The following is a 115,343-nucleotide window of genomic DNA, read 5'->3' as shown; positions in this document are numbered from 1 at the left end:
AACAACCGGTAAAAAATGTCGATCTATGGCAAAGACTGGACGCCGCCACCAGCCGACACACGATCCAATGGCGCTGGGTAAAAGGCCACGCTGGAAATAAATACAATGAGCTTGTCGATGATTTAGCGCGTGAAGCGGCTTCGGGTTCAAACTTGCTTGTAGATGAAGGCTACGAAGCCAGCGTCTAATTAAGGGATCATTCAATAACAAGTAACAGCTCCCTTAAGATTAATCTTAAGTAATAATACTCGTTATTCTTTATCTTGGCAGGTTTGCCTGAGTCCAGCCCCTTTCACAGCGGGTGTCCACTTCGGCTTTACATGCCATTTGGGTTTGATCGGCGTGAGCGGCATCACCCGCTTTCTTGCCACCAGCATATACACGCTCCCCATCGGCTTTAAGTAATGACGACAAAAACGGCGCCATGGCGAAAAACGTGAAAGCCTCGAGCCTCGCGCTAAAGACGCATAGATGAAGCGCTCATCACCAACAATCTCAAACCCGAGTAAATCTAGCCAATCTTTCACCCGCGATGGAGTAAAGAAGCGCCCTGACCAAGGTAGTTTTTCTTTACTAAAAGGGAGCATTTGCGCCACGCCACATAAGCTAAATGGATTAAAACCTGAGATCACGATATAACCACCAGGAATAAGCGTACGATGGGCTTCACGTAGAATATGATGCGGATCAGAATGATATTCTAAACACTGACTTAAAATACAAGCATCGACTGAGTTTTCGTAAAAAGGTAACTCGTCAATTTCAGCAAATACCCCGACATGTTTACCTTGTGGGGCAACACAAACTTGATGTTTAATCGGGCTGGCAGAGGTATTCATTTGACCGCTCAAACAGCCGAGTTTTAGCATGTGGTAACCAAACATTCTTGGTAGCCATTCATCCAGTCGTTTTTGGATCCCCACTTTTAAATATTCACCGTGAGGAAAGTCTTGCCACTCATCGGGTTTGGGTCCTTGTAAAAAACTTAACGCTGGTTTCATTTACTAAGCTCGTTATACTGGTGTTACTAATCACTTTATAGAGCATTGCGTTATGGTGCAAGTCGATGCAATCAAAGCATTTGATGACAATTATATCTGGGTGATAAAAGACCCTCTAGGTGCAAACTGTTGGGTAGTTGATCCAGGTGATGAACAACCCGTTTTAGATTACCTCGCCAAATTTGATTTAACACTCGAAGGCATATTAGTTACCCATCATCATTGGGATCATACGGATGGCATTGCCCCGCTTTTATCGTATTTTCCCAGCTTAACAGTCTATGGACCAAAGGATGGTAAATATAAAGGCATTACTCATGGCCTTCGTGAAAACGATAAGATCACGCTTTTTGATACCACGCTGAATATCATCGCCACCCCAGGGCACACGTTAGACCATATCTGTTATGTAAATGATGAGCTGGCTTTTACGGGTGATACGTTATTCAATGCTGGCTGCGGTAGACTTTTTGAGGGAACCCCAAGCCAAATGTGGCACTCCTTTAAAAAGCTACTGACCCTACCCGATACATGTAAAGTGTATTGCACGCACGAGTACACGCTCGCGAACCTTGCTTTTGCTGAGGCTGTTGAGCCTACTAACCAAGCACTAACCCAGTATCACCAACAAGCAAAGTCATTACGTGCCAATAACGAGCGTACAGTACCTACGACAATTGAACAGCAAAAAGCAATCAATCCTTTTGTACGTGCCGCAAATGAAGCCATTCTCACCCATGTTCCACCGCAATTTATCGCGTCAGAAAATACACCAGAAGCTCGCTTTGGTGCGCTGAGAAAATGGAAGGATAACTTCTAAAATATTCAATAGTGACCTAATGTAACGCCAAAATGACGCTTTTTTGGCACACTTACACGGGAAGTATTGAATAAATTATCCGCTTTCTTTGCAGTACCGCCAAAGGTAAGCATGTCTGGGGATTTTTATAGGATCTAAATAAAATAATAAAGAAGCTTTAAATGCTGATACAAACTCGGTAATATTGCCGAGTTTTTGTCCGAACCCCCAAGCAAAAGAACGCATTTATGAAAAAGCTCGCCTTTATTATTGCATCATCAGCAATATTAAGTGGTTGTGAAATCACGCAAGAAACACCATTGGAAACTGCAACTGAACAAATGAAGCAGGCCAACTTAGATCACGCGAGCCCTTATGATATATCTCAAACACTCAGTACCTCATGGCAAGACGAAGATGAAGAGGCTGTGCCTGTATTTGATGATGTATGGGAGCGGATCCGTTATCAGTTATCTATCGAAGTACCGCAAAATCGACCAGTTGTCGCCGAACGTAATTACTATCAACGTCACCAAGCCTATTTAGACCGGATTGCAAAACGTGCAGAGCCTTACCTCTACTACATTGTTGAAGAAGTAGAAAAGCGTAATATGCCTGTTGAAATCGCGTTGTTACCTATTGTGGAAAGCGCATTCGATCCATTTGGCTATTCACACCGCACCGCTTCCGGTATTTGGCAATTTATGCCACAAACCGGTGAACGCTTTAACCTCAAACAAAATTGGTGGTATGACGGTCGTCGCGATATTATCGCATCAACGCAAGCGGCACTTGATTATCTCACCTATCTCCATAAAACACTGGAAGGCGACTGGTTAAACGCAATTGCCGCTTACAATTCAGGTGAAGGTCGATTGCTCAGAGCAATCCGAAAAAATCGTAAAAAGCATTTACCTACCGATTTTTGGTCTCTCGATTTACCTCGGGAAACCACCGCGTATGTTCCTAAATTACTCGCCTTGTCCGACCTATTAAAACGCTCAGATGAGTTTAACGTCGCGTGGCAGCCTATAATCAATGCCCAAGTTGTTGACACCGTAGAGGTAGGATCACAGATTGATTTAGCGCTTGCCGCTGAAATGGCTGGTATTTCTTTAACTGAACTCTATCGCCTGAATCCAGGGTTTAATCGTTGGGCCACCGATCCAGATGGTCCGCACCAGTTATTATTACCCATGGAAAAGGTTGAGGCTTTTCAAGAGAAACTAGCTAAAACAGAAGTAAAAGATCGGCTTCGTTGGCAATATTATACGGTGCAAAAAGGAGATAGTCTGTCGGTCGTCGCGACTAAGTTTAATACTAGTATCGGCGCCATTCGCTCACTCAATAGCATCGATGGAAATATGATCCGTGTTGGGCAGAAGCTATTGGTGCCACTCAGTGATGGCGAATTGCAAAGTGAGCATTTACCACCAGAAGTGCGCCTTGCCGCCAACAAAGTAACCAAGAAAAAGCTCAGCCACACGGTAAAATCAGGCGATACATTGTGGGATATCAGCCGCGAATATGATGTGACGGTTAAGCAATTAGCTAGCTGGAATAAGTTAAAAACCAATGCGGTTTTGCGCCTTGGACAAAAGCTTACCGTGTTTAAAGATGAAAAGGCAGCGGATCAAACCGTACTCGTCAACACTGAGCGCACAATCACTTATAAAGTGCGTAAAGGCGACTCACTAGCACGTATCGCCACTAAATTTAACGTTAGCGTGAATGAAATCGTCAAATGGAACAACCTGACTGGACAAAAGTATCTCCAGCCAGGTCAGAAGTTAAAACTGAAAGTTCAGACAAAACGTGTTTAGCGCTAAGAAATAGGGTTTAAGAATAAAAATCCAATATCAGTGAAGATATTGGATTTTTCATATTAAAGCAGCGCTTTTGACTCATTTTTCCTTAAAACTTACGACAGCACTATCGTTTAAATACGCAGTTTTTCAACGTCGCTTACAGCTGATTTAAACCCCAAATTTGGTTAGACTTCAAAGCTGATTAGTATTATCTAAAGGAAATTTCATAAAGAACTGATATCGCTAATACATTATTGGCGTACCACCAATCCTCCTGCAAATTCTTGATGCGTTATCCGCATCTCGATAATCAGTAAAAGAGTCAGCCCATAACAACTCACCATTTTTGTAACACTCAAGGTAAATTTCTTCGAATGCGGTAGCATTAGACGACATAGCGGTGGCGAAAATAGCAGATACAGCAAATAGAATCGGTTTAATCATTGTCTTTTCCTTTTCATTATTTGAACTTTATAATATCGGTCATTTTTCATACAACCAAGACCAATGTCACATAACGTAACTAAAATGTAAATATTTATATTTCCCCGTTCCTACGACTATGCTGATGAGTTTGCTATTTGAGCAGGCAACGCGGCCTAATAAGCCGCGAAAAGTGAAGGGTAATGCTTGAACAGAAGATAAAACCTAAAGGCTTTTTGACAAAGCTTGAAGCCAAGGTTCCGCTGGCTCCCAAGGCTCAAAATATTCACAGGCATCGATGTCTAAACGCGGCTGTGCTCGAGTGGCGTTCAGCTCTTCAATCAGGGCATCAATTTGCTTTCCAGCACCGCAATAAGTATCGCCATAACTAGAGTCCCCTAATGCGATGACCGCCACTTTTTTGCCTATTAGCATCGGAAATTCGCTTTGCATTTGCAAAAATAAAGGCTGTAAGTTATCGGGAATATCACCAGAACCAGTGGTAGAAGAAATAAATAAAATGTTTTCAGCTTGCATTACATCTGCGATGGAAGCTGGTTCAATAACACTTGCCTCGTGACCCGATTTATTCAAAAACTCAGCACTGTCGTTTGCCAAGTTTTCAGCATTGCCGTACATACTTCCCACGAAAATGGAAACTTTTGCCATTATTCATAATCCTTCTCGTTGTCTGACCAACCGAGCTGAGCGAAGACAGCCAATGCTTCTTCCCCCAAATCCGCGGTAATTGAAATTGTTGTGTTGGTATAAGGATGTACAAATTCCAACTTAGTTGCAAATAACATCAACCGACGTAAGCCAAAATGATCGACAAAAAAGTGGTTGTGCTTATTATCACCGTGATTGACATCGCCAATAATCGGATGTGCTAAATAGTTGAGGTGGCGCCTGATTTGATGTTTTCTGCCCGTTTTAGGAAAGCATTCCACCAATGAGTAGCGGATACTTGGATACTTACCAAAAGGAATTGGCAAACTGCCCTGCAATAAACAGTTTATCTGTGTTTGCGCTTCCTGCGGTGCTTTATCCTGACAGGCAAACTTGTCAGCGATTTTATCGAGCTCTTCCTTCAGCGGTCTGTCGACAAATCTAGATTCAGGAGCAAACCCACGAACAAGCGCTAAATAGCGTTTTTGAATATCACCACGAACAAAGACTTCATTCATGTCTCGCGCAGCTTCAGAGCTTAGTGCAAACAACAGCACGCCTGACGTCGGTCTATCTAAACGGTGAACAGGGAAAACATGTTGACCTAGTTGATCACGCAGCATTTGCATCGCAAATTGTGTTTCTCGCTTATCCAAAAATGAGCGATGAACCAATAACCCTGACGGCTTATTTATCGCAACATAATGCGCATCTTGATATAAAATCTCAAGCATTACGCGCTCTTTGCAATTGTATTATCTAGGTTTTTTAAGCACTGATGCACCGCATTAAAATAAAGATGTTCACTCAGCACCATTTCAGCCATTGGCGCAATCGCCATATTGTCAGGCAGTGCTTCACCGCTCTCTACCATCGTTCGCATTCTGCCCAAGAATACAAATTGCAACCACTGCGCGAAGGTCATCGTATCGCAACAAAATGGCTCTGTTGAGGTAAGTGCCTTAGCCGAAATTGGCTCATCTTGCCAAAGGCCCGTTGCTTTTAAACAAGTCTCAAGTTCGTCTAACTGAATCAATAATTCCGAGTTCATCGGTTCTGTCTCTTTTTCAATTTTTTACAGTATAGCAATTTGCATTATTTAGGAGCTAGCCAATTCTCTCAAGCGCTCCTTTTTCATAGGCTTATCAGCGCCCCGAAAAGTAGCTATAATTGCCGATATTGAAAATAGAAGTAACATATAGAGCATTCATGACAGCGCAAATTTCAACTTTAGGTGAATTACTAACAAACGCCGGTACGCAGTGGCGGGTCTATGATATGGGTCGACGTATCACAAAAATAGACAAGAAGCAGTTTGCGCAAATTGAGAATACTCAAGTCCCTTATCCCTATCCACTTGGCGGTCATGCCATTATGGCGATTCAATTTTGGGATAATGAGGCAACCGTTGATCCTTATGTGTGGTTTTTAAAGTTTCCATTAGATGAGCAAAGCAAACTTATTATCGCCAGCCGTGACCATTTTGCCTCCATGGTACTCGAAGCATTAGGTACACAACTTACGGGTGAAGCCGCTCAAGGAAAACTCGATAACAACCCTTATGTCTTCACGCCAAACGCAAACAAATTAGCTGCATTCAATGCTCTATTAAAACGTGAACTTAATCGCCCTGCTTCTCAATATTACGAGCACGCCGAACTCTACTTTTCTGGCAAGCTTGGATTCGAACGCTGGCAAGAAATAGCGCTACAAGGTATTGCTGACTTTGCCTTGCGTCTAGATCATGGTCATAACGCGAGCAACCTACAACAGGCTTGGTCTGTGTTGCCAGCAGAAGTTAAAACCCCATTAGCCGCCATGCTTGAACACGTTACAGTCTCGACATCACAAACCGAAGACTTTTTAGCCGCTTTAACCCACGCATGCCAACAGCAAAATAAGGACGCCGTAGTCACTAATTTGCGCGCGATGTCGGGAAGTCACGCGCTTGGCCTCATCGCGCAAGCAGTAGACTTCATATTAGCATCCGAGTTGGCGTCAGATGCAGATTGTTTACTCACTATTGCAGGGCGTGCTTGGGAGACACTAACCGACCAACAAAGGCTCTTTACCTATATGGAAAAAGCCGCTGAGAATAATCAAATCGATGGACTTTTCAGCAGTATTTTCGCAGACTTAGTTGCAATACCTATGTTACGCCCACATGTTTTAGGGATTATTAGAGCAGAAAATCGCAGTGAAACTCTGTCTCGTGCAATTGGAAGGTTATTTTCGTAAATGACAACGCTTTGGCTTTTTATCATCGTTTCATCTGTTATCGCGCTATTTTGGTATAGCCGCCAGATCGCAGAAGCGGCAAATAGGCATGCACAGCATCAAGCTGAAAGTTTGCAGGTGCAACTGCTAAGCGTTGCCTGTAGTAAGCGCCGTTTTGGGGTATTAAAAGATGGTAAGCTTGGAATAAAAAGCCAGTTTATATTTGAGTTTAGTTCAGATGGCGAGTCAGCCTATCAAGGTAAGCTTTACTTAGAAAATGAACGATTAGTCAAAAAAGAATTGCCTGCTTATAAAATCGCGAGTTAATCCGGTGAGTGTGAAAGTAGGCACTTAAATTCATATGAATACAAGTACCTACTCTGAATTTATAGTACGACTATTTTAAACATACCCTTTGACGCTTGGTCCGTAATCGTTATCACCAATCTCACTATCCATGGTAGTGAAATATATCATCACTAATAAACCGACAATAGGCACAAAGCTCACTAGCAGCCACCAGCCCGAGCGTCCAGTGTCGTGAAGACGACGAATAGATACGGCAACCGTCGGTACTAGAACCGTCAAATAATAGATACCTGTCAAAAACAGGTTCCAAAAAGCCCGTCGACAATACCAATTGCAAAGCCTATCAACGCATTTATCAAGATAAACATCCAGTATTCTTTGCGCCTTGAACGTCCACTAAAATCAGAATACCTTTTTAAAACGGTTAGATACCATTCCATTTCTTTTTCCTTAGTTATTTATTGCGCCAACACCGTGCACTAAAAAATAAGACTAAAATGAGATTGGAATAATCTAGCAATGAGATCGAAAGGTAATTATGAAACTGCAAGCGGAGAGTTTTGAAAACTTCAACTAAGTTACTAGGAAAATAAATATCAAATTTACAAACGCCACAAAAAACTAAGGCGCTAGCCTATCTGCTGCGCCTCAATCCTGACGATTATCCCAAGAGGTATCCAATCCTCTGCTTTACAACCCAAAAGCAATCCGCCAATTCTTCTTCCCTGAACGGGTATGTACTCCGACCTACCCGAATCCCATCCTTGTGTCATCCATTAACACTTCCAGTGCATCTCCATTTTAGCCCCTTGGCCTCCACTTCGCTTCCCGCGCTCCTATGCCATCTTGGCTCCGCTTCACATAATCCCTATGTGCTCCCTATACATTGTTACGTCCGATGTAACCCATCCTCTTCGCAATCATCCAGATTGCGCTCCTTCATCCTAGAGCCTTGCTCGTCCCTATTTACTCTTCCTTGCTCCACTACGCTTCCCGCGCTCCTAGACACTCCATGTGTCTCCTTATCCCTAGTGAAGCTCCGCTTCACACTCGCTTCCTCGAGTTCCTGATCTTCCTTGCCCTATGCAATACATCCTTCTCTTGTTGTCAAATTCCTTATCCTTTGACGCTGAGCTCCTGCTCTTGTGTTTCCTTACATTGTTAAGTTTACGGGGATTGAGCACTTTTGTTAGATAGCTCGGAACAATCTTTTTCTTGTCATTTAAAAGAAAAACAAAGTAACTCCTTTAAAAACAACATTATAACTAAAAAAAACACTACAAATTCGGTACTACAAAGCGCCTTAACCCACATTCTCGTACGAGATCTCTTACATGGTAATTTCCATTGTTGCTATTTGCTCTTAAATAACAATGTGCCCTCTACCGAGCTAAACGCCATATTTTTTAGGATTTGGTAACCGTGACCCGCAAAAAACTGCGCTTGTTCCGGCTTAGTAATAAATACTGCCATCCCTTTCGTTTCTTCACTTTGTGCAATTAAATCATCAAGTGCAGTGAGTAAATAATGGCCATAACCAAGCCCTTGGACATGTGGATCAACGGCAATTAGGGATAAAAAGTGACATGGTTCTTGCGTTTGCAACGCTTGTCTAATCGACTTCTCTTTATCGATAAGCTGCTGAGTTTGCAAATATCCTGCACTCATCATAAGCCGTAATCGCCAATGCCACTGGCGGTTCGCATCCAATTCATCGCCATTTGCAATAACACATGCTACTGCAACCAATCTATCTTGGTGATATAACCCAACCATCGGCTGGCCCGTTTGGCCAAACGCTGATAGCTCTTCTCGTATTAAGGCCCTGAGTTTTTTTTCAAAGATTGCTTCTTGTTTTGCCTCCAATACCTGCTTGAGTAGCGGATCATCATGGTAAGCCTGATACAGCACACTCGCGGCTACGTTGATATCTTCTGGATTTAAATATCTAACTATTAGTTCATGTTGAGAAGTTTCTACTGACATCACGGTTCCTTATTGTTATAAGCCCAAGATTCTGATAATCATGCCGAAATACTACTTAATATCAAAACCTAAGAATTTTTTCTGTGTACTTTAATAATTTACTGCTACTCGCTTGTGATAGATATTGATACAAGTCACAATTTATTCAGTCGTGGGCAGGTATATTTATCCTCGCATTAGTCGTTTTGGTTTTTATCGATGACGACTTGCTAAAGGTTTTACAACCACCTTTACTATAGTTAGTGAGTAAAATTCAAGCAAACGAGGGAGAACGAAATGGATACTAGTCGCCACACGATGAGTACTTTATTTGCCCAGCTAGGGCTGGACAACAATCCACAAGCGATCGAAGGGTTCGTCAAACAGCACCGCCTACCTGACGATATGCTTTTGAGCCAAGCACCATTTTGGAATGAAGGACAACGTCACTTTATTGAAGAATCACTAAAAGAAGACGCCGATTGGAGTGAAATCATTGACGAACTCGATGCGATGTTAAGATAACTAAAGCAATCGCTCCTTACGTAACTTGGTGCTATGATCTACGCCTATGATTAAGGCGTTTAGGAACCCCTATGCACCCTGCCGTTGCCAGAGCTATCAAAAAATTAGTCGATAGTGGAAAGACTCCAACCGTCGCGCTAACAAAAAGTAAATTAACTCAAAGCGTCGCAATGCCAGACATTATCTCAGGCATTGCCGCGTACAAACAAGACCCTACTTGTATCGATCACTATCAAGAGGTTGAAGAGGTCGTCAAAGCAAGTTCACAAAGCCAATTAGATAGAATTGAAGCTAAGCTTGATAGGCTCATTGCATTATTGGAGAAGTCGTAGTGTTTGTTGTCGACTTAACTTTTGATTGCTATGAGGAAACCACCTTGGATGCTGCCGAGCAGGCTATTAATCGTGTGGTTAATGCACTGCGCTTTAATGGTCAAATCATTGGTGACGAATTTCCAACTGTACTTAAAGATGGCTATTTCGTTACTCGCGTGATGTGTCCTGAAGAGGACGCTTTGCATCCATTAAACCATAGCCCTTTTGTGAAGTTTGCGATTGATCAGCTACAGCAGTCTGGCTTGCTTGCACCTAAGGTCAAAATTTTTGGCCAGGATATACATGCCAACAGCGCAGATGCTTGTCATGAGCCATCAAGCTACATTCTCTACACCACTTATGTACACACTTGCAGTCCGTTGTATTGTGGCGACGACTTTTTACCAGTGCCTTTATATAAGATCCCTGCCATTGCCAATGGTGATTACAAAGCACTGATCAAATGGAAAGAAGATTGGCAAGCCTGCGATCAAATACAGATCAATGGTGCAACTCGCTGCGAATTTGCTGCACTAGAGGAAATTTCCAGTACTAGCAGCGATTTGTTTAGACGTGGCATGGAGTTGAGCAAACGTATCCGCTATCTTACGAAAAAACCAGTTTACTATTATTTGTATCGAGTTGGCGGAGAAAACCTCGCTGCAGAAAAAGCAAGAAAATGCCCAAGCTGTCAGGGAGACTGGCTGCTTGAGGAGCCTTGGTTCGGCCTCTTCGACTTCCGCTGTGAAACTTGTCAGTTGGTCTCGAATATTTCGTGGGACTTTCAATAAGGAGCGCAAGCTCCTTAGCTATATTGGGTAGTTGACGGTCAGTTTTTCCACAAACTCTGCGATAGAATCAGCCAGAACATGATGCTGCTTCTTACCGACAAATTCTAACCCAACTTGGCCTGTCGTTACATCGACCGACACCAATAAGTCGTCTGCTTCTGTTAAGCCAATAAATACGGTTTCAGGTTGTTTGAGCCTGCGCTTCATTAAAATATGGCCGGTAATATTTTGCTGCAAGCGCTCGAAGTCATCTTCGTTCCACGCTTGCAGTAACTCAATTTGCTTGTCTTCAATAAATGCCACGATATTGCCGGCAAAAAAATTACCGTACAGCCCGTTCAATCCCTCTGGAAATTGCGTTTCCAACGCTTTGGCTAAATCATTTAGATGTCCCGCTGGAGAGCGTTCTACCGCTAACCACTTTATCTCGTTGAGCTTGTTCGGTTCACCCTGTTCACATGGGCTCGGCCAACTTTCATCGTGCTCGGTACTCGGTAAATCTTTAAAGATCTGTTGATGATAATCTACATGGGCTTGATGCAAGCGCGCCATATTAACGGACTGAGTCATATTGAAGCTCTCTTCATTTTTCACCGCGCGCTTAATACTTGTTTCATTTAATTAAGCAAATTACTATTAATCCCGAGGTGAACATTCGTTATAATGACCGCATTGTAACGAGATTTGAATGAACATGACAGACTACAGTAACTCGCCAGAGCTGCAATCTTCTGTGCTTGGTAAAACCACAGAATATGCCAGTGTTTATACGCCAGGCCTATTGCACCCAATTGCACGTAAACTCAATCGTGACCAAATCAATGTCGATGAGTCCGCCTTACCATTCAAAGGTGAAGATACTTGGACGGGCTATGAATTGTCTTGGCTTAATAACAAGGGCAAGCCTCAAGTTGCCGTTGCCACTTTTGTGTTTCCTTGCCAAAGCTCACATATCATTGAGTCAAAATCGTTCAAACTTTACTTGAACAGCTTTAACCAAAGTCGCTTTGATACAATGGAAACCGTGCGTCAAACGCTAGCTGCGGACCTTTCCACAGCATCAAATAGTCAAGTTAGCGTCACATTGTTCGGCGCAGGCGAATTCGATTGTATTCCTTTCTCACGCCTCCCTGGTGAGTGTATCGACGAGTTGGATATTGAAGTTGATACCTACACACCAAATAGTGACTTACTACAACTTGCCTCTAATGACGTGGTTGAAGAGACGCTTCACAGTCACTTACTCAAGTCAAATTGCCTAATCACTTCACAGCCAGACTGGGCAAGCGTGGTGATAAGTTATCGTGGTAAGCAAATCGACCGAGAAGCGCTACTTAAGTACCTAATCTCTTTTCGCGACCACAACGAGTTCCATGAGCAATGTGTGGAGCGTATTTATTGTGAGCTTTGGCGCACCTTTAATCTTGAAAAATTATCGGTGTATGCGCGCTATACTCGCCGTGGCGGATTAGACATCAATCCATATCGTTCGAGTGAACAAGATCAAACTCCGTATGCGGTAAGAACTAACCGACAGTAAAACGTAAAAAAGCCATGTTCTCACATGGCTTTTTATCACATCTAAGTATTACTATTTATTCCCCTGTCGCGTCTTCCATTTCAACAGGGACGGGAACTGAACATACATCGGTGTGATTTGGTGTATCAACAAACCAATCTCCCGATCTATTTTTACGCGCAGCAATTAGCGACTCAAAAATCGGCGTATTTGTCTTCAGCTTTTTAAACGAAGGCGCACCTTTTACATCAGCAAGCACCGTAACACCTTTGATAACATTGAACGCTTGTCCAGCAACAGGTTTACGATCTAGGTGCTGAACATGCTCCATTCCCGATAACAACTGTCCAAACACGGTAGTGTTTTTGTCTAGGTATCGCTGCGGCGTCAACGTGATGTAAAACTCGGTACCACCACTGTTAATATCGTTGGTTCTGGCCATGGCAAACGAACCAACGCAGTGCGTCATCCAGGTTTTGGTTCCAGCATCATTTTGTCCTACGGCAAAACCATTTAAAAACCCGGTACGTGGCGCGTAGCCATCCACAGCATCTAGCGATGTGATCTTCAAGGTTGATTCTGTGCTATGAAAAAACTCGGCGGCAATCGCTTTTTTTCCTTTTTGCGGCATTTTCTTGTCCGACATATCGCCGCCTTGGGCCACAAAGTTTTCCACAAACCGATACATACTCAAGTTTGTGTAAAACCCCTCTCGCGCTAACGCTTTAATATTTGCCACATGATTAGGCGCAAGTTCAGGGTTAAGCGCGATATAGACCGGTCCTGTTTGTAGTTCTATTTTAAGAATATTTTCAGGGTTCAGCTGCTGCCAGTCGCTGCTTTTGGCCTCAGCAACGACTTCCGATGGTGACTTTGTATCAGGTTTTGCTAAGACAGGGGATGTGCTTATGGCAAGCGCAATAAGTAGTAAGGTTTTTTTCATTATTATTTTCCTTGTTTATACCAATAAAATGGCACCTCCAACGGCGCACTGGGTGGCAGGTTTGGATTGTCTAATTCTATGACTGTTTTGTTTTTAAGATCTAGCTTTTCAAGACGAGCGGAAAAGTGTTTTAAGAATAACGCCTCAAATCGGCCATCTTGTAATGCGCTTTTGAGGCCTTTCTCAATTTGGCTGTGGAGCAACTGATTGTCGTGAGAAACAAAAAAGTATACCGCCGAAGGGTAGTAAAACACCACGTGCTGATCTGCGACCAAGTCCGTGTCACTCAGGGCAGCTTCAATACTCACTAAATCGCTTGGCAACACATCAAAACGTTTTTTCAACAACATGTCGTAACCACTGTCTTCCTGTGAGAAAGAAGTCACACTGAGGCCGTTACGCTCAAAAATCTGATGATCTGGCCAATCTCTGCGTAAACCAAAAGTAACTCGGCGCAAGTCGCCAATGTAGCGTACTCCACTCAGTAAGGCTTGATTATGTTTGTGTACTAAAGGAATGCGATAACCCAAAATCCCTTTCACTAGGGGAATGCGAATTGCGCTCGCGGCCTTTTCGCGCTGTGAGTTAGTCACTAACCAACTGACATCCAGCCCCCCTTTTTCTCCAAGTAGGCGCACCGCTCTGTCTTGAGAAGGAATACTTCTCACTGATACGAGCCTCGCTGACTCTATCTGGGATGACAAACTCAAAGTAAGCAGCTCTATAATGTACGGATCAGCACCTGCGCTGATTCTAATTTCCGTTGTTTCTTGTGCTTTGAGAGGAAATATCACAAAACCTAGAGCGAGCCAGAGCAGTTTCATTTGTCATCCCAATCAAACTTGTATAAGAAGTCTATACTGTTGTACAAACCGCTCGTGGCTTCAACATAAAACTTCGAAAAAACACGATAACGCAGTGCAATTTCATTAATAGACTCAAATACCCCAACACGATAACTGACCTGAACATTGGGGGTGATATAGCCTGACACCTCAACTTGTGTATCATCACCACTACCTTTAGCTGATAGGTTAACATCCGAAAGTCCAAGCGATTCACCCGCTTTGCTAAAGAAGCCTTCACTGCGGTCAATTCCCTGTGAGAGTAAAAACTGCGTGAGTAGCGCATTGTTAGAAGTTTCAGACTCCCCTAGAGGCTGGCCGTTAAGTAGGTATGATAGTGCCTTGGCTTGGTCCATTGCAGGCTCTGAAAACACAGTCAAACGCGGCTTAGCAATATTGCCTGTAAGCTCAACACCGGCTATCACATCATTGGCAGTTGTCGCTGGATTACGAATAGCTCGAATGTTCAAATAAGGTTTATCTAGTGCGCCATTAAAGCCAATCTGTCCGGTACGGATCAACAAATCTTGGCCAAATGCGCGATATTTTCCCTCTCTCAATTGCAACTCTCCCGTTGCCAGCATTGGCGACTCAACTTGCTTATCAATTTCAATTGCGCCGGTAACAAAACTATCTAGTCCTAACGCCTTCACCCTAAAGTTATCTTTAACGGTCAGTTTTAAATCTATTTCATGCTGAATCGGCACCGACATCTGCTTTTGCACTTTGGCATCAACAATGACTTCATCGTCGCTCGGCGAGGTGACCCCCTCAGGCAGAGATTCAATGTTTACTCGACCAAACGGCACCACAATTTCTCCAAGAACACGCGCAATCTTATCTTTATAAGCGAGCGTTAAGTCCGGGCTAGCGGTTAGTTCAATTTGCGAGTCTGGTTGCACATAAATATTTTCGCCCTTTATTTTGACTTCAGCAGAGAGCTCTGGCGACCAATAGGCTTCGCCTGTTAGTGCTACTTTGCCACCTTTTGCTGCCGTTAACTCAGCCTCTAGCTGAGCGGAAGTGGTATTAAAATCAAGATTTATGTGACCTTTATCGATTTCCACAGGCAAAGAGTCAGAGGACATAAATAGGCGTTGAGCGGTTAGCTTACCGTTGACTTCTGGGGCTGCGAGGCTACCTGAAATATTAATATCCCCTAACATCTCCCCTTGCAGATCAAAACTTTGTTCCGTTACTCGGTTAAGTAACGCTGACAATTTAGCCAGTTCAATTGACTCTATTTTTACGTTACCAGCTAACTGGGGCGATTGCTTATCTAGGGGCACTCGCGTATCACCGCTGAACTTACCTAAGGTATCGGATGTCATGCGCCAATCAGCGTGGATTTGCTCGTTATTAGTTTTTAGTAACGCGTTGAATTCTGAAATTGAAAATGTTTGCCCATGAGTCGTAACGCCAGCATCGATAATGTTCAGCTCGCCATCGGCTCGCATTACTCGGCCATTTTGCCACGCAAGTTTGGCCACGGCCTGAGTTTCACCTGTTACTTTGAGCTCCGCTGGCAACCAGGTTTGTAGTTTAGCAAGTGCCAACTTCTCCAGTTTAACATCGGCCTGTCCTTGTCTGCCTTTTTGCTCGGCAGCGAAACACAAATCGGTATCATCCATCTGCCAACACTGTTTTGCAATGCGTTGACTGACATCACTGATCACGATTGCAGCAGGATTTTGCAATGCAATCGTTTGCCCTTGAGAGGTTACCTCACCAGACGAAAGCTCTCCCTGCCAAGTTGACTGTTGCATCTTGCCATTGACTTCAAAACTTGCGACCACTCGCTTATCACGAATATCCAATGTCGCGTTATGTTGCTGCTGGTTGCCTTTCACAGCTAAACGAATGTCTTCAACCATTTCAGAGTCAACAATTAAACGCTCTAGTGCCAGTTTCATTTGCCCAGTCACTTCATTGGCAATATCAACCGTGCCTTTCGTCGTTAAGCCATGTAGTGCTATATTCTGGTAGCGCACAGAATCAAACTTAATATCGGTCTGAATACTCGGCTTGAGGTGGTCACCCTGAATAAAAATTTCACCACTGCCCTTTAAGTCAGCTGGAATAAGCGTATTTGCCGCCTGCTCAAACTGAAAGTCAATATCGAGGTCTAAATGCTGACCAAGCTCACCGCTTACCGTCATGTTATTTTTGCCATAATTAAAGCGTGCATGGCTAAACTCACCTAGCAGGCTCTCATCCACAACGACCTTAACGTCCGCAGTAAGTGGTGTACCCGCCACTTTGCCATCGAGCTTAAAGTGCTCAACATTAACCTGCCACTTCTCGCCCTTACTCACAAAATCAAGCGCGAACCGCCCTGCCAACATATCGTTCTCTGTCAGGCCTGCATCGTATTGAACTAGTCCTAGCAGTCTATCGATTGGTAGCTGAGAAAAGTCCCCGTTAACTTTGCCCTTCACCCCTTGCGACCAGTTCACTTGTCCTGCTATTTGCGCTTGCGCTTTTTCAAGCTGAAGCTTTGCTTTAGCAAGTGTAAACGCTTGTAGTCCACCTTGCCCTTCAAGTGTCGCGGTGACATCACCAAATTGCACTGTATTAACAGCGATTGAGCCTGACAAGTGGTATTTTGAGGCATCCCCGCTCAAGCCGAGTGTGGCGCCTTTTAAAGTCGTGGGCTCTGAAGGAATAACTAATTTATCTATTTGACCCTGTAACTCAAAAGGCCAGTTTGTCGCTGTCAAATCCGCATGGGCTTGCAGTTTTGCAAACGCCATTCCCTCACTATTCAAAGTAAGCTTAAGATCGTGAGGGCGACCCGTCAGCGTTAAACTGGCTAACCCCTGTGGCGCACTCAAGGTTGACCTCAGATCAATAGTCCAGTCATTAAGCGTGACGTTTGCCGCTGCCGATACAAACCACTCATGATAGTTAAACTGAACCTGCTCCACGTTGACATTGTCATCCAATTCAACATGGGAGAGCTTAATATTTTCAAGCGTCTGCTCATCTACAGCAAGCGTGTTAATCTTTAACTCGCCGAGCACAGCAGTTAGCGGCAAATCTATCTTAGGTAATTGGAGTGGCGCTAATGCATCAAGTGGTGCTGGCGATTTTGCAGGCATTGGTTTTTCAGTTGCCTTTGTGGTCAACTTTACGCTGTCTAACAGCAAAAAAGGGACTCTAAAGTGTGAACCAGAACCTGAAAGCTGCGTGTCTAAGCCTTGCAATTGCACTGCAATATCCGGCGTTTCCAACGAAAACTGCTGAACTTGCGCACGTTTTAATGCAATTGGCAGTGGTAATTCAACTTGGCCACTTTCCGTAGTTTCCTCTTCGCTGACACTTTTCTGCTTTTGTACAATCGCTATCGTTTTTGCGTCTAGCGCAATGCAAACACTCGCACAGGTCAACCACTCAACAGTGACTTTGGTGTCTCTAAGGCGAATATCCATATCCTCATCGTGATAGCGTAGCGTTAGATTCGCGCCAGATAATAAGCGCTTGTCTAAGCTATCGATTGCTAACCCTGAAACCGTTTTATTCGCTACCCAAACCAGCAACTGTTGCCCAGGCAAGGTAAAACATAAACAAACCAAAAGTAAAAATAGGCTAATAATGGCAGTAATGATTTTGATTCTTAAGCTTCTGAACTGCATTAGATTTCAGGTCCTATAACAATACTGAGACGGGTGCTTTTACTTTCTTTGGTCAACCCCCAAGCATGGTCGAGCCGGATTGGGCCAACGGGGGTTAAATAACGAAAACCAAACCCAGCCCCAACTTCCCAAGCGTCCGAGAAATCGTTCGTTGCAGTACCCGCATCAACAAACAAAGCGGCTCGCCAACTTGGATGGAATTGATAGTTATATTCCACTGTGCCAGTGGCTAAATATCTGCCACCAAGTATGCGCCCTTCGTCATCGCGAGGACCGATAGATTCATAGGCAAAACCACGGATACTTTGATCTCCCCCTGCAAGGAAACGATGGGTAAACGGAATTTGGTCAATATCCTTTGTCACGATCGCCCCTAAGTCTAAGCGACCAAAAAACAAGTGCTTGGTTTCAAAGCTTCTTAGCCATTCATTGTTCCATCTCACTTTCAACATATTTGCAGACGATAGTACCGAATCTGCTGCGGCTTCAATGGAGATCAGGCGCTCATTCCCCCAGTAAGGTAGCGCGCCACCTTTACTTTCTTTCTTTAAGTAGCTAATGCCTGGGATCAACATTTCCGTGCGTTGTTTTTCGCCTAACTGTTCTGTGGTTTCATGTTCACGTTTCAAAAACGCCGTTCTCACCCACTCGTCATCCGTTAGCCATTGTCGCTGTACCTGTACGTTCCAAATCCGACTGTTGATCCCTTCCGTTACTTCATCCTGCACTTTATAGCCGCCTAACACACGCCACAAATCGTCGTTAGGATTGTCTACTGGAATGGTATAACTGGCAGTGATATCTTGTTGCTTTTGCGATAGCCTCAGATTGGACTCAAAGGAATGGCCATCCTCGGTGATCCAGGGTTTAGTCCACTTAAAACGGGTTTTTGCACCCACATCATCACTGTAGCCAGCACCCACTTCAAAGCTATTTGCGGGTTTGTCTTCAACACTCACTCGAACTGGGATCTGATCGCTCGTCCGGTCCTTTAACAGCGGATAAACCTTTATCGCACTAAAATAAGGGGTGGCATTTAAAGACAGATTAAAGTCAGACAAGAGGCTCGCTTCAAACGGCTGCCCTTTCGAAAATGGGCTTAGCGAACGTATATAGTTAGCCGCTTTGGTGTTTCCCTCAATAGCAAGGTCGCCAAATTGATATCGTTTACCAGTGTTGAGCAGCAGCCGCACGCCAGCATAGCGATTCGCTTTGTGAACAAGCAATTTGGACTCTTGCCATTGATAATCAAAATATCCAAGTTCTAGTAGCTCGCTTTCAAAGCGACTTTTCGTTGCCTGATAATCACTATGATTGACTTGCTTGCCAACTTGGATCGGTACATCTTTGATAAGCGAAACTAAATCCGCATTGTCCCTACCTGCACCCACAAGCTCAATATTAATATCTTTCCATTTCAGTGGTGCTTCAAGTTTGACTTCGGCTATGACGTTTTGCCCTTCTACACTGAGTTGAATATCAAAATGATAATAACCTAAAGCATGCAGAGCGCGACGTATGTCCGCACGCACCTCTTTCATCACCCGAGGAACTTTTGGCTTACCCTTATAAGATTTTAAAAAACCAGTGATGTTGTCTTCTACGTCGCCGTTTTCGACTTTGACTTCAATGCTGGAGATTTTTACTGATGCAGGACGAGACTCAGCACCTGCGTTAAACGAGGAAAAGCAGCATAAAAAAAGCGCTAGTGTTAAACAAGAGAAGTACGGCTTCATTAAAATAAAACGACCTAAATATCGCGACTTATGGGCATCGATAACGCCATTGTGCTTGTGAAAATGGATACTGTAAAACGACTTTTCAGAGAAAGTGTAATTTTACTGAGCTTAAGCTGAACATAGGGTGTATTTTGTTGTAACGCAGTGGGTTTTATCGCACATTTATTTACATTCATCCTTTTTATTTTCTTGCAGATGACGGACAATAGCAGCAATTGAACCTGCAGAGTGAAATTATGCAATTCCCAAATGATGATAACGGTGAGCTTCTAGCTGAAATTGCCGCTGCTGGCGTTGATCTGACGCAAATGCAGAATATCGATTTTTATATTCTTTTTGAGCAAGCTGATGACGCTAAGCGCTTCATTGGCGCGATTGAGAAAGACGAATTAGCACCGAAAACCCAGTTACAACAATGTCCTGACACAGGCGTTTGGGAAGTGATCACCACGGTGACTATGGTCCCGATGCACGAGCTACTGAGTCAGACTGAGCAATACCTAGAAAGCATAGCCAATGGTTATGAAGGATATGGTGATGGCTGGGGCTTAATGGCCTCGGAAGAATAAACCGCCACAGAAAGGCTAACTTTTGTCAGCCTTTCTGTAGCTTCCTTGGTAATCAAACAGCTTTTCAGAAACCTGCCAACCAAACTTCTTATGCAATTTAGCAATCACAAAATCTGGTGCAATCAAGTCAGCATCTACCACGTCTTCAGCAGACTGCCATTTCGCAGGTACCGATGTAGACTTGCGCCGCTTTGCAAATTGCTGATGGAATATAAATAAACTCTTTTGATTAGAAAAGTCATAGACTTCACTGCAACTTGCACCATCCTCATCAAAGTAAGTGACTTTTAATTTATTGCCACTGACTACCTCGCTACATAGCCCGCTGCAACGCAGTACCATTGCATGTTTTAAATTCAGTGCCGCGCGGAGTTTATCATCTGGGTCTGCCATTATCCCACCGCACTGATGGCATTGCCTTGCAGCAATATCATTTTCTGCTCCACACTGCTCACATTCTTTAAACTTAAAACGATAGTCACATTGCTGTGAGTGACCATCATCATCTTCAAGCAATCCCTGACAACGCCTGCCAAAATGCTCAATAAGCTTGCCTTGCTCGTCTACCTTGCCCCAGAAAATATTGGCAAAACCACAACCAGGACAAAGCACCTGTATTGGCTCGCTGTCTGAGTTTGGCTTTTTGCTCCCCACTTCAGGAGCAAATAAGTCAAAGTCGTTGCCCGCATAGTCAATGACAAAGCAATCTTCTTTGTTTTCGTCTAGCCTAAGTCCTCTGCCTACTATCTGCTGATAAAGACTAACGGACTCCGTGGGTCTCAAGATAGCGATGACATCGACATGGGGGGCGTCAAACCCGGTGGTCAGCACAGAAACATTAACTAAATACTTAATTTCCCTATTTTTGAATTGGACGATAAGTGCATCTCTCACGGCAGATTTGGTTTCACCCGTTATCAGCGCACTATTTTGCTCAGGTAAATAGCCGAGAATTTCTTTTGCATGCATAACCGTCGCGGCAAAAATCATTACGCCTACCCTATTTTCACTGAGCTCCAATAAGTGAGTGATAATGCTCTTTGTTGCACGAGTTTGAGCTTGTAATAATGTATTCATGTCAGATTCTGAATAACGCCCAAATGAATCTGTACTTAAACTAGAAAAATCATAGTTCTCAACGGCCGGATCAATTTTATTAGGCGGTGTAAGATACGAATTTTTTATCATATATCTAAGTGGTAATTCATAAATACACTGCTTAAATGGTGACTCTGCTTTCCCTCTAACAAAACCATGATAATGCTTATGATATATCCACCCCATACCCAGGCGGTAAGGTGTTGCTGTTAAACCCAGTAACTTTAGTTCAGGATTAAATTGGGCCAATTGATTTAAAATTTGCTGATACTGACTATTATCTTCACCACTCACTCGGTGACATTCGTCAATGATAACTAATGAATAAAATTGATTAAGTTGTGACAAATTTCGAGACAATGACTGCACACTGGCAAAAGTCACTTGATGCTGCAACGACTTTTCTTTTAAACCCGCAGAGAAGATACTTGCTTGTAATCCATAGCTTTTATATTTTTTTGCATTTTGCTCTACAAGTTCTTTAACATGAGTCAACACTAATATTTTGTGCTTCGCAAGCCTTGCAAGCTCTGCAATGACCAAGCTCTTTCCGGCCCCAGTAGGCAAAACGATGACGGCTGAGTCACTAGATTTGCGAAAGTGCGCCAGTGTATTTTGTACCGCTTCTTGTTGATAAGGTCTTAAAACGTAAATAAGCACCTCAGGATATAAATAATTAAGTCAAAAAAGGCGTATCCATAAGATACGCCTTTTATTTAGGCTATTTAAACAAAGGCTATTCAATACTGAACTGCCTTTGTAATAAAGTATTGTTAGATTAGATAATCATCAAGGTTAACATCTTGAAATACTTTAGGTGTTTTACCACGACCAGTCCATTCAATTACCTCACCGTCTTTTTCGATACGGTATTTTGCTTTTACTTTAGAACGGCGGTCAGCAGCGGCATTGCCAACTAAATCATCAAGCGTAAGTCCTTTTTCTTTCAGCATAGCCAATACTTCTTCTTTAGCTTGCTGTTGTTCCTTTTGCTCACCCAGTGCTTTTTGGATAAGCTCTAACGCTTTTTCTAAATCACCGTAGCTTGCATTTTTAATAAAAGACTTGATCTCACGCATTGATACTCTCTCAATTAAGCTTAGTTTTAATATTTATATTGAATACTATATTAAAATTAATAAAAAACAAATTGTATTCTATGAATTTTAAATTTGTTACGGAAAAAGCGCCATAATGGCGCTTTTTAGTTGGAATTAAGAAGATTTAATTACATTTTGTTTAAATCTCATTCAACTTTCCAATCAATTGTCGACCCCGCTTTAATCGGAACAACCGTTCCGTCACCTAATTTGTATGAATCAGGTACTTGCCAAGGAGACTTGGTCAACGTAATGGTATCCGTATTGCGCGGTAGGTCATAAAAGTCCGGACCAAAGTGACTAGCAAAGCCTTCTAATTTATCAAGCGCATCAGCGTCTTCAAATGCTTCCGCATATAGCTCAATTGCGGCATGTGCAGTGTATGCACCGGCACAGCCACATGCGGCTTCTTTTTTATCTTTCGCATGAGGGGCAGAGTCTGTACCTAAGAAGAATTTTTTACTTCCGCTGGTCGCCGCTTCAATTAACGCTTGTTGATGCGTATTACGCTTTAAGATGGGTAAGCAATAATAGTGAGGGCGAATGCCACCTGCCAACATATGATTACGGTTATAAAGCAAATGATGAGCTGTGATAGTTGCAGCAACGTTGTCAGGCGCTTGATTAACAAAGTCAACAGCGTCTTTTGTTGTGATATGTTCAAGTACAATTTTTAACGTTGGGAAGTTATCAACGACTTTGGATAGTTTCGTCTCAAGGAAGACTTTTTCTCTATCAAAGATATCAATAGAAGAGTCCGTCACTTCACCATGCACCAGTAGCAACATGCCAACTTCCTGCATCGCCTCCAGTGCTGGATATACATTTTCAATATCCGTTACACCCGACGCGGAGTTTGTCGTCGCACCAGCTGGATACAACTTAGCAGCAACGATATGACCGGTTGCTTTCGCTTTTTTGATTTCTTCAGGAGTAGTGTTATCCGTAAGGTACAACACCATTAAAGGCTGAAAGTTACCTTGAGGATTAGCGGCCATAATACGGTCACGATAAGCCAGAGCGGTCTCTGTGCAAGTCGCTGGTGGTACTAGGTTTGGCATGATAATCGCGCGTCCCATGTAGCGACTGATATCTCTTACCGTATCGACCAATACCTCACCATCACGTAGGTGCACATGCCAATCATCTGGTCGTGTAATCGTTAGCGTTTGTTTGCTCGTCATTGCTCTCTTCCACTGCTGAATTTGCCCGATCATAGGCTGCACATAGGTGTTAGTAAAGTTTTTCAGGCCAAACGCAGATTATTTCACTTTGTATGTTTACTTTTAGCATGTGTCCATTTTCCACAATATTGGTAAATATGTACAATTTAAGTTAACTTAGTAGCATCTTTTCATGAGAAATATGTATGCTGTCTGAGAACCAAAAATTAGAATCAAAAACTGAGCAGCTTAGCATCATCAACCAGTTTTCTTCGTCGCTGCTGCATCTAACCAAACTTGACGAATTATTCGAATACGTTACGACACAGGTCGTCAATCGACTGGGATTTGTTGATTGTGTAATATATCTCGCCGATCCTTACCAAGAATACCTAGAGGTTGCTGCAAGTATGGGGGTTTCCCATGCTAATGGTGATTATCGTGTTGAACAAACCAAGATAAAGATTGGCTTGGGTATTACCGGGCAAGTCGCCACAACTAGAGAGCCGTTTATTTCTGGAAACGTTGCCTCTCATCCCATGTATATTGCGGACTTGCGACCAGCCATGTCAGAACTCTGTGTACCACTTGAGTATGACGGTCACTTAATCGGTGTTATTGACTGTGAGCATCCAGAAGCTGATTATTTTTCCTCCGCGCATTTACAAATATTATCGACGGTCGCACATTTACTCAGTGCCAAAATCCATCAACTACGAACCTTAGAAAACCTACAAACTACTATTGCCCAGCTGAACCAAGCGCAGAATTTAGAAAAGTCTCTCCTTAAAATTGCGAACATCACTTACCGTTTTGAGAACCTTGAAGCTTTTTATGATGACTTATATAAAATCATTGCCTCTCAGCTTTGCGCCGAGAACTTCTTTATCGGACTGTACGATACTCAACAGGATATTTTAGAGATCGATTATTTGATTGAGGGAGGCGAAAAATGTAACGCCCACCAAAAGGTATCAAAAGATCAGATTAAGCATACTGCATCCTACTATATTCTGAAAAATCAACGACCACTGCTGTGTGATAACGATCAATTTAGAAAGCACGTTGCTCAAGGTGATTTTAAGATGGTAGGTCGCTCACCACGTTCTTGGTTAGGTGTACCCTTTTTGGTTAATGATCAATATCAGGGCGTGATTGTGCTGCAGAGCTACAATAACGACCAAGCTTTCGTGAATCATGATTTATCTATTTTGACTTATATAAGTCGTCAAGTCAGCATGGCCATAGACCGGCAGCTTTCACGACAAGCGCTAGAGCATCGAGCCTTACACGACGATTTAACGGGTCTTGCCAACCGCTATTTATTATTAGAGCGGATCAAACATGCCATTTTGAGGCTAGCACGAATCGTGTCCTCTAATTTGCACTGCCTGATCTATCTCGATTTAGACAGATTTAAGAGCATTAATGACTCACTTGGTCACGATGTTGGCGACCATTTCTTAATTGCTATTGTCGAGATGATAAATGGCTGTATTCGCAAAACCGACACCTTTGCGCGGCTCGGAGGGGATGAGTTTGCGATTTTTATGGAAAATGTCCAAGACAAGCAACAAGTCACACTGCTACTTGATAGGATCACTACCGCCATAACCAAACCGCTTCATATAGATGGTCATGTTTTGCAAGCTTCTGGCAGTATTGGCGTTGCGTTTACTGATAACGAGTCCGATAGCGCAATTAATTTACTGCAGCAAGCGGATGCCGCCATGTACGAAGCTAAATCTTTGGGTCGGGGTCAGATCTGCTATTTTAACAATGCCATGCGTAAACGCTTAAAACAGCAAGCCGATATTGAAAATGATCTGCAGCATGGTATCAAAAATAACGAATTTGCACTGTATTATCAGCCGATATTTTCTCTAACGACTGGCGCTATTGTTAGCTTTGAAGCCCTCGTCCGTTGGTTTCACCCCAAAAATGGTCTCGTTTCTCCAGATGCGTTTATTCCGATTGCAGAGCAAACCGGACAGATCATCGAGCTTGACTTACATTTATTGGAATTAGCAGCCAAACAACTCAAACGTTGGAAAGATCAAAAGCTGCCAACGACTCGTGTTACGGTAAATGTTTCATCTCGACATTTCGCAAGTTTAGAATTCGTAGATACGATCCAGCAGCTTTATCATCGTTATGAACTTCCCCCTGGATCTTTATGTTTGGAAATCACAGAATCTGGATTGATAGCAAACTTAGCCCTCGCAACCAAAATTATTCAAGGATTAGAATCCCTAGGAGTAAAACTCTACCTAGATGATTTTGGCACGGGTTACTCTGCTTTAGGCTATTTACATCAGCTACCGATCCATCTGCTTAAAATTGATAAGAGCTTTATTGACCAACTAACTGAAAGAGAAAACCCCTTAGTAGATGCTATTTTGAAGCTTGCACAATCACTTAATCTGACAGTTGTCGCTGAAGGTATCGAGCTCGAAACACAGTGGCAGCTATTAAAGCAAAAAGGCTGCCAATTTGGTCAAGGTTATATTGTTTCTCAGCCATTAGCCGCAGATCAAGCGATGGCATTTTTACTGAGTAGAAACTAGGGCCTGTTTATCTTTCAAGTTTATTTTTGCAGCAGTTTGATTGGTATTTATACAAGGCAGAGCCTGCGTAGCATAGTTGTTCTATGTGAGTCTGGCGATAAAGACTTTGTGCTCCTGCAAAGTCACCTTACCCCACATCCTTGTGGGGCAACACAGAAGAAATGCCAATCAAGCGCTGCCCTTTGGGTTCACCTGAGTGCGCTTTGTTCATTGTTGCTCAACTTTTGCCTAGATTACTAGGCGGCAAGTCGAGCGTCGCGATCAAAACACACTCAGAAGAACAAAAATCAAACAGTAAAGGTCAACAGGCCCTAGCAAATACCTCATTGCATAAAAACAATGAGGTATTTGGACTGGTTTGAATTAACCTCCCGCAAATTCGCTTCTTAGCTCCTTAGTTGCTATCACCATATTCTCAAGTGCAGCTTGAGTTTCCGGCCAATCCCGGGTTTTTAGTCCACAATCAGGGTTCACCCATAATCTTTCTACAGGGATTTTCTTCGCGGCTTTGTGAATTAGATCTTTTATCCATGCCACCTCAGGTACGTTTGGCGTGTGAATGTCATAAACACCAGGCCCTATATCATTGGGGTAATCAAAGTCTTCAAAGGCGTCGAGTAACACCATATTTGAACGTGACGTTTCAATCGTGATCACGTCCGCATCCATATCTGCAATGGCAGCGATAATATCGTTAAACTCCGAATAGCACATATGAGTATGGACTTGTGTTTCATCCTTAACGCCGCTTGCAGACACCCTAAACGCATATGCAGCCCACTCTAAGTAAGTTTGCCACTGACTGGTTTTGAGTGGCATCCCTTCTCTAAATGCTGGTTCATCGATTTGGATCACCTTAATCCCTGCATTTTGCAAATCCACCACTTCATCTCTCAGTGCTAAAGCTATTTGATTCGCGATGCTCGGCTTGTCTAAGTCATCTCTGACAAACGACCAAAATAAAATAGTCACAGGCCCTGTAAGCATACCCTTCATCGGTTTTTTGGTTAAGCTTTGCGCATAGCATGTCCAATTAACTGTCATTGGCGCTGCACGCGAGACATCACCCCAGATCACGGGGGGTTTTACACAGCGCGAGCCATAACTTTGCACCCAACCAAACTGAGTAAAGGCAAAGCCTTCAAGTAACTCACCAAAATACTCGACCATGTCATTGCGCTCTGCTTCACCATGTACAAGCACATCTAAGTTAAGCGCCTCTTGTGCTTCAACGGCATAACGGATCTCTGCTTCCATCTGGTTTTGATAAGCATCAACACTCAAAGTACCCGCTTTATAATCACGCCGCGCCTTACGAATCGCTTGGGTCTGTGGGAAGGAGCCAATCGTTGTGGTTGGCAATAAAGGTAGATTTAGCGACTGTGTTTGTTTTTTGATTCTGGTTGCAAATTCGCTATTGCGTTGACCGTCTTTTGCTGTGAGCGCAGAAACACGCTGTTGTACCTTACTGTTATTCACCCGAGTAGAGGTCAAACGCGCTTTTACAGGCTTGGAATACTCGACCAACTGGGTAACATCACGCTGCTCCAATGCACCTTTCAATAATGCCAACTCTTGCCCTTTTTGCTTGGCAAATGCGAGCCAAGACTTTAACTCACTATCAAGCTTTTGCTCTTGATCTAAATCGACTGGCGTATGTAACAATGAGCATGAAGGAGCAAGCCACAGTTTATTGCCGCGGCGCTCATGAACCTCAACAAGTAGCTGATACACATCTTCGAGATCCGAGCGCCAAATGTTACGGCCATTAACAATCCCAAGGGACAATACGCTTTCTTGCCCAACCACCTCCTCTAACGTAGCAAAGTCGTAGTTTGCCGTTACGCAGTCAAAATGCACTCCCTCCACCGGGTAAGACTGGATATCTTCAAAATGCGCTTGCACTGAGTCAAAATAACTGGCCAACAATACCTTTACTCCTTGGCCGCTTAACGCATCAAAACTCCTACGTAGCGCATTGCGATAAGCATCATCGATTTCCAATGCTAAAATAGGTTCATCAACTTGTACCCATTCAACGCCTTGCTCTGCAAGCTTTGCAAGTACCTGCTGATATACGATCAATAACTTATCTAATAAAACTAATTTATCAAACTCTTGACCAACGCATTTAGCTAAGTAGAGATAGGTTACGGGGCCGACCAATACGGCTTTTGCTTGGTAGCCAAGTGATAGCGCTTCCTCTACTTGAGTAAATAACTCCGTCCAAGTCAGAGCAAACTCCTGTGTTTGCGTTAACTCTGGGACAATGTAATGGTAATTAGTATTGAACCATTTCGTCATTTCACTTGCAGCACAAGCACATCCGCTAGGGGCTCGCCCCCTGCCAACCCTAAACAAAGTATCGAGATTTACCGACGCTTTATCTTTGTGACGACTAGGAATAGCGCCGACAAGTAATGAAATATTCAATACGTGGTCATACCAAGCAAAATCGCCGACTGGGATAAGGTCAACACCAGCGTCAGCTTGCAATGCCCAATTCTCTGCGCGAATACGCTTTCCTTCCGCGATTAACTCGTCTTGTGTTAAGTCGCCTGACCAATAGCGTTCTACTGCAAATTTAAGTTCACGTTTTTTGCCTACGCGTGGAAAACCCAAGTTGTGTGTCAATGACATGATTTAATTCCGTCTAGATGTATGGATGTCCAAAATATAATTCTGATGTTCACAAACAACAATTGATGCTTTCTCAGATCCCACATGAATAAAATTAAATTGTAATTTTTTGCAAAATTTTTACAGAAGTAGTGACAACGCTGTCATTTTTAGTGTTATAGTGGATTAGTGAATTTTTGAACAATTCGCTATAGGTATTTAGACGTCTAGACATTGATAATAACTAAATAGAATCGTAATATTGAGTAAAGCTGAGATTTGCTCACTTAAAATATGAGAACTGTTGATAATGATTGATATAAAGCACCTAAAGACTATCTCCACCTTGAAAGAAACTGGTTCTCTTGTGAATACAGCGCGAGAGCTATTCCTGACTCAATCTGCTTTATCTCATCAGATCAAAGATCTTGAAAGCAAACTCGACTGCCAACTCTTTGAGCGCAAAACGCAACCAGTACGTTTTACCCCTCAAGGGATGTTGCTGTTAGAACTCGCCAACGACGTGCTACCTAAAGTAGAAGCAACAAAATGTCGTTTGAAGGAAAGCCTTAACCAGCCTATCTCACAACTCAGATTAAGCGTTGAATGTCATGCTTGTTTTCACTGGTTGCTACCAACAATTAAAGAATTCAATACCTTTTGGCCTGACATTAAAGTCGATTACGAACGAGGTTTTAGCTACGATGCGATCCCTGACCTTATTGAAGATGAGCTAGACTTAGTGCTTACCTCGGACATTCGTGAGCCAGAGCAGTTGGAATACGCGCATCTTTTTGACTTTAAACTAAAGTTAATCGTTGCACCAGATCACGAACTGGCCAAGAAGGCCTACGTCACAGCTCTCGACCTAAAAGATGAAACGATCATCTCTTACCCCATTCCTCGTGAACGTCAGGACATATTTAAGCACTTTATTCAAAATGCACGTTTTGATGGAACGCTGAAAACTGTCGATCAAGGTTTATTAATCTTCCAACTAGTCAGCGCGGGTATGGGTGTTGCAGCATTACCGGACTGGTTGGTCACACCTTATGAAAGCCAAGGGCTCATTAAATCTATTCCTCTAGGCGCGCTTGGGCTAAATCGTCCAATGTATTTAGCAATGAAGAAAAATATGAAAGACAACCCTGTCTATCGTCATTTCCTCAATACTTGCCGTAAAACCACTGCTAGATAATTCACAGGGCTCTTTTTTGAGCCCTAACTGCGTTAAAAATTTCTTATTTAGAACAACCAAATAGCAAAATTTTTGCCTTGCCTACATGGATGTAGGTACCTTCGCGATAGCAGGATGCGGTCACGGGGTTATCGACAGGATTTTCTCGCCTCAAAATAGCTCACTGAATGAAGCAAATTAGTATTACACACATTTCTACAATTCCCTTCTCATGCTAGCATTGCGTTAGGCTTATCTATATCTAAGGCATGTTTAAATGTTTGAAGTCAAAAAGGTTATCGGCCAACTTCTGATGCCGTTACCGTTATCTTTAGTGGTGCTTATGGGGCTTATGCTTTTTCTCGCCAAAATGCGTAAAGGGCCTTATATCACAGGCTGGTTTGTCTTACTGAGCACATGGGGATTATCGACTCCTTACGTTGCGCAACACGTTATCGAGTGGGACACAGGCACTCTCACCGCATTTAATCCAAACCAGCACAAAAACATAGACAAAATTGTAGTACTTGGCTGTGATTTATACCCAGATAAATCCCTCCCCAGCAATGCCCAGCTTGGCAGCTGCGGTTTAGCTAGATTAGTTGAAGGCGTAAGACTTGCTAGTATTTACCCAAGATCCCAGCTATATGTCTCAGGTTACGGCTACGGCCAAGCAACGAGTGCGGGACTCATGGCAAAAACAGCACTGAGCTTAGGTATTTCAGCTACACGTATTAAGCAAAATCCCAATGCCAAAGACACCGCGGACGAGGCTAAAATGCTAGCACCTTTGTTAGTCGATTATGACGTTGCGCTAGTCACTTCGGCTTCGCATATGAAACGCGCAAAAAACCTCTTTGAAGCACAAGGCATAGAAGTGTTCTCTGCCCCGACGGAGTTTTATAACTTCAAGCAATATCCGCTGAGCCGGCAGTTTATCGCGAACCATAAGGCCTTAGAAGTTGTAACCCGGATTTGGCATGAGCAACTTGGTAGTATGTGGATCACGATCCGTCGTGTTATTGATCCTGAGGCACTTTAAGCGTCGAAAAAGACACCAAAATCAGGCTAAAGTTCGATAAATTGGCACTGAAAAACGTAAAAAATTGAAAATTTGCGCAAATATGGGTATAAATAGAGTTTAATCTTAACCCGCGTATCCGCGTACAACACGACTAGGATCTACGATGAGTAAACTAGATAAAACTGAAGTACTAAGCGCTTTCGAAGCTGCGTACGAAGCTGCACATGGCAAAAAGCCTGAGATCACTGCAAAGCCAGGTTGGTATAGCATCGATGGTGGCAAAAACATGCGTCTTGCTGAGGTAGCTGAATTAACAGAAGAGCTAACTTCAGGGTCAGCTGTAGCAAGTGAGAAAACGCAGGCGCCTGCCAAAAAAGCGAAAACGACTAAGAAAGCGCCTAAGGCTGCAGCAGTAAAATCGGCAAGCTTTACTATCGTTACAGAAAACGAAGAAGGCTTTAAAGCGGAAGAGCAGTGGATTGCTGAACTAGCAGCAAAAGATCATGACTGCCGCTTACCTCGTGGTGTTGTGTAATATCCGTTGGTGTAACAACAACTCCAGAAATAAAAAAACCTCGTAATGACGAGGTTTTTTTATTTCTTTAATTTTGATATTACTAAACTTTAAACACTAGCACTTGGCTATTTAGTTGCTCAGCCAGCGCTTCTAAGTCATTACTCACATCGGCATTACTCTGTGCATTTCGAGTAATTTCAGAAATACTACTGCTGAAATCGTTAATATTTTCACTGATTTCCGCAACCACCGTTGTTTGCTCTTCCGTTGCCGTTGAAACCTGAATGTTCATACCAACGATTTCATCTACCGCCTTATCAATATCGGTCATTATTTGAGCTGACTCGTTGGCCCTATCTACTCCTGCCGCTGCACTCGACTGCACATTCTCCATCGACGATACCGCATTTTGTGCCATGCCCTGTAGCTTACTGATCATATCTCGGATAGATTCCGTGGCTTTTTGCGTATTATGTGCCAATTGCCTGACTTCGTCGGCTACAACCGCAAACCCTCGGCCTGATTCCCCCGCTCTTGCCGCTTCTATTGCAGCGTTTAATGCCAGAAGATTTGTTTGTTCAGCCACTCCTTGGATCATTAACACGACTTGGTTGATCTCATTCGATTGGTCATTTAACGCTTTAATTAACTGCGCGTTATCACCTACTTCACTAGCAAGGCGCTCAATGGCTTGAATATTTTGCGAAATAACATCCATTCCTTGTTTCGCAAGCTTACCTGACATCTCGGCTTTGTTTGCGGTATTCATCGCGTTGTGCGCGACTTCTTGTATCGCACTGCTCATTTCTGTTGCCGCGGTTGCAATCATCACTGTTTGCTGCTCTTGCTCTTGTGAAGTGCCCGCAATCGACTGACTAATACCATTCAGCTCATTAGACGTAGTAGAAAGGCTATTCACGATTGTGACAAGATTGGTAACTAGCTCATGCAAGCTCGACACCATGGTATTGAAGTCATTCCCTATCTGGCTTAACTCATCTTGTCCCTCAACTACCACTCGTTGTGTTAAATCTGCATCTCTTGCAATATTGCCAATACGCATACGCAAGCGGCTAAGCGGTTCATTAATAGACCTAAATATCAACATGCCAATGAACAGCATGACGATCACAATAACAACAGAAGAGATAATCATCGCCGTTTTTGTCGCACTAGCCTCAGAATGGCCGACGTTCCGAAGCGCGCTCGCCTCAGTAAGTTGTAACTCAATTAACGCATTGTAACTTTCGCTAAGCGGATCGAAAGCCGCATAGAGATCATGTACAAATTTATCGTAAGGAATTTCTTCAAAGGTATTTGCGTTTACAAGACTCGTGTAGTTGGTAAGTAATTGCTTGACGCTGAGCTCTGCTTTTTCAACTTGCTTTACTAAGCTTCGCTCTTCGCTCGTAAGGTCAGTGGATAAATATCGATTCCATTCTTTTTCCGCGATATTCTTAGCTTCTTCGATTTGCTTTAACGCGGCACTGTTGGATAATTGATGGCCTCGTAGCTTGTGGAAAGTATCCACAATAACTACCGCATAGTTATCTGACACCACTTTTATTTGTCTAAGCGGTACAACTCTGTCGTCATAAATACGGTCAATGTAGTTGATAAGGTTTGATAAAGTTCCGATTGTGAAGATGGTTGCAAGAATAAAAAACACAGCAGGTATGCCTGAAAGCGACAACAATCTGCTTTTAACTGAAACCCTATTTAGCATAGTCTGATTTCTATTGAGTAAACATAGAAACAAAGTATTACTCAAAGTTCATAGATTACAATCTTAATTGCAAATTAAGCAACGTGGTCTTGATGTGCATCATATTTCTTTTCTTTGCCCATTATTTTTTAGAGTATTGATTTTTAACCCTATTACAAAAAAGAGGAGAAGCTTTTTTGCTTCCCCTCTTTTATTCCACGTCGAAATTGCTTTCGCTTAGCACTCTTCGTTTTCAGCGTTCATGTTCTCTTTTACGTCTTCACAGGCGTCTTCTACGCTGTTTTCAACTTCCTGAACCGTTTCATCGAAACGCTCACCCGCATTTTCTGCTGGGCCTTCACTACAACCGAAAAGTGCTAAAATTGAAACAAAACCAAATGCTTTTGCTAATGTGATTGCTGATTTCATAATCTATCTCCTAAACCGTTTTTGTACGTTAAATCCCTTTTACCTGGGAGCTCGTGCTTTGCCAAAAATAAACGAAATAATCATAAAGGCGATAAACACAAAGAATAGAATTTTCGCCATACCTGCCGCAGCGCCCGCGATTCCAGTGAAACCTAACACGGCTGCGACAAGTGCTAGGAATAAAAACATTACAGCCCAACTCAACATAATATTCTCCTTAGGCAGTTAGCTCTTGCAACTGCTTCATTTGATCGTGACAAGCTTGCATCCTGGTTTGAATTTGCAGTAATACACTCTTGCATTTAGGTGGAAGATCTTTACTTAGTGCTTTATCAAGCTTGCTTAACACTTTGTCTTCCACTTCCTCTAGCTGAGAAATATAGGTGTGCTCTTTGTCAGTGCTCACCATTCCAACCAACTTGGTGTACGATTCACGAATATCGATGCTAAGCGCTGAATCGGTCTCGATTTCACCTTCGTCGATAAGAACAAATGGTTGTAGATCTGAGATTGCTTGCGCTTTATCTACAATCATTTGGTCAAATACGCGGTTTAGTTCGATATTATCTAGCTTCTTTTTAGCCTCGGTGTAAAAATCAACACCACCATTTAATACTTTAATGAGCTCTTTTACCGGCTCCATGTCGTAATTTGAATCTGCCATAAATAACTCCTTTCGTTGCGATATTTAATATATGCGTTTTGCAAATATTGTTTTCTGTCCCTTTCACTGATGCAGATTAAATGCCAGATTATAAACCACTATTTTATAAGGATTTTTAATCTAAACACTTACAGAGCGGTGAAAATATTACAAACTAGGTGTAAATTATTCCTGTGATAATTGCGCACTTAAGGTCTTGCTCCCTTTGGCATTGAAGTCCAAAGTCCTAATTGGGAAAGGAATCAAGATATCGTTATCAGCTAACACACGGTTAATGGTGCAAATTGCTTTGTGCCTGACCAGCATAAAGCCAGGATCAGCAGGATAGTCTATCCAAAACCACACTAATAGATTAATAGAGCTGTCACCAAAAGACTCTGCATAAACGTCCGTTTCCTTCTGGTTTACTACGAAATCAAGCTTATTAATTGCATCAACAATCACCTCTCGGGCTTCCTCTGGGTCATCTGCGTATGAGATGCCAACTGGTACTTCTATTCTTCGCTTACCAAGCTTAGTGTAGTTTTGTAACTCATTCTTAAAGAGAATCTTGTTGGGAATGTAAGACAGCTGGCCGTAAAAATTTTCTACTAAGGTATTCCTCAAATTGATTTTGCTTACCGTGCCAAAGCAATCCTTAGTTCTTATGATGTCACCGACCATAAAGGGTTTTCTGACTCCCATCACAAATCCAGCAATGAGGTTCTCTGTCATATCTTGGAATGCAAAGCCAATGGCAAGCCCTATGATCCCCGCTCCAGCTAACAGTGACATCACGGCTCCCGATAGCTTGACTATATCTAAAGCAAAGAAAATCCCAATGGCAATAATAGAGACTTTGAATATAGAACTAATAAGAGAAGCAACTTGTTCTGTCTTTATTGCTTTTTTAATCGCTTTAGAAAACCAAACTGATGATATTTTAGCCAACACCGTAAAAAAGATGAGTATCATTAAGGCTAGGATCATATTAGGTAGTAATTGCACACCAGATTCAAGCCAAGAGATTAACTTGTCATTAATTAACGTCCAAAATTTGTCTAAATTCATAATCACACATTCCTATATAAGTAATCGACAACATGAGAATGCAGTAATCATTCCTAATAATATTAATTAGTCGTTCATAAAAAAGGTAATTATTACAAAGTAATGTACACACTTTCTCTGTAAATTCTTCCTTAGAATTTACAGAGAAAACAAAAAGCCATTAATTTTCAATTAGTTAAATTCTGGCACAACAGCTGCAATAGATAACTCGACTACGAAATTAAAGGAGTTTAATCATGAAAAAGACATTAATCGCAACTGTACTTGTATCTTCACTTACTACTGCTTCAGCATTTGCTGCTGATAACTCTTGGGAAAAAGAAGCAAGTGACGCTTGGATCGACGGTAAAGCAGAAGCAACGCTACTTTTCAACGGTGAGCTAAACAACTTCGACATTAACACAGACGTAAAAAATGGTGTTGTAGTGTTAACCGGTGAGGTTGAGCACTCGGTAGATAAGAAGTTGGCTGAAGAACTTGTTTTAGGTATCGATGGCGTAAGAGACGTTAAAAACGAGTTGACTATTGTCAATATGTCAGACGAACGTAAAAAAGAGCGTAATTACGAAAGCGATAGCGGCTTTACTGACGCAAAAATCGCAACCGTAATTAAGTCACGCTACCTATTTGATACAGATGTAGACGGTACTGATATCGATGTTGATGTGGAAGGTTTAGTCGTAACACTAAACGGCCACGTTGGTAGCGAGGCAGAGCGTGATCTTGCTGTTCAAATCGCGAAAAACGCTAACGACGTTAAAGATGTCAAAGATAACCTTCGCATTACTACAAAATCATAAGCGATTTTGACTCGAGGGGGACTCCCCCTCCCATACTTATATTGATTTAAGGAGTAAAGATGAAACAATTAACTATTGCCGCTGCGCTACTAGCCTCTCTTGGCCTTGCATCTACCGCTGCTCACGCGGAGTCTAATTTTGGACTAGATGATTATAAAATTTACACGGGTATCGGTTACGGCCAATACTCTTTCCAGTGGGAAGATCGTGAGAACGACACATCGTTCGACGATGATTCTTCTATGTTGAAGGCTTATGTGGGTACAAAAATCAACCCATATTGGAGCTTTGAACTTGCCTATGAAAACTTCGACGAAGCGAGTGACATTGACAACTCTGCTGAAATCGACGGTATTTCTTTATCTACGCGTATATCAGCCCCACTAAATGAGCATTTCTCAGTTTATGCAAAAGGTGGTTGGCTTGAATGGGATGCAGATATCTACGCTGATATTCCAGCTGTAGGTCGTGTTTCATCTAATCTTGAAGGTGGCGACTGGCTATACGGCGCCGGCGTTGAGTTCCACCTTAATGAAAGCATTAACATGCGTTTAGAATATACACGCTATGAACTTGAAGACAATATTGACCCAGATATGGACGTTGCTGCTGTCTCTATCGAATATCAGTTTTAAGCAGTGATTTTGGCTCTATAGTAGCCTCCCAATTATTTCCCCTTTGACTCAGTCCTGGCTCTTCCACGAAGAGTCTGGTTTTGGCGCTACCACTTGGTAGCGCCTTTTTTTGCTTCTCGTGTATTGCTTTTTAGAATTAACAATATAAGTTTCCTTCCTATTTCCACTTCCGACAAAAAACAAACTAGAGGTGAGTTTGGTATTCAGATATCGGGATGGCGCCAGTCAATTTTACAAATGCCATACCCTGTAGGTTCTGCTATGTAACATTTACACCCTTCGTATCGCATCTACCGACCCATAATAAAGGATGTTTTTAAGATATTGATATTAATGGATTTTTAAGTTGGCAAAGGGTTTGCAACTAATACAGTGAACTAAACGAATAAGGAGTAGTTTATGAGTAACCAAGCAAATCAAACACAGACAAGTAATACCACTAAACCACAGTCAAATGGCCATGACTCTAGTCATCCTGTTACGGATCAAATTGCTGATACATTGCATGCGTCAGTAGATTCACTACACGCTTCAGCGTCTCGCACTGAAACCTCATTGCGGGAAAAAGGTCATGACTCAAGCGAAGCCATTGGTGCCAAACGTAAGGAGTGGGAACGCGCGTGGAATACTTCAGGCGTGAAAAAGTATGCAACAGAAAACCCAGTAAAAACGGCTGGTATCGCATTTTCACTCGGTATGTTGGCAACTATGCTGTTAAGGAATAAGTAACCATGCAAGACCAAGCTCAAGTAAGAGACCGTCAAGCAGCAGCTCACGAGCGCACTCCAGCGCTCGCTGAGCTCAAAGATTCAGTGTCTCTATTATTTAACAGTTATCAGCAGATCGCAGAAGCACAACTAAACCTATTAGGTGCCAAGTTTAGAGCTAATCTAAAAACCTTATGTATTGCGCTCGGATTAATTCTATTTTCTTTGATCTTAACGGCGATGGTGTGGGGAAGCTTGCATGTGTTATTTGCTTATGCATTAACCTACGCGGGGCTAAGCTGGTTCATTTCGGCAGGCATAGTACTGACTATCAATATTGCGATGATTTATTACCTAATCATCACAGGACTCAGGCTCTTCAATAATAGCATTAACGACTTGACGTCTGGTTTTTATACACCAGTCGCGAAACAGGAGGCTAGTAATGACGAAGCTCGCTGAGTTCATCACTGACAAGTTGCACCAAGAAGTCGTCGTTGAGAAGAAAAAGCTCATTAACGCTAAACATCTTAATCAACTTACCCAAGTTAAAGCCAAAAAGGTATTCACTGGCGCGATTAGTTCACCTCAGGGATTGGGTTTCGTATTTATGTTCGGTGCGCTTAGCGCTAAATATGGCAAGTTTGGCGCACTAAGAAAAATCGTACTGTTGCAAAGAATAGCTCAAGGTATCATTTAATTCCTTGAGCCATTCTTTTAATCTCCACCTAAACCAGCTTTTCTTTGACTTCTTTCAGATCCACCAGTGTAATAGGCTTTAATAACACTTCATCTACTTGCGACTCGGCCAATTTTTCCGGCTCAGGATCGAAACCACTAGCGATCACGATATGCTGACTGGGATCTTGTGCTTTTATCTCTCGCGCAAGCGTAAGTCCTGACTTATCAGGCAGACCTATATCCAGTAAAATCGTGTCAAAGCGCTCAGAACCAACAAAATGCTGCCAACAGCTTTGCGCACTATCAGCCGTAACCACATTCACTTGCAGTGAATTAAGCAGTAGCTTGAGAAGGTTGCGCGTATCGGCGTCGTCTTCTACCACTAAAAACTGCAAAGCACCGATAGCTTGCTCTGCATCGTCCCTAGACGTTACTAACCCGTCACTCAAGTAGAGTTCTAAACATTCTCCGAATTCAGAGACATTGACAGGTTTGCTCATCATATCGCTAAAACCAAGCGCCATTAGCTCTTCTTTTGTGCCTTTTTGAGCTGCTGCTGTCAGTGCGACAACGGGTAAGTCAATACCACGCTCTCTGAGAGCAACTATCGTGTCTCGGCCATCCATTCTCGGCATATGCAAGTCCATAAGGATTAAATCATATTTATCTGGGTCATCCTTAAGCATCGCGAGCGCTTCAATGCCATCGCCCGCAATTTCAGCGGTTGAGCCGGTTTGACCAATCAAAGTGCGCAATAACATCTGGATCTCACTAATGTCTTCAACGATAAGGATATGTCCTTTCAGATCAGATGGGAACGAGTTATCGGTCGCACTTTGGGTCTTATCTAGCATCAGTGGCGCAAGGGTCATTTCATCGATAGTATCAAGGTCAATACTAAACCCAAATTCACTCCCCTCTCCCAAGGTCGACTCAACCGCAAGCTCGCCTCCCATCAACTTAATGAGTGCGGAGCTAATAGCCAAACCAAGACCGGCACCTTCGTCTGTGCGAGTCGTGACGTTTTGCACTTGTTCAAAAGGCTTAAATATACGTTTAAGCTTCTCGCAAGGAATACCAATACCTGTATCAATCACCTTGAATTCAAGTTTTGCATCCGCTTGTAATGTGATCTCGACCTTCACAAAACCGGAGCTCGTAAACTTAATCGCATTATAAATAATGTTGATGAGTACCTGCTTTAATCTCGTCTTATCTACTTTTACATCCTGCGGCAATGGCGTTTTAGCCTCGATACTAAAACTCAAGCCTTTCTTAGCAGCGGCCATTTTAAACAAACTAAATAAGTCACTTAGAAAGCTATTTAAACACGTGCTCTGCTTATTTAGCTGTAATCGGTTTTCATTTAACTTTGATAGATCGAGCACATCGTTTAACAAGTTAAGTAAGTGCTCGCTATTATTATTGATTATAGATAACTCGGGCTTAACGTTCTGCAGCTCCTCTCGAGAAAGGAGGAGATTGGTGTAACCTAAGATAGAAGTTAACGGCGTTCTCAACTCATGGCTTAAATGTGCCAGAAAGCGGTCTTTTGCACGACTGTCAGATTCTACCCGCAATCGCTCTAAACGCTCACGTTCAAGCTCTTTGCGGGCCAAAGCATAGCGAATGGAACGAATAAATCGTGCACTGCTGATCTCTGACTTGAGAACGAAGTCTTCGGCACCCGCTTTAAGGGCTTCGTTATCCAACACTTCATCTGATTGCCCTGTCAGCATGATTATCGGCGTATGAACCTGTCTTGCTCTGGCTTCTTTTAACACACTCAAACCAGTTTGCGGGCCTAATTGATAATCTAATAAGCAAAGATCGAAGCCATTACTCTCGAGTGCTTCTAGGGCTTGATGGTATTGGCTTTGCCAAACGAGGTTGAATTTAAAGTTAGGGATAGACTGTAAATAATCTAAGGTTAAAATATAATCGTCTTCGTCATCTTCAATGAGTAGCACATTGACTTCACTGACTGACTCCTTTCTCATACTGGTCTCCGAAAATGAAGTGATACTAATTCGTTTAGGTCGTCACGTTAAGTTGAAAAAATATGGGACAATGGGATGAGATAGCGCTTGCTTGTACAAGCGCCATAGGATTAATTCGGAAGTTCTACTATTTCAATCCAGTACTTGCCTAAATGCTTCATCAAATCGACTAAGCCATCAAAATCAACAGGCTTAGTAATGTAAGATGCGGCTCCTGAGTCGTAACCTCTTAGTTTGTCTTCTTCCTCTTTTGAGGTAGTTAGAATAACCACAGGAATAGAGCGAAGTATTGGGTCTTTTTTGATTTCTTGTAACGCTTCTCTACCATCCATTCTTGGCATATTCAGGTCAAGTAAAATAAGGTTAGGTCTTGGGTACTGCTGTTTATCAGTATACTCTCCCTCATTTCTTAAGTATTCCAAAAGCTCAACCCCATCCTTAACAAATTGAAACGCATTGAGTACTCGGCTTTCTTCTAAAGCGTCTTGCGCCAATAAGCGATCATCTTCGTCATCATCCGCCATCAGAATATGGATCGGCTGAGTTTTTTTATAGTTCATTCTTCAGTTCCTGAATAATTGGTGTTGGTTCAGCGAGTAATGTGATCGTGAATTTAGCACCTTTACCATCTTCACTGGTCGCTGAAATCGTTCCGCCATGTCGCTCAACAATGCGCCTACACACGGTTAAACCGATACCAGTACCAGCATATTTTTTTCTGTCATGCAATCGTTGGAAAGGCGAGAATATTTTCTCTGCGTATTCAACGTCAAAGCCAACGCCATTATCTTCCACTACAAAAGTATAGGCATCTTGACTCATCAATTGGCTGTTTTCAACCGCAATTGTAATAATCGGATCGCGCCCTTCTACCCTAAACTTGATAGCGTTAGAAAGTAGATTTAAAAACAGCTGATGTATTTGACTGGCATCGCATTTTATTGTTGGTAAAACGTCTAAGTTTACGGTTGCATTACTGTCGTTGACCGCAATTTCTAAATCGTCCAACACAAACTGTAAAACTTGATTGAGATCCTGCTCTTCAAAAGGCTTTGCTCTGGTGGTTACACGAGATAACTCAAGTAAGTCGGTAATGAGCGTTGACATCCGCAGCGCGGCATTTGTCATTCGAGCCAAATAATCCTTGCCTTTGTCATCTAAGTGCTCACCATAATTCTTTTCGATGCGATCGCCAAAAGCACGGATCTTTCTCAGCGGTTCTTGCAGGTCGTGAGATGCGACAAATGCAAAGTCTTCTAGCTCACGGTTACTACGATTGAGCTCTTCAGCGTAATGTTCTAACGCTTCGGTACGTGCTTGCACTTTTTCTTCTAGGTGATCGTTTGCTTTTTCTAATTCGCTCTTCGCTCTTTTTGCACTGCGCAGATTGACTACTAAAAGCAACAAAATGGCGAAAATCATCACGGCGCTCAACAAAGTAAACACCACGATATTAATTTGTGCTTCTTTGCGGACACGTTTCAGCTGATTTAGCTGAATAGTTCGAATATCTACCTCCGCAGCCATGATTTGAGTAAATTCTTCTCGTAAGTCACCACCTGATTCAGTAGCTCGGTCGAGTAGTTGAGTTTCGTTACCCACATCGGTGTTACGCGCCACTATCACCGTGCTTTGCAAGGTTTTGAACCGCTCCTTCACTCCATCGACATAAACATTGATCTTTTGTTGCTGTACGTCACTTTCTGAGCGACTCTGACCAACCCTGGCTATACTCTCATCAAGATTTTGTAATGCCTTTCTAAAGGGTGCTAAATCGCTTTCTTTATTTGAGATTAAAAATGCTCTTTGTCCAGCCTCCGCATTTAGCATCGCAATATGCAGCTGATCCAGTGACATCATTACTTCGCTGGTGTTACGGATACTCTGTTGAACTTGATTTAATTCTTTAACATTGTTAAAACCGATTAGGGCATTGGACGCAACAAGGCCAACACTCACAACCACCGCAAACCAGATAAAGTTCAGTTTATTACTTAAGTTCATGAAATAACTAAACTTTGATTCATCGTTCACTCATCATTTCCTTGCTCCACTAGCGTCTGTAACAGCTCGCTACACTCTTTGGTTGCTTTAATAATCGTATTTGCTATCTCGATTATCTGTTGTTGAGAATCAGGTTGTTCCGCAATAAGCTTGATCAACTCAGAGTTCATTGAAATTTGATTCAAAGGCTTTCGTGCATCATGTACTAACTTAGCTAGTGTGCCTTGATCATGGTGTGTCATTTTTCCTCCCCGAAATTATGACTGTGTTTCTCCCTCGTAGGCGTTTAAACGGTTGTAGAGTGTTTTTGTACTGATCCCAAGCATGCGCGCGGCCAGTGTTTTATTACCTTCTACTGATTCTAACGTGTGGTAGATCAGTTCTCTTTCCACTTCTTCTATGGTTTTACCTGGTTTCATTTCAGGCGTTGGTATTTGAATCGCGTTTGCTCTGCTTGAAGTGCCCACCTGCGGTGGAATTGGAGCGCGATTTAACTGCGCGTGTTCTACCATGCGTTTAGCCTGTGCAAAAGGTGAAGCGAAGTTCGCATCAAACACTAAGCTGTGATCGTCGTGATCAGCCATAATATAGGCACGGTGGATAGTGTGCTTGAGTTCACGAACATTACCAGGCCAGTCATATTCAACCAAACGGCTCATATCCGCCGCCTTAATCACATATTGACTGCGACCTTTTTTATTCAAACTTTGTAGAAAATGCTCGGCGAGCAATGGAATGTCTTCCTTTCTCTCTCTGAGGGGTGGGATTTGAATTGGAAACACCGCCAAACGGAAATAAATATCCTCTCGCAGTACGTCATTGGTGGCAATATCTTCAACGCTGCGATTGGTCGCCGATATTACCCGACAATTTACTTTTATTGGTTTTGTACCACCAACTCGAGTCACTGTATGCGTTTCAAGCACACGTAGCAAGTTTGGCTGTTGCTCGATTGGCATTTCGGTTAATTCATCCAAAAATAGAGTGCCATTCTCTGCTTGCTCAAATACGCCGACTTTTTGAGCATTTGCTCCCGTAAACGCGCCTTTTTCGTGACCAAACAGTTCGCTACCAATCAAATCTTTCGGGATTGCACCACAGTTTACATTAACCAAATCCCCCGTCACTGTGCTGGCATTATGAATAGCGCGGGCAAACATCTCTTTACCCACACCACTTTCCCCCATCAACATCACATTAGCATCGGTACCTGCCACACGCTCTATCATCTTATATAAATGCTTCATTTTGGCAGACTCACCCAGCAACACACCAAAATGAGCTTGACTCTCAGTGCGCTTAGTTTTGTTCTTAGAAGGGCTTAAAGCGTTTCTAAAATCATCTGCATCAACGGGCTTCGTAAGGTAATTTAGTCCGTCATGACAAAGCTGTGACAACGCTGATTTTACCGATGGATGTCCCGTTACCATTGTAATGGGTGTGCGTATCCCTGCTGTTCTTATTTCGTCTACTAAATGTAAACCGCTGCCATCTGGCAGCATAAAATCAAGAAAGATATGATCAAAACTTTGCGTTTCTAGCCATTGCCTGGCAGACGCCAAATCATTCGCCAAACACGCGTCATGGCCCAAATATTCAACTATACGACAAGCCAGCTCTGCAAAATCATGATCGTCATCTACTAATAAAACGGTTTTCAATTGAGTCCCTCTCTCAATACTCCAATAGTGTTTCCACTTTTAATCGTTATCTTATGCACACTAACTGAATGGCCGCAAAATACCTAATTCGGAACCAGTACGTTCAGTGCGTGCTTTTGGGTCACTATTTCAATACTTTTTGCACTAAGCACTTCACCATCTAGTGCAAAGTGTTGTTCTTGTTCAAATTCTATACTTATCTTTTCGCACTGTTCGGTGCGAATATTAGAAGGTTCGCCGTTTAGCTTAGGTAAAATAAGTTCGGCTACCGTAAGATTCTGCGCGCCATCCGGTTCAACCGGTAAAATAGTGATGTCTAGTTTGCCATCGTCATAGATTGGCTCTCCATGGCCTTGAGCAAGAATTGTGGTTTTTGGCGCTGCATTCGCAACAACCAGACTAACACATTCTATTTGAGATTGCTCAGCGCCATCAAAGCTCACTTTAAAATTAAGGGGCTTATTTTCACTTACCGCCTGCCAAAGGCCTCGAATATAGGCGAGTTGCCCCGAGTCATTTTTTTCTTCACGCCCGGCCTTTTCGATCATTTCCTGGCCAAATCCAATTGCCGCTGCTAGAAGTGCGGTACGACCGTTGCAGTTCATTATATCAATAGACTTAGTTTTACCCGCTAAAATAGCTTCACAGGCACGGTTGATGGGGTCTATCTTGGACATAGAACCAAGTAACACAGTCGCTAAGGAATTTGCAGTACCTAAAGGTAAAATACCAAACAGTACATCACTTTGATGAACCCCATGAGCAACACTTGCTAATGTGCCGTCACCGCCTCCTGCGACAATAATATTTGGCTGTTTTTCAGACATGATTTGTTTAGCCAAAGCTGCAACATCTGTCTCTTTCTCTGTAAAGTGAATGGATAAGTTATATTTTTCCGTAAGCATACCCACAATTTCGTTTTCATAGGAAAACCACTTACCCGAACCCGACACAGGGTTAATGATCAACGCAGCCTGTTCGCTATGGGTAAAATTTTGGCTGTGGTGCAGCTTTGTCAGCCCTTTTAGCTGATGCTTGTTTAACCTTGCCGTTTCACGGCGGTTTTGAATTTTTTCGAGTGCTTCACGAACCGTGTAATCAGAGTTGGTCGCAAGCAAATATGCCGTACAAAAGAACACTGAGCGTCCTCGGCCCAATGCACAATGCACCACGACCTTACGCTTTAGTTCATGCTGTGCCGCTATCCATGCCATGCCATGCGCTAATTGCTCTGAGGTGGGCGCTTGGTGATCTAGTACAGGAATATTGAGGTAGTGTAAGCCTTGCTGCTCTGCAGACCAGTTTAATCCATCAAATTCTGCGGTTACATCTAAGATGGCCTCAATCCCCTCCGCTTTAAGCATATCCACATCACTTGGGAATAACCGACAAGCAACAAACAAATTATCTGTAAGCGGCTGAAATGCATCAACAACATCCCTGCCTCGTTCAATCGCATTGTACAAATGCACGCATCCTAAATAAGGCCAAAATAGCCAGGTTACATACCAAGGGATCTTGCCTGTACCATGCTTTCTAAATATGTGAGGATAGTTAGTTGCATAAGCAAAAGTAACTAAAGAAATAGAGACGGTAAACCACGCAAGTGGCAGCATTAACCATGATCCTATACTGTGGATCGTGAGTGCGGCTAAACAGAGACTTGCAAACAGGTAGTACTTGAGCATTTTCATTGCCTTTCCTTAATTATTTTTGTCGCCTACGGCTTTTTATTATCGCCTTATGCGGAACTCTCTTAGATCTGTACATATGTAACTAAGTATAGATATGCGTTTCTTAATCTGCGCTGATTCATCAACTTGTTTATGATAATCATAAAGATACTTAACTATAGCTGAGGCTACTCACAAGGAAATAAAAAGTGTGTGTGGGTATTTATATTGACTTATGCAGAAGTCGTTACATAACTATTCAGCCACCATTAATCCATTAATATTTCTAATGTGAAAATCATAAAATTTATCAGTTGAATGAAGCATAAATGATCACCATAATGGCGATCCTTTAAACGTATTTGGAGAACCAAACAGACAATGGCAAACGAGCTCGACTGGCTACTTAACTTAGTATTACTTACTTTAGGTTTTGGTGCCTTTTTTATTAACCATAAAACGCTACTAAGAGTAGCTGCCGTGTGCGCATGTGGCGTACTTTTTATCTCGTTTAGCCTAGATCTGATGAACACCAGTGTAATTTCTAACCTTAGCCTGATTTTGATAAATACTTTTTATCTATTCAAAGTTTATACCTTCGGTCAACTGGAAGTTCACTAGTTCTTTGCAGTAACTAGTTCCTAGCGACTAGTTCCCTATTTCACTTCGGTACGCTAAAATCATGGCCATCATTGCTTGTTAATGGAGAAGCTGTATGGCCATGACTGATGAAGAGCTATTTTTAGCTTCAATGGGCGACGTCACTCCTCTCGCTCAAGACAAAAAAGCAGAATTACGCCGTCACAAGAACGAACCAACTATCTCGCAACTCGCAAAACGTGAGGCCGCCGAGCAAGAACTTGAGTTTGATCCTAATTACTTATCCACAGAGTACGTTGATCTATTAGATCCACACGATCTACTCGCCTATAAGAAAAGCGGCGTCCAAGATGGTGTATACAAAAATCTTAGATTAGGTAAATACCAAGTTGATGCTACCTTAGACTTACATGGCAAACTATTTCATGATGCCCGTAAAGCCTTGTTTGACTTTGTTACAGATTGCCACGCAAAAAGTATTCGAGTGTTATTGTTAAGGCATGGCATTGGTCTAAACAGTAAACCCTTTCCCGCGGTACTCAAAAGCTATACCAATAAATGGCTGCAAGAAATGCCACAAGTATTAGCATTTCACTCTGCGTTAAAATGCCATGGTGGTAGCGGCTCTACTTACGTACTACTAAGAAAGAGTGAAGAGAAAAAACAAGAAAATAGAGAGCGTCACGCTAAACGCTAAAAAACAAAAAGCCGAGTAAAACTCGGCTTATTTGCTATTTGCGGTGGGTGTCGTCCCCTGAAGTTCACTTGCACTAGCTTGATTAAACCAAGCCGATACACCTAACAAAATAACCGAAACCACAACAAGTGATAATTTCGCGCCACCTTGACTTTGCTTCATGGGTTAGACCTTTTTATTATTGTTTTTTTGTTAAATTAATGCATCATTCATAAACACTCAAGATGTTTTTTTATACAGTGGTTTACACTACCAGATACACATCCTCGTTCAATGGCGATTTGTAATTACCTGAAAAAAAACTTTTAGTTGACCTGAACTCGGGATAATTAGTAACCCTGCTTTTTCTGAACTAAATGAACGAGTGTTCTGCCCTCCTGCATCGCTAGATAGTTGTTAGCAATTTGCTGAGCAGCCGTATTCAAACTGGTTAATGCGGCAACATGTGGAGTAATACTAATGTTTGGCTGCTGCCAAAAGGCATGTGATGCAGGGAGCGGTTCTGTATCAAATACGTCTAAAATAGCCCCGCCAAACGTCTCAGCCGCTAACGCATTGAGTAAATCCGCCTCGTTAAGATGACCACCTCTTGCGACATTAATGAGTACGCAATGATCTGGCGCGAGTGCAAATAGCTGGGCGTTCAATATCCCTTTGGTATGTTCAGTCAATGGTAGAAGGCACACAAGATAATCAATGCCTGAAAGAAAAGCTGCTAGCTCATCTTGCCCACTGAAGTGCTCAATATTGTCGAGTTGTTTTGCAGAGCCGGACCACCCTTTGATGTTAAATCCATTCACGTGTAGCTTATGCGCGGCCGCAAGGCCGAGTTGGCCCATCCCCATAATACCAACCAAGCGACCTGCTCTTGCGCGCCTTGGTTTCCATATTTTCTCAGATTGGTTATCCCCGTACTCTCTAACTCTAAGCTTATGGCTTAATAGTTGGCCTAATACATATTCAGCCATATCATCCGCTAAATTTGGGTCAACGATACGCGCAACTTCTACATGTAGTGGTAACAGCTGCATCGGAATGCTATCAACACCGGCACCGTAAGAATGCACCACTTTTAAATTAGGAAGCTGTGACCATAGCGTCTCTGGCGCATTCCATGCCAGCACAAACTCGACCTCCTTTAATAAGCTAACATCATCAACGGGCCATTCAAGCAAGGTTTGCTGCGGCAACAGTGCTGCTAGCTTAGCAACTAGCTTGTCATTATTACGACCAGTAACACAAATAAGTAAAGCCATATTGTTCCTTTATTCTCGCGACACGCTATCACTGCAAAATAAATGACATACCAATGCAACATTCTTGTCATTAATAGTTTTTACTCTTGCAAAAAAGCGCCAACAGGTGATGAAAAATGATCAGTGTAGATAAAGTCATTGAAGCAAATCTTCCACAACTTGAAAACTCCCCAAAGGTAAAAGGTTTAGTAAAAAAAGGACTTGGTTATCTCTTGCATGAGCAAGAGTTTGTCGCGTTTGCTGACACCTACCCCCATTTGCAGGGGCTCGAGTTTGTTGAACAAGTGCTCGATGAGTTAGATTTTGACGCTCGCTTCAAACCAAAGCAAATAGAGCATATCCCAAGCGAAGGTCCGGTGGTGATCGTCGCAAACCACCCTATTGGCTCTTTAGATGCACTGGCACTAATCAAAGTGCTGGCGCAAGTAAGGCCTGACTTGAAGGTTGTTGCTAACCGGATGTTGATGTCGGTTACACCAATGCATCCTCTATTACTGCCTGTTGATAACCTCTCGGGAGCGAGTAAAAAGCAAGAGCTGGCAAACATTCACAAGCATTTAAAATCGGAAGGTGCGCTACTTATTTTCCCAGCAGGTGAAGTCTCTCGCTTAAGCCCAACCGGTATTAAAGACTGCAAATGGAACTCTGGCTTTTTAAGAATGGCTAAAAAAGCCAATTGCCCCATTCTACCCATTTTTATCAAAGCGAAAAACAGTCCGTTCTTTTACGGCACCAGTATGATTTATAAGCCTTTAGCCAGTTTATTATTGGTCAAAGAGATGTTTAAACAAAGGCAAAAGTCACTAGAATTTGAAATAGGCGCTAGCATTCCTCCAGAGTCTTATCTTATTGATAACCTTAAAGACAAAGAGATAGTAGCACTTATTCGCAAGCAACTTTATCGCCTTGCCAGCAAAAAACCACTGCCACTCAAAACACAAACCCCTATTGCAGTTCCAGAAAATCGTAAAGAACTGAAAAAGGCAGTGGAAGCGTGCGAGTGTATCGGTGAAACGCCCGACGGCATGCAAATATACGTTTACCAATATACCGGCAGCTCGGTGATATTTAGAGAGCTTGGACGCCTTCGAGAAATTGCCTTTAGGGCCGTGGGTGAAGGGAGTGGTAACCGTCGTGATATCGATAAGTACGATATGCACTACCACCATTTGTTGTTATGGGACACGAAACAACTTGAGCTGGTAGGTGCCTACCGCCTTGCAAGCGCCAAGCAAGTGATAGAAGAACACGGGCAAGCTGGGCTTTATACCGATAGCTTATTTTCGTACAGTGAAGCCATGGCCCCATATTTTGAAAAAGGCCTCGAACTCGGTCGCAGCTTTGTGCAGCCTAAGTACTGGGCCGCAAGAGCCTAGATTACCTGTGGTATGGGATCGGTGCATTTGTAAAGCGCTACCCAGAACACCGTTATATGTTTGGTGCAGTCAGCCTTTCAAACGCGTTACCGGATGAAGCAAAAGCCATGTTGGTATATCACTACCAACATTACTTTTCAAACCTTGAAGGTATCGCCACGCCGAACAACGAAATGAAGCTGAGTAATGATCAGCTTAACCGTTATCAACACATGTTCAGTGGCGATGACATCAAGGAAGATTTCGCAGAGCTCAAACATATTCTTGCTAATATGGGGGCGCAGGTACCCACATTATTTAAGCAATATACCGAGCTTTGCGAAGCGCAAGGCGTGAATTTTCTAAGCTTTAGTATAGATCCTGACTTCAATAACTGTATCGATGGTCTGGTACTCGTTGACTTAGCGAAATTGAAAGAGCAAAAAGCAAAACGCTACCTAGGCGACAATCCCTACGGTTAAGCTCAAATACATTGATCCGCTACAATAAAGATCGCTACACTGCGGTCTTTATTGTCGCTTACTGTTATCACGGATCATTTATATGCTCAAGCTACTTGGCCAAGCTTTCATCATTGTGCTGGTGTTTTTCGCCATCTCAGCCTATCAAGAAAGGAATATGCTTGCCGACTCGGGAGAGCAAACGGCGCCACCATTTCACCTACCCATTTTACAATCCAAGCAAACTTATTCGTCTATTCAACTTAAAGGCCAACAAAGTGTGGTGTATTTTTTTGCGCCTTGGTGCGGCGTATGTCGAGTGAGCATGCCAAATATTGATAAATTACATCAGCAAGGCAAAGTCAAGGCGGTGGCGATTGCGTTGGATTATCGTTCCACCGAAGAAGTAACAAAGTTTGTCAGCGATCTACAATTAGACATGCCCATATTACTCGGCAATCAGAACACGGCACAAGCGTATAAAGTACAGGCTTACCCTACATATTATGTACTTGATGAAAGCTTCAAAATAACCGAGCGCTCTGTAGGTTACTCATCTGAGATAGGGATCCGAGTGAGATTGTAAGAAAGCTCACTAAATCGCTTACAATTAATTACGACTCTCTGAAATTAATCAACAATTATTTCGTTTAGGCTGACGCACATCTTAAAGGATGAATAGGAAGCCGACCATGCGCCACGCCCCACACTTTACACTCAGCAAGATTTCACTCCTCGTGCTCTGCACTACCATGGCTAATCATGCATTAGCCGAGGAGGAAAAAATTGAACACATTGAAGTTGTCTACAAACGGAGCTCCGTTATTTCTGAAATTACCGAAGATGCACAAAAACTCGTAGATATGCCTGGAGCAATGGGCGATCCGCTCAGGGCAGCTTTTGCTCTACCGGGCGTTGTTGCTGCGGGTGGGTCAATGGGCGCACCTGCTGTGCGAGGCTCTTCTCCTGACGACAATATCTTTGAAGTGGACTTTATGCCAGCAGGATATATATTTCACGATTTCGGCAGCTCTATCTTCAACCGCAACACAATTCAAGACTTTCAGCTAAACTCTGCTGGATTTGGTACCAGTTACAGCAATGCCACAGGTGCCGTATTTGACGTCACGCTGCGTAATCCAAAATATCAAGATATTGCCACCACGCTAGATTTAACGATGTTTAACGCAGGTATTTTTGTTGAGGGTAAAGCGACCGAAAACTCTGCATTTTATGTGTCAGCAAGAAAAAGTACCCTACCGCTGTTTTTCAGTGATGGCGAGGAGCTTGAGGATGATGATGGCAAGCCAACAGGAGTCACCATTAACGATCCACCGGATGATCACGATTATCAAGCTAAGTGGCTGTGGGATATCAACGCAAATAACACCTTAACGGTAAATATCAACGGTGCGGAGGATTCGGTTGCAGCTGGGTTTTCGGGCGCATCAGATCTTGCCCTTAAAACCCCGGAATATCAGGGCGATGCTCGCTACATTCGTAAATTTAATAGTCAGAACGTATTGTGGGACCACTACGCCAAAGACTTACATATTCGCGCAGGCGTCGGTTATCTCAATCACCAAGCCACTATGCGCTACGGTCAACGCGCGACTTTATCTGATGGCTACTTTGAAAACTTCGAAGAAGAACAACTCAGCTATAAAGTGCGAGCCAGTTATAAACTAAACAAAGAGCATCGTGTCATTGCAGATGCCGGCTACTACGACAAAAAATCCACCTACCGCTACGATGCTTTTAACTATGTTTGCACCGAGTTTGACCCCGATTGTGATCTAAATAAAGGTGAAAGGATTAAGGGCACATCGAGTGCAGGAACAGATTCTGCCTTTATTGGAGTTAATCACGTTTGGCAATTTTCACCAAACTGGCAAAGTGAATTAGGAATAGTGGGCGAATATTATGATTACAGTGATGAGACGATTGTTCATCCGCGCCTTGCGCTCAATTACTTCTATAACGATGACACGGTGATCTCAGCCAAAGCTGGTACTTACAGCCGCATTCAAGACCTTGAATATATTTTGCCTGTAGTTGGTAACCCTGAGCTTGATGCTCAGCGTTCAACTCACTATACCTTAGGTTTCAAACAGGAGTTGGAAAATGAGTGGTCATATTCTGTCGAGACCTATTATAAAACCATGGATGACCTACCAAAAAGTGCGCCGTTATCTCAAGTAAACTACATCAATGGAACTTCCGGTACAGCCTACGGCGTTGATTTTATAGTTAACAAAAACAAAACCGATGACTGGTATGGTTGGATTGCAGTAAGCCTTGCAAAAAGTGAGCGTGAGGATGAGCTAACCGGCATTAAGCGTGACTATTATGCCGATACTCCTTTTATTCTGAATGCCGTGTTTCACTATGACTTTGGCGAAAAGTGGTCTGGAGGCTTTAACTTTACCGCTCGCAGTGGTCAAGCCTATACCCCAATTGTGGGTGTAAAAGAGAACCCTGATTTTGCGAACCGCTATTTACCTGTGTATGGCGATCCATTCTCTGAGCGTTTTGATACCTACCACCGCCTAGATATTCGCTTTGAACGCAAAACAGAATTATTTGGTCTCGATGGCAAGCTCATCTTGGAGCTGATGAATGCATATGGCCAAGATAATACTGCCTATGTTGACCTTGATTACGATAGGGTCAAATCAATCAATGATTTATATATAGAAGAGGAAAGCGATGACTTTGAAATGCGTCCCTCTATTGGCTTCAGCGTGACATTTTAACTTGCCATAGGCGCGCAAGCTCTGCATGATCGCATTTATTTTTATAATGAGAGTCCCTTCATGCCTAAAGCGTGCGCCTATCATATATTAGTTAAAACCGAAAAAGAGTGTTTAGACATCAAAGCCAAACTAGCCAAAGGTGCTGACTTTGGCAAATTGGCAAAACAACATTCCCTTTGCCCTTCTAAAAAGCGCGGTGGTGATCTCGGTGAATTCAACAAAGGGGATATGGTGAAGGCCTTTGACGATGTGGTATTCAAAAAGCCGTTATTTGAAGTGCACGGCCCAGTAAAAACCAAGTTCGGCTTCCACTTGATCAAAACCGTCTATCGAAGTTAATCGCTTTTTTGAATTAATCTCATCATTTTAATTCAATTTACCTTCATGATTAATCCTCTATACTGAAGCTATTCACTTAGAGGAGAAGAATATGTTTACTGTTATTTTTGGTCGTGAAGGTTGTCCGTTTTGTGTCCGTGCAAAAGAAGTGGCTGAGCGTTTAACCCAAGAGCGTGATGATTTCAATTTTCGCTATGTTGACATCATTAAAGAAGGCGTGAGCAAAGCCGACCTTGAAAAGTCAGCGGGCAAACCTTGCCCCACCGTACCTCAGATTTTTATCGACCAAGATCATATTGGTGGTTTTACTGAATTCGAAGCCTATGCAAAAGCCAATTTAGGCCTTTACCAGTAAATTCCACAATCTCGGGCAGATTAAATTTTAACCAATATCAGGCACATATAAAATAGTGTGAATTTATGCAAGCTTTTGTTTTATCTTTCCTGTACAATTCGCGCCTCTTTAAAATAGTTGAGGCGCATTAATGTCAGAACCAGTCACGTTTGAATCTTTAGACCTTTCACCTGCAATTTTAAAAGCAGTCGAAGAGCAAGGATATAAAACACCTTCTGAGATCCAAGCTCAATGTATACCGTTATTGCTAGAAAGAAAAGACGTACTGGGACTAGCGCAGACGGGTACAGGTAAAACGGCAGCATTTGCACTGCCATTGTTAAACCAAGTAGACGCATCCGTTAAACAACCACAAATCCTTGTGCTTACGCCAACGCGTGAGCTAGCTATTCAAGTTGCTGAAGCATTTCAGCAATATGCTAAATATACTAAAGGCGTTGAAGTATTGGCGCTTTATGGTGGCCAAAGCTACGGCATTCAGCTAAGTGCTCTACGCCGTGGTGCCCAAATTATTGTGGCAACACCAGGTCGTTTGATTGACCACATCAACCGCAAGACGATTGACCTTTCTGGTCTAAACGCGCTTGTGCTTGATGAAGCAGATGAAATGCTACGCATGGGCTTTATCGATGATGTTGAAAGCATCATGGAGAAAACACCGGAAGAGAAGCAAACTTGTTTGTTCTCTGCGACTATGCCTAAGCAGATCCAATCAATCTGTAATAAGTATTTAGACAACGCTGAACAAGTTAAGATCACTCCGCGAAACTCTACAGTATCAACGATCGAGCAAGTTTACTGGCGTGCAACTGCACACAAAAACAAAGCTATCGTGCGTTTCTTAGAAGCGGAAGATTACGACGGTGCTATCGTGTTCGTACGTACACGTAACGACACTGTTCAGCTTGCAGAGTTACTAGAGCGCGAAGGCTTCTCAGCTGCACCGCTCAACGGCGACATGAACCAACAGGCGCGTGAGCGCACAGTAGATCGTCTTAAGAGCGGCTTACTTGATATCGTTATCGCAACAGATGTTGCCGCACGTGGTCTTGACGTAGAGCGTCTAAGCCTCGTTGTTAACTACGATATCCCACAAGACTGTGAAGCTTATGTTCACCGTATCGGTCGTACAGGCCGTGCTGGTCGTCAAGGTAAAGCAATCTTGTTCGTTAAGAACAACGAGCGTTACTTACTTAAGAACATTATGCGTCATACGCGCTCTGATATTGCACAGGTTGAATTACCAAGTGCAAAAGTAGTTGAAGAAAAGCGTATTGGTGCATTAGAGGCTAAAATCTCTACAGCGCTAGAGCACAAAGACATTGAGTTCTTCTCTAAAGTGGCATCAGGACTTGCTCAAAAGCTAGAGCTGAGCCAAGAAGACTTAGCAGCAGCGCTGTTGTGTCTTGCTCAGCAACAAACGCCGCTGAAAGTTGAAGATATTCAAATTCAACAGCGTGAGCGTAGAGAACGTGACGACCGTCGTGGCGAGCGCCGCGACAGAGACGGTAGCCGTGGTGAACGTGGCGAGCGTGGTGAACGCAAATCTCGTAGCCGTGACCGTGCATCGGGTCCAATGGATACTTATCGTATCGAAGTGGGTCGTGACCATGGTGTTCAAGTTAAGAACATCGTTGGTGCTATCGCAAACGAAGCGGATATCTCAAGCAAGTTCATCGGTGAAATCCGTCTGTTCAATGAACACAGTACGGTCCAATTACCGCAGAACATGCCAAGCGATGTGCTTGGTCACTTCAAGAGCGTTCACATCTGTCAACGTCCTATGAATATGACTAAGAGTACTCACCCAGCTGATCAAGGTCAGGGCAGAGGCGAAGAGCAAAGAGACCGCAAGCGTAGCTTTAAAGACCCACGTAATGGTGGTGGCGATAAGCGTCGTCCTGAAGGTCAAAGAAGAGAAAAACGCGAAAGAAAAGAAATTAGCTTTTCTTAATCGAAGTTCTTAAGAAAAAACCGCTCAACTGAGCGGTTTTTTTATTTTAGCTATCGTCAAGTATGCATTAATGTCGTTGCCAATCTCTCGGTTCAAACTGATAGTAGTCTTTCAGCAAATTGTATAGCTCTGGGTTTTCTTGTCTGAGCTCGTAGGGTTTTTCAATAAACGTTTCTGTTACCACGGCGAAAAACTCCGCTTCGTTTGTCGCACCGTAAGAATGAATCGCATGAGGCATATTGTAAGACAGCTGCATTTTTAAGTGCTGATAGGCCTTTGATAGCACTCTCCCCCAGTCTTGGTAATTCATTCCTTCAGGTAACGCAGGCGTCCCATTTGTTGCACCAGTCTGTTGGTCAAGTTGATGGGCGAACTCATGAAACACCAAGTTGTGACCATCCTCGGGTAATCGATTTCCCTCAAGTACATCGTGCCAACTCAGCACTAAAGTACCTCCAGGCCAAGATTCTCCTTGACGAACCGTTTGGTGAAAACTAACCAAACCAGCACCATCTCTAGAAGTTTGTGGCGCATAATAGCTGCTGGGATACAGTAATATTTCTTTGACATTGGGATAGAGTGGCCAAGCTTGCTTAAGTACCAGTAAACAAGCATCTGCAGCAATAATTAAAGTCATTGGTCGTGACACCGTTAACCCATCTCTACCAAGTACACGTTTTTCGCCAAGAAACCACACAATATGTTTTTCTAACTGTGCGCGATCAGCATCTGTCATATTACGATAGATAGGCATATATTTTAGCAACACCTGCTTATCTGACGCACTCAGCGTTTGCTCTTGGTATTTTCTTTGCCACCGCAGTCTTTGAATTTTTTCCCAGTTCCAATACAGAGAAACAAATAGAATAAGGCCGATAATAAGCACTATTTCTATCATGGCTTTTGGCCTTTATAAAATAACCTAAACTAGGAATAATAACTTGTTCTCTAGCAGTTGCTAGCTATTGACGCTCAAATTTGCCTTGTATTAAGAAGAACACCTGGCTAGAGTTGAATAATGTTAGAAGGCGTATTTTGTATCAGTTTCCTAACTTCTTATTCCGAGTTCAGGTTGAATAATCCATCAAATATTAATTGGTACTGGCTCCCGCTTTTTCAAGCAAACTTTGTTACTATGGCGAAAAAATGCAAATGAACTGCTATGTCTTTACCCATTGAATCTTTACAGCCTCAGTTTACTCAAACACTAAACGAACAAAATGCGATTGTTGTATGTGCCACAACAGGTTCAGGCAAATCAACCCAACTACCGCTTTGGGCCTCACAACATGGCAGAGTATTAGTCATTGAGCCTAGACGTATTGCTTGTACCTCTTTGGCTGAATATGTCGCGGAGCAAAGTGGCTCCTCTCTTGGACAAAAAATAGGCTTTGCGATCCGTTTTGAAGGTAAGTTTTCACCGGACACTCAGGTAGTTTATGCAACGCCAGGCGTCGCATTAAGGTGGTTTTTCGAGAGCAAGCTTGCAGAATTCAGCGTCGTTATGTTGGATGAATTTCATGAAAGACGCTGGGACATGGATTTATTATTGGCACTCTTAAAGCAGGCTCAATCACACAAACTAATCGTTACCTCGGCGACATTAAACAGCCAAAAATTAGCATCGTATTTAGATGCTCCTATCTTAGAATCTGAAGGATTTATTTACCCTGTTGAAGAGTATTTTCACGCTCCCGAGCCAAGATCTATGCCCCACAAAGAGCAACTTGATGCACGAGTTTTTGCCGCTTGCCAATATGCACTGCAACATTGCCAAGGCGATATTTTAGTCTTTTTACCTGGCAAGGCGGAGATCCAAGCAAGCTTGGCTAAAGTGAAAGCGCTGCCAACGACTACCGTTGGCTTATATAGTGGCTGCAGCCCAGAGGCTCAGCACATCGCATTAACCGCGCAAAGTACACGTCGAATTATTCTCGCAACCAATGTGGCAGAAACCTCCCTTACCATTCCTAATGTCACTTGCGTGATTGACTCAGGGCTTGAGCGCCGTACTCATTTACGCCTTGGAAAAACCGTATTAGGCTTAGATGCGATTGCAAGAGATTCAGCAAAGCAACGTCTAGGACGCGCTGGACGCACACAACCAGGATTATGTATCCGGTTATATGGCCAATATGCGCCATTGATAGACAGCACCCCGCCTGAAATACAAAGAGAATCCTTGGCAGAGCTCGTACTTGCGGCGGGCTGCGCAACAACGGGCGTCTCGTCTATCGATTTTATCGACCCACTCCCAGAAAGCTCACTAAGTAAAGCTAAACAGCAGCTTATAGCATTAGAAGCCATTAATGAACAATATATAGCAACTCCGCTTGGCAAGCAGTTATACCCGCTGCCCGTCGATTTTGAGTTTGGTTATGTGATCCATAAATTGGCTTCAAACACGCTGCGCCAAGCTGCTATTGACCTTATTTCGCTTCTATCTGTACCTGCCCGAGTCTACCAGCTGCCTAATAATGTAGAGCGCTTAACAAGATTAAATAACCGATTTACTCGAGGCTCTGATATAGAAATCGCTATCGCGGTGGTGAGAGGACAAACCGAAGAATTAATTGATATTACGCCTGAGGCGCTCACAGAAGCACAGCAATTTAGCACGCAATTGCGTGAAGCATTTGCACTACCGCCTTTGGATAAAGCAGCCAGTTTTGATCATGACAAACTCGTCATTGAGTTAGCTAAGCTAATGCCACATTGGGTTTATATCAATAAGCAAAACCGTCGCAATGGTTTTAATAATGGCTTCGCTGAAGTCATGCCTTCAAACCATACTCGCGCCTCGGGAGAGGCAGAAGCATTACTGGTATTAGATACTTTCTCACTCGCTGGGAAAGGCACCAAGCAAGCTAAAACACTCGCGATGTGTAATGCAGGACTAACGAAAAAGCAATTACTTGAAATGGGACTCGGCAACCAAACATTGCACTCGGCCTACATTGATAATGATGAGCTTTGGGGTGAGTTTATTACGCATTACAGTGACGAGGTTTTAGGCCGAGAAACTAAACGTCTTGATAACCCAGAGAATGTTGTTTATGCCTTAGTATCTCTGATTCAAAATAATACGCTATTTCCAGGTTTGGCCGAGCAAATAGAAGCTAGTATTGAGCAGACTGCATTGTTCTATCAATTCCATGGACGCGATGAACTTGTACCCACACTCAACTACTTTTTAAGTGAGAAGCTAACGGCTCTTGGTATTGAAAGCTATGACGATCTAGAGCTAATCAGCGAACAAGACTTGCTATACAATGAAGTTGAAACGTGGGAGTTAATACCATTTATTGAAAAGTTTCCGCTAACATGGTCAATTCCTGAGCTGACTATGGCGGTAAACTATAACTTTAAAGGAAAAAGAATCGAGCTTACTCATGTCAACGGTACAAGGAAAGAGGCACCAAAAAGGTGGGAACTGCCAGCCTGGAGTGGCTTCAAAATACGCTATCGTAAAGCCAGTAAGGTCGTCGATGTAAGTTAGCATACATGACTTTTGGATGACGAATAACTTATACCAATTAGCTTAATTAAGTGATCTATTTTGAGGCGAGAAAATCTTGTCGATAACTAGGCGAAAATTTTGCTATTTAGTTGTTCTAAATGAGAAATTTTTAACGCAGTTAGCGTCAGATTTGTTCCTTCAAATTGAGCAAGTATTAAGACTAATTGGTATTATATAGTTAAGCACAGGTAGATCTTTATGTTGCTTTATACAATGGCGCATTAAACCAACTCAATTAATTAATTCATCTACTTGTAGGCAGGAAAATCTTCAAAAACAAAAAAGCCGCTCATTGAGCGGCTTTTTATCACTATAAAAATTATAGCTTGATGTTCACACCAACAGTAGCGCGACGACCGATTGGATCGTACCAGCTAGTGTCTTCAAACGCTAGAGGGTGTCTAGGTGGTGTTCTGTCGAACATATTTTGAATACCGAAACGTAGATCTACATTTTCAATGTATACGATAGTTCATTGATAAATCGAACGTTGTATAAGATGGAATATCGTTATAATCGTGTTGCTCGATGTTCCAGCCGTTACGGTCATTTACAGCACTGTGACGGTAGTTTGCAACTAACACAGCTCTGAAATCTCCGTACTCATAGCTAGTGTTCAAGCGACCGCGCCATCTCATGTGATCTTGCTCACCAGTGTTCACAAGTAGGTCGATTGGGTTACCAGTTTGGTTAATTTCATAGTTTTCAACATAAGTTGCTGTTAGCTTAACACCAAACTCACCAAAGCTAGTTTCGAAATCATATACAGACTCGATATCTACACCGCTCTTCTTCTCTTCAGCTGCGTTTAGAGAAGTTTGGAAGAAGCTAACCACTTCATGATTTTCATCACGAGTAATGAAACCACAGAAAGGATTATCTAAGCTATCAGCTCTGTAACAGTTTCTAGCTAAACTTGTGTAGCCGTAGTTTTCAATCGCGTTGGTAATTTCAAAGCTCCAGTAATCAACAGTGATATCGAAGCCTTCTAGTGATGTAGGTGTATAAACGAAACCTACAACCATATCTTTTGACACTTCGTTGTCAAGGTTGTTATTGCCACCTAGCTTACCTTCCATACTACCGCTATCACGCCATGTCTGAGATGGCATCCAACCTTCAGGAATACCTGCTGCAGCACAGTTTTTGATTACGTTTGCTTTATACTTTTCATCAGTATTCTGAATCGTGTTAGCAGCACATTGGTCATAACGACCTGAACTATATTGTGTACCTGCCGCAGAGTATAGCTCTTCGATGTTAGGTGCACGTACAGACTCAGCAACAGTTGCACGGAAACGGATATCGTCATTTAATTGGTAAGTTAGACCCACTTTATATGCGGTGTCACCACCCGTTGATGAGTAATCCATATAACGATATGCAAGCTCTAGATTAAGCTCTTGTGCCCACGCTTGATCAGCTACCAATGGAACAATTACTTCAGCCGCATATTCTTTAACGTTAAGTGCACCTGAGTATGCTAAACCAGAGTTACCAAAGATAATACCTTTGCGAATACCTGTGCCTGGCTCTTCATAAGCTGAGTCACGACGCCATTCAAAGCTAAATGCTGTGCCGATTGGGCCTGCTGGTAACTCATACACATCGCCTGTAACCGTTGCGCCAAAGCTTGTTTGTGTTCCACCATGCTCTGCTGTTGCAACAGTAGAAATGTACTCAATTGCTTCTGCTGAATGCTCTGGGCTACCTAAGAAGTTAATAGGAGCACAACCACTAAGCGCACCGACTACCTCACCAGCATCGTTTCTGTCGGCACAAACAACATTACCTTCAAACATAACTGCATCAAGTGCGTTGTATAGGTTTTCTTCAATTACTTCACCAAACCACTTAGTATCTTGCTTTAAGCGGCCGTGTTGAAAGTAAGTTGAGTATGACCAGTTGTCATTGATATAACCGTCTAAACCAATAGATGCACGGAATGTTGAACGCTCTTGGTCATACTTACGTGGACCAAAGTCATTACTTAAACGACGCATAGAGATTGAATCAGCACCGTTTTCTTCCATTAAGTCGCGAAGATCTTGCTTAATGAAAGCATTATCTTTACGGATATTTAGTGAACGCCAGAATACCGGTGTACTTTGACCAAATGCAGAGCTTAATGAATACACAGTATCAAAAGATAGACGGTGATTATCATTAATCTCATAATTACCCGCAATGTTAAAAGTATGACGCGTTAGCGGTGTACGGAAGAATTCGTCAGCGCCTTCTTCTAGGCCATCTCTATATTCACCTGCGTAGTAACGGTAAAGTGAAGCAGTTGGGTCACTTGGAAGATAACCACTACCTGTGTCAAATTCACGAAGAGCTAGATTTTCATCGAAAGTCCACTGTTTACCACCCAAGAAAAACTCACTTGACTCATCATATAAGCCATAGTGCTTTTTGCCTTCATAAGGAATATTAGCAGGGATACCATCATCGCCACTTGTATTATTTGGGTTAGGTACTGAAGAAACAGGGTTGTCATACCACCATGATTTATCACGCTTAGCCATTTGTTTTTGGTCAGCAAAATCATAGTTGAAGATAAAACCACCACCATCGAACTCTTTACCGAAAACAAGTGAAGCAAAAGTTTGCTCACCACCGCCTTCAAATGGACGAGTTGTTGCAGCGTCAATCTCAATACCGTCAAAAGAAGTACGAGTAATGATATTAACAACACCAGCTACCGCATCAGCACCGTATACCGCTGATGCACCACCTGTCGAGATTTCAATACGCTCGATCATTGAAGTCGCGATGTTATTCAAATCTACAGTGTTATCACCAGCAGAACCACCGATAAAGCGACGGCCGTTAACAAGAACAAGAGTACGACTAGAACCCAAACCACGAAGGTCAGTTGTATTTAGACCGTTGGCATAGATATAGTTATTAGAGTTTTCAGGACTTAGGCCAACCTCTGCAGCTGGCATTTCAGATAGGAAGTCGTTTACGTTACTAACGCCCGCGTTTTCAAGCTCTACTCTACCGATAACAACGACTGGAGTTGGTGCCGTTGCAGCGATACGCTTGATCTTTGAACCAGTAACTTGAATACGTTCTACTTCTTCAGTGTTTTCTTCAGCTGATACTGCAGCGCTTGCAAGTACGGCAGTTGATGCTGCACCGAAAGCGATCGCTAAACGAACAGCTTTGCTTACTTTATTATTCAACATGATTGATGATCCCTGATTTTTATTTTAATAAACAAAAACTCAATAAAAACAAAAGATTAAGATAAGATAAATCTAGTTTCTAAAATTGCTTGAGTTATTGTGTCGAGGCTTATACTACTTTTAGTACCAACATAGGGTCAACAATCATTTCATAAAATAAACCCAAAACGGCATAATTTTAACATTAAATTTCACTTTTCTCTTTTATTTTCATGACGTTATAAAAGTAAAAATAAGTTCACTTTTTTTGTCACTTTTGTAATTCATCGCAAAAAACCACACTTTATGCAACAGTAAAGGTACAAAGACTACATTTACACACGGCGAGGCATAACATTCGGTAAACATAGAAAACTCATATCAACAATAAAATAAACAACTATCGAAGAGCTTGTTATAGATTGAGTGGATTTAATACGAGAAGGGGGAGACTGGAATGTGAGATTAAAAAAAATCGACCTCAACTGAGGCCGATTTGGGTCAAAATTGCTAAATTCGGTTAGAACTTTTGAGTTACACCCAAGAAGAACTGACGACCGAATAGCTTGAAGTTACTTTCATCCGTGTTCGCGTTGAACGCTGTTTCGATATAAGGAGGTAGCTCGTCTGTTAGGTTTCGGATACCAGCTTGCACTGTTGTGTTTGTATCAAATGAGTATTGTGCCGTTAAATCGTGATACACATATGAATCAACTTTAGCAACTAAGCCTGCCAATGAATCATAATTATCACGCTTAATGTAAGTTAGATCACCGTACTCTAGACCTGATTGGTAGTTTGCTGCCCACACAACACGAAGATTGTCTAGGTCATAACGTAGATTGAATAAGATTTTATCTTCAAAATAAGATGTGTCATCTTCAAATTTGCCAACTAGATCTTCAACGATAAAGGTACCTGTTTCACCATCAAAGTTTTCTTCGCCACGCTCTAAGAAGTGAGTCCATGATACGCTAGCTACAAATGCACCGAAGTCTGTGTCAAATGAATAGTTCACATCAAGATCGATACCACGAGCAGTCATGCTTTGTAAGTTTGTTGTACGACTGTCTACACGATCAACCGAGCCATCAAAGCCACGTGAGATTTTTGCACACATATCTTCGATAAGACCAGCATAACAACCCTGCAGAATATCATCAGTTGCTAGAGAACCAATTTTACCGTCAATGTTGATATCCCAGTAATCAATAGTAATACCTAAGTTTTCAACAAAGTCAGGAGCCCACACAAAACCAATAGTGAATGTTTCACCTTCTTCAGATTGAACACCTGTGTTGCCGCCTAAACGTGTACGAACTTGCGCATCTGCACTGTTGTGGCCGCCAGCTGGAGCACCCATTTCAAGACATTTAGCCTGACCTGCTGCAGATAAACCACCAATGTTTGCCGCAGAACACGGATCTGAAGCGCTTTCAAATGAATCAAGCTCTGGCGAATACAAATCGCTTAGCGTTGGTTCACGATATACTTCTGAATAGTTTGCACGGAACTTTAAGCCATCAAAAATGTTTGACTCAATTTTAGCCATCCAAGAGAAGTTTGAACCTGTTGTGCTAAAGTCATCATAACGTGCGCCTAGTGTCAAATCTGCAGATTCAACACCTAAATCACGTACTAACGGGATCAAGAACTCTGCAGACGCAGCTGTATAATTCTTAGATAGACCTGTTAGTGGCTTACTAGTATTACCAGTCACTGAGTCAAAGAACTTGCCAGAGTCATTTACTTGTTCAAACTCAGTGGTGTAATACTCAAGGCCAAATGCACTTGAAACATAACCAGCAGGGATTTCAAATAGCTCACCAAACACATCTACACGAACTTGGTGGAATGAATCATTGTAGTGATCGCCTAGTGGTGCAGTAATGTAGTCAAGCATCTCTTGAGTCACAGTACCTGGGCCACCAAATACATTTAACGATACACAATCAGAAATAGGTGCGTCAGGCGTACCACATACCACATTACCAGCGTCATCTTTGAATGATGGACCTAAAGCTTTTGCTAGGTGTGGGCCGTAAAGCTGACCAAAGTCAGTATCTTGAAGGCTATTTGCACCATAGTTGTAGTAAGCATCAAACTGCCAGTTGTCGTTAATTGCGCCCTTTAGACCTGCAACTTGTTGGAAACGAACATAATCTTGTTCGAAGTAACGACCACCTTCTAGCATACGACGACGAGAACGATAAACATCTTCACCGAATGGGTTGTAGTAGTTATCAGCTGATACACCATTAGCTGTCGAGCCATTTGAAAGGGTGACTACATAACCTGGATCATAGGCTGTGTCGAAAGGTACAGCTGCAAGCTCCTGTTTTGAAGTACGCTTGTTGATACGTGTTTCTGTATATACAACAAGGTCATCGTTTAACTCAAATGAAGTATCTACAAAGAAGTTAATCACTTCAAAAGGTGTTTGCATTAAGTTTACTGGGTTGTAGTTGTAAGTATCGTTTACTTCACCACCGCCGACAAATGGACGCATATCACTTAGAGAAGGCTTACCGTCACCACCACTTGGACATTTATCGTTGGTAAAGTTACCCTTACCTTCAACGTAGAAGTTACCACAAGGAGTAGAACCAGAACCTAAAATGAATACGTTCGCATTGTCACCATCTGGAATTAAACCGTTCTCGTAAAAGCTCTTAGCACCTTTTTCTGAGAGCACCTGCCAAGGATACTGGAAGAAGTTAACGTCTTTCACATCACCCTGATAGATTGGATCCTGCTTGGTATAATCGAAACCCACAGTGATATGGCCTGCATCGAACTCTTTACCACCAACTAGTTGGAAGCTTTGCTCTTTACCACCGCTAAACATATCATACCAAGACGTTGTTGCTTTAACTTCAACACCAGTAAGTTCTTTTTTGGTGATGATGTTTACAACACCAGCCATTGCTGACGAGCCATACGCCACCGAGGCACCATCTTTTAGGATTTCGATACGATCGATCATTGCAGCTGGAATATTCTGGAAGTCAGAACTTACAGGCTTACGACCGTTGATGAGTACTAGCGTACGCTCTGAACCCAAACCACGTAGCTCTACAAATACACCACCACTACCGCCATTGTTACGCGTTGTTGTTGCTGGTGATCCAGACATAACTGGATTCGATTGAACAAATTCACCAACGTTGCTGATACCCATATCGCCAAGCGCTTCGCCGCCGATAACAGTGATTGGAGCTGTAGATTCTAGGTCGGTGCGCTTTAAGCGAGAACCTGTAACTTCAATGCGCTCAACGCTTTTCGCGCCTTCTTCTTCTGCAACTGCATTGGTTGCAAACACGGCAGCGCTAGCGCCACCAAACGCGATTGCTAAGCGAACCGCCTTAGTTAACTTATTGTTTAGCATGTGAATCACCCTGAATTATCTTATTGTAAATAAATTGTATTAATTATTATTTTGCTGCCTTTTAATTTCTAAAATAGCAACATTAGGGCAGAATATTAAACAAACACCAGACCAATGATCAAGGTTAATTATACTGTTTTTTGCAATTACCATTTTAAGGCACAACAACACCAAGCAATAACTAATTGAATTTAAGTTACAAATTACAAAAAATATTTAAGTTGAAAAAATAGAATCCCTAAAAACAGAACAATAGAGTGATAATCGAGCAAGAGGTGGCTTTTAAGTTAACAAAAAAGGAACTTTATTTTAGTGTATTTAACTAAATAATTAATTTTAGAACAGGAAGACGCAGGCAGTTTGATAGTACGATCTCGATTAAAGCAAATCGAAACTTTGCTGCCCATCAGAGCGAATTGATAGCTTAGAAGCATTTGGAAGCATCTGATATATAGGAAGAATTTGTTTTTCAACGTATTGATAGTAATCAATATCTACCAGCTTACCTTGCTGTGCGAACTTTGGTCCATCGGTACTTAAATAGTACGGTATTTGTGCCCCCTTTTTGGCGGTTTGCAACAACCCATCTTCGATAGCTTGTTTCGCCGCTTTTACTTGGGGAGGGATATTTTTTGTATATAATTCAACTGACTTACCAAGCTTCTTTTTATAAATGAGTTTTTCGTCTACTTTTCCAGCGAAAATCTCATTTATGTATTGATGGGTGATCTCAACTGTGTCGAGCCCGTCAAACAGCGCGCGAATTATTGCTTGTTGATATTCCTTTGCAATTTCCGTCCAATCACTACGCACGGTCTCCATTCCTTTAAAAACCAGCTTTTGCTCGCCAAGTTCTCTGATCTGCCCGACATAACGCTTTTTAGAGCCAACTTCTTGGCCACGAATGGTGGGCATAAAAAATGGACTGTAATGTGTTTCAAACTCTATTTCTAAATGACTGTGAAGGGCAAAGTCCTTCGTAAGCAGTGCGCGCCAGCGCTCGTTAATATCTGTCATCAATTGCTTACCTATTGCTTGGCACGCCTCGCTACTCAAAGACTCGGGTAAACAGACGAAAGTTGAGTCAGTATCACCATAAATCACTTCATACCCGAGCTGCTCAATCCAAGAGCGAGTTTGTTGCATTATTTGATGACCGCGCATCGTTATTGAACTTGCAAGACGTGGGTCGTAAAAGCGACAGCCTTTAGAACCAAGTACGCCGTACAAGCTATTCATGATGATTTTAATCGCCTGCGAGAGCATCATATCTTTGTCTAATTTAGCTTGTTCACGTGCACTGGAAAGCGCAGCGACTAAACCCGGTAAGTGATGTTCCGTGCGGCTAAATTTACCTTTATTAAAGCCATCAATGGCATATTCAGGATGTTGTAATCCTTCTATTAACCCCATAGGGTCAATGCAAAAAGTGCGGATAATTGAGGGGTAGAGGCTTTTGAAATCGAGTACCAAAATATTTTGGTAGAGGCCCGGCTTTGAGTCCATGACATAACCGCCGGGACTGTCAAAGTTAATGCCATGCTCAGATAAATTCGGTGCAATGTAACCGCTACGGTGTAGTAACGGTAAATACAAGTTAGTAAAAGCAGCGACTGAGCCGCCCATTTTTTCAAGTTCCAGTCCCGTCAACTGAGTTCGAGCGAGAGCAAAGTCAAGCAAGTTAAGTTTACTAAAAATGTCTAACACCAACTGACAATCTTGTAAGTTATACGCTGCAAGCGCCGGTTTATCATGATGAAACTGCCTGAGGATTTCCTCAAGCCTGTCATCCTGTGCGATAAGCTTGGTAGTACCCAAAATCTTCTCAGCCACAAAGCTCAGTTTAAATGTTTCAAAGTGATAGGTCGCATTTTTCATCATATCGATGCCATCTAGCATCACTCTCCCCGGAATAAACACCCGGGTATAGTTACCTTTGAAGGTAGACATTACTCCACCATCTCGCCCTATCGCAAGTGCGACGCCGTTAGCCTGTGCGCGTTCCACAAGTATTGCGGCATCGAACTCAATCACGTTCCATCCGATTAACACATCAGGGTCTAAACGATTCACTTGCGTTACTAGCTCTTCTAATAACGCAATTTCATCTTCAACCCAAACTACATTTACAGCAGCATGCTGCGCCTCACCTATCATGATCACCAGCTTTTCCGTATCGGTCACTAAACCCACCGAAAACAAGACCCCCTCGCCGTTACACTCTATGTCGATAGAAAGCATTTCAAGGTGTGGTCTATAATCATCACAAGCTTTAAATTGCGCCTGAGTAATTTCGATATAGCCTGATTTTTGCGTGGCTTTACCTTTGACCCAAGCGGCTCCGCGAATAAAGCGCTCCATTAAATAGCGGTCGGAATGGCGAATATCCTCTTCATATAATGCGACTTTATTTTCAAGTAGCTGTTTTGCCTCATAGAAGTGATTCAAGGTGCGAAATTTCACAACACAAACAGGGGCTTGATCGAAGTGCTTTAGTTGACTTGGCGAGATACTAAACTGCAACTTAGCGCGACTTAGCAGTAGTTCTACTTCCGTTTTTTTATCTTGTTTAATGAAAAAGAGGGGCTGCTCATCCTCTACCCACACCTTGAGTAACTGATGTTGCGATTTGAGCCAATAACACAAGCGCAGTTGGCCATTTACCTGCATCTGCTGTCTCGATAAAACAAAGCCCTGATATATCGCTTGTGCCAACTCCAATACCACCCTAAAATAGACGAATCACTGTAATTATATCCACCTGTTTATTGAACATAAAGTCACAAACAGAATAAAACCTATCCGTGAAAGCAGTGATTAACTAAAAATCGAGACTCAAGCGGTAGGTTTGCTTCATATTAGAATTCTAGGCTAAATAGATTATGCTCTCAGACAAACTAAAAAAAACCATCCGCCAAGCACATCAAAATGTCGCCTCCGCTTTAGATGGCTTTCATCCTCGTCCGAGTCAAAATTATCTGGTCGCCGAAATAGCAAAAACGCTCTCTGGTGATTATCACCGCACCCAACGTATTTGTGTCATTGAAGCAGGAACGGGCACTGGAAAATCTTTAGCCTACCTACTCGGCGCGCTTCCCGTTTCACTCTCAAGTAAAAAGAAACTTGTCATTTCAACTGCAACCGTTGCCTTACAAGAACAACTAATCAACAAAGAGTTGCCATTTTTAAAAGAACATTCAGGTATAGACTTTAAATTTGATCTTGTAAAAGGCCGTCAACGCTACATTTGTGTACAAAAACTGATGGCTGCCGTAAGCGATGATGACATGCAAATGTCGATGATGCCGACAACCAGCAGCCCGCTTTCTAAAATGGAGCAAAAATGCTTAAGAGAGTTAGCACTTGCATACCAAGAAAAGCGCTGGCAAGGTGACAGAGATAGCTGGGAAGACACAATTCCGGATAAAGTGTGGAATGTTATCGCCTGTGATAAACACGCCTGCCAACGCCAATTAAAGTCTCATCACTTATGCCCTTTTCATTTGGCTAGACAAAAGATTGCACAAATGGATGTACTGGTGATTAATCATGCCTTGTTGCTGGCCGACTTAGAATTGGGTGGCGGGACGATATTACCGGAACCAGAAGAAACATTTTACGTAATTGATGAAGCACACCACCTGCCCCATATTACCAGAGATTTTTCTTCTGCCGCAGCGACGATTAAAGGCACTATCGAATGGCTTGAAAAGCTACTCAAGTTTAGCGGAAAGATGGCAAACACAGTGGTTTCGCAAAAAGCCATCGGGCAGAATTTCAAACTTAACGATGCAGCTAATGATGCAGCTAAATACCTCAGATCAGTAAGAGATATACTCGATCAGAGCGACTTTACCTATAACGATGACGATACCTACCGCTTCAGTCATGGCGAAGTACCTGAAGCGCTCACCGTAAAAGCAAAAGATATCGCAGATGCCACGCAAGATGCGTTGCGTTGTCTTACCAAGATGCATGATGCACTGTCGGGCGATGTTTCAGACGGCGATGTGCAAGCATTTCTAGCCGATCCTTTGTTGGTTGAAAGTGGTCAATATATCAATCGGCTTGAACAACTCAACAAACTCTGGTTTAGCTATGCTCGAAAAGGCGACAGCGTGCCACATGCAAGATGGATAAAACGCTTAGAATACAAACACCATCACGACCATTTACTTTGCGATTGTCCGATTGAAGTCGGTTATTATTTGAAGGATAACCTCTGGCGAGAGTGTGCAGGTGCGGTGCTCTGCTCCGCAACCCTCAGTGCTTTGGGTACATTCGATCATTTCGCCCACGAAAGTGGGTTGGCAAAAGAGCCTGGTGTTAAATATATCAAGGCTGATTCTCCGTTTGATTATCCCAATCAAGCAACATTGCATTTGCCAAAAACCCAAACAGACCCAACGGATAAAGCCTTTAGCGATTATTTAGCGGATGCCCTGCCAACTTATTTAGACACCAATAAGGCCAACCTTGTACTGTTTGCTTCTTATTGGCAAATGAACCATGTGGTAGAGAAATTAAGAAGTAAAAATCTCAATATTTTAGTGCAGGGTGAGCTTTCCCGTGATGCCTTACTCACTCGCCACAAAGCAAATATCGACTTAGGTCGTGGCAGTATCTTATTTGGTACACAAAGCTTATCCGAGGGGCTAGATTTACCCGGTAAATACCTAGAGAACCTGGTGGTGACTAAGATCCCTTTTGCCGTGCCAACGTCCCCTATTGAGGAAGCCCAAGCGGAATTCGTGCAAAGTAAAGGTGGGAATCCATTTTTATCTATCACGGTACCCGATGCTGCAAAGAAATTAGTACAAAGCTGTGGTAGACTGCTGCGTAAGGAATCAGACTCCGGCCGTATCACCATCTTAGATAGACGTTTAGTTACAAAACGTTATGGCAAAGCCATGCTTGATACTCTGCCACCATACAAAAGGCAAATTGATTAATAATGTTTGAACTCGCTTTAGATCCCACAACTTGGGGGTTACTTTGCTTAGTCGCACTGGCTGCTGGATTTATTGATGCAATTGCAGGTGGTGGTGGGCTGTTGACGGTACCAGCTTTGCTTACTGCCGGCCTTCCTCCACATTTAACTTTAGGTACCAACAAGCTTGCCGCGAGTTTTGGCTCATTAACCGCGAGCTTTACCTACTATAAAAAGCAGTTATTCAAACCTAGCTTTTGGATTGGTTCTATTATCGCCACCGCGATAGGTGCCGTATTGGGCACGCTACTGGTCGATTTTCTGAGCATCGAGTTTTTAAATAAGCTTATCCCCGTTATTATCATCGCAGTCGCAATTTATAGCTTAGTCGGTAGACTAAGCCCAACAGACTCTCATACCTTGCCAGAAGCTAATCAAGCACTGAAAATCAAGCAATGGGCGCAAGGGTTATCGTTGGGGTTTTTTGATGGTATGGCAGGGCCTGGTACTGGCACGTTTTGGACTGCATCGAACAGTATGCTCTATAAAATGAGCTTACTTTTAAACTGTGGCCTTGCTCGCTCAATGAACTTTGTTTCCAATTTTATCTCGCTTATCACCTTTGTAGCCTTGGGCCATGTTAATTTTATGCTGGGCATCACAATGGGCGCATTTTTAATGTTGGGTGCTTGGCTTGGTGCACACTCTGCCATTAAATTTGGCAACAAACTGATCAAACCACTCTTTAACACTGTGGTTATTGTGCTTGCAGGCAAGCTCATTTTCGAGGCTTATTTATCATGAGTACAGGGCTTATCAAGCTTGAGCAACAAGTCAGCCGCTTAAAGCAACAAGCAGCGCAATTTGACTCCGCGAAATGGTTTGATAAGAATCGTTATATGCAGGCGCAACCCAGCTTATTTGATGCCCGTGTATTTCGCACTAAAAGCTTAAAGCTCAGTGACTATGTTGAAGAAATAGCAGAAGCAATGTCCCATCTGCCGCCAAGTGAGCAACGTCACGCCTTTACATTTGCCATCGAGCGGATAGGCTCGCAAATGGAAGCCGTGTTGAAGGTGTTAAAATCAACCCCCGTCTGGGCGAAAGAAAACAAACTGAATACACCTAAAAAAGCCAAAGTGTATAAGAAGGCCGTGCAGAAGATAATGCAGTCGTCCCATGAGTTATATCAGGAGCTGTCGCAAAATCATGAATTTGAGCGTCGATTGCAAGAAATGATTGATATTAGAAGGTTACAGATGGACAAAGCAGATCCCACTCAGGCTACCAAGCTCAATGCCGAAATATTAGCCCTTCATGCCCGCCTTGGTCGCTGTAGAAAAGCCATTTCCGCCACCGAGCAAAAAATTCAAGAAGTTGAGAAAAGTCAGAGCCGTTAATGCTTTACTACCACCCTATTTATAGCGAGCTAAACCTGCCAGAGAAGCACCGCTTCCCCATCAGCAAATATCAAAAATTGTATCAACGAATAAACGCCTGTAAATTTACCCACTTTATCAAACAGCCCGAGCAAAAAATCACACCTGATGCGCTGCAGCTTTGCCACGACAGTAATTACGTTGATGCCTTTCTAAGCGGCACGTTGAGCGAAAAAGCGATAAAGAAAATGGGCTTTCCGTGGAGTGAGCAACTCGTGGAACGCACTTTGATTTCTCTAGGTGGCAGTTTAGCGGCAGCAAAGTATGCACTTGAACATGGATTCGGAGCAAACTTAAGCGGCGGCTACCATCACGCACATCGCGATTTTGGCAGCGGATTTTGTATATTTAATGATTGGGCAGTGGTCGCAGCACTACTCATCACGCATCAACAGGTTGAGCGAGTGCTGATCTTTGATTGTGACGTGCACCAAGGCGATGGCACTGCTACTATCACAGAGAATAGAAACGATATCATCACCTGCTCCATCCACTGTGAAAGTAACTTTCCTCGCGTTAAACCGCAATCCGATTTGGACTTTGCCTTACCAATTAATACACAGGACGCGCAATATTTGGCAACTGTCCGCGAAGCCTTACAACTTGCTACCCGTTTATACCAGCCAGACATCATCCTCTATAACGCAGGCGCAGACGTTTACCAAGGTGATGAACTAGGACACTTTAGTGTTTCAAAGCAAGGTGTTAAAGCTCGAGACACGATAGTATTTGAGTATGCACATCGCCTCAAGATTCCATTAGCTTTTGCTCTTGGTGGGGGCTATCAGCGCAACGTTGATCATCTTGTAGATATCCATCAACAAACCTTTTTGGCTTTGTTCGATAACCCCGCTATTATGATATAAACTTAAAAGGAATGTGCAGGAGGCTGTATGAAGTTACATGATGATATTCATAATTATTATGAAAAGCTGGTAGTCGAACATATCGTCCGTCGTAAGTTAGATAAAATCTATGATGAAGACGTAATGGCTGACTTTTGTTGTACTGTTTTGAACCAACTTCCATCGCGTTATATTCGCTACGATGTCGACATGGAGTTTTACCTGCCGCAGCCTGAGCGTGTAAAAATGGAACAAGCGGTAGAGCGTGCGATTGATTTTGCCATTTCGCAAATCGCTAAAAAGGAACAATTTCAAGTATGAGTACCCCTTTAGAACAAGCGCCAACTCATGTAAAGCTTGCCGTCGACCTCATTATGTTGTTAGAGGAGCATGATCTCCCTGTTGAGGAAGTGGTGGCTGCACTTGAAATTGTCAGATCTGATTTTCAAAACAAGCTAGATAAACAACAAAAAACTTAACATTAAATATACATTTAAGTCATACTTCTTTTTTAACCTTAGACTCTAATTGATAGCAGTTGCGAAGAACGGTACAACTGCATTTATTAAGGAAAGAAGTATGACAACAACAAAACTCCCTTTATTATCCCTCGCCATTATTGCAGCGTCTACTCAGTACACTTACGCCAATAACTTTGCGGCGTTAGACGAAGCCTTACCCGCACCTTACATTATTAACGGTACTGAACCTGTGTTCGATTTTGACAGTGATGGTTGCCTGCCTAGTGCTGGGATCAGTAGAACTGGTGTGCAAAATTCAGGGCTAAAAACATCGGGCCGCATCACAGGTGATTGCCGAGATAATCAATTTTTAAATACGTCTAATACTGTGCATCGCTACGCCTGTAAAACAACGGCTAGCGGCGAATATTGTGGACATTTCTATGCACTTTACTTTAAAAAAGACCAAGTGTTTGATTACTTTGGCGGTGGTCACCGACATGACTGGGAGTATACAGCGGTGTGGACCCGAGATGGAATAGTAACACATGGTAGTTATAGCGCACATGGCGACTTATTCACTAAACCTGCTGATGAGCTCCCCTTCGAGAATGGTCATTTAAAAATTGTTTATCATAAAGATGGCATTTTGACCCATGCAATGCGCTTCGCCAAATCAAACGAAATCGCCGAAAACAACTATCACCGCTTTGTCACTCCCGCTATTATCAGTTGGTACAAAATGACTGGAGATGGAATTTCAAATGCGGAATTACGAGAAAAGCTAAATCAGTATGATTATGGCTCCGCCACTTTGCCCGTAAAAGATAATCGCTTCCTAAATAACCTCAACCGTTTTAAACCAAGTGGCTACCCAACGTATACACAAAGTGACGTAGACAATGCTCAGTAATTGTTAAGACAAACCCACCTCACCAGTTGGTGAGGTGGTCGATATGTTGTACCAATTGGTATTAGCCTGCGTCTTGATTCTGCCTGAGCAGCCTTGCTCGCTCTAGCTTATATTGTGCGAAAAAAATACTATCCATTTCACTTGTTTGCGGGTCGATAAAGTAGGCGATATCGCTTCGATATGGTTCCGGTGAAAAGTGTTTGCCGTCTTCCCAGTAAAGCACAGCATGCTTTACTAGCTCACCAAGATAGGTGTGATCCCACGCATAGTGACAAAAGCCATGGTGTTCGCCCAAATTGGGGGAGTATTTTTTTTCAATATGCTCCACCTGCCCAGTATTTTTGTAATCCGCAAATTGTTTAGCGTCTTGCTCCGCCGATTGGGGATCGGTGAAGTAGGCAATATCACGCCTAGGTGGTAAGGCTTGAGGTAATCCAAATTTATCCGTTACACCACTGCACTCTACGACGATCCACTGCACAAAATGTGCTCCGATAATATGGTCCCATTTCAACGCAACGTACATATAACCTCCTTTTGAACATCATTTATCAATTATTGCAAAGAACTGATCATGCTCGGCTAAGTTTAGTCACTTCTATTGATCTTACTAGTACAAGTTTATTTGCCTTTAATTCAGATCAAAAAGTTTTTTCAAACTATAAAAAGCGTTACAAGGTATTACAGAAATACGCTTTATCGCTTATTTTCGCCGATTTAGCGCTAACTTTAGCAAACATGAATTTCACCTTACTGGCACTTTTTTTACATCACACTACAATGCAGAAAAAGCAAGATTGGAAATATACCAAATGAACGTGACACGCAGTTCGCTAAAAAATCCAGCGAGTGTAATTGTCATCTTGGTGTTGATTATTTTATTTGGGCTGTTGAGTGTATTTAAACTGCCCATTCAGTTGACGCCAGATATTGAGCAACCACAAATCACGATTTTCTCGGGATGGCGCCAAGCCGCCCCAGAAGAGATAGAATCAGTGATCATTGAACCGCTAGAAAATGCGGTAAAGAACACCCCCGGCGCCCTTGAGGTGAATACCAACATCAACCGCGGTAATGGCTCTATTACGCTAACATTTGCGGTGGGTGCGAATATGCAACAAGCGATGTTAGATGTGCTAACAAGCTTAAATCAAGCCCCGCCGTTGCCACTTGATGCGCTAGACCCAGTCGTGTTTGCCGGCGGTAATAATGGTGAAGCAGCAGCCACGTTGCTGGTCACGCCCAAAGACTACCAGTCAAATAGCCTCGACTTTGATATGGCGCAGTTTCAAAAGCAAATCGACGAGTTTATTGAACCGAGACTTGCCCGTATTCCCGGCGTGGCACGTGTCGATTTAGCAAGTGAGCGGCCAAAAGAGCTGCGTATTACTTTCGATCCGCACAAAGCTGCCGCGCTTGGTATTAGTTTAGATCAAATCAGTAATGTACTTGCAAGCTCTCGCGACACTTCTGGGGGTCTTGCCAATGTTGGACGCCGTCAATATACCGTGCGATTTACCGGCCAGTACGACCTTTCCAGTATGGCGCAAATGCGCGTCGGCTATTCGGGGGACAGGCCCATCTACTTGGGTGATATCGCCAGTGTTGAACGCACCTTTTCAGACCGCTTAGGCATGAGTGGCCGCAATGGTAAACCGGCCTACTATATTCGGATCTCACGGGCCAACGAGGCAAATACCGTTGCCTTACTTGATGAAATCAACCTTGCAATTGATGAATTAAACCAAGGGCCGCTGGCTGAAAATGGTTTGTCGATTGAGCTCAGCTTTGATGCCTCCGTCCACATTCGTAATGCCCTTTCTTTAGTAAAAAGTAATTTAGGCCTTGGAGTACTCTTATCTTGTTTAATTCTATGGCTATTTTTTAGAGGCTTAAAAGCAACCTTGGTGATTGCAGCTACGATCCCCATCTCGTTGATGGTCGCCTTTCTAGCGCTTAATATCTTTAATCGTAGTCTGAATGTGATCTCATTAGCGGGGTTGGCATTTGCAGTGGGCTTAGTGCTGGACGCCGCTATCATAGTCCAAGAGAATATCTCTCGCTTAAGAGCACAAGGATTCGATAACAAAAAAGCCGCTTTAAAAGGCGCCGCACAAGTGACCGGTGCACTATTTGCTTCGACAACCACCAGCGTCGCCATCTTTTTACCTATCCTTTTTATGGCGGGTATTGAGGGGCAACTATTCTCCGATTTAGCACTGACACTCTCGATTGCCGTTATTGCGTCAATGCTGTGTGCAATTACCCTTATTCCACTGGCAAACCATTTGTGGCCAGACGCTGAACTAAAACCAGATCCTTATCACCAATACTGGCAGAAACTCACCAATTTCATCATGACGTTGACCAATAATAGAGTAAAGCAACTTACTTGGATTGGCGTATTACTGGGTGGCTCGGTGGTTGCAACCATGACCATGCTGCCAAAAACTGACTTTATGCCAAGAGCCCCTACCGACGGCTTTTTCTTTAACCTCATGACACCACCAGGTGGTAACGTACAGTTTATGGAAGAAGAACTACTGCTGCGCGTGAAAAAGCGCTTAATGCCCTATTACCAAGGCGAAAAAGAGCCGGGTATTAAAGACTTTAACTTTTATGCGTTTGGCTCTAATGCAGGGGGATTTATCTATTCAGCCGACCCTCAACGTGTTGGAGAGTTGATGAAAGTGGCCAAAGAAGAAATCTTTGTGGATCTTCCCGATACTCAAGTGTTTTTCTTTCGCGGATCCATGATCCAAGTCGCCAATGGCGGCGATGGTCGCGATATCAATATTGACCTCACCGGTCCCAATATGGACGACCTAATCTCAGGTGCTCAAGTGGCTTTGCAGGCAGTGCAAGCAGCGCTACCTGAGGCAACTGCCAGACCTCAACCTCGGCTGGACATGGCAGAGCCAGAGCTTAGATTAACGCCCAATGATCGCAGGATCACCCAAGCAGGATTAACGCGTCGAGATGTGTCTCAAGCAGTACAAGCTTATACTGGTGGATTATTCGTCAATGAGTATTTTGATGGTAACGAGCGTATGAACGTTATCCTTCGTGGTATCCCTTGGCAAAGCCCTGAAGAACTAAAAGCCTTGCCTATCGTTACACCTCAATCAGGAATTCAAACTCTTGGCGAGTTGGCAAATATAGAACGTACGGTTGGCCCGACGCAACTGCGACGTGTTAATGGCCGTCGCACGGTCAGCATTGTTGTCACGCCTCCGGCTGATATGAGCCTGCAGCAAGTGCAAACCATCTTGAGTGAACAGGTAATGCCAAAAGTGCGCGCAAGCCTACCGGCAAGCGCCGGTGCTATTTTGGCGGGGAATGCGCAAAAGATGAATTCCGCAATGGAAGAAATGGCGTTGAATTTTGTCCTCGCATTGTTCATTTTGTTCTTGTTAATGACCGCACTGTTTAAGTCCGCCAAAGACAGTGCCTTAGTATTATTAGTGATGCCACTGGCTATCGCAGGCGGCGTACTGGCTCTGTATATCTTAAACCTCTTTACCTTCCAATCCTTGGATCTACTGACCATGATAGGCTTTATCATCTTGCTTGGGCTGGTCGTTAATAATGCCATTTTGCTAGTAGATCAGACCCGGGTTGCGATGGCTTTTGGCATGAGCCGTGAAGCATCGGTCAGACAAGCGGTGTTACTAAGAGCAAGGCCTGTCTACTTGAGTACCTTGACCAGCCTGTTTGGTATGCTGCCACTGATGCTCATGCCAGGCGTAGGATCAGAAATCTACCGCGGCCTTGCTACCGTCATCGTCGGTGGCATGGCTATCAGTGCATTATTTACCTTAGTGTTGATGCCGAGTTTATTACAACTTGGGCGGCAAACTCCGCCATCCGAAACAAACAAATCAACGGCCAAAGCCCCGCTCAGCCTAGTTGCCAATCAGTGAGTAGTGAGAACAGAATGAAAAATCCAATAAAACTGACACTTCAAGCCTTAGCGCTGTGTACAGCGATTAGTGCACCACAAGCCATCGCTGTCGTGCCGGTCACCGTCGCTGAAGTCACAAAAGCCCCTCTCACGAGCGAAATTGAAGTTAGCGGCACACTGTATGGAAAAGATGACGTGACGCTGACCGCTGGGGTTAGCGGCCGTTTGTTGTACGTAGCAGAGCCAGGCACTAGCGTCGTAAAAGACGAAATCTTAGTACGTATGGATACGCTCCCACTGGAACTCGAGAAGGCCCGCCAAGCCGAATTATTAAATCGAGCCAAGATCAATTTACGCTTATACCAACAAGAATTGACTCGATTGAAAAAGCTCGCAAAAACCAGTAGTGCGGCAGAAAGCCAAGTCGATGAGATGCAAAATAAACATGATTTAGCCCTTTCAGATATCGCCTTAGCAGAGGTCGAGCTTAAGGTTATTGACGATAAATTGTCTCGCGCAACGGTACGCGCACCATTTGATGGCGTTATCAGTGAACGTTTTAAACGCGCAGGGCGAGAAATCAACCGCGCCGATGAACTGCTCACCATATTAGATATTCATCACCTTGAAGTTCGCTTATATGTGCCTGTTAAATACTTAAAGTTTCTGCAAAAAGGCATCGAACTGCCAATCCGCTCTGGTGACTTATCACAGCCAGATAATACGTCAGCGAAAGTCACAGCGGTGATCCCTCAACCGATCCGCGCTCACAAACCGTTGAAGTGCGTGCGACACTCGCAGCAGAACAAACCCATACGTGGGCGATTGGTCAATTAGTTGATGTGGCTGTGCCGCTCACTAGCGAACACCCCGTATTGCAGGTTGACCGCGATGCCCTGATATTACGCAAGCAAGGCACCCACATCGTCAAAATAGATAAGCAAAATAAAGCTGAACAAATTCCAGTCACCGTAGGTAGTGGCAAAGGCCAATGGATTGAAATTACTCCCCGCGCAAGCGATACCTTACATGCCGGCGATAGAGTCGCTATTCGTGGCGCAGAGCGCCTGCAAACAGGCCAAGACGTCGAGGTGACCAACCCTTAATAGCAAACCAGTTACTAGCCCAATGAGCTCACTCATGGACGAGCAGCTCATTTTTAAAAGCATCACAGCTCCCGAAAGTAGTTGAATTAATTATCCACAGCTTTACGCCTGCCATTTTTAAGCTGTTTAGGTAAGGTCAGTAAAAACTCGACGCCTTCATCGTTAGAATACGCCTTAATAGTGCCTTGAAGAACGTGGACAACGCTATTAAATACGATAGTTAAGCCAAGACCCAATTGCGCCGCTAAGTTGGTACTAAAAAAAGGATTAAATACTTGCTCAGTATTATGATCAGGTAAGCCTCTGCCGTTATCTTTATAACTCAGCTGCCATGCATCATCATATTCATTCACACGGATGGAGATAAGAGATTGGTCTTCTAAATGGTTGTCGATAAAACCATGTTGCACTGAATTGTGCATAAACTCCTTCAATACCTCAAGCAAAATATTAGGGTAGGTTTGAATCTCAAGCCTATCGTTATCCAACCTTAACTTCGCTTTTGGTGCTGTACAGATCAGCATTTCACGAATGTGCAAATTTAAAAAGTCAGAGACCTCAATTGTTTTAAGCTCTGCACTACCAATTGAGGTATTTATCGCTTTAAAGCGCTCGACAGTGGCATTAAGACGAAGAGCACTGCGCTCAACAATATCTGAGGCGACTAAAGCATCTCCGATGAAATGGCTAAGCTGACTTGGCGATAAAGTTTTCTGCTCAAATTTATTTTGAATGTCATGAAGTGATCCATTCAGGGAAGAGTTTGCGGTGATCACCAGACCAATAGGTGTATTAAGATGATGCGCCATTCCCGAAACCAACCCTGCAAGTGACGACATTTTTTCTGCTTCAACTAGTTTTTCTTGGGTACTGGTCAACTCTTGTAGTGTAGTGTTTAGTTTGCTATTACGACGCCGAATAATCTGAATAACAACGATGGTCGATACGGCATAAATCAGCATAAACACGATGATACTCAGGAGCCATTTTTGTTGTGCGTTTGCCTCTGCTGATTGAACTGCTTGTATACGTTTAAGCGACTCAATTTCTAACTCTTTTTCGACCATTTCAAGCTCATAAGAAGCTCGAGATAAGGAAATGTTACGCTGCTGCGCATAGATTTCACGATCAACTAGACTTAATTCTTGCGTAAAGATCAGTGCTTGTTTGCTATCACCTTCTAACTCAGAGATTTTCGCAAGCACGGACAAGGCATTCGCCTGAGTACTCTTAGCACCGGTTTGCCTAGTAGAATCGAGCACCTCTTCTGCGAGCTTTTTAGCTTCTGTGATATCTCCTTGCTTGATATCCAACGAAATTAAGTCGAGCTTAACGGCATTCACTTCATTGGTGGTGCCGAGTCGCTGAAAAGTCGTGATGGCTTTTCTAAAATACTCAGAAGCAGCACTCAATTGGCCTCTAGCGAGTGCTATTTTCCCTCGATAATGTGACGAATATGATAGATGATAATCAGACTTGCTATTCTTTTGAATTTGTTGCGCTTTATCTAAAAACTCCTCTGCTTTATCAAGTTCATTTTTAGCGATATACACTTTACCAATGTTGTTGTACAGCAGTGATAGTGACAACGCATCTTGGTTTGAATTCAGAAATTGCAAATAATCTGTGTAATAATTCAATGCCATATCATATTGGCCAAGCTGATAATAAACGTCAGCAATATTGCTTTTCGTTTGAAATACCATTTCCTCGCTTCTTTGCTCCGCGATAAGCAGGGCGTCTTTGTACTGCACTAAGGCAAGCTCATATAATCCCAGCTTAGAATAAATCCCCCTGATAAATTGTAATAAGCATAAATCAGCGACTTATCCTGAGCGCCACTGATCAGGCGTTTGATTTCATTCGTTGTGCGCATCGCTGTCGAAAATTGATTTAACTCCATTTGAAACCAAGCTTTGTAATTCAAGATTGCGATTTCCTGATCTACGCTCAAACGGTTGGTGTCAAGGGCTTGCTCAGTGAGTTGAAGGGCAATTTTAGGATCGACTGTGTATTGCTCCCTAATTTGCAGCCGAAGAGATTCAAAATCTTCGATACTCAGCTCTGCCTGAACAGTAAACGAATACAAAAGCAGCAAGCACACTGCAAACTTAAACATAATTTCACCTTTACTAAGAATAAGGTATTATTAATCACATTAATTTGTTTTCATTTCGAATAAAAGAACAATCAGCTCCGATCTGTTTGTCTTTATTTATTCATACAAGACTAGGGCCTGTTGACCTTTGCTGTTTGATTTTTGTTCTTCTGAGTGTGTTTTGGTCGCGACGCTCGACTTGCCGCCTAGTGATCTAGGCAAAAGTTGAGCAACAATGAACAAAGCGCACTCAGGTGAACCCAAAGGGCAGCGCTTGATTGGCATTTCTACTGTGTTATCGCCTGACTCACATAGAACAACTATGCTACGCAGGCTCTGCCTTGTATAAATACCAATCAAACTGCTGCAAAAACAAACTTGAAAGATAAACAGGCCCTAGTTTATTTTTGCAATCTTCCTTTTTGATCCACTGCTAAACCAGTTAAACTAGCGCTATCTATGAGTTAGGGGGTGTTATGAAACGAACCAAGTTAGTGAATCAGTTAACGGAATTACTTAAGCCATTTCAAATTAACGATTACTGTCCAAATGGTCTGCAAGTAGAAGGCAAAGACGAAATTCAAAAAATCGTCACGGGTGTTACCGCAAGCCAAGCTTTGATTGATGCCGCTATCGAGCGTGATGCTGATACCATTTTGGTCCACCACGGCTATTTTTGGAAAGGGGAAGAGCAGTGTGTCACCGGCATGAAAAAGCGTCGTCTACAAGCGCTACTTGCCCATGATATCAACTTAATAGCTTACCATCTTCCACTCGATGTTCATCCTGAACTCGGGAATAACGCACAACTCGGTAAGTTGCTTGGGCTTGAATATGAAAGACCCCTTGAGCCTTGGAACAAAAATAGCGTAGCGGTAAAAGGTAAATTGACGACGCCAATGACTGCTGTTGATTTTGCCGCTTTAGTTGAAGAGAAACTCGGTCGAAAGCCACTCTTAAATGTTGCTGGCGATCACCCAATCAGCACCATCGCTTGGTGTACAGGTGGTGGGCAGAGCTTTATCGACCTCGCGGCAAGCCAAGGCGTTGATGCCTACCTAACGGGCGAAGCGTCAGAGCAAACCATTCACTCATCTAACGAACAACAGATCCACTTTATCGCGGCAGGACATCATGCCACAGAGCGTTACGGCGCGAAGGCACTTGGCGAATATTTGGCAGCGCAGTATGGTTTGGATGTTGAATTTATTGATATCGACAACCCGGTTTAATACCACTTTGCTCAATTAAGTGATCTCGCATATGGCTAGAAATAAGCAGCAACAAAAACCGGCACCGACAGATAAAAACTTTGCTGAACTAACGCACAAGTTTAAAAATAATATCTATGGCACCAATAAAGGCAAAATCAGAGAAGCTGTGCTTAAGCGCGACTTAAGCGCACAAGTTGACTGGTTAACGCAATCAAGTGGCAAACACATATTAGATGTTGGCGGCGGACAAGGGCAATTAGCGCTCTATTTAGCATCGCTTGGCCACCATGTCACTGTGATTGATATTTCAGAAGAGATGCTTGAACTTGCCAAAACGCGCGCGAATGAAGCAGGGCTAAATGACCTACTTCATTTTATCCACGCGCCCCTGCAAGCGCTAGATACGCTGAACTTAGGACAATTCGACTTAGTATTGTGCCATGCGGTGCTTGAATGGCTGGTTGAGCAACAAAGTGCGCTTATGCTGCTAAAGTCGCAGCTAAGCGAAACAGGCTTGCTTTCGCTAATGTATTTCAACCATGAGGCGCATCTGATGGCCAATATGGTGTACGGTAACTTTGACTATGTGCAAAAAGGCCTTAAGGTAAAGCAAAAAGTCGGTCTCAGTCCCAATAAACCAATTAGCCAAACTGATATGGCAACTTGGCTGGGTGAGGCAAAACTCAGCGTTATGCAAAAAACCGGTGTTCGCTGCTTTCATGACTACTTAAGGGAGTTGAGTAAGGCGGATGAAGATTTTGATGCTTTGCTCGCCTTAGAGCTTAAATACAATCGCCAAGAGCCCTATGCGTCTCTAGGTCGTTATACCCACTTGATGTTAAAAAAAGCGTAAGTAAAGCGGTGCTCACGCTTCTTCCGCTCGTAGGGTTAACACTTCAACGCCGTCATCTGTTACCAGCACAGTATGCTCCCACTGCGCCGATAGCTTTTTATCTCGGGTTACTACAGTCCACCCATCTTTTTTGGTTTTAATTTTTGCGCTTCCCTGATTGATCATCGGCTCAATGGTAAAGGTCATCCCCGGCTTTAACGTCATCCCGGTATTTGCTTTGCCATAGTGCAATACGTTTGGCGCTTCATGCATTTCTCTACCGATCCCATGACCACAATACTCGCGTACCACACTGTAACCGGCTTTTTCAGCCACTTGCTGTACAGCCGCGCCGATATCCCCAAGTTTTGCTCCAGGTTTAACCATTTTTATCCCAGCCCACATCGCTTGATAAGTCGTTGCCACTAACTTTTTGGCTGGGAGTAATGCTTCAGGCATCACGTACATTTTGCTGGAGTCGCTGATAAAGCCATTTTTCTCCAGCGTAATATCGATATTTACAATATCTGAAGACTTTAAGATTTGTGATTTACTCGGCACACCATGGCACACGACCTCGTTTACAGAGCTATTAAGAACGAACTGATAACCATATTGACCAAGGCTGGCAGGACGCGCTCTAAGCTCACCAACAATAAAGTTGTGCACTTTGTCATTAATCTCTAGCGTAGAAATTCCGGGTTCAATCCAACTATCAATGTAGTCAAACACCAGAGTAAGTAATCGCCCACTTTCGCGCATCAATTGGATCTCATCAGCGGTTTTGAAGGTAACCTCTTGCATCTCAATTTCCTTTTGGCTGTTGTGACTTCACTCGCGACATCTCTGCCGTAATGATCTCTGTAAACGTGAGCGTTGGATTGCGCTCGGCAAGTCGCCCAATTTTAATCCAGAACTCAGCCTGTGAATTGATTGAGCGCGACATCACAGTGCTCGCTTCACGGATCTCATCGTGTAGTTCATCTGAAATTTTTACGATACCCATTTATATAAACCATATACATATCATATATACTTTATATAATAACTAAGTTGCGGAACAATGCAAAATCTAATGCCAATTTGCTTATTATTTTGAAGCAAAAAAATGCACCGCATCGGCGGTGCATTCTGTATTTAAAGCTTACGTCACCCAAGCTTAGGTTGACTCACTAAAAGCGATAACGCATCCCTAATTGCCAATTGAACGGTTCGCCGTGCATTACATAGCCGTCCCAAGATGAAATACTGTTGTAGTAACTTTCATCTAGTAGATTGTTGAAGTTAAGCGACACACTAAGTTGTTCACTCACTTCATATCTTGCCATTAAATTAAGTAACGCACCGGAAGATTGTGTGATCTTGTACGCCTCGCTACCGCCGCCTGGCAATGGCCTTTGTGGTATTGCATAAAAGCTACCTTGCCAATTAATTCCAAGCCCCGCTGTAAAGCCGTCAACAAACTCGCTAAAGTCATAGGTGGTATACAGGTTTATCAGCTCTTTGGGCTGATCCGTTAACAGCTCTTTGCCATCTTTTGATTCAGTTTTGTGTTTTGAAAGCCCTAAGCTGATATTCCACTGTTCATTGATAGAGCCCGTAAACTCAACTTCAAAGCCTTCTGTCGTATCGCCTTCACCGCGCTGAATATATGGCCTATTGCCCTGCGGAGTTAGATAGCTGTCTGGGTAGTTTGGATCGGCAATCGCAAGTCCATTTTCAACATTGCGATACACCGCCGCCGTAAAGTTCAAGGTGTCATCAAGTAACTCACCTTTTACCCCTAGCTCATAGCTTTCGCCCGTGCTTGGGTCGAGCATTTTATCATTGATATCAAAATAGGCTTGCGGATGAAATGCTTCTGTGTAGCTTGCGTAAACACTATATTGTTCATTAATATCAACCACGACTCCGGCATAAGGCGTGACTTCTGTATCCACCTTTTCATGATAGCGGTTACGAAGAAACTTACCGTTATTAGGATCATATAGGTCAATATCGTACTCCCAATTGGTGAGCCTAGCGCCAACAATAAGCTTGACATCATCATGCGGGTTAACACGCACGGCCACAAATCCACCATTCGAGTCTGTTACCGTCAAACTATCACGACCTAAATCTTTAAACGGATAGCGCGGCACATCACCAGTCCAATCATGAAAATTTAATCCTTCTAATGAAATCGTGGTTTGGTCGGCTTCATTGCCAAATGACGTACGCTCTCGCTTGAATTGGTTGTAGCTGAAAATAACATCGTGCGTACGACCAAATAGCTCTACCGGGCCTTGCAGTGACAAGTCTATTGTCTTTTGCTCATCTTCGGAGCTACTTATTACAGCACTGTAACCGAATCCATTATCGTTGCTGCCATCAGGGTTGATAGGCCCATCAGGATAGACGAAAAACAACTGCCCCCCTTGCATCTCAATGGTATTGTAAGTCGCGATGGCATGGAGTTGCCAATCGTTTTCAAACGCGTGATCAAGCCCAACAAAATAGGTGTATTCTTCGATTGGCCAACTACTCCATTTTGCCGTCATCCCGGTGTCACCACGGCGTCCCTGATAGCGACTACCATCTGCATAAAAGTAAGGTTGAGAGTGGCTATTTATCGCCCCTTTTGAAGCGGTATCAGCATATTCCACACCGAGTCGTAACAAGGTGTAATCGGTCAGATCAGCTTCAACGGTAGAATATATGGACGTCTTCTCTTGGCTATAACGCTCAATGTAAGAATCTCTTTCATAATGTGCAGCAACAAAGCGGCCACGAATACTACCCTCTTGGTTTAACCCGCTCGCCACATCCACCTCTGCGCGGTAATTATTCCAACTACCAGCCGAAACCGCCACACTGCCCTTAAACTCATCGCTAGTTGCACGTTTTCTTACTAAGTTTACGGTCGCAGTTGGGTCACCAACGCCAGTTAATAGACCATTTGCACCACGTACAATCTCCACGCGCTCATAAGCAACTGCATCCCCGTTTACATTCGGTCTTCGGCCACCAGGGAACTGTTGCACACCGTCGATTTGAATCAAATTGACATCACCACCACGTACAGAAAAACGTGTCCTATCGAGACTGGCTCCACGCTTTGCATAGAAGCCCGTTGCATGTTCCAAGATCTCATCAATGTTAACCGTTTGCCAATCTTGCATCATTTGATTAGTGATAACGGTCACCGCTTGAGGCGTTTCACGCTGTGATAAAATCATTTTTAATGCCGCTTTGTTTGCTGATTCTGTGTAATTTTTTACACTCGTGCCCGTCACATAAATATGCTCAAGCTCTTGAGCCCTGCCATCACCCGCGGCATCAGCAGCTAGCATATCATCAGCAACTTCAGCGGCGTGTGCATTGCCATGTAGTGAGAACAGCACAAAAGTGGCGCAAAGAGAGAGTGTTAAAGAATGGTTTATTGTACGTGGAGATGAAGAGCGCATCGTTTTTCCCTAAATTAACTTCATTTTGAAAACGATAGTGATTATCATTTATATTAACACTTGTTTCAAGTCCCTATTTTAGTTATATGTAGTTGTTTTAAGTGCTATTCAAATGTACCAGCGACCAAACCCTATTGAGCTTTGCCATTTACCTTTTGTTTTTACCCTCTGCTATTTACTCAAAAAAGTAGGGAGCCCCCTACTTTTTCACCACAGGTAAAGACTCCGCCAGCCACTTATTCATATCACCTTCTAGGTGTTTTAAGGTGTAACCTTTTGGCGCTAGTGCCTCAATAAAGATGCCAGCCCTACGCCCTGAGCGGCAGTACACAACGAGCGGCTTGTCAGTCAGTTTAGCAAGCGCTTCCTGATGTGTTTCAATCTCATTAAAAGGAATGTTTATTGCCCCTTTTATATGCCCCGCCGCAAACTCTTCGGGGCTGCGTACGTCCACTATGGTATAAGCGTCTGCAGACATTTGATTTACCATCAGCGCTTGCTGTGTTATCGTTTCCGATTGGGCATAACAAATACCGCTAACAAACCACATAAAGCCAATAATCAGTTTTCTCATTTTTCAGTCTCCTTTTTGTATAATCCATCAAATACTGTTTGCCACTCATCAGCCCCTTGCTTACTCTGCCAAAGCTGACGTAACGTACCATCTGGATTCGCAGTCCATGTTATCTTATCCGTCACCTTAATACCTGCTGCATTTTTCCTATCCCCTTGTAATACCATTTTCCCTTCATGAAACTCACCATCCAACTGTAACAACAGCTCACTATTATCCACCCAAGTTTGATGCCAACGACGAGTGGGTGCATCATAAATAGTTATACTCTCACCACGATACCCAAGTTCAGTGGTATAACTTTCTTTAATGACACAACCATCATACTCTCGTGTAATGCGATTACGTCCAGACTCAAGACCTCCTACGCTCGTTACCGACCAATCACCAAGCCAAAAATCAAACTGTCTAAATACTTCATCTTCACATTTAGCTAAGCTATTGCAGCTAAAAAACAAAATACAAATAACCAACCATATCTTCATTTGACTGACTCCTTATAGCCCCCCTTGTTAGCCTAGCGGGGATTAACCAAACAGCTAAAGAAATCGGGAAATACTCCGATACAGTTAGAAATAGAGATAACAAGGATAACGTTATGGAAATTCAAATGAAGCCACATCACTTGACCGACGCACTAAACGCAAACAGCGAAACATCTACTGCCACGAGTAATTCCACAGAAGAAACGGAAGAAAAACCTGCAAGTGAAGCCATATTGACTGAGTTTATGGACAAAAAGGCAAATAAATACAAAGATAACAACCCCAATTTTAAGCAACAATATGAAATGCTAGAACAGTCGGAAGCTCTAATGAAAGAGCAAATTCGGCATTTACAACAGCTGATTAGTGAGTTAAACAAAACACCTCTGCAGCGAGCCATAAAAGTATCCACAGTAAGTGATATTGATGTCCCAACGACACAAGAAGACACCCTGAGATACGAACATACCGGCGCAAAACAGTACCGCAATAATGAAACAGAAAAAGAAATCGAGATTTTAACCCAACAACTTGATGAACTTAAATCACAGCATGCTGATATAAAGCAACAGATGATCCAAATGGTACTTGATGAAATGACTAGGCAACGAGATAAAAGGTATGAAGTCTAAATAGTCCTAGCGCGTCTATAACTTTATAACGAATTAACTAAATCAATATTATGCAAATTTCTACAACTAAAATTTAGGTGAATTTTAATTCACCTAGGCTCCATATCCCAAGTTCGTCGTTCAAAGCTATCTATAAATCTCCATAACATAAAGATTTTAAACAAAAAACCAGGTGGTATGGCAAAGTTAAAAACCGGACATTTTTTAGAAAATAAAACCACAAAAAGAGGATAAAAAACCACACTACCTTTCAGAGAAAAAATCACAAATATAAAACACAAAATATAATCAACAAATAATACAAACTGCAAACATTGGCAAAAAATATTTAATTATTAATATCACCTGCTTTTCAAATACAATACCGCCCCTTTAAATATCAATCATCATCCATGGATTCATTGAGCTTCAATAATGCAGTTAAAAAAACTATCTATTTCTAACCAAATAACGTTAAGTTTCACCTTACTCTTTGTCATTTTCATTGGAGTTGGCTTGATGAGCTACCAAGGAATGAAAGAAGTAAACGCCAATCTGAACGACATCGTCAGAACCAGCATTCCATCGATGGAAACCATTAAAGACATTAAAATTGACTTAACAACGATACGTAAAGATGAGTTTAGTACTGCGTTAAACCCTGAAGACTCAGAGGTACAAAACTGGTTAGCTATTTTAAGAGATCTGAAAAAGTCATTAAATGACAAAATAGTCGCGTATCAGGCATTACCGGTCAGCAAAGAAGAAAAGGCATTGTTCAATGCTTTTATTACCGCTTGGCAGCGATACGTCAATGCGACTTACCATTATGAAAACCTGATCCTAAGCGGCAATGCAAAAGAAGCGAATCGGATCATTTTGGATAGCTATCCACTGTTTGCCGACGCGATGTCTGAGCTTAGTGAGCTGGAAGCGTTAAATGATAGTAGTGTTGAAAAATCGGAACGCTCGGCTATATCAGCAGTGAATAGCACCCTATTTACTTTAGCGATTTCTGGATTACTCGTTGTAATAACCATAGTCATTATTTGTATGCTGTTGAGTAAAGCGATTAAGACACCACTTGCTTTATCGGTGGATCTTGCGAGTAAAATCGCCCGTGGTGAGCTAAATCACGCGATTATACTTGAAGATACAGGTAAGAACGAACTCGGTTTATTGACCCAATCTTTAGAAAAAATGCGTTCACAGTTACACGCCTTAATCACCATGATCAATGACTCTGCCATTCAATTAACTGCAGCAGTAGAAGAAGTAAATGCCATTTCTTATCAAAATGCCCAAGGTATGAATGTACAACAAAATGAGCTGCAATCCGTCGCATCCGCGATGACACAAATGCAAGCGGCAATTAGTGAAGTGGCTAAAAGTACAGAAATGGGCGCTGAGTCAGCAAATCAGGCAAGTGAAAAAGCCAGAGAAGGCAGCGACGCACTTAAATCAAATATTAATCATATTTCAGACGTTGCACAAACAGTCACAGCTGCAGGTGAGCTTGCCAATAATCTCGAGAAAAACTCACACAACATTAATGTCGTTGTTGACGTAATTAGAGAAATCGCGGAGCAAACGAATCTATTGGCATTAAATGCCGCAATTGAAGCCGCTCGAGCAGGTGCGCAAGGCCGTGGTTTTGCCGTTGTTGCGGATGAAGTTCGCTCACTGGCCCAGCGCACCCAAGATTCAACCACGCAAATTGTTGAAATCGTCAACGACCTACAAACCAAGTCGAAGGAAACCGGCGTGGCAACCAAGAGCTGTGAACAAGGTATTGCACTTTGTGTTGAGCAATCAGAAGTCGCTGGCAATATGATCCATCAAATTGAATCTCAAATTGATAGCATCGCCGCAATGAGTACACAGATCGCGTCAGCTTGTCATCAGCAATCTGTGGTTTCAGAGGAGCTGAACAAAAATATCGAGACTATCAATTACTCGGCCGTTGAAATGACCGAAGGTGCCAACCAAACCGCGACGGCGTGTAATGAAATGAGTAAACTTGCCCACGACTTAAAATCACAAGTCGACAAGTTTACGCTCTAAGATAACCCGACGAAACTAATAGCGCTTAGGCTTAGGTAACGGCTAGGCGCTATATAATTAACGCACGCTAACATCAGAAAACTATGCTCGGTAACAGACATAGCACAAGTTGATTGCAGCGCTCACTTCAAGGTTGATTCTACAAACCTCTTAGCCGCCTCATGGTTACTATCTAATTGCAATAACTGCCGATAAGTAACACGTGCATTGGTTTTATCTCCTTTAACAAGATACGCCTCGGCAAGACTATCATAGGTATTCACGCTTTTTGGGTGTGCCGTAACATTCAATTTGAAAAATTCAATTGCGGCGTCGTAATAACCGACTTCCAATAATTGATACCCAAAGCGATTTAGTTGGCGCTCACTCAGCCCCTTCCCTTCGCGAACCTGTTGCTGATAATTCTTAATCGCAACTTCAACGCCGTCAGATAAAATTGTTGTAAAAAGCAGCCGATATGGGCTTAACTTGGGCGCTGCTACAGCCCTACCCGCAAGGATTTCGAGTATGCCATCAACCATCTGTGTCAATGGTGCGCCACCTGTATTATCCAGTAAAATAATAACCGTTTTGTCCTCCAATACTCTTGCAATCTTAGCCCCAAACCCTGGGATTCCACCAGCATGGTGAACCAGTGTTTTAATTTGACTGGCATCTCCTTTGTCGGTGACTTCCCAGCCAAACCCGTAATTTCTATGTTTAGAGGGGGTAAATAACAATCTCTTGGTCTCAGGCGTTAATAGTTTATCTGTGTATAATGCACGGTCCCACTTATACATATCTTGCACCGTTGAATACATTGCCCCAGCGGAAAAAGGCACTGTCATGTCAATAAAATCGGCATGTTTGAACCCCTTCAACGTGGTATCGTAACCATTCGCTAGGCCTTTAATTACCTGCTTATGATCGGCAAATCCAGTTCCTTTCATATCTAGCGGTACTAATATCTGCTTTTCAAGTAGTTGCCAGTAACTTTTTCCACTCACAAGCTCAAGGATACGTCCAAGTATAGTGTAACCGGCATTGCTGTAACGAAACGCAGAGCCCGGCTCAAACAACAAGTCTCCTGAGCAGAAATGGTCGATAAACTCATCGCGGTTATAAGGGTTGTGACTTTGCACTTGGCGAAATTCAGGGTATCTAAACACATCAGGTAGGCCTGACGTGTGATTAAGTAATTGCCTTATGGTAATTTGGTCTCCCGTATCCTTTCGGTATGTGGGTAAATAGCTGGAAATGTTAGCATCAAGCTCAATCTTTCCTTTCTCAATCTGTTGTAATACCAAAAGTGCCGTAAACTGCTTGGTCACTGATGCTAGCTTATATTTAGTGTTGGGTTGATTGGCTATTTGCCACTCTACATTGGCAAGTCCATAACCTTGTTGCAGTAACACCTCAGATCCTCGAGCAACCAAAGCGGCACCATCAAACTCTTTAATTTGGTGATACTGCGCGATATAGTCCTCTAGTTGTTTTTGCAGTTGAGTCGCTGCTTGAGTCGGTATGGAGAAAAAACACAAAAATAACAGTAAATGGGGTAATGCTTTCATGTAAATCCTTGTTTATTGTTATGACGAGCCTTACTCTACGTATTTAATGTTGGCTTGCCAGTGTGCTTTGGTGACATTGCGTGACAGAACAATTAAAAGCATTTAAATCAATAAAATAACAAATACGGGATTGATGACTTGCAGTATCAGTTGAACCAAAAATGGGACTTTGATGTATCTACTCGCACCATCAGTCATCGCGATATATCTCATGTACTGACACCGCTCGCGCATAGATTGTTGCTGAACCTGATTGAACATGCACCTCACCTTGTGAGCCACCAGCAATTAGAACAACAAGTTTGGCTTGGTCGAGTCGTGACTCATGATGCGATTAAAAAACAAATAGCAAGGCTACGAAAGCTCCTTGAAGATGATGCCAATAAACCAGAGTATATCGTGTCTGAACGCAGCTTCGGATACCGCTTTAGCGCAACCGTTAATAAGATAAATCATGAACCGCAAGCGCTAGCAGTAAAGCGATTTACCACTCTAGTCTGCGGAAGTATCGGCCTAGCTCTGGCGTGTATAATCGGTATATATCACTCCCCTTTTACCTCACCATTTTCTTCAACAAGCTCGGATACAACATTGAGCATCGCCCAGCAACACTTTACCCAACAAACCTTAGAAGATAATTTACGGGCAATAGCGCTGTATCAGCAAAGCATCACTACATCACAAGATGTAGATGAAAGTTATAAGGGATTGAGTCGAGCATTATTGAACGACTATAACTTATATAATCAGGTTGCAGACGCACTGACGAAAAGCCGGAACAATACAGAAAAGGCGCTGAACTTAACACCCGATAGTCCATCGGCAAAACTACTTTTGGCTCAAGTCCATACTCTTCAAGGGCGTTACCAACAAGCGCAAGAGATTCTAAATGACACCATAGCAAATACGCCTAATTGGCCTTTGTTAAAGTCACATCTGGCCGAGACCTATCTCTTGCAAGGCAATACCATTGATGCATACCCACTAGCACGCCAAGCTTATGAGGCTTCTCCCACCGAGCCCAAGGTAGTTGCTAGCTACCTCCACTGCCTGCGCAAAATGTATATGGCCAACTGGTTTAGCAAGGTACTTGTCAACGCCAGCCCTGAAGTAAAGGGATCTCCTTGGCTACAACTAGAACACGTGCAGTTTTTGCAGCAACAAACACAGCATAAAAAAGCCATCCAACACCTTAACTTATTAGCCAAAATCGCACCAAATGCTCAGACATTAAACTGGTTCACAGCCCTTTCTTATCTAAGTAACAATCATCATGATAAAGCGACCGATGTCTTAGCGCTAACTGTTGAAAAGCACGGTAAATATACATTATTCAGTCAATTATACTTGTCACTCCTCACTGCTAAGCATCAATCAATAAGTAAATATAGCAATGATATTGCCAACCAGATAAAGGCCGGCAACCATGACCCTGAATTGGTATTTAGCCTCGGCCTCATAAGCCTTTACCATCAGCAAAATGACAAGGCTAAGGACTATTTCAAACAGGCTATTCAACAGGGATTTAGTGACGAGTTTAGGTTTAAAGCATTACCCTTCAACATTACGGCAGATCAAGCTCATTTTTTAGATAGCATTGTTGAGCAGCTTACTCTGACTAACTTAAAGAAAAGAATAAAGCGCACACCAAAGTAGCTACTGTACGCAACAAAAAGATAGGGGGTTTACCATCTGGCGTTACACTCGCTGACGCCTTTCGAGCACGTAAATTACTCTCAATCCCTTTATGATATTCATCTGATCTCTACCGTTTTCCCTTACGTTTAAGCTCTTCCAACCTTTCTCGCTCCACCAAAATCATCTTTAACATCTGAATGCGAAGCTCCGCTTCTTGTTGTTTGAATTCAGAGAGTTGTTCCTCAAGTACTTCCACTTCATCCACTTTTGTTTGATCGCGGTACTTTTTACTGCCTACATGTTCGATTAAAGCTTGCTGCTCATCATTAGTCGCGTCTGGGTGCTGTTCGACTTTTAAAAAGCGCTGCTCTTGGGATTGCATCAGCTTATTAATTCTTTCTTGGAGTTTACGAATTTGCGCTTGAATAAGGTCCATTGCCTTTTCTAAGTTTTCATAATCCTCTTTAAATACAGGGTTATCTTCCTTATAACCTGCGGCTTCATCATCGAGCTCTTTGGAGAGCATCGCGGGTACTTCTTGCTTTTCCTCCACATCGCTTTGGGATTGCAATTCTAACTGGTTGGAAGCAACTTGAGCCGAGCCTTGTGATTTCAACTCAGCCTGTTGCTTTAACAGTGATAAACCACCTTGATGTATTTGAATATCCATTTTCACTCCTTGGGATAGACACTAATTGTTATACATATCGGAAAAGCTGGAAAAAACTTAATTAAATTTATGTTGTGCGTTCCTAATTTGGTTTCCGCTGTCTTCAAACTGACATCAACTCGCGACCAATTTGTCATAAATACCAGCAAAAATATTCGATAAGCTAACTCGGCTAGGAAGTATGTTGGTATAGCCTCTTTTTTCGCGGGAGCGTTATGGAAAACAAGCAAATTGCGGTGGTAACTGGTGCCTTTGGTGGGATTGGTTCTGCTATTACGAAAACACTCATTAAAAAAGATTTTTTTGTTGTAGCGATAGCAAGCGAAAGGCGTAATGAGGCCGACTTTGATCTCTGGCTTAACACGCTACAAATAAACCCAGCGGCAGTAAAGCCTTTATTTTTGGATGTGACTAACGCTGAGCAGTGCCACACAGCGATGACTCAGGTACTACAAGAGTTTGGGAATATAGATCTACTCGTAAACAACGCAGGGATCACACGCGATTCAGCGTTTAAAAAAATGACCCACACGCAATGGAGTGAGGTGATCAACACCAATTTAAACTCCCTCTTTAATATGACCAACCCTGTTTTTGCTACAATGTGCGCGAATAAACAAGGCCGTATCGTCAATATCTCCAGCGTTAATGGTCTAAAAGGTCAGTTTGGGCAGGCCAATTATTCCGCCGCAAAAGCAGGCATGATTGGTTTTACTAAGGCCCTGGCCTATGAAGGTGCGAGAAGCGGTGTCACCGTCAATGCAGTAGCACCAGGCTACACAGAAACGCCTATGGTAAGCGCCATGCGTGAAGACGTATTAAATAGCATAAAAGCACAAGTACCGATGCAGCGTTTGGCCACGCCTGACGAAGTTGCAGCCGCAGTTGCTTACTTAGCATCAAAAGAAGCCGGTTACATTACTGGCGAAACCCTGTCGCTCAATGGCGGCCTATATATGCAATAACCTAAATAACCTCAGGTTAAATACCACCGAGGGAGCGAGCTGTGCCTGATGTTCGGTGGTGCTAACTGATCACTATCATCCATTGTGTTAATTTAATCGATAACAAGGAAAAGACCATGTACAGCGATTTATTCAAAACATTCAACGAACAAACTGAGCAATTCTTTGCACCAGCGGTACAGTTTAACCAAATCGTAGCAAAAAACATCGAAGCACTATCTAAAATTCAGCTGCACTCGGCTGAACAGATCACTAAAACATCCATTGAGCAGCTAAAGCAAGCGACTGAAATCAAAGATGCAAAATCTATGATGGATTTTAACGCAAGTCAGTTGAACGCGTTAAACGCATTAAGCCAACAGATGATCCAAGATGGTCAAAAGCTTTCTCAATTAGGTCAAGAATTTAAAGACAGCTTAGAGTCTCTTGGTAAAGAAACCCTAAAAACCGCGAAAGCGCAATAACCTGCAATTTTGGGCGACTTAGGTCGCCTTACCCGTTCAAACAACACAAAGGATCTACCTGTATGGGCACTCAAGAAAATATTGAGCAAGGGTTAACTGCGTGGTGGCAATATAACCAAGAATTGTGGCAGCTCGCAGCGACAAATTTTGGTAAAGAGAATCCATTACAAAATGCATTAAATGAGCAAAACCAAGCCGACTTACAAAGCTGGCTCAGTGCACTCAACCAGCAACCAGAAACCTTTATTAAGCAGCAAAATGCGTGGTGGCAAACTCAGTTTGCAATTTTTCAAAACAGTTTTATGCCACAAACGACTGATGAGAAAGAAGACATTGTTAGCCCTGAGCGTGGAGACAAACGCTTTATAGACCCAGATTGGCAAGAGAACCCTTGGTTTAACTACCTAAAACAAAGCTATCTTTGGTTTGGACAATCACTACAAAACACTATTGAAAATACCCCTGGTCTCGACCCAAAACTTAAAGAGCGATTAGCGTTTTTTGCAAGACAGTTCGTTAATTCAGTGTCACCGAGCAACTTTGTTTCAACCAATCCTGAATTACTCAAGCTGACGCTAGAAAGTAACGGGCAGAATCTATTCGATGGACTGGCGCGCTTAAAAAAAGATTTAGCTAAAAGTACTGAAATGCTCCGAGTCAGCATGACCAATGAAAATGCGTATACACTTGGTGAAGACCTAGCTTGTACACCCGGAAGAGTGATATTCCAAAACCACTTGTTTGAATTGATCCAATATCATCCGACTACGGAGCAAGTACACAAGACGCCCCTGCTTATCGTGCCGCCATTTGTTAATAAATACTATATTTTGGACTTGAGAGCAGATAACTCCTTGGTTAAATGGGCAATTGAACAAGGCTATACCGTGTTAATGATGTCATGGAAAAACCCAGATCCAAGCATGGCAAATATTGCGTTTGACGACTACGTCGTAGACGGTGTGTTATGTGCTTTAGAGAAAACTGAAAAGCAAACAGGCGAAACGCAAATCCATACTGTGGGTTATTGTATCGGCGGTACTCTACTCACTACGTGTATGGCCTATATTGCTGCTAAGCGCATAAAACAAAGAGTAAAAAGTGCAACCTTGCTAACCACGATTTTAGATTTCTCGCAGCCAGGAGAACTTGGTGCATTTATCAATGAGCCCACCATTAGCGCGCTGGAGCAGTATAATCATCAAAATGGCGTGATGTCGGGGCACCTGCTCGGTACTTCTTTTAGTATGCTGAGAGAAAACAGCTTGTATTGGAATTACTTCGTCAATAACTACCTCAAAGGCAAAGCGCCCGCCGACTTAGATTTACTCTACTGGAATAGTGATAGCACGAACCTAACAGCGGCCTGTCACAACTTTATTTTACGAGACTTATATCTCAATAATCAGCTTATTGAAGATAAGTCTGTCAGTATTCGTGGCACTAAAATTGACCTCAGTAAAGTAAAGCAACCGGTCTACTTTCTCTCTACCCGTGACGATCATATTGCGCTGTGGCAAGGCACTTTTGAGGGGGCCAAAAGGCTCAGCAGCCCGCTCACCTTTGTGCTTGGGGAGTCTGGTCATATTGCCGGAGTCGTCAACCCGCCAAGTGCAAACAAATATGGTTATTGGTTTGATGGACAAGACCAAGAAAATCCCGCTGAGTGGCTAGCCTCGGCAAAGCATGAAAGCGGGTCATGGTGGTCGCATTGGGCGCAGTGGTTACATCAAATAAACCCAGAGCAAGTTCCAGCCCGTGCCGCGCAAAGTGATGAACAACCAGGGATTTACGACGCCCCCGGAGAATACGTCAAACAGAGTATTTAGGTTATTTAAGAGACTTTCAATCAATTAGAGGCAAGAAATCTTGCTTCTAATATTTCCCGTTATTGACACATTCTATACATTCGGTCAGTCTAAGGCGCAAAAATATAGGGAAATAACATGACTGGATTTCTTATACTTGTTGCGGCGTTTGTGGCCTTTGTTGGCGTATTACAGTATCAAAAAGTAAAAACAACAGCGCGTAGACGTACTTTTATTCACGATTACGACCTCACGCATTTAAGACCCAAACTCAGTCACCATTATCCCAAGCTCACCAATGAGCAACTGGCACAAGTTGAGTTGGGCCTTAAGCAGTTTTTCCAAGCGAACTTATTGCTCGAGGATCAACCTCTTGCTATGCCCTCTCGGGTTGTCGATGCACTGTGGCATGAATTTATTTTACATACCCAAGAGTATCATTCCTTTTGCTACGAGGCCTTTGACCGTTTCTTACACCATTGTCCATCTGAGGCAATGAAAGGGAAAAATAAGGCTCAACTCAGTCTGCGTAAGACATGGCGAGCCTGCTGTAGCATCGAAGGAATATCTCCGCGCAGGCCGGCTGCTTTACCTATATTATTCGCACTGGATGCCTTACTTAACATCCCAAATGGGTATTACTACTCGGCAACTGACTTTCGAGAGCCCATTGCCAAAGGCGATTCCAGCGGTACAACGTATGCCGGACACATTGGCTGTACGTCAATGGACAGTGGCGACAGCAGCGCTTCCTCAAGCTCTTCAAACTCAAGTTGTAGTAGCGGCTCAAGTTGCGGTAGCGGCTGTAGCAGTTAAGCTTAATATCTGGTGAAGAAGCCTTTTACATTCATTAACGTTAAGACCTTATATTAATACTAAAGATTAGCTACTATTTGTACCGGTTTAACTAGTTTTCTTTTGGTGATCCGGTGCCTATTTTCAACAAATATTACAGCCTAGTATGTTCAGCCATACTCATGTCGGGATGCCACCAGTTGGGCGAAGGTCAATCTTTGTGGAGAATAGCTTCAGAAGGCATCATTTTTGATGGTCAGCTGCAAACGCACCTGTCAGCTCCCTCAATTCAATGTGAACAGTGTGAAGTCAAACGTCAGACCGATATGCGCCCTTCCGGTCCTGCGGATTACACGTTGGTGTCGGAAAACCACAAACTAAAGGCCATTTGGGGTAAAAGCAGTAACGCCGCTTTATATATTCCAAATAACGCCGGAAGAACCTTAATAAACTTAGCTCCGGATACGGAAACTGGTGTCTGGATCATGGACTTAGATAGTACCCCAAAGCCACTTAAAGTAGGAAAAGTAAATTATGTGATGCTTGGCGCCGACACTTACCAAGTAGTGATCAGTCCAAATTCACAGCGCACTAACTTTGAGTACGCTGTACTTGTGAAATAGCTTTTATTGCGCTTCTAGAATCGTTACTGCATCCGGTTTGAGCCTAACTAGACTCATTCCTTCAGTGACTTTGCTTGCATCAAACACTTCACCGTTTTCGTGTGCTCTATGCGCCAAATAACGCTTCGTTTTCTCAATGTCTAACTCGAACTGCTCAAGTACTCCAGTCGCATAGGCTTGCTTTCCAATGGCGGACATTGGAAAAACCATATCGCCATCCCTTACCTTTACGTTTATTTCCTCGCCGTTATCTACTTTCAGTGTCATCCAACAGCCGCGTTTTTTACACACCTTGACCACTTCACCCGACAGCGTGATCTGACTCCCCACAAACTGCTCAGTGTTTTTCAATACGTCTTCGGCTGCAACGAGCTTACTCATGTCTGCACCAACGCCAAACTGGGTATCACTTGCATAAGATATAGTGCTAAGCAATGCCAACATCAGCAGCAACCTATTTTGTAATTTCATAAAACCTCCTTCTCAAAAATTACAGCCAGTATAAACAAAAATGCCGACTTAACGTCGGCATTTTTAACATCATTTTGGCTTTTGCTCGTTATAGTTTTTTCAGCTTCATATCAGTGCCAAATACAAGGCCGTGATCGGCAACATCCATACTAAACTCAAACACCATATTTTGCTGTAAAAGCGCATCAATACCTTCAGGCATTGGTTGACCAGTCGCTTTTGCCGCTTCTAACATTGGTGCTAAAAACGCTTGCATGTCCATGCTGAAATGCATCATGCCATTACTTTCTAGCGCTTGGCTTGCCATTTTCTCAGCAATAACCGTCGCCTTTTCACCCGTATACAACACCAAGTGATCGCCTTTAACCGCTAGTTTAATATCCACATCTAAAGGCTGCGGAGATGGAATATACTGGTTAATTGAAACCGGTGTCCCGTCTTCTGGGATTTGAATTTGACCCAGCATAGGTGCAAACCCTTTCACCGTATTAACAAGTACTAAAGGATCTTCGGCAGACAATGTGACTAGAGCATCAAACGTTTTAGGTTCCGGCATGCCTTGGTCGTTTGGCTCCATAACAAGATCAAACACGGATGCACTCACGCCTTTAACCGAGTTCGCCATGCCTGTCATCATCGCAATAGCCATTGGACTGTTTTGTTTCGCTTGCTGCTGAAGTGCAACGAGTTCAGAACACTTGAATTCAGCTTTAGTAAAACGGCCCCAAAGGGTGTTTACAAGCGGTGCAACGTTTGCAACATCAACACCATAGCCAAACCCTAGTACTTTCTCTTCGCCGTTGGTGACATGCGCAGGAATAAAGCCACGGATCGACCCAAGTGCTTTCATCAGTTCAGCATCTTTACCCACCACCACAGTATCAACTTCAAAGTCGATTGCGGAATTAGTAAATTGGATATGCTTGGTACCCAATACCGTTGCTGGCCACAGATTGGCGATTTCACTGTAATCCGCCTGACACTCAGGGGCACGTACCGCTGCTAATTTCTCAGTCCCACCGCCTAGCTGCAATAGGTTATCTAACATACGAGTCAAATCAGACTGCTTATTTGCAGTAATGCCATCGACGATAGCCACATGGTTCAAAAATGCAATTGACGAACCATCAAAACCGAACTGCGTATTGTATTGCTCAAGTTTGCCAGATTGCGCCAGTGACTGGGCTGGTTTGGCAATCCCCAAAGCGACTTTTAAATCCGCTTCGGTGTTAATTGGCGTGTTAAATGTCGTCGTTACCCATTGACCCTGCACGGATGTGATAAGCTCAATTTTAGCTTCTGGCGCGAACTCAAGCTGATAACGCGTTAATGCGACGCCATCAAGCGTATCTTCTTGGTATGTGATTTCGGCATCTTTTGCAGCCATTTTTATTGTGCGTTGAAAAGCTTCAGGATCTGCCAGTTCATAACGCAGTGTCGGTAACAATCCAACGGTGTAGAATACACTTCTAACTGTCTCACCCATACCTAAGATAGCTTTCATTTGCTCAGGGGATGTCATTGCTAGATTGTACTGCTCTAATAGCGTCGCCAGAAAATTCAGATGTTTGTCATTTTCTTTTCTAAGCAACCCAGTTACTTCTTCAAGGTTTTGTACTTTTCTAAGCGCTTCAGGCATAAAAGATAAATATTTTTGCTGCTCAAAAGGCGTTAATTGCCCCCAAAATACAGCGGTATCAGCCGGAACGTATTCCAGTTGTTCCATCGCGATGCTTGAAGAAGATGATTGAGTGGTTACATAAGCACCAACGGCAATAGCCACCGCACCTAAGCCAACGAGAAGTTTTGTATTCATAATTGATTCCTTGTTATCACCACGGTACATAGCCAAACACGTGGTAAATTTATTCTTCCCTACGAACCGCAACGATTGCGCGCGTCAGAGGTCGTTGCATAAAGACAATTGCATGCCCAAAAATGCAGCGGTATTGTACCTCGATTATTGTCTCAATTCCATTAATTGTGAACGGTCAAGTTACTCTCAAAATTCGGTCAGTTTTAAAATGAGCTTGATCGTTACACCAATAACCACCAAGCTCTCATTTACAGGGTTATTGACTTTCTGCCTGTAGAGTCAATCCTGAAAAAGCAGCGTAACCATAGAGTCCAATATGCCAAGTTCCCGCATTTGGATTGGTGATTGTGCACGTTTCATTATTGCCATTTTCATAAGGCCGACACTCGTAGGTATTACTATTTGGTTGTTGACCAAAACGCAGATATAAATCAGCGTCTCCAGTACCACCCGATGCCTTTACTTGCAGGCTTTGTGTCCCCTGTGCCACGTCAAAAGTATAATATTGCCACTGACCTTTACTGGCGGATTGATCCAACCATTGCTGGCTATTACCTTGATCTGGGGGAGTACCTGTGGAAACAGTCGCAGTCAATGACACTCCTGAATAACTACTAAACCCATTCAACATCACGTAATGGCGACCTGTTTGTACTGGAGTAATTGTACAGACTTCATTATTACCTGATTTATAGGGTCGACAATCGTAGTGTTGTGTCGTCGGCTCCGAATTAAAGCGCACATACATATCTACATCACCACTGCCGCCCGCCGTTTCAACTTTTAGTTGCGTTGCTCCTGCTGGCACATCAATGTAATAAAGTGTCTGAGAAGACTTAGCGCCAGTGACATTCGCTTGTGTTTGACCACTGATAAGTTCAATTGCAGCTGGTGGCTCAACAATGGGAGTTTCAATCACGGATAGATTATTGCTTGCTTTGATCAGATTCAGTTCATCACCAATTTCAGCGGCATACCACCAGGTCATATTCATAGGTAACGCGAGCGGATCGGCATCTCGCTGCGCTTTAGATAACGCGGTTGCATTACTTGAAAACTCAGCAGTTCGAACAGTAAGCTTATCGTTTGTCACACTCAACACTTTAAACTGTTGAATACTCGCAAGATCGATAGTCCAGCTTTTCGGATCATTGGCGCTTCTTGCCGGTGCACCCCAGCTTCCCTCACCCACATAAACGGTGCCGCCTTGGGTCGTTGCAGTAAAGCCATTGCTGGTAGGCGTTAGTGCGTAAGTCAGTTTATTGATATGAGTATCGGACTCTACCACTAAGTTCATCGCATTATTATAGAAGTCTTGTGCCCACCAAGTGTGTAATATGGTGTTGTCTGACTTACCAGAATAGTGAGGATACATCGGCTTGTGATACTGAGCGATACGCCACGTTGCGCTGTTTCCCTGAGACTGTAAGTCGCTTTTTAGCCAATTGTTCATCGCTGTGGCATAGCTCGACCAGCCACTATTTTTAAATTGGCTATTTAAGGTATAAACCCTTAAAAGCCCCGCCACGTTAAAAGCACCATAGGTATCTTTTGCTGTACACGCACCATCTTGGTCATAATCTACGCCAAATACTTCGCATAGCGTTTTGTAGTTATCGTCTTCGTGATTGCCATGTGTTGCTACAAATGGATAAATTCGCTTATATGCAAGGCCATCTATCAAATCATCCGAAAAGGTTAATTGCCAATCTTTTAAGTATTCACGCATTTCAGAAACGGAGTTTGCATTGGTGTAATCGCCACCATGCATAATAAATAGCGGTCGAATTTTAGCGATAAGCGCATTACCTTTACGGCGCGTTGTCCAACCCGTGCGCGTATCACCACCTGCTACGGCAGTGATCCCTGATGCCGTTTGCGGCGCAGTTCTGAACCACAAGCGCTGACCACAACCTTGTGAATCACAAACACGATAATAAACCGCACTATTTGGGGTTAAGCCGGTTAATCTCACAAATGAACTTGAGAGGCCACCGTCAAAGGTATGTGTTGCACTGACTGCAGCACTTTGCCAGCTCTGCTCATCCGTTGTGCTGCCATATTTAACAATATGATTAGTGCCAGATGTAGGAGTAAATCCTATTGTTGCTGAAGTACTTGGACTGGTGTCCCACACAAGACGGTGGTAGTCACTCGCAGCAAAACTGCTACAAGATAGACAAGCTGCAACTACAAAAGTTGCCATTTGAGTATATTTCATTTCCTTGGTTCCTAGTTTAGAGTAACTGGCTCAGCACGACTTTGAGCCAATGAGAGTGGTGTTGACGGCGTAGCCACCAACATCACAAATGCGGCGTTTGCATAAGGGAGCGAAAGCACCTCCGCAGAGTGAAAATTCACGGCAGTTGCCCCTAGCTTTTCACGCTTAAACGACTTAGGTAACGGGACGCCCGCCTCACCAGTCCAATAATCGCCATTTTTAATGTACGGGAAAAAATCACTTGCGATATGGGGTTGTCCGGGACTATTTGGCGTTTGAATTAAAGAGCTTAGCTCATCAGGCGTAGGTAAGCGCCACTCGGCACTACCACATAATGAAGCTTGATTGGTTTTACGGATCAGATCTTGGCTATCGCAATGGGATGCTTCGAAATAACAATCACCTTGATCAGCATGACCAAATTGACCGTCATACCAAGAGTAACTCCAATAGCCATCGTGGATAGACTCATCATCTCGTTTTACTTCCCAGAGCAGATTAAGCTTTTTGTCATAGACACAATGCCAAGGACCCTGCCAGACAGACAAAAACTGCATGTCATTAGTGACTTTAATAAAGCGTGCGTGAGTTGGAGTCTCTCGCTCAGAGGTGCTAAATAACAAGTAGCTAGTCGCCACAGCGGCAATCGCTAAACTAAGTATTAAACGTGAGGCAACGGTCATAACATATACCTCAATTGAATCGCTCTGTGGTGACGAGTATGCGCGATTTGTGCGTGATCAAATGCCGAAACCCACATGCAAACACCAGAGCGTAGTTCAACATCAAGGGGAGAATGCGTTTGGTGTTTACGTACCAGCTCTAGCGTCCAATAACCATCGTGCCACTCTCCCCTAGCCCTAACATCGGCTCTATCTCCCTCAAAACGATTTGAACGGTACAACACGGACGGGAGCTGTTCGCCAATTTTCGCCATATCTCGTTGTGGGTTGTAGGTCTCGCTGGCAAACCAGTCAAGGACTTTGCGCTCAGTGATATCTGGCGATGGAATTGGCATTCGCTTTGGCGTAACCTCAGTTGGTGAGTACCAGCGCCAGTTCATCACATAAGCACCGCTTTCTTTGCCATCAGGTTGATACCCTGCGGTGTAGCGTCTTTGCCCAAGTGCAACGCTTTGAGGCGGCCCAAAAAAATTATCATCGGCCAAGTACATGTCATTGGTTCTCAGCGCTTTCCAGTGCCATAAATCTCGCGTGCGGCCGTCCGTACTTGCGTGATAGCCCTTGCCATGCCAATTTCGGGGTTTGTCTGCAAGCGGCGCATCGCCGTATTGAACGGTGCCATCACCTCCTAGTCCACAGGTAGTCGATAGCATGATGGCAAACTTATCTTCGTAATAAGTCCGCTCGTCAAAGCGATAAAAGCCATTTTCTTGTACTTGCCAACCGTCCGAGGTTTTTTCGAGCGGCAGATGCTCTAGACTTTCGGTCGGATCTTGCCAGCGGATCAGAAAGAAGGTTTCATCATGGTTGCTCAACGCTTTTATTTCGACCTCACTACTCCCATCTAAGAAGTTTGCACCACCAAATGTAGTTAACTTAATAGGCTTGGCACGCAACCATTCCGGTTCGTCTCCTTTACCGTCTATTTCAAGGTGGCTTTGCGTTGATAGCGGCGCAACTTCTAGCCGTAAATGCTGCTCTGCAACAATGAGCTTTAAACCAAGACCGCAAAAATACACCAGAGCAACACTGCAACTGAGTAAAATAAGCGCGTTTCTAGGCAATAATACGCTCAGTACTTGCTTACCCTTAAACACGGTGTGCTTTATGCCATGTAACACCAAATACAAAAAAATGGCTGTCGCTGATAACCCATGAATAACTAGACTTAGACTCTCTGGATTGAGCCAAAGTAACCAACCTGTGGCTATACTCAGCACGATAACAAGATACCCAAAGTAGTTAACGGCTTTATCAAACTTGCTTGGTGCGCCATGAAACGGCGCGCGAATGGTTGCCACCGTAAAAACAATCGCAATCAAGGTGAGTAAACAACCAAATAACACGTGCACTGACAGCAACGCGCCTTGTGGAAGCAAAGGCGAAAGAAACGCAAGAGAATCATGATTGATAATGCCCAAGCGAGGGCCTGTCAGTAACCCAACCAAGATAACTATGACCGCCATAACATGAAAAATGGCAAAACTACTTCGACGCACAACTGCTCCCAAACAAATAAAGTTAATTTAGTGTAAACAAATAAATTTACATAAATATTTCATATTTGGAAAGGTGAGACTTTCTCATCTTGGAAATAAAAGGCACGTGTAATGTCGTGTAACTTGATTGTTAATAAGTTTGTACTAAGGTAGTTGGTACTTCCACCGTCACGGACAGTTCAACATGAACAATAGACTAGTAATAAAATATGTTAGTACGGCAGTGGCTTGCACACTGTTTCTCGCAAGTTGTAGCTCACCAAGTAAAAAACCTTCAGTGCCTAAAGAAACGCTCGACCCGGTTGCAGAATCTGGTCAAGTGCCTGAGCGAGTGTGGCTCAATCAAGGATGGTCAGATAAACTTCGGCAAGACTTTTGGTTCACAGGTCAAGGGTCACAAATCATTCCCTATACTTGGTTTACTTGGTTAGAGCAGCCCAACAGTAAAAAGCTCTTTCGCGATAGCGAACATATGGAAATGCTGCGCTACCTGCCCAGTAAAACCGCCGCCAATAACCCTTCAGGTTTGCCCATCGGCTTTGCCGTGCATAACAACCAGACCACGGGACAAGCTTGGGTCGGGATGACCTGTGCGGCATGTCACACTAACCAAATTGACTATAATGGCACAAAAATCTTGGTAGAAGGTGCGCCCACCCTCGCCAACTTTGTACTCTTTTTTAGCCGCCTAAATGCTGCTTTAGAAGCGACCCTTAACGATAATCAAAAGTTTAGTCGTTTTGCGATGCGCGTATTAAATGAAGGGGCATCGCAAGAATTGATTGATGACTTGCGAGACGATCTCAAGCATGTGGCGCTTGCAACCGCCGAGCGACAAACCGTTAATGACTTGCCCGAAGACTATCCAGACGATTTTACTAGCTATGCTCGACTTGATGCGTTTGGCAATATACAAAACGCCGGCACGGCATTTGCGCTTGACGACCTTAACAATAAAAATGCACCCACCGCGCCCGTCTCTTATCCATTTTTATGGGGAACGCACCAGTCAAATGTTGTGCAGTGGAATGCTTCCGCCCCCAATATTCCTGTGGTCGGCCCACTAGTACGCAACATTGGTGAAGTTGTGGGTGTGTTTGGGTCGTTATCCATTGAAGAAGCACCGGTTTGGCAGCGCGTTTGGGGGAAACATGCTCGATATAGCTCAACGGTAGACTTACATGCGTTAGGGCAACTAGAAGCGTGGGTAAAAACACTTCTGCCACCAGCTTGGCCTGAGCAGTACCTTCCAGGGATTGACACCAATAAGGCGGCACAAGGAAAAATGCTATTCCAAGCAAATTGCGCCAACTGCCACCAACTCATTGATAGCAAAAACCTACTCAAGGATTACGAAGCGGTAAAAGTACCGGTAAAAGAGATAGGTACCGATCCCACTATGTCTAATAACGCAAGCTGCCATATGGCAAAAACACTGTTCTTGGAAGGCACAAAAACCGATATTATCGCGGGAGACAAATTCCAAGCCGTGGATAGCGCTATCGATATCCCAGTAAATGGCGTGGTGGGTCTAGTGCTAAAAGATCCCATCAAAGCAATCGAAGCGGGCTTAATAGCAGAGCGCACTGGGCCAGATGGTAAGAAAACCACAGTGAAAAAATCCATTGAAGAGCGCCTCAAAGTCTATTTGGCAAATAGACAACAGTTAACCCCCAATACTAACGAAGATTGTGTGGATGGTTTTTACGACGCGGGTGTCTACAAAGCAAGGCCGTTGAATGGAATTTGGGCAACCGCGCCATATTTACATAATGGCTCGGTGCCAAACCTATGGTCACTACTACAATCACCAGAGTCACGCCCAGATACCTTCTGGGTTGGCAGTCGCGAATTCGACCCTATCAATGTTGGCTATATTACTCATCAAGGCATGAACGAGTTCAAAGTGAACAAAGCCAGCGGTGAGGTGATGCCGGGCAATGATAACAGCGGTCACGTTTACGGCACTACCTTGAGTGACAATGAAAAGTGGCAAATCGTTGAGTTTTTGAAAACGCTATAAACGCCATGTAGCGCTAAAAACAAAGGGCCGAATACAGGCCCTTTGACTTATAACCAGAAACGTTATTTAAAATGACTCGTGTAACACCACCAGCGCACTTAACTTGCTTGCGCCAAACGTCATCATTTTTTCAAAATCCGACCTTGCGATGGGTACTTGCTGGCAGTCGATAGGGTTTTGGTCGTCCTCGACATCAGGGTCATTAAGATATAAACACAATTCATCCAACCCCGTAATAAGCACCCAATGCGGCGCTTTTTTACCGTTTAGCCGATAAGTGCTGATCAAAGCCAATACCGCACTGCCCTGCAATAACCATTGCTCAACCTGTTCAAGCTTTACATCGGCTTGGTGAATCGCAATATCACGATATTCACACTCTTGACGGAATTGCTCATGAACTAAGGTCATCACCTGTTTTTTCTGCGCGCTTCTCACGCCATCTAAAAATAGCGGGCCCGCCGTATTCACCATCACCTCTGCCGCAAAACCACGGCGCTCCGCAGCCAATGCCAATCCAAATGGATGACAGCCGCCGTGACCTGCGGTCATAAAGATGGTGGTCGCTTCACGCCATATTTCAAGCTCTAAGGCCTGATCGCCCATACAGCCAGGATCTATACTTGCCATTGCCATCATCAGTGACGCCGGTCCGCAGGTAAAGTCTGTCGTTTGCTGATACCAAGGAGCTTGGTGCAACACCGCCTTTTGCGACAGCTTACGCACGCATTTTTGCATTCTTAGCGCGTCGTCATGATCCGCATAATAGTTTTGATACTCGCCAAATACACGATAACCCATGCGCTTATATAAGCCGATGGCCGCGTCATTGCGTTTGGCCACTTCTAAGCGCATATATAACCAGCCCATTTCACCCGCTCTGACTTCAAGCTCAGACATCAGTTGGCGTGCGATCCCTTTACCTTGATGATGAGGCGATACCGCCAATGAATAAAGCCTTGCTAGCCGCGTTCCTTGGTGCAACCAAAGCAGCCCATAGCCCACAAGTTCCCCTGCCAACTTTGCAGTGAGCAGCAGGCTATGTTCAAAACTGATGTAATGCTTGAGTTGGCGACGACTCAGTCTATCTGCACTGAAGCAGTTTTGTTCCAGCGCATTCAGTGAGTTCAAATCCTGCAGTGTCGCCTTTTCAAGCACCAACGCGGCTTGCAACATTACTTTTTACCTCTCGCTTCAAGACGTCTTGAAAATTCAGACATCACTTGCATGTACAGCTCGTCACCGAGATATTTGTCTTCAACCCCTTGGTCAATATTCGGGTTGTCGTTTACTTCTAGTACGTAGGCTTTGCCGTTGTGCTCTTTAATATCGATACCATACAAACCATTACCCACAACTGCTGCTGCTTTTAAGGCTGCACGTAACACCGCTTTTGGCACTTCAAAGGTTGGTAGCGTGTCAAACCCACCCGAGAAATTACGTTTTGACTCATGGTTATAGATTTGCCAATGGTTACGTGCCATATGATAACGGCATGCGTAGATCGCACGGCCATTTAACACCCCAATACGCCAGTCGTAATCTGTGTATAAGTAAGCTTGCGCCAACACAATCGCAGAAACGCTCATCAGATCTTGTAAACGCTCGCCAAGCTCCTCTTTGGTTTTTACTTTAAATACGCCTTTTGAGAACGAACTCTCAGGCATTTTAAGCACCATAGGTAGCGATAACTCAGCAATAAGTTTATCGATTACTTGTTCATTACACTGACTCACAAATCGCGTTTCTAAACTTGGCACCTTTTTGTAATTAAAGGCATCATGTAAAAACACCTTATTACAACAGCGTAGGATCGAGCTTGGGTCATCAATTACCACTAAATCTTTTTGCTCTGCTTCTTGCGCAAGGCGATAAGTATGGTGATCAATCGCTGTGGTTTCACGAATAAATAGCCCATCGTATTGGCCTAGGTTGTATAACTCAGCCGCTTCTAATGGGTGAACTTTAATGCCAAGCTTTTCACCGGCTTTAACAAAGCGGCTGATCGCCCCTTTATTACTTGGCGGCAACTTTTCATCGTGGTCCACCAACATCGCGATATCCCAGCGATACTTTTTGTGGCTCTTACGTTTGTTCCACTGAGTGGCATGCACATGACCTAATACTTGAGTACAAAACTCAAGCTGCGCTACCTGTAGAGTCGAAAAGTCGCGACGCTGCACCTGCACACGCACGCCTTTGTCTTGCTGCTGTAATGTCACTTTTAGTAAAGGCGCTGGAAATTGCTGAAATAAATACGCCGCCAACTTACCAAATTCAGGCTGTTGGGTTTCGCCCATACAAATGATCAACTCAGCGTCATCGGTAATCGCGATCCCACGCTTATCAAACCAAGCCTGCGATAAAAACAACGCATTATCGCCATCACGTAAACCATTAATAACCTTTAGACTCGGCAGCACTTGGTGATTACGCGCTTCAGCAAGTAAAGAGCAGTAATAACCTTGGCTTAAATAACGGTCACAGTCACATAAATTAATCACTCGAAGTTTTGATTCACCGAGCTTTGGGTACTCTTGCAAATACGTTTCAAACGTCACTACGTTATTTGCCAAAGGCAGTACATCTGCATTTTGATCAACAACGAATAGAGTAGATAGCATCTAAATAATCCTTAGGTGGCGATGCGTTAGCACATCAGTACATGATGGTTTAGGCACCCCACGATTTAACATAGGGTTAGTGGGCAAATTCAAGGGCCCACATAAAAGTGGAGTAGTTGTAATCTTAAATATAGCACTTAGCAATTGAGTAATTTTGATTCTCAAGATAAATCTTTTTTGCTGTCAACGAAAGGAATAAAGCACTTTATTTTCAAACAGTTAAAAACCATAAAAGCACGTACAATCAGATTTGATTGAAACGATTAAGATTTCTCGTGTTTACAAACAGATATCAAGGATGAAATAGCACGTGGTAGGCATGCTTAGGAACACCACGAGCAGTGAGTGCTCTGGTTGTAGTTGTTTATATCTGCGAGCGGATAAGCCTTAAGTCCATCTGCAAAGAAGTCGTGAGTAAACAGCGAGAGTGGACAGAGCTACACCCTATTGATGATTTCAAGACAGGTATTTTTAAGCCGCTTGAATCGTTAAGAATACGAGCAATAGGGTTACTTGAGTCGTGGTCAAGAGAAAGCAATGCGAATGTGTAATGTAGTGTAATTTCATTTACATTAAATAATTGATAAAATTATGTTGCAAACATACTGCGCAATGAGAAGTTAAAAGTCTCAAATACCTCACCTGTGATATTTACAGTTGAGTACTTTTAATACTTTAGCTAGTTGCAACTAGTTCTTAGTGACCCAAAAGAAGACTTGATAATTCATTACTAGCTCGTCGCAGGTGATTTACATATTGCAATGACAACTTTTTAATTCTAACTAACTAAAATTATTAAATAAAGTTAGCTTGATAATTGTTGCTTTTACTTGTGGGTAGGTAGGATATTTAGAATTCTCTTTAATTAGCTGTTTTAACGAACGGTGTAAAATGAAGAATAAGAAAACCTCCAAAAGCTCTTTGGTAGTAGGTTTGACTCCTGAAGGTTACAAAGTATCGGATCTAAGGATGACAAAACCAACGTTTCACTATGTCAAAGGTGGAAATGGATCCATGTTGGTTCAAGAGATTGACACCATCAAACTTAATCGCTCGCGAAACATTAGCTATTTTGTTCCCAACAACATTGGGATGCTGATGAGTGTCAGCGCAAAAGCTTCACGCCTAGCGAAAGAGATTTATGATGGTAAGTTCAAAAGTCCAACCTATGAATTAGATGTAACAAAACTGATTGGAGACAAAAAAGAAGCAATAGATGCTGTCTCCTCAGACGTTTATGATTATGTGGAAGAAATACAATCAGCAATTGTTTTTGCCTACACAGCATTAGAAGCTTTCGCTAATTTAAGCATTCCGCAAGATCAAATTTATCAAGCCACAAAAAATTCTAAAGGCATTACCGAGTCATACGATAAAGTTGCCATTGAACGCTGGCTTAGTCTGAAAACAAAAATTAAACATATACTTCCGAGTGTCTACAATACAACAAACGTTGAAAAACAAAAATGGTGGGGACAGTTCGTAACCCTTGAAGAGTATCGAAATGAGATTATCCATCAAAAATCTATTGGTGCTACAGAGTTCTACAAATCGTATTTTAAAGATTCAATCTTTAACATCATTAATTGTGTTGAAGCTGTAATCTCCTTTTTCTACGAGGCTCATAAGAATAACGGTAAAACCAACGAGGTTTGGCCATGGTTAAACGGACATGCTGATATTCCCTCAATAGAGTTTGAACAGAGCCAATTTGAAGTTGTAGGAAATGTTCATCAAGGCTGGAAAAAAGAAAATCAATGAAACTGAAATCGAAGAATGAAATCGCTGGAAGTCGTGATACCCACTACTATTTGTATTGGTTACTTTAAGGCTGGTATTTAATAAATCTCCAGAATAGTCAGAATGTTAGCAATTTCGTTACTTGTGCAGTGTTCAAGCGAAAGCGATGTAAATGTGTAACGCGGTGTAATATCAATTAGTCAAGATAAATGATAAAAAACACAATTATCATTTGACAGGAGTTTAGTATGACAAAAAAGTTTTTTGACTACTTCGATCTTAAAGAAGCAGTAAATGAAATATCGAATGAGTTTGAAACTAAGGGAAAAGCAAAGAAATCCGTCTCTTTAGTTGGCAAAACCCTATTTAACGTTGGTTTAGCTGCAGGGAAGGCCTCTATTGCCATTGCAAAAGAAGCCCCTAGGACATTAGCTAAAACAGCTGAAAGTAATTTGAAAAGATCTGACCTGACCGAGCCAGAACGTGAAAAGTGGACAGAAATAAAATCTAAAGCTGAAAGTATTAACGAAAGAAATAAAGGAAAATAATCATGGCGGGAAAAATAAATTTACCTCACACTTGCCCTAAATGTAGAAATACGGTGGCTACTAATCACAAGGAGTTAACAGAGTTATTTGGTATGCGCAGTACAAATCCTTCTTCCGCTACAAATCAAAGCTGGTGCAAGAAGTGTAGGTAATTTTTAATACTAAAATCTATGGCATCCATCACTATTTATACTCCAACAAGCGATTGTTAATACAAACCGCGTGTCTCATAAATACTAAAATGTTAGGCTACAAAAAGTACCCACAATATGGACATAAATATGGCAAACCTGAATACCGTAGAAATAAAGTCTTTTGTTCCAGCTAAAGACTTTGAATGCTCTAAACGCTTTTATCAGATGATTGGCTTTGAAATGGCTTTTGAAGCTGGAGATATCGCATATTTTAAATCTGGTTCTTGCTCTTTTTTGCTCCAAGATTTCTATGAGCCATTGCACAGCAACAACTTTATGATGCACCTTTTAGTCGAAGATGCTCAAAGCTGGTATGAACATGTTTTAAAACTCGAGCTGGACAAAGCGTTTGGCGTAAAGGTAACTGAACTTGTCAAGCAGCCATGGGAAATGCTCGAATTTTGTATTACTGATCCTAGTGGCGTGTTGTGGCGCATCGCCGAGAATCAGTAACCGAACAAAAAGACTTTGGTGTCAATAACTGGTTTATGTTTTACCGATTAAGCGTTTTATTTAGTTGGTGTGATATTTGCTTATCTTTCATAGAGTTTACTAATAGCAAGGAGCCTACGCTATGCAACTACCACGTAATATGATGGATATGTATTTTGGTTACAACTTCCGGGTTGGTGATGTAAAAGGGACCAAGGAGAGTATTGTTGAGTTTGAGCAAATTGCCCAAAACGCTTCTTCCGCCGAAGAGAAAGAGCGCTATGCTCAGGCGGCAAAACAGCTAAAAACAGAAGTTTTGCCACAGATGGAAAAAGAGATGGAGCAGCTGGGCAAGCAGCTTGGGCTCAACGCTGGTCAAATAGGCACCGAAATAGAACTAAATAGTGACTCCCTATCAAATTTAGCTATTAAAAAAGACCGGTATGGGGTGCTTTCTGCTGTAACCCCCTATGAAGCTGGGAGTTTTTATCACAATAAAATATAAATGATTAATTTATATTTAAAAAGGTTTGCTGGTTTCAGCACTGGTCTTACGTAGCTCAGCGATAGCAAACATCAGTGTCACTGTCGAAGATGCTGAGTCTTCTCGATACATTCCTGCACCACTAACAACACTTGCTGGCAAATCTCAAGATCGTTTCGATGTTCTGAGCAACTACCCAAGTGTTGTTCGCATTGTTGATCTTGAGTATCAGTTTGCCGATAGCGGCATTGCGCCTCGTTGTCATTTCAGCAATTTAAGGTGGGTGTCAGCAATTTACAAAGCTTGGGGCATTCTCCATCCACCTCAGGTACTGACTCTCAAATTCGATTAAATCTAACTAACAGAGCTAGAGGCAAACCAAAACTTACCTACCTTCGGTTCTTCACTTTAGCTTTGACGGTGACTTCCCGTACCATTTTAAACAAACCTTATTCAGCGCACTTTGCTCTGTAAAACCAAGCGCGTCTACAATATCGAGCAATCTTGTGTTGCCGATGAGTTGTTCAAATCTATGCTTTCGCTCTTGGTCGAGCAAGGTTCTAAAGCTGGTGTGTTGTGTTTTTAGTTTACGCTGCATCGAACGCACACTCATGTTTAATGCCTTAGCCATACTTGCTTGGTTGATTCCGGCCAGTGAGTGCTTTGCCGCCAGTAAATTAGCAACACGTGTTTTTAAATCATGATTATCACAAAGCGCTGATACGCTTTTTGCAACCGCTTGCTCAATATGTTCGTGCATTAGGCTGTCGACGGTAGCGACTGGCATGGTAAGAAAATCTAACGGAAACGACAGCGTATTTTTAGGGCAATTTTGTGATACGGGGCAACCAAACCAAGTTTGCAAACGCTGTAATTCTAGGTCACACACGCTAAAGCTAAGCTGGAGTTGGTTAGGCGATAAAGTTGATCGTAAAAGCTGCCGTGCAGCGCTCACCCAAGCGGTCATATTACGCAAAATGGCTTGCTTACCCAGCGGGGTTTTTGGTTGCCAAGTTAACTTGGCATTGTCACTATCACTTGTGAATACAGCGAGGCCAATATCGGCGACAATGGCGTCGTAATGCAATAATGAGGTAATAGCCTGCTGCAAGTCTTTACTGGTTTCGACCAAGTAACCAAGCGCCCCATAGTCATGCAGCTGAATGGCTTTACCCAGCTCAAAACCAAGTAAGGGATCGCCGCTTAACTCCTGCCCTACCTCAAGTAACCGCTCATATTCAACGAGTGCCACACGTTCAGGCCGTGACGCTACTAGCTCAGCAAACTCGCCTTGCAGTCTATTATCATTAGTAAAATGGTCATGGAGATATACCCACGCACTATAAAAATATACAAACGAAGTGGAGTGCATTGCAGTTCCTTTTGTCGTATTTGGACAAATTGTTGGCGCAGTTTGGCAGGATTGTCAACGGCTAACCCGTTACGCTTGTGCATATAAAGTACCAAAGCTTTGGCTAAAGAAGGAGCTGTATATGATTGATGTATCGCTAATTTTACTGGCACTCAGTCCCGTCTTTTTACTTTGTGTTGCTTGGGAGTATATCAAGCACCACGAATACTATGATTGGCGAGACTCAATACTCAATGCCCTACTCGCCTTGCTCCACCAAGGCAGCGACGCGCTGGCTTTGCTTGTGCTTATGCCGCTCTTTTACTGGCTCCATCAATTTGCCTTATTCACAATCGAACTCAATCTCTTCACTTTGCTTTTTGGGTTTATCTTGCAAGATTTTTTGTATTACTGGTTTCACCGCGCATCACATTGCATTCACTGGCTTTGGAGTGCACACGTAGTCCATCACAGTTCTAACAACATGAATTTTACCACCGCATTTCGCCAAAGCTTGCTATACCCAATTGTCGGTATGTGGCTGTTCTGGCTGCCTATGATACTTCTTGGATTTACCCCGACCTTGGTATTTGCCATCGTCGCAATCAACTTGGCTTTTCAAT

105 protein-coding genes and 2 pseudogenes (2 of these 107 only partly in view) are annotated in these 115,343 nt (G+C 43.0%); 56 read left to right on the top strand and 51 right to left on the bottom strand.

Annotation, left to right across the window (positions count from 1 at the left end; translation table 11 throughout):
- A protein-coding gene (rnhA, locus tag B1L02_RS04705; protein WP_088530124.1) for a ribonuclease HI crosses the window boundary here: on the top strand, positions 1 to 188 show its final stretch. It extends 283 nt beyond the left edge of the window; 188 of the gene's 471 nt are visible here — the last part of the coding sequence; its start codon lies beyond the left edge, outside the window; its stop codon occupies positions 186 to 188.
- 63 nt (positions 189 to 251) lie between these two features.
- On the opposite strand, the gene B1L02_RS04700 is transcribed toward rnhA, so the two are convergent.
- Positions 252 to 1,001 (bottom strand): class I SAM-dependent methyltransferase, encoded by a 750-nt coding sequence (locus B1L02_RS04700; RefSeq protein WP_088530123.1) that lies wholly within the window; start codon positions 999 to 1,001, stop codon positions 252 to 254.
- Between the two features lie 52 nt (positions 1,002 to 1,053).
- Between B1L02_RS04700 and gloB the strand changes: the two genes are divergently transcribed.
- Complete coding sequence (gloB, locus tag B1L02_RS04695; protein WP_088530122.1) at positions 1,054 to 1,821, top strand: hydroxyacylglutathione hydrolase; 768 nt, start codon at positions 1,054 to 1,056, stop codon at positions 1,819 to 1,821.
- Between the two features lie 227 nt (positions 1,822 to 2,048).
- Positions 2,049 to 3,623, top strand: coding sequence for a lytic transglycosylase (locus B1L02_RS04690; protein WP_088530121.1), 1,575 nt, complete (start codon positions 2,049 to 2,051; stop codon positions 3,621 to 3,623).
- A gap of 228 nt (positions 3,624 to 3,851) precedes the next feature.
- On the opposite strand, the gene B1L02_RS04685 is transcribed toward B1L02_RS04690, so the two are convergent.
- The 4 genes from B1L02_RS04685 to B1L02_RS04670 form a co-directional block, all read right to left on the bottom strand.
- The gene (locus B1L02_RS04685) at positions 3,852 to 4,052 is read right to left on the bottom strand and encodes a hypothetical protein (protein ID WP_039496929.1); all 201 of its coding nucleotides are present in this window, start codon (positions 4,050 to 4,052) and stop codon (positions 3,852 to 3,854) included.
- Between the two features lie 204 nt (positions 4,053 to 4,256).
- Positions 4,257 to 4,700, bottom strand: a complete 444-nt coding sequence (locus tag B1L02_RS04680; RefSeq protein ID WP_088530120.1) for a flavodoxin — start codon at positions 4,698 to 4,700, stop codon at positions 4,257 to 4,259.
- Positions 4,700 to 5,434 carry a tRNA pseudouridine(65) synthase TruC gene (gene truC / locus B1L02_RS04675; protein WP_088530119.1) on the bottom strand — a complete coding sequence of 245 codons (735 nt, stop codon included), beginning with the start codon at positions 5,432 to 5,434 and terminating at the stop codon, positions 4,700 to 4,702. The genes B1L02_RS04680 and truC overlap by 1 nt, the downstream gene beginning before the upstream one ends.
- Positions 5,434 to 5,751, bottom strand: a complete 318-nt coding sequence (locus tag B1L02_RS04670) for a YqcC family protein (protein WP_088530118.1) — start codon at positions 5,749 to 5,751, stop codon at positions 5,434 to 5,436. The genes truC and B1L02_RS04670 overlap by 1 nt, the downstream gene beginning before the upstream one ends.
- Positions 5,752 to 5,909: 158 nt before the next feature.
- Between B1L02_RS04670 and B1L02_RS04665 the strand changes: the two genes are divergently transcribed.
- Positions 5,910 to 6,938 (top strand): DUF3549 family protein, encoded by a 1,029-nt coding sequence (locus B1L02_RS04665; protein ID WP_088530117.1) that lies wholly within the window; start codon positions 5,910 to 5,912, stop codon positions 6,936 to 6,938.
- Positions 6,939 to 7,244 carry a DUF3301 domain-containing protein gene (locus B1L02_RS04660; protein ID WP_088530116.1) on the top strand — a complete coding sequence of 102 codons (306 nt, stop codon included), beginning with the start codon at positions 6,939 to 6,941 and terminating at the stop codon, positions 7,242 to 7,244.
- Between the two features lie 75 nt (positions 7,245 to 7,319).
- On the opposite strand, the pseudogene B1L02_RS04655 reads toward B1L02_RS04660, so the two are convergent.
- A pseudogene (locus tag B1L02_RS04655) lies at positions 7,320 to 7,666 on the bottom strand (DUF805 domain-containing protein).
- 913 nt (positions 7,667 to 8,579) lie between these two features.
- Positions 8,580 to 9,212: a GNAT family N-acetyltransferase gene (locus B1L02_RS04650; protein ID WP_088530115.1), complete on the bottom strand. Its 633-nt coding sequence runs from the start codon at positions 9,210 to 9,212 to the stop codon at positions 8,580 to 8,582.
- A 276-nt stretch (positions 9,213 to 9,488) separates the two neighbouring features.
- Between B1L02_RS04650 and B1L02_RS04645 the strand changes: the two genes are divergently transcribed.
- From B1L02_RS04645 to B1L02_RS04635, 3 genes are all read left to right on the top strand, one after another.
- On the top strand, positions 9,489 to 9,716 hold the full coding sequence (locus B1L02_RS04645; RefSeq protein WP_088530114.1) for a DUF2789 domain-containing protein: 228 nt from the start codon (positions 9,489 to 9,491) through the stop codon (positions 9,714 to 9,716).
- Positions 9,717 to 9,787: 71 nt separating this feature from the next.
- Complete coding sequence (locus B1L02_RS04640; RefSeq protein WP_088530113.1) at positions 9,788 to 10,048, top strand: hypothetical protein; 261 nt, start codon at positions 9,788 to 9,790, stop codon at positions 10,046 to 10,048.
- On the top strand, positions 10,048 to 10,821 hold the full coding sequence (locus tag B1L02_RS04635) for a Zn-ribbon-containing protein (RefSeq protein WP_088530112.1): 774 nt from the start codon (positions 10,048 to 10,050) through the stop codon (positions 10,819 to 10,821). Before B1L02_RS04640 ends, B1L02_RS04635 begins: the two co-directional genes overlap by 1 nt.
- 18 nt (positions 10,822 to 10,839) lie before the next feature.
- Here B1L02_RS04635 and syd read toward each other — a convergent pair whose 3' ends face one another.
- Entirely contained in the window at positions 10,840 to 11,391 is a 552-nt protein-coding gene (gene syd / locus B1L02_RS04630; protein ID WP_088530111.1) for a SecY-interacting protein, read from the bottom strand.
- Positions 11,392 to 11,515: 124 nt separating this feature from the next.
- Here syd and queF point away from each other — a divergent pair, with 124 nt between their 5' ends.
- Positions 11,516 to 12,361, top strand: coding sequence for an NADPH-dependent 7-cyano-7-deazaguanine reductase QueF (queF, locus tag B1L02_RS04625; protein WP_088532241.1), 846 nt, complete (start codon positions 11,516 to 11,518; stop codon positions 12,359 to 12,361).
- A gap of 55 nt (positions 12,362 to 12,416) precedes the next feature.
- Here the strand turns inward: queF and B1L02_RS04620 are convergent, their stop codons facing one another.
- Genes B1L02_RS04620 through B1L02_RS04605 form a run of 4 tightly spaced genes read right to left on the bottom strand, consistent with a single transcriptional unit; the run spans position 12,417 to position 19,499 of the window.
- Positions 12,417 to 13,283, bottom strand: a complete 867-nt coding sequence (locus B1L02_RS04620) for a peptidylprolyl isomerase (protein WP_088530110.1) — start codon at positions 13,281 to 13,283, stop codon at positions 12,417 to 12,419.
- Between the two features lie 2 nt (positions 13,284 to 13,285).
- Entirely contained in the window at positions 13,286 to 14,107 is an 822-nt protein-coding gene (locus tag B1L02_RS04615) for a transporter substrate-binding domain-containing protein (RefSeq protein WP_088530109.1), read from the bottom strand.
- Positions 14,104 to 17,763 carry a translocation/assembly module TamB domain-containing protein gene (locus tag B1L02_RS04610; protein WP_088530108.1) on the bottom strand — a complete coding sequence of 1,220 codons (3,660 nt, stop codon included), beginning with the start codon at positions 17,761 to 17,763 and terminating at the stop codon, positions 14,104 to 14,106. Before B1L02_RS04610 ends, B1L02_RS04615 begins: the two co-directional genes overlap by 4 nt.
- Positions 17,763 to 19,499 carry an autotransporter assembly complex protein TamA gene (locus B1L02_RS04605; RefSeq protein ID WP_088530107.1) on the bottom strand — a complete coding sequence of 579 codons (1,737 nt, stop codon included), beginning with the start codon at positions 19,497 to 19,499 and terminating at the stop codon, positions 17,763 to 17,765. Before B1L02_RS04605 ends, B1L02_RS04610 begins: the two co-directional genes overlap by 1 nt.
- Positions 19,500 to 19,738: 239 nt before the next feature.
- On the opposite strand from B1L02_RS04605, the gene B1L02_RS04600 reads away from it, so the two are divergent.
- The gene (locus B1L02_RS04600) at positions 19,739 to 20,071 is read left to right on the top strand and encodes a ribonuclease E inhibitor RraB (RefSeq protein ID WP_039496902.1); all 333 of its coding nucleotides are present in this window, start codon (positions 19,739 to 19,741) and stop codon (positions 20,069 to 20,071) included.
- Between the two features lie 15 nt (positions 20,072 to 20,086).
- Here the strand turns inward: B1L02_RS04600 and B1L02_RS04595 are convergent, their stop codons facing one another.
- The 3 genes from B1L02_RS04595 to pyrC all read right to left on the bottom strand — a co-directional run bounded on the left by B1L02_RS04595 (position 20,087) and on the right by pyrC (position 23,453).
- Positions 20,087 to 21,829 (bottom strand): DEAD/DEAH box helicase, encoded by a 1,743-nt coding sequence (locus tag B1L02_RS04595; RefSeq protein WP_088530106.1) that lies wholly within the window; start codon positions 21,827 to 21,829, stop codon positions 20,087 to 20,089.
- A 113-nt stretch (positions 21,830 to 21,942) separates the two neighbouring features.
- Positions 21,943 to 22,248 (bottom strand): H-NS family nucleoid-associated regulatory protein, encoded by a 306-nt coding sequence (locus tag B1L02_RS04590; RefSeq protein WP_088530105.1) that lies wholly within the window; start codon positions 22,246 to 22,248, stop codon positions 21,943 to 21,945.
- A 167-nt stretch (positions 22,249 to 22,415) separates the two neighbouring features.
- Positions 22,416 to 23,453 carry a dihydroorotase gene (pyrC, locus tag B1L02_RS04585; RefSeq protein ID WP_088530104.1) on the bottom strand — a complete coding sequence of 346 codons (1,038 nt, stop codon included), beginning with the start codon at positions 23,451 to 23,453 and terminating at the stop codon, positions 22,416 to 22,418.
- A gap of 185 nt (positions 23,454 to 23,638) precedes the next feature.
- Between pyrC and B1L02_RS04580 the strand changes: the two genes are divergently transcribed.
- Positions 23,639 to 25,999, top strand: coding sequence for an EAL domain-containing protein (locus tag B1L02_RS04580; RefSeq protein WP_088530103.1), 2,361 nt, complete (start codon positions 23,639 to 23,641; stop codon positions 25,997 to 25,999).
- 363 nt (positions 26,000 to 26,362) lie between these two features.
- On the opposite strand, the gene metE is transcribed toward B1L02_RS04580, so the two are convergent.
- Entirely contained in the window at positions 26,363 to 28,639 is a 2,277-nt protein-coding gene (gene metE, locus B1L02_RS04570) for a 5-methyltetrahydropteroyltriglutamate--homocysteine S-methyltransferase (protein ID WP_088530101.1), read from the bottom strand.
- Between the two features lie 289 nt (positions 28,640 to 28,928).
- On the opposite strand from metE, the gene B1L02_RS04565 reads away from it, so the two are divergent.
- The 3 genes from B1L02_RS04565 to B1L02_RS04555 all read left to right on the top strand — a co-directional run bounded on the left by B1L02_RS04565 (position 28,929) and on the right by B1L02_RS04555 (position 31,354).
- Positions 28,929 to 29,816: a LysR substrate-binding domain-containing protein gene (locus B1L02_RS04565; RefSeq protein ID WP_088530100.1), complete on the top strand. Its 888-nt coding sequence runs from the start codon at positions 28,929 to 28,931 to the stop codon at positions 29,814 to 29,816.
- A gap of 256 nt (positions 29,817 to 30,072) precedes the next feature.
- Positions 30,073 to 30,837, top strand: a complete 765-nt coding sequence (locus tag B1L02_RS04560; protein WP_088530099.1) for a YdcF family protein — start codon at positions 30,073 to 30,075, stop codon at positions 30,835 to 30,837.
- Positions 30,838 to 30,982: 145 nt separating this feature from the next.
- On the top strand, positions 30,983 to 31,354 hold the full coding sequence (locus B1L02_RS04555; protein WP_010370869.1) for a hypothetical protein: 372 nt from the start codon (positions 30,983 to 30,985) through the stop codon (positions 31,352 to 31,354).
- Between the two features lie 82 nt (positions 31,355 to 31,436).
- On the opposite strand, the gene B1L02_RS04550 is transcribed toward B1L02_RS04555, so the two are convergent.
- The 5 genes from B1L02_RS04550 to B1L02_RS04530 form a co-directional block, all read right to left on the bottom strand.
- The gene (locus B1L02_RS04550; protein WP_088530098.1) at positions 31,437 to 33,062 is read right to left on the bottom strand and encodes a methyl-accepting chemotaxis protein; all 1,626 of its coding nucleotides are present in this window, start codon (positions 33,060 to 33,062) and stop codon (positions 31,437 to 31,439) included.
- 216 nt (positions 33,063 to 33,278) lie between these two features.
- Positions 33,279 to 33,470, bottom strand: coding sequence for a hypothetical protein (locus B1L02_RS04545; RefSeq protein WP_088530097.1), 192 nt, complete (start codon positions 33,468 to 33,470; stop codon positions 33,279 to 33,281).
- Positions 33,471 to 33,509: 39 nt separating this feature from the next.
- Positions 33,510 to 33,677, bottom strand: a complete 168-nt coding sequence (locus B1L02_RS04540) for a DUF1328 domain-containing protein (protein ID WP_010378934.1) — start codon at positions 33,675 to 33,677, stop codon at positions 33,510 to 33,512.
- Between the two features lie 10 nt (positions 33,678 to 33,687).
- Positions 33,688 to 34,134: a PA2169 family four-helix-bundle protein gene (locus tag B1L02_RS04535; protein ID WP_010378930.1), complete on the bottom strand. Its 447-nt coding sequence runs from the start codon at positions 34,132 to 34,134 to the stop codon at positions 33,688 to 33,690.
- Between the two features lie 165 nt (positions 34,135 to 34,299).
- A complete protein-coding gene (locus B1L02_RS04530) occupies positions 34,300 to 35,184 on the bottom strand; it encodes a mechanosensitive ion channel family protein (protein ID WP_088530096.1) in 885 nt (294 codons plus the stop codon).
- 236 nt (positions 35,185 to 35,420) lie between these two features.
- Here B1L02_RS04530 and B1L02_RS04525 point away from each other — a divergent pair, with 236 nt between their 5' ends.
- The 5 genes from B1L02_RS04525 to B1L02_RS04505 all read left to right on the top strand — a co-directional run bounded on the left by B1L02_RS04525 (position 35,421) and on the right by B1L02_RS04505 (position 38,026).
- Entirely contained in the window at positions 35,421 to 35,984 is a 564-nt protein-coding gene (locus B1L02_RS04525; RefSeq protein ID WP_088530095.1) for a BON domain-containing protein, read from the top strand.
- 59 nt (positions 35,985 to 36,043) lie between these two features.
- Entirely contained in the window at positions 36,044 to 36,619 is a 576-nt protein-coding gene (locus B1L02_RS04520) for an outer membrane beta-barrel protein (protein WP_088530094.1), read from the top strand.
- Positions 36,620 to 37,018: 399 nt separating this feature from the next.
- Positions 37,019 to 37,348, top strand: coding sequence for a hypothetical protein (locus tag B1L02_RS04515; RefSeq protein WP_088530093.1), 330 nt, complete (start codon positions 37,019 to 37,021; stop codon positions 37,346 to 37,348).
- A gap of 2 nt (positions 37,349 to 37,350) precedes the next feature.
- Positions 37,351 to 37,788 carry a hypothetical protein gene (locus tag B1L02_RS04510; RefSeq protein WP_088530092.1) on the top strand — a complete coding sequence of 146 codons (438 nt, stop codon included), beginning with the start codon at positions 37,351 to 37,353 and terminating at the stop codon, positions 37,786 to 37,788.
- Complete coding sequence (locus B1L02_RS04505) at positions 37,772 to 38,026, top strand: hypothetical protein (protein ID WP_088530091.1); 255 nt, start codon at positions 37,772 to 37,774, stop codon at positions 38,024 to 38,026. Before B1L02_RS04510 ends, B1L02_RS04505 begins: the two co-directional genes overlap by 17 nt.
- 28 nt (positions 38,027 to 38,054) lie before the next feature.
- Here B1L02_RS04505 and B1L02_RS04500 read toward each other — a convergent pair whose 3' ends face one another.
- From B1L02_RS04500 to B1L02_RS04475, 6 genes are all read right to left on the bottom strand, one after another.
- Positions 38,055 to 40,007, bottom strand: coding sequence for a response regulator (locus tag B1L02_RS04500; RefSeq protein WP_088530090.1), 1,953 nt, complete (start codon positions 40,005 to 40,007; stop codon positions 38,055 to 38,057).
- A 110-nt stretch (positions 40,008 to 40,117) separates the two neighbouring features.
- On the bottom strand, positions 40,118 to 40,567 hold the full coding sequence (locus tag B1L02_RS04495; RefSeq protein ID WP_088530089.1) for a response regulator: 450 nt from the start codon (positions 40,565 to 40,567) through the stop codon (positions 40,118 to 40,120).
- Positions 40,557 to 42,041 carry a sensor histidine kinase gene (locus B1L02_RS04490; protein ID WP_088530088.1) on the bottom strand — a complete coding sequence of 495 codons (1,485 nt, stop codon included), beginning with the start codon at positions 42,039 to 42,041 and terminating at the stop codon, positions 40,557 to 40,559. Before B1L02_RS04490 ends, B1L02_RS04495 begins: the two co-directional genes overlap by 11 nt.
- On the bottom strand, positions 42,038 to 42,253 hold the full coding sequence (locus tag B1L02_RS04485) for a histidine kinase (RefSeq protein ID WP_088530087.1): 216 nt from the start codon (positions 42,251 to 42,253) through the stop codon (positions 42,038 to 42,040). Before B1L02_RS04485 ends, B1L02_RS04490 begins: the two co-directional genes overlap by 4 nt.
- A 15-nt stretch (positions 42,254 to 42,268) precedes the next feature.
- The gene (locus B1L02_RS04480; protein ID WP_088530086.1) at positions 42,269 to 43,672 is read right to left on the bottom strand and encodes a sigma-54-dependent transcriptional regulator; all 1,404 of its coding nucleotides are present in this window, start codon (positions 43,670 to 43,672) and stop codon (positions 42,269 to 42,271) included.
- A gap of 83 nt (positions 43,673 to 43,755) precedes the next feature.
- Positions 43,756 to 45,366, bottom strand: a complete 1,611-nt coding sequence (locus tag B1L02_RS04475) for a diacylglycerol kinase family protein (RefSeq protein ID WP_088530085.1) — start codon at positions 45,364 to 45,366, stop codon at positions 43,756 to 43,758.
- A gap of 360 nt (positions 45,367 to 45,726) precedes the next feature.
- Here B1L02_RS04475 and B1L02_RS04470 point away from each other — a divergent pair, with 360 nt between their 5' ends.
- Both B1L02_RS04470 and smrA read left to right on the top strand, forming a co-directional pair.
- Positions 45,727 to 45,966, top strand: a complete 240-nt coding sequence (locus tag B1L02_RS04470) for a hypothetical protein (protein ID WP_088530084.1) — start codon at positions 45,727 to 45,729, stop codon at positions 45,964 to 45,966.
- A gap of 94 nt (positions 45,967 to 46,060) precedes the next feature.
- Positions 46,061 to 46,642 carry a DNA endonuclease SmrA gene (gene smrA / locus B1L02_RS04465; RefSeq protein WP_088530083.1) on the top strand — a complete coding sequence of 194 codons (582 nt, stop codon included), beginning with the start codon at positions 46,061 to 46,063 and terminating at the stop codon, positions 46,640 to 46,642.
- Between the two features lie 27 nt (positions 46,643 to 46,669).
- On the opposite strand, the gene B1L02_RS24985 is transcribed toward smrA, so the two are convergent.
- On the bottom strand, positions 46,670 to 46,804 hold the full coding sequence (locus B1L02_RS24985) for a hypothetical protein (RefSeq protein WP_010378895.1): 135 nt from the start codon (positions 46,802 to 46,804) through the stop codon (positions 46,670 to 46,672).
- A 167-nt stretch (positions 46,805 to 46,971) separates the two neighbouring features.
- Positions 46,972 to 47,898, bottom strand: coding sequence for a 2-hydroxyacid dehydrogenase (locus tag B1L02_RS04460; RefSeq protein ID WP_088530082.1), 927 nt, complete (start codon positions 47,896 to 47,898; stop codon positions 46,972 to 46,974).
- Between the two features lie 116 nt (positions 47,899 to 48,014).
- Between B1L02_RS04460 and B1L02_RS04455 the strand changes: the two are divergent.
- The 6 genes and pseudogenes from B1L02_RS04455 to B1L02_RS04430 all read left to right on the top strand — a co-directional run bounded on the left by B1L02_RS04455 (position 48,015) and on the right by B1L02_RS04430 (position 55,118).
- Positions 48,015 to 49,735, top strand: a pseudogene (locus B1L02_RS04455) (GNAT family N-acyltransferase).
- 82 nt (positions 49,736 to 49,817) lie between these two features.
- Complete coding sequence (locus tag B1L02_RS04450) at positions 49,818 to 50,300, top strand: TlpA family protein disulfide reductase (protein WP_088530081.1); 483 nt, start codon at positions 49,818 to 49,820, stop codon at positions 50,298 to 50,300.
- Positions 50,301 to 50,406: 106 nt separating this feature from the next.
- Positions 50,407 to 52,470: a TonB-dependent receptor plug domain-containing protein gene (locus B1L02_RS04445; RefSeq protein ID WP_088530080.1), complete on the top strand. Its 2,064-nt coding sequence runs from the start codon at positions 50,407 to 50,409 to the stop codon at positions 52,468 to 52,470.
- Positions 52,471 to 52,530: 60 nt separating this feature from the next.
- Complete coding sequence (locus B1L02_RS04440; RefSeq protein WP_010378882.1) at positions 52,531 to 52,809, top strand: peptidylprolyl isomerase; 279 nt, start codon at positions 52,531 to 52,533, stop codon at positions 52,807 to 52,809.
- 91 nt (positions 52,810 to 52,900) lie between these two features.
- Positions 52,901 to 53,164: a GrxA family glutaredoxin gene (locus tag B1L02_RS04435; RefSeq protein ID WP_010378880.1), complete on the top strand. Its 264-nt coding sequence runs from the start codon at positions 52,901 to 52,903 to the stop codon at positions 53,162 to 53,164.
- A gap of 130 nt (positions 53,165 to 53,294) precedes the next feature.
- A complete protein-coding gene (locus tag B1L02_RS04430) occupies positions 53,295 to 55,118 on the top strand; it encodes a DEAD/DEAH box helicase (RefSeq protein WP_088530079.1) in 1,824 nt (607 codons plus the stop codon).
- Positions 55,119 to 55,185: 67 nt separating this feature from the next.
- On the opposite strand, the gene B1L02_RS04425 is transcribed toward B1L02_RS04430, so the two are convergent.
- Positions 55,186 to 56,016 (bottom strand): M90 family metallopeptidase, encoded by an 831-nt coding sequence (locus B1L02_RS04425; protein ID WP_088530078.1) that lies wholly within the window; start codon positions 56,014 to 56,016, stop codon positions 55,186 to 55,188.
- A gap of 264 nt (positions 56,017 to 56,280) precedes the next feature.
- On the opposite strand from B1L02_RS04425, the gene B1L02_RS04420 reads away from it, so the two are divergent.
- Entirely contained in the window at positions 56,281 to 58,617 is a 2,337-nt protein-coding gene (locus B1L02_RS04420; protein ID WP_088530077.1) for a DEAD/DEAH box helicase, read from the top strand.
- Between the two features lie 476 nt (positions 58,618 to 59,093).
- On the opposite strand, the gene B1L02_RS04415 is transcribed toward B1L02_RS04420, so the two are convergent.
- The 3 genes from B1L02_RS04415 to B1L02_RS04405 form a co-directional block, all read right to left on the bottom strand.
- Positions 59,094 to 61,832, bottom strand: coding sequence for a TonB-dependent receptor plug domain-containing protein (locus B1L02_RS04415; protein WP_232003135.1), 2,739 nt, complete (start codon positions 61,830 to 61,832; stop codon positions 59,094 to 59,096).
- A 499-nt stretch (positions 61,833 to 62,331) separates the two neighbouring features.
- Positions 62,332 to 65,199: a TonB-dependent receptor plug domain-containing protein gene (locus B1L02_RS04410; protein WP_088530076.1), complete on the bottom strand. Its 2,868-nt coding sequence runs from the start codon at positions 65,197 to 65,199 to the stop codon at positions 62,332 to 62,334.
- 378 nt (positions 65,200 to 65,577) lie between these two features.
- On the bottom strand, positions 65,578 to 67,914 hold the full coding sequence (locus B1L02_RS04405) for a DNA polymerase II (protein ID WP_088532240.1): 2,337 nt from the start codon (positions 67,912 to 67,914) through the stop codon (positions 65,578 to 65,580).
- 167 nt (positions 67,915 to 68,081) lie between these two features.
- Between B1L02_RS04405 and dinG the strand changes: the two genes are divergently transcribed.
- The 7 genes from dinG (at position 68,082) to B1L02_RS04370 (ending at position 73,787) form a co-directional block, all read left to right on the top strand.
- Positions 68,082 to 70,151, top strand: coding sequence for an ATP-dependent DNA helicase DinG (dinG, locus tag B1L02_RS04400; protein ID WP_088530075.1), 2,070 nt, complete (start codon positions 68,082 to 68,084; stop codon positions 70,149 to 70,151).
- Positions 70,152 to 70,153: 2 nt separating this feature from the next.
- The gene (locus tag B1L02_RS04395; protein WP_088530074.1) at positions 70,154 to 70,933 is read left to right on the top strand and encodes a TSUP family transporter; all 780 of its coding nucleotides are present in this window, start codon (positions 70,154 to 70,156) and stop codon (positions 70,931 to 70,933) included.
- Positions 70,930 to 71,529 carry a primosomal replication protein gene (locus B1L02_RS04390; protein WP_088530073.1) on the top strand — a complete coding sequence of 200 codons (600 nt, stop codon included), beginning with the start codon at positions 70,930 to 70,932 and terminating at the stop codon, positions 71,527 to 71,529. Before B1L02_RS04395 ends, B1L02_RS04390 begins: the two co-directional genes overlap by 4 nt.
- Positions 71,529 to 72,434, top strand: coding sequence for a histone deacetylase (locus B1L02_RS04385; RefSeq protein ID WP_088530072.1), 906 nt, complete (start codon positions 71,529 to 71,531; stop codon positions 72,432 to 72,434). Before B1L02_RS04390 ends, B1L02_RS04385 begins: the two co-directional genes overlap by 1 nt.
- A gap of 27 nt (positions 72,435 to 72,461) precedes the next feature.
- On the top strand, positions 72,462 to 72,734 hold the full coding sequence (locus tag B1L02_RS04380) for a late competence development ComFB family protein (protein WP_010606573.1): 273 nt from the start codon (positions 72,462 to 72,464) through the stop codon (positions 72,732 to 72,734).
- Positions 72,731 to 72,892, top strand: coding sequence for a DUF2496 domain-containing protein (locus tag B1L02_RS04375; RefSeq protein ID WP_088530071.1), 162 nt, complete (start codon positions 72,731 to 72,733; stop codon positions 72,890 to 72,892). Before B1L02_RS04380 ends, B1L02_RS04375 begins: the two co-directional genes overlap by 4 nt.
- Positions 72,893 to 72,992: 100 nt before the next feature.
- The gene (locus B1L02_RS04370; RefSeq protein WP_088530070.1) at positions 72,993 to 73,787 is read left to right on the top strand and encodes an NPP1 family protein; all 795 of its coding nucleotides are present in this window, start codon (positions 72,993 to 72,995) and stop codon (positions 73,785 to 73,787) included.
- 61 nt (positions 73,788 to 73,848) lie between these two features.
- Here the strand turns inward: B1L02_RS04370 and B1L02_RS04365 are convergent, their stop codons facing one another.
- Positions 73,849 to 74,313 carry a hypothetical protein gene (locus B1L02_RS04365; protein ID WP_088530069.1) on the bottom strand — a complete coding sequence of 155 codons (465 nt, stop codon included), beginning with the start codon at positions 74,311 to 74,313 and terminating at the stop codon, positions 73,849 to 73,851.
- 286 nt (positions 74,314 to 74,599) lie between these two features.
- Here B1L02_RS04365 and B1L02_RS04355 point away from each other — a divergent pair, with 286 nt between their 5' ends.
- Genes B1L02_RS04355 through B1L02_RS24260 form a run of 3 tightly spaced genes read left to right on the top strand, consistent with a single transcriptional unit; the run spans position 74,600 to position 78,797 of the window.
- Positions 74,600 to 77,710 carry an efflux RND transporter permease subunit gene (locus tag B1L02_RS04355; protein WP_088530067.1) on the top strand — a complete coding sequence of 1,037 codons (3,111 nt, stop codon included), beginning with the start codon at positions 74,600 to 74,602 and terminating at the stop codon, positions 77,708 to 77,710.
- 14 nt (positions 77,711 to 77,724) lie between these two features.
- Positions 77,725 to 78,528 (top strand): efflux RND transporter periplasmic adaptor subunit, encoded by an 804-nt coding sequence (locus B1L02_RS04350; RefSeq protein ID WP_232003134.1) that lies wholly within the window; start codon positions 77,725 to 77,727, stop codon positions 78,526 to 78,528.
- Positions 78,474 to 78,797, top strand: a complete 324-nt coding sequence (locus B1L02_RS24260) for a hypothetical protein (RefSeq protein ID WP_232003133.1) — start codon at positions 78,474 to 78,476, stop codon at positions 78,795 to 78,797. The genes B1L02_RS04350 and B1L02_RS24260 overlap by 55 nt, the downstream gene beginning before the upstream one ends.
- Before the next feature lie 86 nt (positions 78,798 to 78,883).
- On the opposite strand, the gene B1L02_RS04345 is transcribed toward B1L02_RS24260, so the two are convergent.
- On the bottom strand, positions 78,884 to 80,551 hold the full coding sequence (locus tag B1L02_RS04345) for a tetratricopeptide repeat protein (protein WP_223191924.1): 1,668 nt from the start codon (positions 80,549 to 80,551) through the stop codon (positions 78,884 to 78,886).
- Positions 80,551 to 80,916, bottom strand: coding sequence for a hypothetical protein (locus B1L02_RS24255; protein WP_223191925.1), 366 nt, complete (start codon positions 80,914 to 80,916; stop codon positions 80,551 to 80,553). The genes B1L02_RS04345 and B1L02_RS24255 overlap by 1 nt, the downstream gene beginning before the upstream one ends.
- Before the next feature lie 455 nt (positions 80,917 to 81,371).
- Here B1L02_RS24255 and B1L02_RS04340 point away from each other — a divergent pair, with 455 nt between their 5' ends.
- Together B1L02_RS04340 and B1L02_RS04335 are read left to right on the top strand one after the other, a co-directional pair.
- On the top strand, positions 81,372 to 82,127 hold the full coding sequence (locus B1L02_RS04340) for a Nif3-like dinuclear metal center hexameric protein (RefSeq protein ID WP_088530066.1): 756 nt from the start codon (positions 81,372 to 81,374) through the stop codon (positions 82,125 to 82,127).
- Between the two features lie 31 nt (positions 82,128 to 82,158).
- Complete coding sequence (locus B1L02_RS04335; protein WP_088530065.1) at positions 82,159 to 82,962, top strand: methyltransferase domain-containing protein; 804 nt, start codon at positions 82,159 to 82,161, stop codon at positions 82,960 to 82,962.
- Between the two features lie 12 nt (positions 82,963 to 82,974).
- Here B1L02_RS04335 and map read toward each other — a convergent pair whose 3' ends face one another.
- From map to B1L02_RS04310, 5 genes are all read right to left on the bottom strand, one after another.
- Positions 82,975 to 83,745, bottom strand: a complete 771-nt coding sequence (gene map / locus B1L02_RS04330; protein WP_088530064.1) for a type I methionyl aminopeptidase — start codon at positions 83,743 to 83,745, stop codon at positions 82,975 to 82,977.
- Position 83,746: 1 nt separating this feature from the next.
- A complete protein-coding gene (locus tag B1L02_RS04325) occupies positions 83,747 to 83,947 on the bottom strand; it encodes a ParD-like family protein (protein ID WP_010375827.1) in 201 nt (66 codons plus the stop codon).
- Between the two features lie 166 nt (positions 83,948 to 84,113).
- The gene (locus B1L02_RS04320) at positions 84,114 to 86,387 is read right to left on the bottom strand and encodes a TonB-dependent siderophore receptor (protein ID WP_088530063.1); all 2,274 of its coding nucleotides are present in this window, start codon (positions 86,385 to 86,387) and stop codon (positions 84,114 to 84,116) included.
- A gap of 199 nt (positions 86,388 to 86,586) precedes the next feature.
- The gene (locus B1L02_RS04315; RefSeq protein ID WP_088530062.1) at positions 86,587 to 86,961 is read right to left on the bottom strand and encodes a rhodanese-like domain-containing protein; all 375 of its coding nucleotides are present in this window, start codon (positions 86,959 to 86,961) and stop codon (positions 86,587 to 86,589) included.
- The gene (locus tag B1L02_RS04310) at positions 86,958 to 87,446 is read right to left on the bottom strand and encodes a hypothetical protein (RefSeq protein ID WP_088530061.1); all 489 of its coding nucleotides are present in this window, start codon (positions 87,444 to 87,446) and stop codon (positions 86,958 to 86,960) included. Before B1L02_RS04310 ends, B1L02_RS04315 begins: the two co-directional genes overlap by 4 nt.
- Positions 87,447 to 87,559: 113 nt before the next feature.
- Here B1L02_RS04310 and B1L02_RS04305 point away from each other — a divergent pair, with 113 nt between their 5' ends.
- Positions 87,560 to 88,078: a hypothetical protein gene (locus B1L02_RS04305; RefSeq protein WP_088530060.1), complete on the top strand. Its 519-nt coding sequence runs from the start codon at positions 87,560 to 87,562 to the stop codon at positions 88,076 to 88,078.
- 414 nt (positions 88,079 to 88,492) lie between these two features.
- Positions 88,493 to 90,121: a methyl-accepting chemotaxis protein gene (locus B1L02_RS04300; RefSeq protein WP_088530059.1), complete on the top strand. Its 1,629-nt coding sequence runs from the start codon at positions 88,493 to 88,495 to the stop codon at positions 90,119 to 90,121.
- 122 nt (positions 90,122 to 90,243) lie between these two features.
- Here the strand turns inward: B1L02_RS04300 and B1L02_RS04295 are convergent, their stop codons facing one another.
- Positions 90,244 to 91,671, bottom strand: coding sequence for a serine hydrolase (locus B1L02_RS04295; RefSeq protein WP_088530058.1), 1,428 nt, complete (start codon positions 91,669 to 91,671; stop codon positions 90,244 to 90,246).
- A 138-nt stretch (positions 91,672 to 91,809) separates the two neighbouring features.
- Here B1L02_RS04295 and B1L02_RS04290 point away from each other — a divergent pair, with 138 nt between their 5' ends.
- Entirely contained in the window at positions 91,810 to 93,327 is a 1,518-nt protein-coding gene (locus B1L02_RS04290) for a winged helix-turn-helix domain-containing protein (RefSeq protein ID WP_088530057.1), read from the top strand.
- Between the two features lie 109 nt (positions 93,328 to 93,436).
- On the opposite strand, the gene B1L02_RS04285 is transcribed toward B1L02_RS04290, so the two are convergent.
- A complete protein-coding gene (locus tag B1L02_RS04285) occupies positions 93,437 to 93,979 on the bottom strand; it encodes a hypothetical protein (RefSeq protein ID WP_088530056.1) in 543 nt (180 codons plus the stop codon).
- Between the two features lie 215 nt (positions 93,980 to 94,194).
- Between B1L02_RS04285 and B1L02_RS04280 the strand changes: the two genes are divergently transcribed.
- From B1L02_RS04280 to B1L02_RS04260, 5 genes are all read left to right on the top strand, one after another.
- Positions 94,195 to 94,944 carry an SDR family oxidoreductase gene (locus tag B1L02_RS04280; protein WP_088530055.1) on the top strand — a complete coding sequence of 250 codons (750 nt, stop codon included), beginning with the start codon at positions 94,195 to 94,197 and terminating at the stop codon, positions 94,942 to 94,944.
- A 116-nt stretch (positions 94,945 to 95,060) separates the two neighbouring features.
- The gene (locus B1L02_RS04275; protein ID WP_017216260.1) at positions 95,061 to 95,408 is read left to right on the top strand and encodes a phasin family protein; all 348 of its coding nucleotides are present in this window, start codon (positions 95,061 to 95,063) and stop codon (positions 95,406 to 95,408) included.
- A gap of 62 nt (positions 95,409 to 95,470) precedes the next feature.
- Positions 95,471 to 97,237, top strand: coding sequence for a class I poly(R)-hydroxyalkanoic acid synthase (phaC, locus tag B1L02_RS04270; protein WP_088530054.1), 1,767 nt, complete (start codon positions 95,471 to 95,473; stop codon positions 97,235 to 97,237).
- Positions 97,238 to 97,354: 117 nt separating this feature from the next.
- Positions 97,355 to 98,032, top strand: a complete 678-nt coding sequence (locus B1L02_RS04265) for a glycine-rich domain-containing protein (protein WP_088530053.1) — start codon at positions 97,355 to 97,357, stop codon at positions 98,030 to 98,032.
- Positions 98,033 to 98,193: 161 nt separating this feature from the next.
- Positions 98,194 to 98,634: a hypothetical protein gene (locus tag B1L02_RS04260; RefSeq protein ID WP_232003132.1), complete on the top strand. Its 441-nt coding sequence runs from the start codon at positions 98,194 to 98,196 to the stop codon at positions 98,632 to 98,634.
- Between the two features lie 3 nt (positions 98,635 to 98,637).
- On the opposite strand, the gene B1L02_RS04255 is transcribed toward B1L02_RS04260, so the two are convergent.
- From B1L02_RS04255 to B1L02_RS04235, 5 genes are all read right to left on the bottom strand, one after another.
- Positions 98,638 to 99,105, bottom strand: a complete 468-nt coding sequence (locus B1L02_RS04255) for a DUF4920 domain-containing protein (RefSeq protein ID WP_088530051.1) — start codon at positions 99,103 to 99,105, stop codon at positions 98,638 to 98,640.
- An 88-nt stretch (positions 99,106 to 99,193) separates the two neighbouring features.
- Positions 99,194 to 100,921, bottom strand: coding sequence for a hypothetical protein (locus B1L02_RS04250; RefSeq protein WP_088530050.1), 1,728 nt, complete (start codon positions 100,919 to 100,921; stop codon positions 99,194 to 99,196).
- 256 nt (positions 100,922 to 101,177) lie between these two features.
- The gene (locus tag B1L02_RS04245; protein ID WP_088530049.1) at positions 101,178 to 103,142 is read right to left on the bottom strand and encodes a pre-peptidase C-terminal domain-containing protein; all 1,965 of its coding nucleotides are present in this window, start codon (positions 103,140 to 103,142) and stop codon (positions 101,178 to 101,180) included.
- 11 nt (positions 103,143 to 103,153) lie between these two features.
- Complete coding sequence (locus B1L02_RS04240) at positions 103,154 to 103,825, bottom strand: DUF1566 domain-containing protein (protein ID WP_088530048.1); 672 nt, start codon at positions 103,823 to 103,825, stop codon at positions 103,154 to 103,156.
- Entirely contained in the window at positions 103,822 to 105,324 is a 1,503-nt protein-coding gene (locus B1L02_RS04235) for an ethylbenzene dehydrogenase-related protein (RefSeq protein WP_088530047.1), read from the bottom strand. Before B1L02_RS04235 ends, B1L02_RS04240 begins: the two co-directional genes overlap by 4 nt.
- Before the next feature lie 184 nt (positions 105,325 to 105,508).
- Between B1L02_RS04235 and B1L02_RS04230 the strand changes: the two genes are divergently transcribed.
- Positions 105,509 to 107,347: a di-heme-cytochrome C peroxidase gene (locus B1L02_RS04230; protein WP_088530046.1), complete on the top strand. Its 1,839-nt coding sequence runs from the start codon at positions 105,509 to 105,511 to the stop codon at positions 107,345 to 107,347.
- Between the two features lie 66 nt (positions 107,348 to 107,413).
- Here the strand turns inward: B1L02_RS04230 and B1L02_RS04225 are convergent, their stop codons facing one another.
- Positions 107,414 to 108,523 carry a GNAT family N-acetyltransferase/peptidase C39 family protein gene (locus tag B1L02_RS04225; protein ID WP_088530045.1) on the bottom strand — a complete coding sequence of 370 codons (1,110 nt, stop codon included), beginning with the start codon at positions 108,521 to 108,523 and terminating at the stop codon, positions 107,414 to 107,416.
- Positions 108,523 to 109,971, bottom strand: a complete 1,449-nt coding sequence (locus tag B1L02_RS04220; protein WP_088530044.1) for a RimK family protein — start codon at positions 109,969 to 109,971, stop codon at positions 108,523 to 108,525. Before B1L02_RS04220 ends, B1L02_RS04225 begins: the two co-directional genes overlap by 1 nt.
- A 341-nt stretch (positions 109,972 to 110,312) precedes the next feature.
- On the opposite strand from B1L02_RS04220, the gene B1L02_RS23970 reads away from it, so the two are divergent.
- The 6 genes from B1L02_RS23970 (at position 110,313) to B1L02_RS04190 (ending at position 113,721) form a co-directional block, all read left to right on the top strand.
- Positions 110,313 to 110,522 carry a hypothetical protein gene (locus B1L02_RS23970; protein ID WP_088530043.1) on the top strand — a complete coding sequence of 70 codons (210 nt, stop codon included), beginning with the start codon at positions 110,313 to 110,315 and terminating at the stop codon, positions 110,520 to 110,522.
- A 340-nt stretch (positions 110,523 to 110,862) separates the two neighbouring features.
- Positions 110,863 to 111,732, top strand: a complete 870-nt coding sequence (locus B1L02_RS04210) for a hypothetical protein (protein WP_157757221.1) — start codon at positions 110,863 to 110,865, stop codon at positions 111,730 to 111,732.
- A gap of 227 nt (positions 111,733 to 111,959) precedes the next feature.
- The gene (locus B1L02_RS04205; protein WP_088530041.1) at positions 111,960 to 112,259 is read left to right on the top strand and encodes a hypothetical protein; all 300 of its coding nucleotides are present in this window, start codon (positions 111,960 to 111,962) and stop codon (positions 112,257 to 112,259) included.
- A 281-nt stretch (positions 112,260 to 112,540) separates the two neighbouring features.
- The gene (locus B1L02_RS04200) at positions 112,541 to 112,906 is read left to right on the top strand and encodes a VOC family protein (protein ID WP_088530040.1); all 366 of its coding nucleotides are present in this window, start codon (positions 112,541 to 112,543) and stop codon (positions 112,904 to 112,906) included.
- 121 nt (positions 112,907 to 113,027) lie between these two features.
- Positions 113,028 to 113,390, top strand: coding sequence for a hypothetical protein (locus B1L02_RS04195; protein ID WP_088530039.1), 363 nt, complete (start codon positions 113,028 to 113,030; stop codon positions 113,388 to 113,390).
- A 25-nt stretch (positions 113,391 to 113,415) separates the two neighbouring features.
- Positions 113,416 to 113,721: a hypothetical protein gene (locus B1L02_RS04190; protein ID WP_088530038.1), complete on the top strand. Its 306-nt coding sequence runs from the start codon at positions 113,416 to 113,418 to the stop codon at positions 113,719 to 113,721.
- A 51-nt stretch (positions 113,722 to 113,772) separates the two neighbouring features.
- Here B1L02_RS04190 and B1L02_RS04185 read toward each other — a convergent pair whose 3' ends face one another.
- Positions 113,773 to 114,741 (bottom strand): AraC family transcriptional regulator, encoded by a 969-nt coding sequence (locus B1L02_RS04185; protein ID WP_088530037.1) that lies wholly within the window; start codon positions 114,739 to 114,741, stop codon positions 113,773 to 113,775.
- 121 nt (positions 114,742 to 114,862) lie between these two features.
- Here B1L02_RS04185 and B1L02_RS04180 point away from each other — a divergent pair, with 121 nt between their 5' ends.
- Positions 114,863 to 115,343, top strand: the 5' portion of a protein-coding gene (locus tag B1L02_RS04180) for a sterol desaturase family protein (RefSeq protein WP_088530036.1). The gene runs 368 nt beyond the window's last position; the window shows 481 of its 849 coding nt (coding positions 1-481); it begins with the start codon at positions 114,863 to 114,865; the stop codon falls past the right edge of the window.

The sequence above is a fragment of the Pseudoalteromonas piscicida genome, from assembly GCF_002208135.1.
Classification (GTDB): domain Bacteria; phylum Pseudomonadota; class Gammaproteobacteria; order Enterobacterales; family Alteromonadaceae; genus Pseudoalteromonas; species Pseudoalteromonas piscicida_A.
The sequence above is the reverse complement of the archived record's forward strand: the minus strand, read 5'-3'. Positions and strand labels throughout refer to the sequence as shown.

Coding starts and splice junctions, on each gene's coding strand:
- truC (WP_088530119.1), bottom strand. CDS start 5,434: ATGCTTGAGATTTTATATCAAGATGCGCATTATGTTGCGATAAATAAG.
- B1L02_RS04565 (WP_088530100.1), top strand. CDS start 28,929: ATGATTGATATAAAGCACCTAAAGACTATCTCCACCTTGAAAGAAACT.
- B1L02_RS04505 (WP_088530091.1), top strand. CDS start 37,772: ATGACGAAGCTCGCTGAGTTCATCACTGACAAGTTGCACCAAGAAGTC.
- B1L02_RS04245 (WP_088530049.1), bottom strand. CDS start 103,142: ATGAAATATACTCAAATGGCAACTTTTGTAGTTGCAGCTTGTCTATCT.
- B1L02_RS04325 (WP_010375827.1), bottom strand. CDS start 83,947: ATGGGTATCGTAAAAATTTCAGATGAACTACACGATGAGATCCGTGAA.
- B1L02_RS04670 (WP_088530118.1), bottom strand. CDS start 5,751: ATGAACTCGGAATTATTGATTCAGTTAGACGAACTTGAGACTTGTTTA.
- B1L02_RS04195 (WP_088530039.1), top strand. CDS start 113,028: ATGCAACTACCACGTAATATGATGGATATGTATTTTGGTTACAACTTC.
- B1L02_RS04355 (WP_088530067.1), top strand. CDS start 74,600: ATGAACGTGACACGCAGTTCGCTAAAAAATCCAGCGAGTGTAATTGTC.
- B1L02_RS04205 (WP_088530041.1), top strand. CDS start 111,960: ATGACAAAAAAGTTTTTTGACTACTTCGATCTTAAAGAAGCAGTAAAT.
- B1L02_RS04545 (WP_088530097.1), bottom strand. CDS start 33,470: ATGAAATCAGCAATCACATTAGCAAAAGCATTTGGTTTTGTTTCAATT.
- map (WP_088530064.1), bottom strand. CDS start 83,745: ATGCAAGAGGTTACCTTCAAAACCGCTGATGAGATCCAATTGATGCGC.
- queF (WP_088532241.1), top strand. CDS start 11,516: ATGACAGACTACAGTAACTCGCCAGAGCTGCAATCTTCTGTGCTTGGT.
- B1L02_RS04460 (WP_088530082.1), bottom strand. CDS start 47,898: ATGGCTTTACTTATTTGTGTTACTGGTCGTAATAATGACAAGCTAGTT.
- B1L02_RS04230 (WP_088530046.1), top strand. CDS start 105,509: ATGAACAATAGACTAGTAATAAAATATGTTAGTACGGCAGTGGCTTGC.
- B1L02_RS04255 (WP_088530051.1), bottom strand. CDS start 99,105: ATGAAATTACAAAATAGGTTGCTGCTGATGTTGGCATTGCTTAGCACT.
- B1L02_RS04375 (WP_088530071.1), top strand. CDS start 72,731: ATGAGTACCCCTTTAGAACAAGCGCCAACTCATGTAAAGCTTGCCGTC.
- B1L02_RS04210 (WP_157757221.1), top strand. CDS start 110,863: ATGAAGAATAAGAAAACCTCCAAAAGCTCTTTGGTAGTAGGTTTGACT.
- B1L02_RS24985 (WP_010378895.1), bottom strand. CDS start 46,804: ATGAAGCAAAGTCAAGGTGGCGCGAAATTATCACTTGTTGTGGTTTCG.
- B1L02_RS04350 (WP_232003134.1), top strand. CDS start 77,725: ATGAAAAATCCAATAAAACTGACACTTCAAGCCTTAGCGCTGTGTACA.
- B1L02_RS04540 (WP_010378934.1), bottom strand. CDS start 33,677: ATGTTGAGTTGGGCTGTAATGTTTTTATTCCTAGCACTTGTCGCAGCC.
- B1L02_RS04560 (WP_088530099.1), top strand. CDS start 30,073: ATGTTTGAAGTCAAAAAGGTTATCGGCCAACTTCTGATGCCGTTACCG.
- B1L02_RS04690 (WP_088530121.1), top strand. CDS start 2,049: ATGAAAAAGCTCGCCTTTATTATTGCATCATCAGCAATATTAAGTGGT.
- B1L02_RS04475 (WP_088530085.1), bottom strand. CDS start 45,366: ATGAAAATGCTCAAGTACTACCTGTTTGCAAGTCTCTGTTTAGCCGCA.
- B1L02_RS04310 (WP_088530061.1), bottom strand. CDS start 87,446: ATGAAGATATGGTTGGTTATTTGTATTTTGTTTTTTAGCTGCAATAGC.
- B1L02_RS04430 (WP_088530079.1), top strand. CDS start 53,295: ATGTCAGAACCAGTCACGTTTGAATCTTTAGACCTTTCACCTGCAATT.
- B1L02_RS04470 (WP_088530084.1), top strand. CDS start 45,727: ATGGCAAACGAGCTCGACTGGCTACTTAACTTAGTATTACTTACTTTA.
- B1L02_RS04500 (WP_088530090.1), bottom strand. CDS start 40,007: ATGAGAAAGGAGTCAGTCAGTGAAGTCAATGTGCTACTCATTGAAGAT.
- B1L02_RS04515 (WP_088530093.1), top strand. CDS start 37,019: ATGAGTAACCAAGCAAATCAAACACAGACAAGTAATACCACTAAACCA.
- B1L02_RS04240 (WP_088530048.1), bottom strand. CDS start 103,825: ATGACCGTTGCCTCACGTTTAATACTTAGTTTAGCGATTGCCGCTGTG.
- B1L02_RS04285 (WP_088530056.1), bottom strand. CDS start 93,979: ATGGATATTCAAATACATCAAGGTGGTTTATCACTGTTAAAGCAACAG.
- B1L02_RS04445 (WP_088530080.1), top strand. CDS start 50,407: ATGCGCCACGCCCCACACTTTACACTCAGCAAGATTTCACTCCTCGTG.
- B1L02_RS04510 (WP_088530092.1), top strand. CDS start 37,351: ATGCAAGACCAAGCTCAAGTAAGAGACCGTCAAGCAGCAGCTCACGAG.
- B1L02_RS04365 (WP_088530069.1), bottom strand. CDS start 74,313: ATGTACGTTGCGTTGAAATGGGACCATATTATCGGAGCACATTTTGTG.
- B1L02_RS04680 (WP_088530120.1), bottom strand. CDS start 4,700: ATGGCAAAAGTTTCCATTTTCGTGGGAAGTATGTACGGCAATGCTGAA.
- B1L02_RS04395 (WP_088530074.1), top strand. CDS start 70,154: ATGTTTGAACTCGCTTTAGATCCCACAACTTGGGGGTTACTTTGCTTA.
- B1L02_RS04340 (WP_088530066.1), top strand. CDS start 81,372: ATGAAACGAACCAAGTTAGTGAATCAGTTAACGGAATTACTTAAGCCA.
- B1L02_RS04280 (WP_088530055.1), top strand. CDS start 94,195: ATGGAAAACAAGCAAATTGCGGTGGTAACTGGTGCCTTTGGTGGGATT.
- B1L02_RS04520 (WP_088530094.1), top strand. CDS start 36,044: ATGAAACAATTAACTATTGCCGCTGCGCTACTAGCCTCTCTTGGCCTT.
- B1L02_RS04320 (WP_088530063.1), bottom strand. CDS start 86,387: ATGCGCTCTTCATCTCCACGTACAATAAACCATTCTTTAACACTCTCT.
- B1L02_RS04610 (WP_088530108.1), bottom strand. CDS start 17,763: ATGCAGTTCAGAAGCTTAAGAATCAAAATCATTACTGCCATTATTAGC.
- B1L02_RS04410 (WP_088530076.1), bottom strand. CDS start 65,199: ATGCTAAACAATAAGTTAACTAAGGCGGTTCGCTTAGCAATCGCGTTT.
- B1L02_RS04700 (WP_088530123.1), bottom strand. CDS start 1,001: ATGAAACCAGCGTTAAGTTTTTTACAAGGACCCAAACCCGATGAGTGG.
- smrA (WP_088530083.1), top strand. CDS start 46,061: ATGGCCATGACTGATGAAGAGCTATTTTTAGCTTCAATGGGCGACGTC.
- B1L02_RS04435 (WP_010378880.1), top strand. CDS start 52,901: ATGTTTACTGTTATTTTTGGTCGTGAAGGTTGTCCGTTTTGTGTCCGT.
- dinG (WP_088530075.1), top strand. CDS start 68,082: ATGCTCTCAGACAAACTAAAAAAAACCATCCGCCAAGCACATCAAAAT.
- B1L02_RS04425 (WP_088530078.1), bottom strand. CDS start 56,016: ATGATAGAAATAGTGCTTATTATCGGCCTTATTCTATTTGTTTCTCTG.
- B1L02_RS04370 (WP_088530070.1), top strand. CDS start 72,993: ATGACAACAACAAAACTCCCTTTATTATCCCTCGCCATTATTGCAGCG.
- B1L02_RS04200 (WP_088530040.1), top strand. CDS start 112,541: ATGGCAAACCTGAATACCGTAGAAATAAAGTCTTTTGTTCCAGCTAAA.
- B1L02_RS04250 (WP_088530050.1), bottom strand. CDS start 100,921: ATGAATACAAAACTTCTCGTTGGCTTAGGTGCGGTGGCTATTGCCGTT.
- B1L02_RS24255 (WP_223191925.1), bottom strand. CDS start 80,916: ATGTTTAAGTTTGCAGTGTGCTTGCTGCTTTTGTATTCGTTTACTGTT.
- B1L02_RS04275 (WP_017216260.1), top strand. CDS start 95,061: ATGTACAGCGATTTATTCAAAACATTCAACGAACAAACTGAGCAATTC.
- B1L02_RS04640 (WP_088530113.1), top strand. CDS start 9,788: ATGCACCCTGCCGTTGCCAGAGCTATCAAAAAATTAGTCGATAGTGGA.
- phaC (WP_088530054.1), top strand. CDS start 95,471: ATGGGCACTCAAGAAAATATTGAGCAAGGGTTAACTGCGTGGTGGCAA.
- B1L02_RS04495 (WP_088530089.1), bottom strand. CDS start 40,567: ATGAACTATAAAAAAACTCAGCCGATCCATATTCTGATGGCGGATGAT.
- B1L02_RS04415 (WP_232003135.1), bottom strand. CDS start 61,832: ATGTTGAATAATAAAGTAAGCAAAGCTGTTCGTTTAGCGATCGCTTTC.
- B1L02_RS04335 (WP_088530065.1), top strand. CDS start 82,159: ATGGCTAGAAATAAGCAGCAACAAAAACCGGCACCGACAGATAAAAAC.
- B1L02_RS04645 (WP_088530114.1), top strand. CDS start 9,489: ATGGATACTAGTCGCCACACGATGAGTACTTTATTTGCCCAGCTAGGG.
- B1L02_RS04450 (WP_088530081.1), top strand. CDS start 49,818: ATGCTCAAGCTACTTGGCCAAGCTTTCATCATTGTGCTGGTGTTTTTC.
- B1L02_RS04555 (WP_010370869.1), top strand. CDS start 30,983: ATGAGTAAACTAGATAAAACTGAAGTACTAAGCGCTTTCGAAGCTGCG.
- B1L02_RS04665 (WP_088530117.1), top strand. CDS start 5,910: ATGACAGCGCAAATTTCAACTTTAGGTGAATTACTAACAAACGCCGGT.
- B1L02_RS04260 (WP_232003132.1), top strand. CDS start 98,194: ATGTCGGGATGCCACCAGTTGGGCGAAGGTCAATCTTTGTGGAGAATA.
- B1L02_RS04220 (WP_088530044.1), bottom strand. CDS start 109,971: ATGCTATCTACTCTATTCGTTGTTGATCAAAATGCAGATGTACTGCCT.
- gloB (WP_088530122.1), top strand. CDS start 1,054: ATGGTGCAAGTCGATGCAATCAAAGCATTTGATGACAATTATATCTGG.
- B1L02_RS04600 (WP_039496902.1), top strand. CDS start 19,739: ATGCAATTCCCAAATGATGATAACGGTGAGCTTCTAGCTGAAATTGCC.
- B1L02_RS04530 (WP_088530096.1), bottom strand. CDS start 35,184: ATGAATTTAGACAAATTTTGGACGTTAATTAATGACAAGTTAATCTCT.
- B1L02_RS04580 (WP_088530103.1), top strand. CDS start 23,639: ATGCTGTCTGAGAACCAAAAATTAGAATCAAAAACTGAGCAGCTTAGC.
- B1L02_RS04295 (WP_088530058.1), bottom strand. CDS start 91,671: ATGAAAGCATTACCCCATTTACTGTTATTTTTGTGTTTTTTCTCCATA.
- metE (WP_088530101.1), bottom strand. CDS start 28,639: ATGTCATTGACACACAACTTGGGTTTTCCACGCGTAGGCAAAAAACGT.
- pyrC (WP_088530104.1), bottom strand. CDS start 23,453: ATGACGAGCAAACAAACGCTAACGATTACACGACCAGATGATTGGCAT.
- B1L02_RS04265 (WP_088530053.1), top strand. CDS start 97,355: ATGACTGGATTTCTTATACTTGTTGCGGCGTTTGTGGCCTTTGTTGGC.
- B1L02_RS04440 (WP_010378882.1), top strand. CDS start 52,531: ATGCCTAAAGCGTGCGCCTATCATATATTAGTTAAAACCGAAAAAGAG.
- B1L02_RS04315 (WP_088530062.1), bottom strand. CDS start 86,961: ATGAGAAAACTGATTATTGGCTTTATGTGGTTTGTTAGCGGTATTTGT.
- B1L02_RS04420 (WP_088530077.1), top strand. CDS start 56,281: ATGTCTTTACCCATTGAATCTTTACAGCCTCAGTTTACTCAAACACTA.
- B1L02_RS04380 (WP_010606573.1), top strand. CDS start 72,462: ATGAAGTTACATGATGATATTCATAATTATTATGAAAAGCTGGTAGTC.
- syd (WP_088530111.1), bottom strand. CDS start 11,391: ATGACTCAGTCCGTTAATATGGCGCGCTTGCATCAAGCCCATGTAGAT.
- B1L02_RS04605 (WP_088530107.1), bottom strand. CDS start 19,499: ATGAAGCCGTACTTCTCTTGTTTAACACTAGCGCTTTTTTTATGCTGC.
- B1L02_RS04550 (WP_088530098.1), bottom strand. CDS start 33,062: ATGCTAAATAGGGTTTCAGTTAAAAGCAGATTGTTGTCGCTTTCAGGC.
- B1L02_RS04590 (WP_088530105.1), bottom strand. CDS start 22,248: ATGCGTGAGATCAAGTCTTTTATTAAAAATGCAAGCTACGGTGATTTA.
- B1L02_RS04525 (WP_088530095.1), top strand. CDS start 35,421: ATGAAAAAGACATTAATCGCAACTGTACTTGTATCTTCACTTACTACT.
- B1L02_RS04660 (WP_088530116.1), top strand. CDS start 6,939: ATGACAACGCTTTGGCTTTTTATCATCGTTTCATCTGTTATCGCGCTA.
- B1L02_RS04185 (WP_088530037.1), bottom strand. CDS start 114,741: ATGCACTCCACTTCGTTTGTATATTTTTATAGTGCGTGGGTATATCTC.
- B1L02_RS04535 (WP_010378930.1), bottom strand. CDS start 34,134: ATGGCAGATTCAAATTACGACATGGAGCCGGTAAAAGAGCTCATTAAA.
- B1L02_RS04615 (WP_088530109.1), bottom strand. CDS start 14,107: ATGAAACTGCTCTGGCTCGCTCTAGGTTTTGTGATATTTCCTCTCAAA.
- B1L02_RS04225 (WP_088530045.1), bottom strand. CDS start 108,523: ATGTTGCAAGCCGCGTTGGTGCTTGAAAAGGCGACACTGCAGGATTTG.
- B1L02_RS04650 (WP_088530115.1), bottom strand. CDS start 9,212: ATGTCAGTAGAAACTTCTCAACATGAACTAATAGTTAGATATTTAAAT.
- B1L02_RS04300 (WP_088530059.1), top strand. CDS start 88,493: ATGCAGTTAAAAAAACTATCTATTTCTAACCAAATAACGTTAAGTTTC.
- B1L02_RS04305 (WP_088530060.1), top strand. CDS start 87,560: ATGGAAATTCAAATGAAGCCACATCACTTGACCGACGCACTAAACGCA.
- B1L02_RS04485 (WP_088530087.1), bottom strand. CDS start 42,253: ATGACACACCATGATCAAGGCACACTAGCTAAGTTAGTACATGATGCA.
- B1L02_RS04385 (WP_088530072.1), top strand. CDS start 71,529: ATGCTTTACTACCACCCTATTTATAGCGAGCTAAACCTGCCAGAGAAG.
- B1L02_RS04620 (WP_088530110.1), bottom strand. CDS start 13,283: ATGAAAAAAACCTTACTACTTATTGCGCTTGCCATAAGCACATCCCCT.
- B1L02_RS04685 (WP_039496929.1), bottom strand. CDS start 4,052: ATGATTAAACCGATTCTATTTGCTGTATCTGCTATTTTCGCCACCGCT.
- B1L02_RS04390 (WP_088530073.1), top strand. CDS start 70,930: ATGAGTACAGGGCTTATCAAGCTTGAGCAACAAGTCAGCCGCTTAAAG.